At 71.7% G+C, this 112221-nt stretch carries 116 protein-coding genes (1 of these 116 only partly in view); 41 read left to right on the top strand and 75 right to left on the bottom strand.

The window, feature by feature from the left end:
* From KBX46_RS23145 to KBX46_RS23135, 3 genes are all read right to left on the bottom strand, one after another.
* Window positions 1-3083, bottom strand: the 5' portion of a protein-coding gene (locus KBX46_RS23145; RefSeq protein WP_210794032.1) for a BTAD domain-containing putative transcriptional regulator. It extends 25 nt beyond the left edge of the window; 3083 of the gene's 3108 nt are visible here — the first part of the coding sequence; the start codon lies at window positions 3081-3083; the stop codon falls past the left edge of the window.
* Window positions 3084-3208: 125 nt separating this feature from the next.
* Window positions 3209-4411, bottom strand: coding sequence for a low temperature requirement protein A (locus KBX46_RS23140; RefSeq protein WP_210794031.1), 1203 nt, complete (start codon window positions 4409-4411; stop codon window positions 3209-3211).
* Window positions 4398-4856 (bottom strand): hypothetical protein, encoded by a 459-nt coding sequence (locus KBX46_RS23135; RefSeq protein ID WP_374223712.1) that lies wholly within the window; start codon window positions 4854-4856, stop codon window positions 4398-4400. The genes KBX46_RS23140 and KBX46_RS23135 overlap by 14 nt, the downstream gene beginning before the upstream one ends.
* 146 nt (window positions 4857-5002) lie before the next feature.
* On the opposite strand from KBX46_RS23135, the gene KBX46_RS23130 reads away from it, so the two are divergent.
* Entirely contained in the window at window positions 5003-6706 is a 1704-nt protein-coding gene (locus KBX46_RS23130; RefSeq protein ID WP_210794030.1) for an acyl-CoA dehydrogenase family protein, read from the top strand.
* 39 nt (window positions 6707-6745) lie between these two features.
* Here the strand turns inward: KBX46_RS23130 and KBX46_RS23125 are convergent, their stop codons facing one another.
* On the bottom strand, window positions 6746-7591 hold the full coding sequence (locus tag KBX46_RS23125; RefSeq protein ID WP_210794029.1) for an LLM class flavin-dependent oxidoreductase: 846 nt from the start codon (window positions 7589-7591) through the stop codon (window positions 6746-6748).
* Window positions 7592-7668: 77 nt separating this feature from the next.
* Between KBX46_RS23125 and KBX46_RS23120 the strand changes: the two genes are divergently transcribed.
* Window positions 7669-8040 (top strand): VOC family protein, encoded by a 372-nt coding sequence (locus KBX46_RS23120; protein WP_210794028.1) that lies wholly within the window; start codon window positions 7669-7671, stop codon window positions 8038-8040.
* A 28-nt stretch (window positions 8041-8068) separates the two neighbouring features.
* On the opposite strand, the gene KBX46_RS23115 is transcribed toward KBX46_RS23120, so the two are convergent.
* The 4 genes from KBX46_RS23115 to KBX46_RS23100 all read right to left on the bottom strand — a co-directional run bounded on the left by KBX46_RS23115 (window position 8069) and on the right by KBX46_RS23100 (window position 11328).
* Window positions 8069-9067: a tyrosine-type recombinase/integrase gene (locus KBX46_RS23115; protein ID WP_099853545.1), complete on the bottom strand. Its 999-nt coding sequence runs from the start codon at window positions 9065-9067 to the stop codon at window positions 8069-8071.
* Between the two features lie 67 nt (window positions 9068-9134).
* On the bottom strand, window positions 9135-9560 hold the full coding sequence (locus KBX46_RS23110; protein WP_088951751.1) for an Hsp20/alpha crystallin family protein: 426 nt from the start codon (window positions 9558-9560) through the stop codon (window positions 9135-9137).
* Between the two features lie 102 nt (window positions 9561-9662).
* On the bottom strand, window positions 9663-10157 hold the full coding sequence (locus KBX46_RS23105; RefSeq protein ID WP_308159669.1) for a GNAT family N-acetyltransferase: 495 nt from the start codon (window positions 10155-10157) through the stop codon (window positions 9663-9665).
* A 52-nt stretch (window positions 10158-10209) separates the two neighbouring features.
* On the bottom strand, window positions 10210-11328 hold the full coding sequence (locus KBX46_RS23100) for an NAD(P)/FAD-dependent oxidoreductase (RefSeq protein WP_210794027.1): 1119 nt from the start codon (window positions 11326-11328) through the stop codon (window positions 10210-10212).
* A gap of 94 nt (window positions 11329-11422) precedes the next feature.
* Between KBX46_RS23100 and KBX46_RS23095 the strand changes: the two genes are divergently transcribed.
* Window positions 11423-12079 (top strand): TetR/AcrR family transcriptional regulator, encoded by a 657-nt coding sequence (locus KBX46_RS23095; RefSeq protein ID WP_307871460.1) that lies wholly within the window; start codon window positions 11423-11425, stop codon window positions 12077-12079.
* Here KBX46_RS23095 and KBX46_RS23090 read toward each other — a convergent pair.
* The 4 genes from KBX46_RS23090 to KBX46_RS23075 form a co-directional block, all read right to left on the bottom strand.
* Window positions 12076-12489 (bottom strand): DUF6069 family protein, encoded by a 414-nt coding sequence (locus tag KBX46_RS23090; protein WP_210794025.1) that lies wholly within the window; start codon window positions 12487-12489, stop codon window positions 12076-12078. The two genes, KBX46_RS23095 and KBX46_RS23090, sit on opposite strands and share 4 nt — an antisense overlap.
* A 76-nt stretch (window positions 12490-12565) precedes the next feature.
* A complete protein-coding gene (locus KBX46_RS23085; protein ID WP_088948200.1) occupies window positions 12566-13042 on the bottom strand; it encodes a MarR family winged helix-turn-helix transcriptional regulator in 477 nt (158 codons plus the stop codon).
* A 52-nt stretch (window positions 13043-13094) separates the two neighbouring features.
* Window positions 13095-13610 (bottom strand): DUF2087 domain-containing protein, encoded by a 516-nt coding sequence (locus KBX46_RS23080; protein WP_210794024.1) that lies wholly within the window; start codon window positions 13608-13610, stop codon window positions 13095-13097.
* Between the two features lie 56 nt (window positions 13611-13666).
* Entirely contained in the window at window positions 13667-14170 is a 504-nt protein-coding gene (locus tag KBX46_RS23075) for a MarR family winged helix-turn-helix transcriptional regulator (protein WP_197699643.1), read from the bottom strand.
* 68 nt (window positions 14171-14238) lie between these two features.
* Between KBX46_RS23075 and KBX46_RS23070 the strand changes: the two genes are divergently transcribed.
* Window positions 14239-15468, top strand: coding sequence for an MFS transporter (locus KBX46_RS23070; protein WP_210794023.1), 1230 nt, complete (start codon window positions 14239-14241; stop codon window positions 15466-15468).
* Between the two features lie 35 nt (window positions 15469-15503).
* Here the strand turns inward: KBX46_RS23070 and KBX46_RS23065 are convergent, their stop codons facing one another.
* Window positions 15504-15695 carry a DUF397 domain-containing protein gene (locus KBX46_RS23065; RefSeq protein WP_210794022.1) on the bottom strand — a complete coding sequence of 64 codons (192 nt, stop codon included), beginning with the start codon at window positions 15693-15695 and terminating at the stop codon, window positions 15504-15506.
* Window positions 15686-16453: a DUF5753 domain-containing protein gene (locus tag KBX46_RS23060; RefSeq protein WP_210794084.1), complete on the bottom strand. Its 768-nt coding sequence runs from the start codon at window positions 16451-16453 to the stop codon at window positions 15686-15688. The genes KBX46_RS23065 and KBX46_RS23060 overlap by 10 nt, the downstream gene beginning before the upstream one ends.
* 207 nt (window positions 16454-16660) lie before the next feature.
* Between KBX46_RS23060 and KBX46_RS23055 the strand changes: the two genes are divergently transcribed.
* Together KBX46_RS23055 and KBX46_RS23050 are read left to right on the top strand one after the other, a co-directional pair.
* Window positions 16661-17014 (top strand): hypothetical protein, encoded by a 354-nt coding sequence (locus KBX46_RS23055; protein ID WP_374225011.1) that lies wholly within the window; start codon window positions 16661-16663, stop codon window positions 17012-17014.
* Complete coding sequence (locus KBX46_RS23050) at window positions 17014-17259, top strand: flavin reductase (protein ID WP_210794021.1); 246 nt, start codon at window positions 17014-17016, stop codon at window positions 17257-17259. The genes KBX46_RS23055 and KBX46_RS23050 overlap by 1 nt, the downstream gene beginning before the upstream one ends.
* A gap of 45 nt (window positions 17260-17304) precedes the next feature.
* Here the strand turns inward: KBX46_RS23050 and KBX46_RS23045 are convergent, their stop codons facing one another.
* The 4 genes from KBX46_RS23045 to KBX46_RS23030 form a co-directional block, all read right to left on the bottom strand.
* On the bottom strand, window positions 17305-18042 hold the full coding sequence (locus tag KBX46_RS23045; protein WP_210794020.1) for a VOC family protein: 738 nt from the start codon (window positions 18040-18042) through the stop codon (window positions 17305-17307).
* 71 nt (window positions 18043-18113) lie between these two features.
* Window positions 18114-18701, bottom strand: coding sequence for a GNAT family N-acetyltransferase (locus KBX46_RS23040; RefSeq protein WP_210794019.1), 588 nt, complete (start codon window positions 18699-18701; stop codon window positions 18114-18116).
* 23 nt (window positions 18702-18724) lie between these two features.
* Window positions 18725-19231, bottom strand: coding sequence for a DUF664 domain-containing protein (locus KBX46_RS23035; RefSeq protein ID WP_247668004.1), 507 nt, complete (start codon window positions 19229-19231; stop codon window positions 18725-18727).
* On the bottom strand, window positions 19228-20259 hold the full coding sequence (locus tag KBX46_RS23030) for an aldo/keto reductase (protein WP_247668003.1): 1032 nt from the start codon (window positions 20257-20259) through the stop codon (window positions 19228-19230). The genes KBX46_RS23035 and KBX46_RS23030 overlap by 4 nt, the downstream gene beginning before the upstream one ends.
* A 122-nt stretch (window positions 20260-20381) precedes the next feature.
* Between KBX46_RS23030 and KBX46_RS23025 the strand changes: the two genes are divergently transcribed.
* Window positions 20382-21935, top strand: coding sequence for a glycosyltransferase family 39 protein (locus KBX46_RS23025; protein WP_210794018.1), 1554 nt, complete (start codon window positions 20382-20384; stop codon window positions 21933-21935).
* Window positions 21936-21941: 6 nt separating this feature from the next.
* Here the strand turns inward: KBX46_RS23025 and KBX46_RS23020 are convergent, their stop codons facing one another.
* Window positions 21942-22427: an Rrf2 family transcriptional regulator gene (locus KBX46_RS23020; RefSeq protein WP_210794017.1), complete on the bottom strand. Its 486-nt coding sequence runs from the start codon at window positions 22425-22427 to the stop codon at window positions 21942-21944.
* A 133-nt stretch (window positions 22428-22560) separates the two neighbouring features.
* On the opposite strand from KBX46_RS23020, the gene KBX46_RS23015 reads away from it, so the two are divergent.
* Window positions 22561-23301 carry an SDR family oxidoreductase gene (locus KBX46_RS23015; RefSeq protein WP_210794016.1) on the top strand — a complete coding sequence of 247 codons (741 nt, stop codon included), beginning with the start codon at window positions 22561-22563 and terminating at the stop codon, window positions 23299-23301.
* 39 nt (window positions 23302-23340) lie between these two features.
* On the opposite strand, the gene KBX46_RS23010 is transcribed toward KBX46_RS23015, so the two are convergent.
* A complete protein-coding gene (locus KBX46_RS23010; protein ID WP_210794015.1) occupies window positions 23341-23910 on the bottom strand; it encodes a GNAT family N-acetyltransferase in 570 nt (189 codons plus the stop codon).
* A complete protein-coding gene (locus KBX46_RS23005; RefSeq protein WP_308159668.1) occupies window positions 23910-25181 on the bottom strand; it encodes an MFS transporter in 1272 nt (423 codons plus the stop codon). The genes KBX46_RS23010 and KBX46_RS23005 overlap by 1 nt, the downstream gene beginning before the upstream one ends.
* Before the next feature lie 128 nt (window positions 25182-25309).
* Between KBX46_RS23005 and KBX46_RS23000 the strand changes: the two genes are divergently transcribed.
* A complete protein-coding gene (locus KBX46_RS23000) occupies window positions 25310-26239 on the top strand; it encodes a LysR family transcriptional regulator (protein WP_210794014.1) in 930 nt (309 codons plus the stop codon).
* A 54-nt stretch (window positions 26240-26293) separates the two neighbouring features.
* Here KBX46_RS23000 and KBX46_RS22995 read toward each other — a convergent pair whose 3' ends face one another.
* Both KBX46_RS22995 and KBX46_RS22990 read right to left on the bottom strand, forming a co-directional pair.
* Window positions 26294-26647 carry a hypothetical protein gene (locus tag KBX46_RS22995; RefSeq protein WP_210794013.1) on the bottom strand — a complete coding sequence of 118 codons (354 nt, stop codon included), beginning with the start codon at window positions 26645-26647 and terminating at the stop codon, window positions 26294-26296.
* The gene (locus KBX46_RS22990) at window positions 26592-27128 is read right to left on the bottom strand and encodes an SUKH-4 family immunity protein (RefSeq protein WP_247668002.1); all 537 of its coding nucleotides are present in this window, start codon (window positions 27126-27128) and stop codon (window positions 26592-26594) included. Before KBX46_RS22990 ends, KBX46_RS22995 begins: the two co-directional genes overlap by 56 nt.
* Window positions 27129-27263: 135 nt before the next feature.
* Between KBX46_RS22990 and KBX46_RS22985 the strand changes: the two genes are divergently transcribed.
* Window positions 27264-27731 carry an HNH endonuclease gene (locus KBX46_RS22985; protein ID WP_210794012.1) on the top strand — a complete coding sequence of 156 codons (468 nt, stop codon included), beginning with the start codon at window positions 27264-27266 and terminating at the stop codon, window positions 27729-27731.
* A gap of 63 nt (window positions 27732-27794) precedes the next feature.
* Here the strand turns inward: KBX46_RS22985 and KBX46_RS22980 are convergent, their stop codons facing one another.
* A complete protein-coding gene (locus KBX46_RS22980; protein ID WP_210794011.1) occupies window positions 27795-28049 on the bottom strand; it encodes a hypothetical protein in 255 nt (84 codons plus the stop codon).
* A 142-nt stretch (window positions 28050-28191) separates the two neighbouring features.
* Between KBX46_RS22980 and KBX46_RS22975 the strand changes: the two genes are divergently transcribed.
* Window positions 28192-28638 carry a hypothetical protein gene (locus KBX46_RS22975; RefSeq protein ID WP_210794010.1) on the top strand — a complete coding sequence of 149 codons (447 nt, stop codon included), beginning with the start codon at window positions 28192-28194 and terminating at the stop codon, window positions 28636-28638.
* A 23-nt stretch (window positions 28639-28661) separates the two neighbouring features.
* Here the strand turns inward: KBX46_RS22975 and KBX46_RS22970 are convergent, their stop codons facing one another.
* The 3 genes from KBX46_RS22970 to KBX46_RS22960 all read right to left on the bottom strand — a co-directional run bounded on the left by KBX46_RS22970 (window position 28662) and on the right by KBX46_RS22960 (window position 31617).
* On the bottom strand, window positions 28662-28874 hold the full coding sequence (locus KBX46_RS22970) for a hypothetical protein (protein ID WP_210794089.1): 213 nt from the start codon (window positions 28872-28874) through the stop codon (window positions 28662-28664).
* Window positions 28834-29109 carry an NUDIX domain-containing protein gene (locus KBX46_RS22965; protein ID WP_308159672.1) on the bottom strand — a complete coding sequence of 92 codons (276 nt, stop codon included), beginning with the start codon at window positions 29107-29109 and terminating at the stop codon, window positions 28834-28836. Before KBX46_RS22965 ends, KBX46_RS22970 begins: the two co-directional genes overlap by 41 nt.
* Window positions 29110-29715: 606 nt before the next feature.
* A complete protein-coding gene (locus tag KBX46_RS22960; protein ID WP_210794009.1) occupies window positions 29716-31617 on the bottom strand; it encodes a S9 family peptidase in 1902 nt (633 codons plus the stop codon).
* Between KBX46_RS22960 and KBX46_RS22955 the strand changes: the two genes are divergently transcribed.
* Window positions 31616-32431 (top strand): nucleotidyltransferase domain-containing protein, encoded by an 816-nt coding sequence (locus KBX46_RS22955; RefSeq protein WP_210794008.1) that lies wholly within the window; start codon window positions 31616-31618, stop codon window positions 32429-32431. The genes KBX46_RS22960 and KBX46_RS22955 overlap by 2 nt on opposite strands.
* Before the next feature lie 51 nt (window positions 32432-32482).
* Here the strand turns inward: KBX46_RS22955 and KBX46_RS22950 are convergent, their stop codons facing one another.
* The gene (locus tag KBX46_RS22950; protein WP_210794007.1) at window positions 32483-32944 is read right to left on the bottom strand and encodes a helix-turn-helix domain-containing protein; all 462 of its coding nucleotides are present in this window, start codon (window positions 32942-32944) and stop codon (window positions 32483-32485) included.
* Window positions 32945-33077: 133 nt separating this feature from the next.
* Between KBX46_RS22950 and KBX46_RS22945 the strand changes: the two genes are divergently transcribed.
* Window positions 33078-33746 carry a DUF899 domain-containing protein gene (locus KBX46_RS22945; protein WP_210794006.1) on the top strand — a complete coding sequence of 223 codons (669 nt, stop codon included), beginning with the start codon at window positions 33078-33080 and terminating at the stop codon, window positions 33744-33746.
* A complete protein-coding gene (locus tag KBX46_RS22940) occupies window positions 33743-34270 on the top strand; it encodes a pyridoxamine 5'-phosphate oxidase family protein (protein ID WP_210794005.1) in 528 nt (175 codons plus the stop codon). Before KBX46_RS22945 ends, KBX46_RS22940 begins: the two co-directional genes overlap by 4 nt.
* A 72-nt stretch (window positions 34271-34342) precedes the next feature.
* Here the strand turns inward: KBX46_RS22940 and rox are convergent, their stop codons facing one another.
* A complete protein-coding gene (gene rox, locus KBX46_RS22935; protein WP_210794077.1) occupies window positions 34343-35767 on the bottom strand; it encodes a rifampin monooxygenase in 1425 nt (474 codons plus the stop codon).
* A gap of 330 nt (window positions 35768-36097) precedes the next feature.
* Entirely contained in the window at window positions 36098-36820 is a 723-nt protein-coding gene (locus tag KBX46_RS22930) for a TetR/AcrR family transcriptional regulator (protein ID WP_210794004.1), read from the bottom strand.
* A gap of 85 nt (window positions 36821-36905) precedes the next feature.
* On the opposite strand from KBX46_RS22930, the gene KBX46_RS22925 reads away from it, so the two are divergent.
* From KBX46_RS22925 to KBX46_RS22905, 5 genes are all read left to right on the top strand, one after another.
* Complete coding sequence (locus KBX46_RS22925) at window positions 36906-37769, top strand: NAD(P)H-binding protein (protein ID WP_210794003.1); 864 nt, start codon at window positions 36906-36908, stop codon at window positions 37767-37769.
* A gap of 75 nt (window positions 37770-37844) precedes the next feature.
* The gene (locus tag KBX46_RS22920) at window positions 37845-38321 is read left to right on the top strand and encodes a hypothetical protein (RefSeq protein ID WP_210794002.1); all 477 of its coding nucleotides are present in this window, start codon (window positions 37845-37847) and stop codon (window positions 38319-38321) included.
* Between the two features lie 94 nt (window positions 38322-38415).
* Window positions 38416-40233 carry a glycoside hydrolase family 3 protein gene (locus KBX46_RS22915; RefSeq protein WP_210794001.1) on the top strand — a complete coding sequence of 606 codons (1818 nt, stop codon included), beginning with the start codon at window positions 38416-38418 and terminating at the stop codon, window positions 40231-40233.
* A gap of 9 nt (window positions 40234-40242) precedes the next feature.
* Window positions 40243-41532: an exo-beta-N-acetylmuramidase NamZ domain-containing protein gene (locus KBX46_RS22910; RefSeq protein ID WP_210794000.1), complete on the top strand. Its 1290-nt coding sequence runs from the start codon at window positions 40243-40245 to the stop codon at window positions 41530-41532.
* An 11-nt stretch (window positions 41533-41543) separates the two neighbouring features.
* On the top strand, window positions 41544-43343 hold the full coding sequence (locus tag KBX46_RS22905) for a serine hydrolase domain-containing protein (protein ID WP_210793999.1): 1800 nt from the start codon (window positions 41544-41546) through the stop codon (window positions 43341-43343).
* A gap of 43 nt (window positions 43344-43386) precedes the next feature.
* Here the strand turns inward: KBX46_RS22905 and KBX46_RS22900 are convergent, their stop codons facing one another.
* A complete protein-coding gene (locus tag KBX46_RS22900) occupies window positions 43387-44370 on the bottom strand; it encodes a helix-turn-helix domain-containing protein (RefSeq protein WP_210793998.1) in 984 nt (327 codons plus the stop codon).
* Window positions 44371-44472: 102 nt separating this feature from the next.
* Between KBX46_RS22900 and KBX46_RS22895 the strand changes: the two genes are divergently transcribed.
* Window positions 44473-45048, top strand: coding sequence for a maleylpyruvate isomerase N-terminal domain-containing protein (locus KBX46_RS22895; protein ID WP_210793997.1), 576 nt, complete (start codon window positions 44473-44475; stop codon window positions 45046-45048).
* Between the two features lie 153 nt (window positions 45049-45201).
* Here KBX46_RS22895 and KBX46_RS22890 read toward each other — a convergent pair whose 3' ends face one another.
* The 3 genes from KBX46_RS22890 to KBX46_RS22880 form a co-directional block, all read right to left on the bottom strand.
* Window positions 45202-46491 (bottom strand): MFS transporter, encoded by a 1290-nt coding sequence (locus KBX46_RS22890; protein WP_210793996.1) that lies wholly within the window; start codon window positions 46489-46491, stop codon window positions 45202-45204.
* A 133-nt stretch (window positions 46492-46624) separates the two neighbouring features.
* The gene (locus KBX46_RS22885; protein WP_210793995.1) at window positions 46625-47167 is read right to left on the bottom strand and encodes a GNAT family N-acetyltransferase; all 543 of its coding nucleotides are present in this window, start codon (window positions 47165-47167) and stop codon (window positions 46625-46627) included.
* 31 nt (window positions 47168-47198) lie between these two features.
* A complete protein-coding gene (locus KBX46_RS22880) occupies window positions 47199-47687 on the bottom strand; it encodes a DUF1992 domain-containing protein (RefSeq protein ID WP_210793994.1) in 489 nt (162 codons plus the stop codon).
* A gap of 229 nt (window positions 47688-47916) precedes the next feature.
* Between KBX46_RS22880 and KBX46_RS22875 the strand changes: the two genes are divergently transcribed.
* Window positions 47917-48567 carry a LysE family translocator gene (locus tag KBX46_RS22875; RefSeq protein WP_210793993.1) on the top strand — a complete coding sequence of 217 codons (651 nt, stop codon included), beginning with the start codon at window positions 47917-47919 and terminating at the stop codon, window positions 48565-48567.
* 11 nt (window positions 48568-48578) lie between these two features.
* On the opposite strand, the gene KBX46_RS22870 is transcribed toward KBX46_RS22875, so the two are convergent.
* Genes KBX46_RS22870 through KBX46_RS22860 form a run of 3 tightly spaced genes read right to left on the bottom strand, consistent with a single transcriptional unit; the run spans window position 48579 to window position 51419 of the window.
* The gene (locus KBX46_RS22870; RefSeq protein WP_210793992.1) at window positions 48579-49403 is read right to left on the bottom strand and encodes an SDR family oxidoreductase; all 825 of its coding nucleotides are present in this window, start codon (window positions 49401-49403) and stop codon (window positions 48579-48581) included.
* The gene (locus KBX46_RS22865; RefSeq protein ID WP_210793991.1) at window positions 49400-50716 is read right to left on the bottom strand and encodes an NAD(P)/FAD-dependent oxidoreductase; all 1317 of its coding nucleotides are present in this window, start codon (window positions 50714-50716) and stop codon (window positions 49400-49402) included. Before KBX46_RS22865 ends, KBX46_RS22870 begins: the two co-directional genes overlap by 4 nt.
* Before the next feature lie 55 nt (window positions 50717-50771).
* Window positions 50772-51419, bottom strand: coding sequence for a TetR/AcrR family transcriptional regulator (locus KBX46_RS22860; RefSeq protein WP_247668001.1), 648 nt, complete (start codon window positions 51417-51419; stop codon window positions 50772-50774).
* Window positions 51420-51476: 57 nt separating this feature from the next.
* Between KBX46_RS22860 and KBX46_RS22855 the strand changes: the two genes are divergently transcribed.
* The 3 genes from KBX46_RS22855 (at window position 51477) to KBX46_RS22845 (ending at window position 54594) form a co-directional block, all read left to right on the top strand.
* A complete protein-coding gene (locus KBX46_RS22855; protein WP_210793990.1) occupies window positions 51477-52841 on the top strand; it encodes an MFS transporter in 1365 nt (454 codons plus the stop codon).
* A 26-nt stretch (window positions 52842-52867) separates the two neighbouring features.
* Window positions 52868-54025 carry a hypothetical protein gene (locus tag KBX46_RS22850; protein ID WP_210793989.1) on the top strand — a complete coding sequence of 386 codons (1158 nt, stop codon included), beginning with the start codon at window positions 52868-52870 and terminating at the stop codon, window positions 54023-54025.
* Between the two features lie 227 nt (window positions 54026-54252).
* The gene (locus KBX46_RS22845; RefSeq protein ID WP_030489777.1) at window positions 54253-54594 is read left to right on the top strand and encodes an RNA polymerase-binding protein RbpA; all 342 of its coding nucleotides are present in this window, start codon (window positions 54253-54255) and stop codon (window positions 54592-54594) included.
* Window positions 54595-54663: 69 nt separating this feature from the next.
* Here the strand turns inward: KBX46_RS22845 and KBX46_RS22840 are convergent, their stop codons facing one another.
* The 9 genes from KBX46_RS22840 to KBX46_RS22800 all read right to left on the bottom strand — a co-directional run bounded on the left by KBX46_RS22840 (window position 54664) and on the right by KBX46_RS22800 (window position 64913).
* Window positions 54664-55194 carry an FxsA family protein gene (locus KBX46_RS22840; RefSeq protein ID WP_088948164.1) on the bottom strand — a complete coding sequence of 177 codons (531 nt, stop codon included), beginning with the start codon at window positions 55192-55194 and terminating at the stop codon, window positions 54664-54666.
* A gap of 68 nt (window positions 55195-55262) precedes the next feature.
* On the bottom strand, window positions 55263-56072 hold the full coding sequence (locus KBX46_RS22835) for a polyprenol monophosphomannose synthase (RefSeq protein WP_088948163.1): 810 nt from the start codon (window positions 56070-56072) through the stop codon (window positions 55263-55265).
* A gap of 34 nt (window positions 56073-56106) precedes the next feature.
* Window positions 56107-57771, bottom strand: coding sequence for an apolipoprotein N-acyltransferase (gene lnt / locus KBX46_RS22830; protein ID WP_210793988.1), 1665 nt, complete (start codon window positions 57769-57771; stop codon window positions 56107-56109).
* A gap of 479 nt (window positions 57772-58250) precedes the next feature.
* Window positions 58251-59588 carry a glutamate mutase L gene (locus tag KBX46_RS22825; protein ID WP_210793987.1) on the bottom strand — a complete coding sequence of 446 codons (1338 nt, stop codon included), beginning with the start codon at window positions 59586-59588 and terminating at the stop codon, window positions 58251-58253.
* Window positions 59585-59977 carry a hotdog domain-containing protein gene (locus KBX46_RS22820; RefSeq protein ID WP_210793986.1) on the bottom strand — a complete coding sequence of 131 codons (393 nt, stop codon included), beginning with the start codon at window positions 59975-59977 and terminating at the stop codon, window positions 59585-59587. The genes KBX46_RS22825 and KBX46_RS22820 overlap by 4 nt, the downstream gene beginning before the upstream one ends.
* The gene (locus tag KBX46_RS22815) at window positions 59974-60738 is read right to left on the bottom strand and encodes an OAM dimerization domain-containing protein (protein ID WP_210793985.1); all 765 of its coding nucleotides are present in this window, start codon (window positions 60736-60738) and stop codon (window positions 59974-59976) included. The genes KBX46_RS22820 and KBX46_RS22815 overlap by 4 nt, the downstream gene beginning before the upstream one ends.
* Window positions 60735-62297, bottom strand: a complete 1563-nt coding sequence (locus KBX46_RS22810; RefSeq protein WP_088948158.1) for a lysine 5,6-aminomutase subunit alpha — start codon at window positions 62295-62297, stop codon at window positions 60735-60737. Before KBX46_RS22810 ends, KBX46_RS22815 begins: the two co-directional genes overlap by 4 nt.
* A complete protein-coding gene (locus KBX46_RS22805; protein WP_210793984.1) occupies window positions 62294-63859 on the bottom strand; it encodes an amidohydrolase in 1566 nt (521 codons plus the stop codon). Before KBX46_RS22805 ends, KBX46_RS22810 begins: the two co-directional genes overlap by 4 nt.
* 4 nt (window positions 63860-63863) lie before the next feature.
* The gene (locus KBX46_RS22800; RefSeq protein WP_179783380.1) at window positions 63864-64913 is read right to left on the bottom strand and encodes a zinc-binding alcohol dehydrogenase; all 1050 of its coding nucleotides are present in this window, start codon (window positions 64911-64913) and stop codon (window positions 63864-63866) included.
* A 154-nt stretch (window positions 64914-65067) separates the two neighbouring features.
* On the opposite strand from KBX46_RS22800, the gene KBX46_RS22795 reads away from it, so the two are divergent.
* Window positions 65068-66474 (top strand): KamA family radical SAM protein, encoded by a 1407-nt coding sequence (locus KBX46_RS22795; protein WP_088948155.1) that lies wholly within the window; start codon window positions 65068-65070, stop codon window positions 66472-66474.
* Between the two features lie 56 nt (window positions 66475-66530).
* Here KBX46_RS22795 and KBX46_RS22790 read toward each other — a convergent pair whose 3' ends face one another.
* On the bottom strand, window positions 66531-67592 hold the full coding sequence (locus tag KBX46_RS22790) for a hypothetical protein (RefSeq protein ID WP_210793983.1): 1062 nt from the start codon (window positions 67590-67592) through the stop codon (window positions 66531-66533).
* The gene (locus KBX46_RS22785; protein WP_210793982.1) at window positions 67589-68158 is read right to left on the bottom strand and encodes an RNA polymerase sigma factor; all 570 of its coding nucleotides are present in this window, start codon (window positions 68156-68158) and stop codon (window positions 67589-67591) included. Before KBX46_RS22785 ends, KBX46_RS22790 begins: the two co-directional genes overlap by 4 nt.
* Before the next feature lie 168 nt (window positions 68159-68326).
* Here KBX46_RS22785 and KBX46_RS22780 point away from each other — a divergent pair, with 168 nt between their 5' ends.
* Window positions 68327-69499 carry a low temperature requirement protein A gene (locus KBX46_RS22780; protein ID WP_210793981.1) on the top strand — a complete coding sequence of 391 codons (1173 nt, stop codon included), beginning with the start codon at window positions 68327-68329 and terminating at the stop codon, window positions 69497-69499.
* A 9-nt stretch (window positions 69500-69508) separates the two neighbouring features.
* Here the strand turns inward: KBX46_RS22780 and KBX46_RS22775 are convergent, their stop codons facing one another.
* From KBX46_RS22775 to KBX46_RS22765, 3 genes are all read right to left on the bottom strand, one after another.
* Window positions 69509-70168, bottom strand: a complete 660-nt coding sequence (locus tag KBX46_RS22775) for a polysaccharide deacetylase family protein (RefSeq protein ID WP_308159667.1) — start codon at window positions 70166-70168, stop codon at window positions 69509-69511.
* A gap of 443 nt (window positions 70169-70611) precedes the next feature.
* Complete coding sequence (locus KBX46_RS22770; RefSeq protein WP_088948151.1) at window positions 70612-70953, bottom strand: YnfA family protein; 342 nt, start codon at window positions 70951-70953, stop codon at window positions 70612-70614.
* 73 nt (window positions 70954-71026) lie between these two features.
* A complete protein-coding gene (locus tag KBX46_RS22765) occupies window positions 71027-71221 on the bottom strand; it encodes a CsbD family protein (RefSeq protein WP_088948150.1) in 195 nt (64 codons plus the stop codon).
* 156 nt (window positions 71222-71377) lie between these two features.
* On the opposite strand from KBX46_RS22765, the gene KBX46_RS22760 reads away from it, so the two are divergent.
* Entirely contained in the window at window positions 71378-71989 is a 612-nt protein-coding gene (locus tag KBX46_RS22760; RefSeq protein WP_141909370.1) for a histidine phosphatase family protein, read from the top strand.
* Here KBX46_RS22760 and KBX46_RS22755 read toward each other — a convergent pair.
* The 3 genes from KBX46_RS22755 to KBX46_RS22745 all read right to left on the bottom strand — a co-directional run bounded on the left by KBX46_RS22755 (window position 71919) and on the right by KBX46_RS22745 (window position 74789).
* Window positions 71919-72425, bottom strand: a complete 507-nt coding sequence (locus tag KBX46_RS22755) for an Lrp/AsnC family transcriptional regulator (RefSeq protein ID WP_210793979.1) — start codon at window positions 72423-72425, stop codon at window positions 71919-71921. The genes KBX46_RS22760 and KBX46_RS22755 overlap by 71 nt on opposite strands.
* A gap of 109 nt (window positions 72426-72534) precedes the next feature.
* The gene (locus KBX46_RS22750; protein WP_088948147.1) at window positions 72535-73677 is read right to left on the bottom strand and encodes an acyl-CoA dehydrogenase family protein; all 1143 of its coding nucleotides are present in this window, start codon (window positions 73675-73677) and stop codon (window positions 72535-72537) included.
* The gene (locus KBX46_RS22745; RefSeq protein ID WP_210793978.1) at window positions 73674-74789 is read right to left on the bottom strand and encodes a Xaa-Pro peptidase family protein; all 1116 of its coding nucleotides are present in this window, start codon (window positions 74787-74789) and stop codon (window positions 73674-73676) included. Before KBX46_RS22745 ends, KBX46_RS22750 begins: the two co-directional genes overlap by 4 nt.
* 204 nt (window positions 74790-74993) lie before the next feature.
* On the opposite strand from KBX46_RS22745, the gene KBX46_RS22740 reads away from it, so the two are divergent.
* Both KBX46_RS22740 and KBX46_RS22735 read left to right on the top strand, forming a co-directional pair.
* Window positions 74994-76364, top strand: coding sequence for a glycosyl hydrolase family 18 protein (locus KBX46_RS22740; RefSeq protein WP_099853432.1), 1371 nt, complete (start codon window positions 74994-74996; stop codon window positions 76362-76364).
* A 236-nt stretch (window positions 76365-76600) separates the two neighbouring features.
* Window positions 76601-77059, top strand: coding sequence for a hypothetical protein (locus KBX46_RS22735; RefSeq protein WP_210793977.1), 459 nt, complete (start codon window positions 76601-76603; stop codon window positions 77057-77059).
* Here KBX46_RS22735 and KBX46_RS22730 read toward each other — a convergent pair.
* Together KBX46_RS22730 and KBX46_RS22725 are read right to left on the bottom strand one after the other, a co-directional pair.
* Window positions 77022-77909: a winged helix-turn-helix transcriptional regulator gene (locus KBX46_RS22730; RefSeq protein ID WP_210793976.1), complete on the bottom strand. Its 888-nt coding sequence runs from the start codon at window positions 77907-77909 to the stop codon at window positions 77022-77024. The two genes, KBX46_RS22735 and KBX46_RS22730, sit on opposite strands and share 38 nt — an antisense overlap.
* A 196-nt stretch (window positions 77910-78105) precedes the next feature.
* Window positions 78106-79173 carry a DUF4037 domain-containing protein gene (locus KBX46_RS22725; protein WP_210793975.1) on the bottom strand — a complete coding sequence of 356 codons (1068 nt, stop codon included), beginning with the start codon at window positions 79171-79173 and terminating at the stop codon, window positions 78106-78108.
* Between the two features lie 121 nt (window positions 79174-79294).
* Between KBX46_RS22725 and KBX46_RS22720 the strand changes: the two genes are divergently transcribed.
* Together KBX46_RS22720 and KBX46_RS22715 are read left to right on the top strand one after the other, a co-directional pair.
* Window positions 79295-79522, top strand: coding sequence for a hypothetical protein (locus KBX46_RS22720; protein ID WP_210793974.1), 228 nt, complete (start codon window positions 79295-79297; stop codon window positions 79520-79522).
* Window positions 79523-79581: 59 nt separating this feature from the next.
* Complete coding sequence (locus KBX46_RS22715) at window positions 79582-80508, top strand: 5'-3' exonuclease (protein WP_210793973.1); 927 nt, start codon at window positions 79582-79584, stop codon at window positions 80506-80508.
* 76 nt (window positions 80509-80584) lie between these two features.
* On the opposite strand, the gene KBX46_RS22710 is transcribed toward KBX46_RS22715, so the two are convergent.
* Both KBX46_RS22710 and KBX46_RS22705 read right to left on the bottom strand, forming a co-directional pair.
* Window positions 80585-81301 carry an isocitrate lyase/phosphoenolpyruvate mutase family protein gene (locus KBX46_RS22710; protein WP_141909362.1) on the bottom strand — a complete coding sequence of 239 codons (717 nt, stop codon included), beginning with the start codon at window positions 81299-81301 and terminating at the stop codon, window positions 80585-80587.
* A 42-nt stretch (window positions 81302-81343) separates the two neighbouring features.
* Window positions 81344-81646 carry a GNAT family N-acetyltransferase gene (locus tag KBX46_RS22705; protein WP_088948139.1) on the bottom strand — a complete coding sequence of 101 codons (303 nt, stop codon included), beginning with the start codon at window positions 81644-81646 and terminating at the stop codon, window positions 81344-81346.
* Between the two features lie 127 nt (window positions 81647-81773).
* Between KBX46_RS22705 and KBX46_RS22700 the strand changes: the two genes are divergently transcribed.
* The 3 genes from KBX46_RS22700 (at window position 81774) to KBX46_RS22690 (ending at window position 85922) form a co-directional block, all read left to right on the top strand.
* Window positions 81774-82469, top strand: coding sequence for a thioredoxin family protein (locus KBX46_RS22700; protein ID WP_210793972.1), 696 nt, complete (start codon window positions 81774-81776; stop codon window positions 82467-82469).
* Window positions 82470-82509: 40 nt separating this feature from the next.
* On the top strand, window positions 82510-82884 hold the full coding sequence (locus tag KBX46_RS22695; RefSeq protein WP_088948137.1) for an MmcQ/YjbR family DNA-binding protein: 375 nt from the start codon (window positions 82510-82512) through the stop codon (window positions 82882-82884).
* 155 nt (window positions 82885-83039) lie between these two features.
* Window positions 83040-85922, top strand: a complete 2883-nt coding sequence (locus tag KBX46_RS22690) for a glycosyl hydrolase (protein ID WP_210793971.1) — start codon at window positions 83040-83042, stop codon at window positions 85920-85922.
* Between the two features lie 89 nt (window positions 85923-86011).
* Here the strand turns inward: KBX46_RS22690 and KBX46_RS22685 are convergent, their stop codons facing one another.
* A complete protein-coding gene (locus KBX46_RS22685; RefSeq protein ID WP_210793970.1) occupies window positions 86012-87385 on the bottom strand; it encodes an endo-1,4-beta-xylanase in 1374 nt (457 codons plus the stop codon).
* 397 nt (window positions 87386-87782) lie between these two features.
* On the bottom strand, window positions 87783-89534 hold the full coding sequence (locus KBX46_RS22680; RefSeq protein WP_210794075.1) for a family 43 glycosylhydrolase: 1752 nt from the start codon (window positions 89532-89534) through the stop codon (window positions 87783-87785).
* Between the two features lie 740 nt (window positions 89535-90274).
* On the opposite strand from KBX46_RS22680, the gene KBX46_RS22675 reads away from it, so the two are divergent.
* The 3 genes from KBX46_RS22675 (at window position 90275) to KBX46_RS22665 (ending at window position 94718) form a co-directional block, all read left to right on the top strand.
* A complete protein-coding gene (locus KBX46_RS22675; RefSeq protein WP_210793969.1) occupies window positions 90275-92602 on the top strand; it encodes a beta-L-arabinofuranosidase domain-containing protein in 2328 nt (775 codons plus the stop codon).
* A 172-nt stretch (window positions 92603-92774) separates the two neighbouring features.
* Window positions 92775-93713: a superoxide dismutase gene (locus KBX46_RS22670; RefSeq protein ID WP_210793968.1), complete on the top strand. Its 939-nt coding sequence runs from the start codon at window positions 92775-92777 to the stop codon at window positions 93711-93713.
* 129 nt (window positions 93714-93842) lie between these two features.
* Window positions 93843-94718, top strand: coding sequence for an endonuclease/exonuclease/phosphatase family protein (locus tag KBX46_RS22665; protein WP_308159666.1), 876 nt, complete (start codon window positions 93843-93845; stop codon window positions 94716-94718).
* Window positions 94719-94781: 63 nt separating this feature from the next.
* On the opposite strand, the gene KBX46_RS22660 is transcribed toward KBX46_RS22665, so the two are convergent.
* Complete coding sequence (locus KBX46_RS22660; protein WP_099853398.1) at window positions 94782-95666, bottom strand: MHYT domain-containing protein; 885 nt, start codon at window positions 95664-95666, stop codon at window positions 94782-94784.
* A 164-nt stretch (window positions 95667-95830) separates the two neighbouring features.
* Window positions 95831-98632 (bottom strand): RNA helicase, encoded by a 2802-nt coding sequence (locus KBX46_RS22655; protein WP_210793967.1) that lies wholly within the window; start codon window positions 98630-98632, stop codon window positions 95831-95833.
* Window positions 98633-98718: 86 nt separating this feature from the next.
* Here KBX46_RS22655 and KBX46_RS22650 point away from each other — a divergent pair, with 86 nt between their 5' ends.
* Window positions 98719-99483, top strand: a complete 765-nt coding sequence (locus tag KBX46_RS22650; RefSeq protein WP_088951735.1) for an HAD family hydrolase — start codon at window positions 98719-98721, stop codon at window positions 99481-99483.
* Window positions 99484-99501: 18 nt separating this feature from the next.
* Here KBX46_RS22650 and KBX46_RS22645 read toward each other — a convergent pair whose 3' ends face one another.
* A complete protein-coding gene (locus tag KBX46_RS22645; protein WP_088948129.1) occupies window positions 99502-99900 on the bottom strand; it encodes a hypothetical protein in 399 nt (132 codons plus the stop codon).
* Entirely contained in the window at window positions 99897-100205 is a 309-nt protein-coding gene (locus tag KBX46_RS22640; protein ID WP_088948128.1) for a hypothetical protein, read from the bottom strand. The genes KBX46_RS22645 and KBX46_RS22640 overlap by 4 nt, the downstream gene beginning before the upstream one ends.
* Window positions 100206-100347: 142 nt before the next feature.
* Between KBX46_RS22640 and KBX46_RS22635 the strand changes: the two genes are divergently transcribed.
* Window positions 100348-101265 carry a DMT family transporter gene (locus tag KBX46_RS22635; RefSeq protein WP_374225008.1) on the top strand — a complete coding sequence of 306 codons (918 nt, stop codon included), beginning with the start codon at window positions 100348-100350 and terminating at the stop codon, window positions 101263-101265.
* Here the strand turns inward: KBX46_RS22635 and KBX46_RS22630 are convergent.
* From KBX46_RS22630 to KBX46_RS22600, 7 genes are all read right to left on the bottom strand, one after another.
* A complete protein-coding gene (locus KBX46_RS22630) occupies window positions 101228-102151 on the bottom strand; it encodes a diacylglycerol kinase family protein (protein ID WP_210794072.1) in 924 nt (307 codons plus the stop codon). The two genes, KBX46_RS22635 and KBX46_RS22630, sit on opposite strands and share 38 nt — an antisense overlap.
* Before the next feature lie 64 nt (window positions 102152-102215).
* Window positions 102216-102611, bottom strand: coding sequence for a DUF3592 domain-containing protein (locus KBX46_RS22625; protein WP_210793966.1), 396 nt, complete (start codon window positions 102609-102611; stop codon window positions 102216-102218).
* A 116-nt stretch (window positions 102612-102727) separates the two neighbouring features.
* Complete coding sequence (gene tatC / locus KBX46_RS22620) at window positions 102728-103681, bottom strand: twin-arginine translocase subunit TatC (RefSeq protein ID WP_088948124.1); 954 nt, start codon at window positions 103679-103681, stop codon at window positions 102728-102730.
* Between the two features lie 18 nt (window positions 103682-103699).
* Window positions 103700-104014, bottom strand: a complete 315-nt coding sequence (gene tatA / locus KBX46_RS22615) for a Sec-independent protein translocase subunit TatA (RefSeq protein ID WP_088948123.1) — start codon at window positions 104012-104014, stop codon at window positions 103700-103702.
* A gap of 157 nt (window positions 104015-104171) precedes the next feature.
* Window positions 104172-104417 (bottom strand): hypothetical protein, encoded by a 246-nt coding sequence (locus tag KBX46_RS22610; protein WP_088948122.1) that lies wholly within the window; start codon window positions 104415-104417, stop codon window positions 104172-104174.
* 10 nt (window positions 104418-104427) lie between these two features.
* Window positions 104428-105483 (bottom strand): YafY family protein, encoded by a 1056-nt coding sequence (locus KBX46_RS22605; protein WP_210793965.1) that lies wholly within the window; start codon window positions 105481-105483, stop codon window positions 104428-104430.
* Entirely contained in the window at window positions 105480-106478 is a 999-nt protein-coding gene (locus tag KBX46_RS22600; RefSeq protein ID WP_179779021.1) for a YafY family protein, read from the bottom strand. The genes KBX46_RS22605 and KBX46_RS22600 overlap by 4 nt, the downstream gene beginning before the upstream one ends.
* A gap of 117 nt (window positions 106479-106595) precedes the next feature.
* Here KBX46_RS22600 and KBX46_RS22595 point away from each other — a divergent pair, with 117 nt between their 5' ends.
* Window positions 106596-107603: a cation diffusion facilitator family transporter gene (locus tag KBX46_RS22595; RefSeq protein ID WP_210793964.1), complete on the top strand. Its 1008-nt coding sequence runs from the start codon at window positions 106596-106598 to the stop codon at window positions 107601-107603.
* A gap of 61 nt (window positions 107604-107664) precedes the next feature.
* Window positions 107665-108750: a DUF3866 family protein gene (locus tag KBX46_RS22590; RefSeq protein ID WP_210793963.1), complete on the top strand. Its 1086-nt coding sequence runs from the start codon at window positions 107665-107667 to the stop codon at window positions 108748-108750.
* 28 nt (window positions 108751-108778) lie between these two features.
* Here the strand turns inward: KBX46_RS22590 and KBX46_RS22585 are convergent, their stop codons facing one another.
* From KBX46_RS22585 to rfbA, 4 genes are all read right to left on the bottom strand, one after another.
* Entirely contained in the window at window positions 108779-108973 is a 195-nt protein-coding gene (locus KBX46_RS22585) for a hypothetical protein (RefSeq protein WP_088948118.1), read from the bottom strand.
* Between the two features lie 101 nt (window positions 108974-109074).
* Window positions 109075-110433, bottom strand: coding sequence for a Pup--protein ligase (pafA, locus tag KBX46_RS22580; RefSeq protein ID WP_210793962.1), 1359 nt, complete (start codon window positions 110431-110433; stop codon window positions 109075-109077).
* A gap of 68 nt (window positions 110434-110501) precedes the next feature.
* Entirely contained in the window at window positions 110502-111125 is a 624-nt protein-coding gene (gene rfbC, locus KBX46_RS22575; protein ID WP_210793961.1) for a dTDP-4-dehydrorhamnose 3,5-epimerase, read from the bottom strand.
* Complete coding sequence (gene rfbA / locus KBX46_RS22570) at window positions 111122-112012, bottom strand: glucose-1-phosphate thymidylyltransferase RfbA (RefSeq protein ID WP_210793960.1); 891 nt, start codon at window positions 112010-112012, stop codon at window positions 111122-111124. Before rfbA ends, rfbC begins: the two co-directional genes overlap by 4 nt.
* Between the last annotated feature and the right edge of the window lie 209 nt (window positions 112013-112221).

Below are 112221 nucleotides of genomic sequence, written 5' to 3'. Positions count from 1 at the left end.
CGCAGCACACCCGGGTCCGGGAGCGGTGCGTCGATCGTACGCATCGCCCCGGCCCACCTCTCGAACGAACGCCGGGCCTCCCCGTGCCGGCCGGCACCGACGAGTGTCCCGACCAGCGCCTGGTGCGCCCACTCGTCGTACGGGTCGGCGTCGAGCAGCCGGACCAGGGCGGTGGCGGCCCGGTCGGCGTCACCGTCGCCCTGGTACCGCCGGGCAAGGTCACGCAGTGCCCGCAACCACACCGCGCGGGCCTGTTCCCGCAGCCCGTCGGCCCAGTCCGCGTAGGGCTCGTCGGCGAAGGCGTCCCCCCGGTAGGCGGCGTCCACCTCGGCGAGCAGCTCGCGGGCCCGCGCCGGGTCACCGTCGCGGGCGAGGCGCTCGGCCCGCGGGACGGCGGTGAGCAGGTTCTCCGCGTCGACGACCACCCGGGTCAGGTCGACGCGTACGCCGGTCAGGTCGGCGCGGACGTACCGGTCGACGGGCCACCGGCGGGACGGGTCGAGCACGGCACGCACGGCGGACAGCAGCACCGACAGACGGTGTGCGGTCCGCCGTGGCTCGTCGTCGGGCCAGAGCAGCTCGCACAGCTCCCCCCGTCCGACGGCACGACCGCGCCGGGCGACGAGGATCTTCAGCAGCGTGCGGGCCTGTCGGGACCGCCACGCCGGCAGCGGGACGTCCCGCCCACCGACGACGACCTCGAACCGGCCGAGCACCCGCACCTCGACGGTGTCCGCGTCGGCGGGCGTCTCGGCCAACGCCCGCCCGTCGACCGTCTCGATGCCGAGCGCCAGCAGCCGGTCGGCGGCCAGCCGCGCCGCCGACCGCTGCGCGGCGTCGGCGCCCGGGAGACGGCCCAGCCGGACGACTGTCTGTTCGGCGGCCGGTCCCGCACCCGCCGCCTGCCAGATCGCGCCGGCCTCCAGCAACGCGCTTCGACTCGCGTCCGGCTCGGCGGCGACCGCCGCGGTGAGTTCCAACGCCTCCGCCAACGCGTCGGCCTGCCGACCGGTGCGGGCCGCTCCGACCGCCTCGGCCGCCCGCCGCCGGGCCAGACCCAGATCACCCCCGGCGTACGCCACCCAACCCGTCGCGACCAGCGCGCAGGACAGCAGGAACGCCGGTGCCAACCGGTGCGCCTCGTCGGCCGCGGCACGAGCGGCAGCGAGGTCGGCGCCCGTGCCCTCGCAGCGCAGCCGGGCCAGACCGGCCAACGCCGGAATGCGCACCTGGAGATCCCCCACGTCACGGGCCAGGTCAGCGGCCTCGGTGAACGCCGCCAACGCCTCCTCCCGCCGGCCGAGGCGGCGACTGACCTCGGCCAACCCGTAGACCCCGGTGGCAGCGCGGTTCAAACCCAACCGTTGGGATACCAGCTTGGACCGGGTGAAGTGCAGTGTCGCCTCGTCGTAGCGACCCAGGCGTACCAGCGCCTCGCCCGCGTTGTGCAGGGCGGTCACCAGCACTCCCGGCGGGCCGGCGAGTTCCGCCGCGCGGACCGCCCGCACGGCGGTGGCCAGCGCCGACGGGTATCGGGCCTCGCGCAGCAGGCAGTGCGCCTGGTTGACCAGGACCCGTGCCTGCTGGACCAGGTCACCCGCGCGTTCCGCCGCCGCCAGCGCCTCGGCCAGGTGCTCGTCGCGGCGGGTGCCGGACGAGGTCAGTGCGGCCGCGATGTGCGCCGCCGCCAACGGGGTGTCCTCGTTGAGCTGGTGTGCGGCGGCGAGCGCCCGGGCCCCGGCGGCGACCGCGTCGTCGACCCGGCCGAGTTGGGCGAGGGTGCTGGCGCGACAGGCCAGCAGCAGCACCTCGTCGGGACCCGGTGGGGTGAGCGTCGGTGGTGCGCCCGCGCGGTCGAGCACCGCCAGGGCGCCGGCGTAGTCGGTCCGCAGGTACGGCACCATCGCCGCCCGCCAGAGCAGCCGGGCCGGCCAGCGGCGGTCCTGGTCGGCCCGGGCCAGCAGCGCGGCGAAGACCCTCGACGCCCAGGTCACCGAGCCGGACATCCGCAACGCGTCGCCGAAGATCAGTTGGAGGTCGGGGTTCTGCTCGGCCTGCGGCGACGCGCTGATCAGGTCGGTGACGTCCGGCGCACCACCACCGGCGAGCATGCCCCCGCCGTGGCTGGCGATCAGCTCCGCGCACCGACCGGTGTCGTCCGCGTCGTGCAGGGCTCGGGCCGCCGCCATCGGGTACGCGTTGGCGAGGTACCAGTCGGCGGCCGCGTACAGCCTGCGGCGTCCCGAGGTTTCCGGCCGTCCCGCCTGCTGGGCCAGCACCGCGGCGAGGACCCGGACCAGCTGCACAGTCGACGAGGTGTGGCCGGCCCGACGGCGGGGGTGGGCGACCAGCAACCCGGTGCGGGTCGCCCAGCGCAGCGCCTGCGCGGTGACGTCGGGTGGCGTGTCGGCGTCGACGGCCACGCACAGCGGCGCGCTGATCGGGTCGAGGTGGTGGACGCGACCGAGCAGAGTCGCCACCTGTGCGGGCAGGTCGGCGAGGATCTCGTCGCGGGCGAAGTGCCCGCCGGCGGTGCCGGGCTCGGTCAGGGCCGCGAGCAGCTCCCGCCGGCCGACGCCCTGCCGGCCGAGGGCGTCGCCAGCGAGGTGCACCCACGCCGGCCAGCCGGCGGTCAGCTCGTACACCAGGTAGGCCAGGTCGCTGTCGGGCACTGCGTGTTCGTCGCGCAGGATCCGGGCGACCGCGTCCCGGCCGAGGGCGAGGGTTTCCGGCCCGCGGTGCACGACGGGCCCGGCGCAGGCGCTCAGCGCCGCATCGGCCAGGGGGTGTCGAGCGGCCAGCGTCACCGCTGGCTGACCCGGCAGCGCGCCCAACCACCGCACGAGTGTCAGTTGGTCGTCCCCGTTGAGCGCGGACACCTCGTCCACGGCGACCCGGATTGGCGGTTGCGTGCCCGTTGGCGGGCTGTTGGTGTGCGTCGCCGCGTCGATCAGGTCCGTCGCCCGGTGACAGGCCGTCGGCTCGTCCCCGCCGACGGTCTCCAGGGCGGTGGTCTTGCCGTACCCGGCGGCGGCCACCAGCATCAGCCACCGTCGTGGCCGGGGCCGCTGCTCGGTTGTCATCGCGTCGCCTCCGCTCGTCCGAGCACCGCGGAAGGTCACCCGGAGGGCCGGTGACCCACGCTAACCACCCGGGGGCCCACCTGCGGTGACGTTGTCCGAGAACCGACGCAGTGCGACCGGGCGGGTCAGGACGGCTGCGGGACGCCTGGCCGTACGCGGAACCGGTCGGCCATGATCACGGCGATGATCACTGCCAACGCCAGCGTGGCGCACACCGCGACGGTGGCCTCCAGTCCCACACACAACGGCACCAACGCGAGCAGGAGCACCACCGCTGCGATCCGGCTTGTCGGCAGGGTCCGCCACAGCACCGCCTTGTAGGCGGCGTGCCCGGCGAGGAACAACGCCGGGCCGCCCAGCGTGAACAGGGCGGCGGCCGGTGTGGCGGGAGCACCCGGTTCGCGCAGGAGCTGCTCGTCGCCCGCCGAGGTGACGATGATCCCGGCGACCATCACGGGGTGCAGGTAGTTGAACGCCAGCCGGCTCAACGCGCCGGTGCGCTCGCCGGCGCGGGCGATGACCTCCGCCGCCGCCGGGGCGGACCGGGCGAAGTACACCCACCACAGCGCCACCGAACCGGCGAACGCCAGCACGAACGCGCCGGACATCGTCAGGTCCAGGTGCTGCGCGAGTGTGCTCCCGGTGACCAGGATCGACTCACCCAGGGCGATGAGGATGAACGCCTGGCACCGCTCGGCCAGGTGCCCGCCCTCCACCATCCACCGCTCAGCGGGACTGCGGCCCAGACCGGGCACCGGGAACCCGGTCGAGAGGCCGATCACCTCGATCACGATCGCCGCCGCCCACAGCGCCTCCTGGAAAGCCCCGCCGACCACCGCGCCGACCGCCACGAGCGACGAGGTCACGGCGAACCATGGCAGCGCCTTCTGAAACCCGTCGACCAGCCACGGGTGGCCCTGCACCGCCCACAACGCGAACACGGTGCGGCCCACCTGCAGGGTCACGTAGACGAGCGCGAAGACCAGCCCGGCGCCGGCGAACGCCTCGGGGATCGCCGCCGAGAGCAACAGGCTGCCCAGCATCAGCGCGATCAGCAGCGCCCGCACCGGCGCCTGGTCGGGTCGCAGCCAGTTCGTCCCCCAGGCGGTGTAGATCCACACCAACCAGACCAGCGCCAGCAGCAACGCGGTACGCGCGGCGCCACGCCAGTCCGGGTGCTCGATCAGGTAGTGCGACAACTGAGTGATCGTGAAGATGAAGACCAGGTCGAAGAAGAGCTCCGTCGACGTGGTCGGCTCCACCCCCCGACGCTCGCGCAGCAACCACTGCCGCTTCGGCCGAACGGCCAGCGGCTCAGAAGGGGTCACCGCACACCCGCCAGTCGCCGCCCTCGCGGACCACCGGCAGTCGGCGTTCCTCGCTGAGCCCGCCGTCGCGGGTCAGCTTCACCGTCACCGTGCCCTGCGGTCGTCCGCTGCGGGTGGTGACCGACACGTCGGTGATCTCGTAGTCGGTGACCATCGGCGGCGTACGCACCCAACTGGTGAAGCCGATCGCGCTCCACCGGGTGCGCGCGTCCTCGCAGAGCCGGTCGTACGCCCTGTCGCTGTCGCCGAGACTCACCTCGTTGAGGAACCCGTCGGCGGTCTCCCGGATCGGGCCGGCGGCCTGACGGACGGTCTGCAGGTTCCAGGCGGCCAGTCCGGCCACCCCGACGCAGCACAGCGCCACCCCGAACCCGGCGAACGCCAACCCGGTGCGCATCGGGCGGCTGCGCCGGGCCGGTCGGCTCCACGACTGGCCGGCACCCACGACTACCGACCGTAGAGAACGTGGTCGCACCGAGGTACGACAAGTCGGAAACTGGGTGCCCCCGGTGAGTGGGTGTGCCCTGTTCGCGTCGGCCACGGATCGTCTACCGTCGGCGCACACCCCCGAGCAGTGCCAGGAGCCGATCGATGAGCCGCTTCGTGCAGCCGGTACCACCCCCCGTCGACCCGTACGCCGGTGATGGCCTGCTGCGGTCCTGGCTGGAGCGTCACCTCGGCCCGGCCGGGCACGCCGCCGCCAAGGGCCGTCTCGCCGACCTGGCCGCGGACGTTGCCGGGCCGTTGCGCGCGGCGCACGCCGACGCGGAGGCGCACCCGCCGACGCTGGTCCGCTACGACCCGTGGGGCGCGCGGGTCGACCGGATCGACACGTCCACCGGCTGGCAGGAGCAGCGGGCCGCCGCCGCCCGGCACGCCGTGGTCGCGCTGCCCTACCTGCCGGACGCGCGCGGCACCTGGGGTGCCGCCGCCCGGGTGGTGCAACACGCCCTGCTCCACCTGTACGGGCCGGAGTCCGCGACGTTCTCCTGCCCGGTGGCGATGGCCGACGGGGCTGCGGCGCTGCTCAGCCTGCCCGAGGTGGACAACGGCGTCCGCGACGCGTGGCTGCCCCGGCTGATCTCCACGGACCCGACCGTGGCGATCACCAGCGGGCAGTGGATGACCGAGTCGCAGGGCGGTTCCGACCTGGGCCGTTCCAGCACGATCGGCCGACCAGCGGTGGATGGTTCGTGGCGGCTGACCGGCGAGAAGTGGTTCTGCTCGGCCGCCGACGCGGCGATGGCGGTGGCGCTGGCCCGACCGGAGGGCTCCGGGCGCGGCAGTCGGGTGCTCGCGCCGTTCCTGGTTCCCCGCTACGCGGTCGACTCACCGCTGGCCCACGGGCTGGCGCCGGGCGCACCCGCACCGGGTGTCACCGTGCACCGCCTCAAGGACAAGCTCGGCACCCGGGCGCTGCCCACCGCCGAGATCGGTCTGCACGACGCGTACGCCGTGCCGCTGGGCGACCCGGCGGTGCCCGGCCTGGTCCGGGCGATGACCCTGGTCGTGGTGACCCGGGTGCACAACGCCGCAGCGGCGGCGGGCGGGATGAGACGCGGCCTCGCCTACGCCCGGGCGTACGCCGACGTGCGGCACGTCGCGGGCGGCGCGCTGTCGTCCTCGCCGCTGCACCGGGCGACCCTGGGCACCCTGGCGGTCGACGCGGCCGGGGCGTTCGCCCTGGCCGGGCACGCGTTCGCCCTGCTCGGGCGGGTCGAGGTCGGCGCCGACCCGGAGGCCGCGGCGGAGCTGCGGATCGTGGCGCCGCTGGCGAAGCTGGCCACCGGACGGCTGGCGGTCAGCTCCGCCAGCGAGTACGTGGAGAGTTTCGGTGGGGCCGGTTACGTGGAGGACACGGGGGTGCCCCGGCTGCTGCGCGACGCGCAGGTGCTGCCGATCTGGGAGGGCACCACCAACGTGTTGTCGCTGGACGTGCTGCGCGCGCTGACCCGGGAGGACGCTGGCGCGCCGCTGCTGGCCCGGCTCGCCGCCGCCGTCGACCTGGCCCGCCCGTTGTCGCCGGTGCTGGCCGACACCCTGGCCGGCGCCGCCGCACAGCTGGGCGACACCATCACCTCGGTGACCGCCGACCCGGGCTCACCGACGGTGCTCGCCGGCGCGCGTGGCCTGGCACTGCGCCTGGCGTACGCGCTGACCACCGCGTTGCTCGTCGAGCACGCCGCGTGGGGCGACGAGCAGGCGGCACTGGCCGCCCGGCTGTGGGCGCGCCGCTGGCTGCGGCACGAGGAGATCGCCGAGGACGCCCACCACCACCTGGATCTGCTCTGCTGAACGCCCGACGACCCGTGGTCGCCGCATCCTGACCCCGTGTCAGCGCAGGGGCCCGCGGGCGACGGCGGCGCGCATGGCCGCCGGATCGCCGACCGGGACGAACTCCAGCCACCAGGTGGCGCCGGCCGCGGCGAGGTCTTCGAGGTACGCCCGTTCGGCACGTTCGTCGGGTCGGCGGCGCCGGCCACCGATCGCCACGTCGAACGGCTGGCCGTCGGCGCGGGTCGGTGGCAGGGCGTTCACCAGCTCGCGTACCTCGTCGGGGGTGAAGTCGGACCATGTGTCGGTGTCGGTGAGCTTGTACGGAACGATGCCGTCGGCGCGGGCCGCGCGGCGACGCACCGCTGCGGCCTGGGTGCTGCCGCCGACCCAGACGGGAACCCGGGGTGCCTGCACCGGCGCTGGTCGCAGCGCCACCCCGTCGGCGCGGTAGTGGGTGCCCTGGTGGTCGACCCGCTCACCGCTGAGCAGCCCGGTCAGCAGGTCGAGGCCCTCGTCGAGCATCGCGGCGCGCACCGACACCTCGGTCTGCTCGCCGAACGCGGCCAGCCCTCGGTCGCCGGGGTCTCCGACGCCGACCGCCACCGTGGCGCGGCCGGCACTGAGGTGGTCGAGGGTGAGGACCTCACGCGCCAGCTTCGCCGGGCGGCGCCGGGGCAGCGCGGTGACCGTGGTGCCCAGGCGCACCCGCCCGGTGCGTCCGGCGATCGCGGCGAGCACCAGCCACGGGTCGTAGGTGGACGGCTCGTCCCCGCTGTAGTGGATGAGGTAGTCCTCCAGGAACACGCCGTCCCAACCGGCGTGTTCGGCCAGCTCACCCAACTCCACCAGAACGGACACCGGGATGGCGGCGCCACCACAGGAGATCTCCAGGCCATGTCTCATCCGTCGACCGTAGGACGGGGGTCTGACGCGTGTGTCGGTCACGTGGGCTTGTCGGGCCCCGGCGGCATACTGCTGGCGTGACAGCCTCTGCGGACCTCGCCATGGTCAACCTCGACAGTTCCGACCCCGCCGGCCACGCCGCGTTCTACCACCAGGCGCTCGGCTGGGAGGTCACCCACAGCCAACCCGACTACGCGATGATCAGCTCCGGTGGTGTCTCCATCGGCTTCGGGCTGGTCGAGGGTTACCGTCCGCCGTCCTGGCCGGACCCGTCGGGCGACAAGCGCTACCACCTGGACCTGTACGTCGACGACCTCGCCACGGCCGAGGAGACGTTCGTCGCGGCGGGCGCCTCGAAGCCGGACTTCCAGCCCGGCGGCGAGCGGTGGGTGGTGCTTCTCGACCCGATCGGGCAGCCGTTCTGCATCTGCCCCCGACCGCAGAGCTGAGCGGCACGCCGGGGGCGGCCGCTGCGGCTCAGTTGCTCCGACGGGACCGCGCCGCCCACACCACGTAGGCCGGGTCCCGGTCGAGGTTGTGCCGGTCCCGGTCGTAGCGGCGGGTGGTGCGCGGGTCGGCGTGCCCCATCGCGTCCTGCACGTCCTCCAGCGGCACGCCCTCCGAGCGGGCGGTGGTGGCGAAGGCGTGCCGCAGGGAGTGTGGGGACAGCTTCGCCCAGGCCGGGATGCCGGCGGCCCGGGCGAGCCGGCGGACCATCCGGAACACCGAGTGCCGGTCCAGCCGGGCACCGCTGGCGGTGACCAGCAGCGGCCCGGTCAGCTGTGTCACCGGCACACCGGTGGCGGCAGCCCGCTGGGCCAGGTAGGCGTCCACGGCGTACCCGCTGCCGGGGGTGAGGGCCCGGCGGCGTTGCTTGCCGCCCTTGCCGACGAAACGCACGCTGCGATGTCCGCGTTCGGTGCCGAGGTCGGTCAGGTCCAGCGAGATCAGCTCCCCGACGCGCAGGCCCAGATCGGCGAGGAGAGCGATCGCCGCCCGGTTGCGCAGGGCGGTCGCGCCCGTGTCCGCGTCGGCGGCGCCGAGCAGGGCGTCCACCTCCTCGGGGGTGAGCCCGAGAGTGGCGGAGTGGTCCCGGTCGACGCGAGGCCGGTCCGCGCCGGCGACCGGGTTGGCCGGCACCGCGCCCAGCTTCACCAGGAAGTCGTACCAACTGGACAGCGCGGAGAGCCGTCGCGCCACGGTCGCCGGGGTCAGCGGCCGGCCGCTGCGGGCGGCGACTGTGGACTCCAACGCCCGGGCATACTCGTTGACGTGCAGGAACGTGGCCCGCAGCGGGTCCAGGTCCCGGCCGGCGCACCAGGTGAGCCAGCCGGTGACGTCGCGCCGGTACGCGTCGCGGGTGTGCTCGGACAACCGCCGGTTACGCAGCCACGCCTCGGTGACCTCGACCGGCCCACTCGGCAGCGCGGGAGGCGCGGACGGGCGGGCCAGCACCGGAGCGTCGGAGAACACCATGTGAAAAAGGTTCTCAGCTTCGGGTGGGATCGGCGTGCAGGCGCGCCGATCCCACCCTGCACCATGATCAGGCGTTGATCTGTCGACGCCCGTCGCCGTTGGCGGTGATGGTCACCCGGCGCGGCTTGGCACGCTCGGCGACGGGGATGCGCAGCGTCAGCACCCCGTGCTCGTAGCCAGCTTCCAGCTTGTCGGTGTCCAGGGTGTCGCCGAGGAACAACTGCCGGGTGAACGTGCCCATCGGACGTTCGGCTGCCACCAGCTCGACGCCGTCTCCGGAGGGTCGGCGACGTTCGGCCCGGACGGTGAGCACGTTGCGCTCGACGGTGCAGTCGATGGTGTCGGGGTCGACGCCGGGCAGGTCGAACGCCGCGTAGAAGTGGTCGCCGTCGCGGTAGGCGTCAAGGTGCATCATCGCGGGACGGGCCGCCGTACCGAAGAACTGCTCGGCGAGCCGGTCGATCTCGCGGAACGGGTCGGTACGCATCAACATGGTCATGCCTCCTCGGTTCTCCTGGCCGAAGGTGATGAGTTGAGCCGGGGTGACTCAACTTCCTCTTCTTATTTAGCGCATCCGCCGGCGAGCGTCAACCGCTCAACCCAGCCGCTTCTCGAACCAGTGCTCGGCGTAGGGGCCGTGCGAGTACGCCGGAATCTCGACGTAGCCGTGCCGGGCGTACAGGGCGCGGGCCTCGACCAGGTCGGCGCGGGTGTCCAGCCGTATCGCCTGCGCTCCGGCCGCCCGTGCGTGCTGCTCGACGGCGGTCAGCAACGCGGCACCCCCACCGGCGCCACGATGCGCGGGTCGGACGAACACCCGGGTCAGCTCGGCCCAGCCCGAGTGCCAGCGCAGCCCGGCGCACCCGGCCAGGTCGGTGCCGTGGTGGGCGAGCAGCAGCAACCCGCTCGCGTTGGTCAGGTCGTCGCTGGGCATCTCCGCGAGCGCCTCGTCGACCTCGCCGGGCAGGGCCGGGCGGCGGTGGTAGCGCACCACCATCTCGGTCATGTACTCGCGCAGCAGCAGCACCGCGTCGGGCTGGTCGGGTCGGCTGACGCTGGTCGTCCAGGTTGCTCGGGCGGTGACGGTCACCAGTCGATCATCACCGCCCGGTCAACGGCATTATCCCGGTCGGTCCTGGCGGTCAGGATGGCTGGACCTGGTCGAAGAGGGCGAGGGCTTCGGCCGGATCCGGGCTCACGAGGCGTTCCAGACCGGCCGTCGTGATCGTCGCCCACCTGCTGGCCCGTGCCCACATCCGTTCCTCGAAGGCGCGGACGGCCTCGTCCAGATCTTCAGGGTCGGCGGCGATGGACTCCGCGAGCTCGGCACCGTCGAGCATCGCGAGGTTCGCGCCCGCCCCCAACGGTGGCATCAGGTGGGCGGCGTCGCCCAGCAGCGTCACCCCGCGGACGTGGGCCCAGGTGTGGGATACGGGCAGGACGTAGAAGGGGCGGTGGACGAAGGCGGTGCCGTGGCCGAGCAGGTCGAGGACGGGAGGGGCCCAGCCGTCGAACAGCGCCAGAATGCCCGATCGCGCGGCCTCGACGTCGGCCAGGTCCAGCTCCGCGTGCCAGTCCAGCGGCGCGCGAAACTTGGTGTACACCTTGACGTGACCGCCGCTGTTGCGCTGGGCGACGAGAGATCGGTTCACGCCGTACACGGCCACCGAACCGTCGCCGATCAACTGGGCGAGGTCGGGGTGGCGGGTGTCGACGTCGTCGAGGGAGGTCTCGACCGAGGTGACACCGGTGTACTGCGGCGTCACCGGCGAGACCGCCGGGCGGACCCGGGACCAGGCGCCGTCCGCGCCCACCACGAGGTCGAACGTCTCCTGCCCCCCGTCCGCGTAATGAACCAGTACGCCATCCTCGGTCCCCGGCACCACCTGCACGACCTCTCGACCCCACCGCACGTCGAGGGAGCCGAGCAGCAGATCGCGGAGTTGCCCGCGATCGATCTCCGGATTGGCCTGCTCATCCGGAGAGGGTCGCCAGTCCCGCAGAACGGTCCCAGCAGCGTCCAGGATGCGCATGGCCTGCCCCTCCGGGCGAGACAGCGCCTGGAACTCTGCCAGCAGCCCCGCCTTGTCCAGTGCCAGCTGGCCCAGTCCTTCGTGCAGGTCCAGCGTGCCGCCAGGGGGGCGGGCGTCCGGGGTGGGATCGCGTTCGAGGACGGCGACGGGGTGGCCGTGGCGGTGCAGGACACGGGCGAAGGTGAGGCCCGCGGGGCCACCCCCGACCACGGCGATACGGTGTCTCATGGCGATACACTGTATTCCCCTCGTACGATGCACAGCAACAGAACGGTGGTGACCATTGACTGTGTGGGACCGGCCCGAGCCGTCGAATGCTCCCGTGCCGCTCGACCGCGAGCGGATCGTCGCCGCCGCCATCGCGCTGGCCGACGAGGGCGGGCTGGAGGCGGTGTCGTTGCGCAAGGTCGCCGCCCGGCTGAACGCCGGCCCGATGCGGCTGTACGGGTACATCTCCACCAAGCAGGAGTTGTTCGATCTCATGGTGGACGAGGTCCACGCCGAGATTCTCCCCGCAGAGCAGCCCGGTGACTGGCGAGAGGCGCTGCGCGTCCTCGCCCACCGCACCAGGCAGGCCGCTCTGCGCCACGTTTGGCTGGCCGACCTGCTCGGCGGCCGTCCGACCCTGGGCCCGAACGGCATGGCCGTGACCGAGGCCAAGCTGGCCGCCCTCGACGGCTTCGCCGACATCGACACCGTTCTGCGCGCCGTGGAAACCGTCAGCTCCTACCTCACCGGCGCGATCAGGCGCGAGATCGCGAACCTGCGGGCCGAGCGCGTCACGGGCCTGTCCAAACACGAATGGCAGCGCGCCTCCGGCCCGCACCTGACGAAAATGTTGGCCACGGGCCGCTTCCCGGCGCTGACCAGGGCCGTGCACGACGGCGCAGACGTGGACGCCGAAACATCCTTCGCGACGGGCCTGGACTGGGTCCTCGACGCCGTGGCCGCCAAACTCACCCGACCGCCGGCCCTTTAGCGGCGAGGGCGGGGCAGCAGGGCGATCAGCGCGACCGCCACGGCCACGTGTGTCGCACCGAGGATCAGCTTGGCACCGCCGGTGGCCTCGACACCAACCAGGGGGACGAGGGACAGCAGGGTCACCGCGACGGCCAGCGAGATCCAGACCGGACGGGCGGCCCGTGGGGCGAACCGCTCCAGCAGGGCCAACGCGGCCCAGCCGAGCAGGGCGGCGCCCAGGGCGACCACGAAGATCGCGCCCGCACCGATGACCGTGGCGGGCTGACCCGGACTCTCGACGGTGTAGTCGACCCCGGCCAGCGCGCCGATCGACCAGATGGCCAGGCAGGCCACGACGGCGACGCCGACAGCGAGGGCGCGGCGGCGCAGGGTCGAGGTGGTGGGGGTCGTGACGGCGGCAGCACTCATGACGGCTCCTCGTTCAGGGGAAACGAACGAGTACGACCGTAACAGATAGTCTTGTTCGGAACTATCTTTCTCGGAACTAACAGCCCGAGCGGCTACCTGGCGCGTACGGGGAGCTGGTGGCCAACGGACCGGTCACCAGGGCAACCAGGGCACGCAGGAACACCTCGCGATCCTGCTCGGGCAGGGTCGCGAGCAGGTCCTCCTGGATGCGCTCGACCACCTGCCGCGCCCGCAGCAGGACCTGCTCCCCCGCCGGGGTCACCGCGACCAGCCGGGCGCGCCGATCCGTCGGCACGGGGCGACGCTCGGCCAGCCCGGCCCGTTCCAACTGGTCGAGCGTGACGACCATCGTGGTCTTGTCCACGCCGCACCGCTCGCCGATCTGCCGCTGGGTCAGGTCTCCGGTGCGCGCCTGCGCCAGCACGTAGTGCGCCCGCGGCGAGATGCCGAGCTCGGCCAGCCCCGCTGCGTGTTCGGTCTGCAGCGCGTGACTCGCCCAGGAGAGCAGGAACAACAGATCCGGGGGGCCGTCAGCGGGCGTGCAGGAGGTCATGCGCCGAGGCTAGCAAGATCCTCCGCGACGAGACGGTTCGCCAAGCGGACGATCAGGGCCGCTGGTAAATGCCGTGCTCGCGGGTGAGCAACCGCTCGTCAACCAGGTACCGACGCAGCGTCGCGTGATCCGACCCGCCCGCCGCGCACCACGCCTTGAGCGCGTCGTCGACGGCGCGCTCCGGATAGCGGGTGCCCGGTTCGAACGACCGCTCGGCGATATGTGCCAGCAGGACCCTCCGTCGGCCGCGCTGCGCCGGCAGACCCACCAGGACACCCGCGCGCAGGAAGGTCCGCAGCACCGGGTCGGCGTCGGGCTCCGCGTCGTCGGCCGGGCGACTGTCGCGGGCGGCCGCCCGCAGCGACGCCTCGTCGACCGCCAGCGAGCCGTCCGCGCCGGCGACGAGACCCGCGTCGGCGAGCCGGCGGACCCCGGTGAGCACCACCCGCGCCGGCAGGCCAATCCGTTCGGCGACCTCCGTCGCGCTGGTGGCACCCAGCACGATCGCCGCGAAGATCCGTCGCCGTCCGTCGTCGGCCAGGGTTCCGGCCAGAGCATGCGCAGTCACGCCGGTCACCCTCGCATCAGCTGTACGCGAGGTGCCACGCGATTTCCCGAGCCTGTTCAGTCGACCTTCGGCTGTTCGGCGACGAGCATCACCCGGCGCAACAGGTCGGAGAGTTGTCGCCGTTCGGTCGCTGTGAGCGCGCCGAGCAGGCGGTGCTCCTCTGCGCCCTGGATCTCCATCGCCCCACGCCAGGCGGCCTGACCCGCGTCGGTCAGCTCCACGTCCACCCGCCGGCGGTCGACTGTCGACGGAATCCGGCGAACGAAACCCCGCCGGAGCAGGGTGTCCACCCGGGCCGTGATCGAGGCGGGGGCAACCGCGAGATCCACGGCGAGGTCCGAGGGGGCTGCCCGGCCGCGTCGGCCGGCCAGGGCGTGCAGGGTGTCGTACTCGTGGGCGGGCAGGTCGAGGTCGGCCAGAACCCGTTCCTTGACCGTCCGCAGGTGCCGGATCAGCTTGATCATCCTGGTCACCGCACCCTCGACGTCCGCGTCGAGGTCAGGCACCACGGGAAGCCAACGCTCGATGTGCCGGTCGACGTCATCCGGAGTGGTGGTCACCGCACCAGCTTACCTCAGCGCCGAAATATTCATTGCCGAAAGGTTCGGCGTCGAAGTATGTTGTGGCCATGGCTCACCCGCTGCGCATCCCCGCCTTCCGGTTGCTGTTCCTGGGCCGTACCGTCTCGGCTCTCGGCGAGGCGGTGGTGCCCGCCGCTCTGGCCCTGGCCGTGCTGCGGGCCACCGGCTCCACCGGTGCGCTGGCCGTGGTCCTCGCCGCGGCGATGATCCCCCGACTGCTCCTGCTGCCACTGGGCGGTGTCGTGGCCGACCGGTTCGACGCCCGCCGTGTCGCCATGGCGGCCGACCTGGTGCGCTGCGCGACCCAGCTCGCCGTCGGCGTGGAGCTGCTCGGCAGCGACCCGTCGCTGACCATGGTTGTCGTGGCGTCCGCGCTCGGCGGCACCGCGTCGGCGTTCGCCATTCCGACCGCGTCTCCACTGGTCGCCGGCACCGTCGAGCCCGCCGACCGGCAGCGGGCCAACGCCCTGATGGGCATGACCGCCAACACCAGTCGCCTCGCCGGGCCGGCGTTGGCCGGCGTGCTGATCTGGGCTGCCGGCCCCGGCTGGGCGTTCATCCTCGACAGTGCGTCGTTCGCGCTCAGCGCCCTCCTGCTCGGGCTGCTGCGGGTCCGCCACGTCCCGGTGCCCCGCCGTTCTGTCCTCGCCGACCTGCGGCACGGCTTCGGCGAAGTACGTGCCCGCGACTGGTTCTGGACCAGCCTGCTCGGGCACGGCGTGTGGAACGGTGCCGCCGCGGTGCTGATGACCCTCGGGCCGGCAGTCGCCATCGACCGCCTCGGCGGTGAGACGACCTGGGTGCTGCTGTTGCAGGCCGGCGCGGTCGGGATGCTCGTCGGATCGCTGCTGGCCGGACGGGTCCGGCTACGCCGACCGGTGCTGCTGGCCAACCTCGGGCTGGCCTGCTACGCCGCGCCGCTCTTCCTGCTCGCCGTCGCCGCGCCCGCCCCGGCGGTGATCGTCGCCTACGCGGTGGCGCTGACCGCCCTCGGTTACCTCAACCCGGTCTGGGAGACCGTCGTGCAGCACCACTTTCCACCGGAGGTGCTGGCCCGCGTCACCTCGTACGACTGGTTGGTGTCGCTCGGCGCCATGCCGCTGGGATACGCGCTGGCGCCGCTGGCCGCCGACGCGTTCGGCGCGCCCGTGCCCCTTGCCGTCGCCGGCCTGCTGGTCCTCGCCTCCTGCGCGGGCACGGCCCTCGTCCCCGGCGTACGCCGACTCACCTGGCCAGCGACCCCGCAACCGCAACCGGTCGCACCCGTCGCCCGCTGAGACCAGCGCCGGGAGGCTTCCCGCGAGGTGGTCAGTCAGTCGGCGTCGCGTGCCATCGTCACGAAGCCACGCCACGACTGCGGGCTGAAGGCCAGTGTCGCGCCGTCGCGATCCTTGGTGTCACGGACGAGGACCACGCCTGGAAGGTTGTCGGCAACCTCGACACAGTTGCCACCGTTGCCGCCGCTCTTCGTGCTCTTACGCCACCGGGCGCCGATCAGGTCCATGATGCTGCCGCTTCTCTGAGAAGGTCCACGGAACGTCCTCGGGGCAGTGCCTCTCCGCGAATACGCTCCCACCGTCGTTCCAGGCTAACAAGGTCCGATATCTGATCGAGGATCTGCGCCCGTGCGGGGCTGTCGACGTGCGCGACCCTCGATCCATCCGGCATGTCGGCGATGGTGAATGGTCCGTCGAGCCCGGGATAGCTGGGCGCGTCCGCCGGAACGATGTGGAGCTGCACGCTGCCCATCTCGGCAAAGCCCAGCAGGCGCGCGAGTTGCGACGCCATCAACGCGCGTTCGTCGCCGACGCGTCGCCTCAGCACCCCCTCGTCCAGCACCGCGATCAGCAGTGGTCCGCCGTCACGGCTGAGGATCGCTTGCCGGTTCATTCGGGCCTCGGCGAATTCGGCGACCGCGTCCGGTGCCAGCACCCCACCCGCCAGGGTCGCTCGCGCGTACGCCTCCGTCTGGAGCAGTCCGGGTACCCACGTCAGCTCGAACGACCGGAGCGTCACCGCCTCGCGTTCGAGGTCGACCCACGGCCGGAACCACACCGGTTCGCGGCGACGGACGACGTCCGGCCAAAGTGCGTCGGCATCTTTTGCCAGGAGCTTTGCGACGGTCGAGCGATGACGGCTCTGGGGGATGTGACCCGGGTTTGCCCACCTGGCGACGGTCTTCGGGTGCACACCGATCTGACCTGCGAGGCTCTCGGCGGTGTGACCCGCCCCAGCCAGCGCTGCGACAAAGGCGTGATTCATGCCGCCCCTCCCCTGGAACAAACCAACTGCCTTGAAGAGATTAGATAACGCTGTGTATTTGTCCAGCAACCCCCGGCAAGGTGCTCTGTAGACGGCGCGGCCGGCAGGGGACCCGAACCCGGCGGACGCGTTCGTAGCGGGGCCGCTTCCGTTGAGCGAGCACTCACGGGGGCGGCCCCTTCCCACACGTCGATCAGGGGGAAAGCCGTGTCCGACGAGGACGGAGAAGAAGGCCGCGAAGTCGAAGCGGGAAGAGCTACGACGACGGCTGGCCCAGTGCTCAGGGCTGGGGACGTGATCCGGTTGACCACCGCCGCGAGCGTCCAATTTATGAAGCCGATCGTCGTCCGGGTCATCCGCGAGCTGCCCGATCGCCACACCTACGACGGTTGGCTCTGGCTCGACGCGTACGAGTTGGGCAAGAAGGGCGAGGCGGTCGCCCGGCGCGAGCTCTTCGTAATGCGTGCGGGCGTGCAGGTGCAGGTTCAGGCCCCCCGCTCCTCCGGGGACGCCCGCTCGCTCGCACCGATCCGGCCTGTCAAAACGGTGGAGGTCGTCTGATGCCCGAGCGACCGAAGCACTCCCCCTTGCGGCCAGCGTGGCGCTGCCCGGTCTGCGGCATCCTGTGGCCGTGCTCGGCCGCGAAGCTGCGCCTCCTCGGCGAGTACCGCGAGGATCGGCCGGGCCTGTTGAGTCACCTGGCAAAGCTTCAGGAGGCGGCCGAAGCCGATCTCATTACGCTGAACCCGGGCGTCGCGCTGCCCGATCTGACCCCGCGTTTCATCGGCTGGGCCGAAGCCCGCTGAGCCACACACCGCACTCCGACGAAGCAGCTCTCACGAGCCTATGGGTCAGCTTGGGCTGAGCAGGCAGAACTCGTTGCCTTCGGGGTCCGCGAGGACGGTCCACGCGACATCGTCGGGGCCCAGATCGACGGCGGTGGCGCCGAGAGCCCGCAGTCGGGCAGCCTCGGCCTCCGGGTCGTCACCCGGGTAGGGCCGGACGTCGAGATGGACGCGGTTCCACACGGTCTTCACGTCGGGTGTCCGGACGAACTCCAGGTACGGGCCGACGCCCTTGGCGGAGCGCAGCACCGCCTGGCGGTCGGTCACGTCGTGCAGGACCCAGTCCGTGGCCTGGCTCCAGAAGTCGGCCATGGCTCGCGGATCCGCGCAGTCGACCACGACCGCGGCGATCGGCCCGGTGTCCCGGTAGAGCGGTCGGGGCTCCAGCACGCAGAACTCGTTGCCCTCCGGGTCGGCCAGGACCGTCCAGGGAACGTCGCCCTGGCCCACGTCGGCAGGTGTCGCGCCGAGATCCTTCAGGCGCGCCACCACCTCCGCCTGGTGAGCCGCCGAGGTGGTGGCGAGGTCGACGTGCACGCGGTTCTTCACCGTCTTTGGTTCCGGGGAGACGACGAGGTCGATGCAGACAGCGACGGGGTCCGGGTAGACGAAGCCCACAGGTTCGAGGTTGGTCACGCCGGGGCCCTCGCTGGAGATCTCCCAGCCGAGCACCGCCGCCCAGAAACCGCCCAGCGCGGAATCGTCGCGGGCCTTCATGTTGATCTGTACGAGCCGCGTTGCCATGCCGGAGATGGTAGGGCCCGTCGAGTCGGCGGTGGTGCCCGCCCAGGCCCACATCCCTTGGCGTCCACTGATCAGGTCAAGCCGTCGGTGCGCAGCCGTGCGTGCAGGTGCATGTCGTGCCAGCCGTCGCTGTGGCGGACCGACCCGCGAGCCACGCCCTCGGCGGGGAAACCTGCTCGCATGGCCACCCGGCACGACGCCGGGTTGGCGGTCGAGTGCTCCAGGGCGAGCCGGTGCAGACCGGCGTCCGTGAAGCTCCAGCGGGTCAGAGCTCCCAGCGCCTCGGTGGCGATCCCCCGACCGCGTGCACCCGGCAGCAGCCAGTACGACAGGTGCGCCGACCCCTCGGCCAGCAGCACGCCCCGCAACCCCACCTGACCGAGCGGCCGGTCGTCCGCGTCGACGATCGCCCAGCTCGCGGACGTCTCCTCGTGCCAGTGGCCGGCCCACTGCGCCGTCCACGCCCGCGCCTCGTCGCCGCTGTCGAGACGGCGGACGTGCCAGCGTTGGATCGCTGGACAGTCGAACGCGACCCGGACGACCCCGGCGTCGTCGTCGCGCCACGGCCGCAGCGCCAGCCCGGGGCGTACCGGTAGGTGGGGTTGGTCCTGGACGCCGAGGCTCCCGGCGGGCAGGGCGGGTGTGACGAGCGACGGCATTCGCCCATTATCGAGCCGGGGGCTCACTCGCCGACGGGGCCGCCGGCGAGTTCGGCGACCACGTCGAGGTGGCCGAGATGGCGGGCGTACTCCTGGACCAGGTGGAACAGCACCCGCTCCAGCGACGCCGGGTCCGCGCCGTTCCAGCGCGGTCCCGGCGCACCGATCTCCGCCAGGTCGTGTGCCGTCACCACCGCGCTGGTGTGCTCGCCCTGGGCCCGCAGCGCCGCCACCAGGTCCTCCCGGGTCTCCTCCGGGGCGACGTACCAGCGGTCGTCGCGGCGGTCGCCCCACGGGTCGGCGACGTCCCGGCCCTGGAAACCCCACTCGATCCAGCGCAGTTCGACGTGGCGCAGGTGCGTGAGCAGCTCCAGTGGGGTCCACCCCGATGGCAGCCGGCTGCGGCGCAGCTCCGGCTCGGCCAACGCCGACACCTTGGCCACAGTGGACTCGCGGAAGTAGTCCAGGTAGCGCAGGAAGACCTCGGTGCGGCTGCCGGCCGGCGCGGTGGGCTCGGGGAAGGGAATCATGATGAGGTCGGCAGGTCGCGGCCGCGCTGCCGCACACCCGCTGCGCCGTACGGGTAGTCCCCCACCAGCGGGGCGCTCGCCTCGTCCAGCAACCGCATCTGCTCGGCGTCGAGGACCAGGTCGGCGGCCGTCAGGTTGTCGTCGAGCTGTTCGGTGGTGCGCGCGCCGAGGATGACCGAGGTGACCGCCGGTCGAGCCGCCAGCCAGGCCAGCGACACCGCCGACATGGACACGCCGCGTTCCCCGGCGACCTGACGGACCGCGTCGAGCACCCGCCAGGTGCGCTCCTCGGCGTTGCGACCGGCGTACGCCTCGACGCCGCGCTGGGGGTTCTCGCCGAGGCGGGTCGCTCCGGTGGGCGTGCTGTCGCGCTGGTACTTGCCGGTCAGCCAGCCGCCGCCCAGCGGTGACCACGGCAGGATGCCGATGCCCTCGTTCTCGCAGACCGGCACCAGCTCGAACTCGATCTCCCGAGCCAGCAGGTTGTACTGCGGTTGCAGGGTCACGATCGGGGTGAGGTTGAGGTGCTGGGTGAGCAGGGCGGCCTTCTGCAACTGCCAGCCGGTGAAGTTGCTGACCCCCGCATAGCGGATCTTTCCGGCGCTCACCGCGTCGTCGAAGAACCGCAGGGTCTCCGGCAGTGGGGTCATCGGGTCCCAGGCGTGCGCCTGGTAGAGGTCGACGGCCTCGACCCCGAGTCGCCGCAGGCTGGCGTCCAGCGCGCGGGTGAGGTGCACCCGGGACAGGCCGGCGTCGTTCGCCCCCGGGCCCATCGGGAAACGCCCCTTGGTGGCGATCACCAGCCGGTCGCGCAGGTCGGGTCGGGCCCGCAGCCAACGCCCGACGATGTCCTCCGAGACGCCGGCGGAGTAGACGTCGGCGGTGTCGATGAAGGTGCCACCGGCCTCGACGAACCGGTCCAGTTGGGCGAAGCTGCCGGCCTCGTCGGTTTCCGCGCCGAAGGTCATGGTGCCCAGGCACAGGGTCGAGACCACAGTGCCGGTGGAGCCCAGAGTGCGGTAGCGCATATCGTCCTTTCGGTCCGAGTGACGAAGCTGATCTTCGCACCCGTCCCGACCACCCGCATGCGGGACAGTGCCGAACGCGGTACGGGCACCCGCGCGACCACCTCGCGGGTCATCATGAGCAGGTGAGCGACCCCGCGATCGACATTGACCGGCCTCGGCGGCCGGCTCCGGCGGCACCGCCGGGCGCGCCACCGGAGGTTGGAGCACGAGGGCGCGGCCCGTGGCTGGTTTCCGCCGCGACCACTGTGACGCTGCTGCTGCTCGCAGGCCGGTACGGCTACCACCGCGACGAGTTGTATTTCCTGCTCGCCGGCCGACACCTCGACTGGGGCTACGTCGACCAGGGTCCGCTGGTCCCGGCGCTCGCTCGGCTGCTCGACACGATCGCACCGGGCAACCTGGTGGTGCTGCGGACGCCGTCGGCGCTGCTGGCTGGTGGCGCAGTGCTGCTGGTCGCCGCCATCGCCCGGGAGCTGGGCGGCGGGCGTGGCGCGCAGACCTTCGCGGCGGTGCTGGCCGCGCTGTCCGGCATCGTTCTCGCCAGCGGTCACCTGCTCAGCACCACCACCGTCGACCTGCTGGTCTGGCTGGCCGCCGTGTGGTGTGCGGTGCGGTTGCTGCGCACCGGCGACAGCCGCTGGGCGCTCGGCATCGGTCTGGCGCTCGGGGTGGGCATGCTCAGCAAGCTCCTGCCGGCGTTGCTGGCAGTGGGTCTGATCGCCGGGGTGCTCATCGCCGGGCCACGTCGGCTGCTGCGTGACCGGTGGGTGCTCGCCGCTGCCGGCGTCGCCGTGCTGCTGGCCGCTCCGAACCTCATCTGGCAGGCGGCACACGGCTTCCCGCAACTCGGCGTGGCGGCCTCCATCTCCGACGGAGACAGCTCCTACAGCGGCCGGGTCGACGCGTTGACCCTCCAGTTCGTCATCATCAGCCCGTACGCCGTACCGATCTGGATCGCGGGCCTCGTCGCGCTGCTGCGCCGACCGGCGTGGCGGGCGTACCGGGCGGTGGGCTGGGCCTGGCTGGTGGTGGTCGGCATCGTGCTGATCGCCGGCGGCAAGGGTTACTACGACGCGCCGTTGTTGCTGGTCCTCACCGCAGCCGGCGTACTGGTCACCGTCGCGTGGGCGTCGCGCGGGTCGATCCGGTTGCGTCGAGGGCTGCTCGTGCTGGGTGTGGTGCCGTTCCTCCTGCCCAACATCGTGCTGCTGCTGCCGGTGCTGCCCGCCGAGCGGCTGCCCGGGTTCGTGGTCGACGTCAACTACGACGCCGGCGAGACGATCGGCTGGCCGGCGTTCGCGGACTCGCTCGCCGCCGTCCACGGTGGCCTGACACCCGAGGAGCGCTCGCGGGCGGTCATCCTGACCAGCAACTACGGCGAGGCCGGTGCGGTGGCCCGGTACGGTCCGGCCCGTGGTCTTCCGCGCGCATACTCCGGGCACAACAGCATGGTCGACTTCGGTCGGCCACCCGCCGAAGCGGACGTGGTCATCGCTGTCGGCTGGGAACGGCCCGACCCGTTGAACGCCTGGTTCGAGACGTGCACACTCGCCGGGCGGGTGGACCAGCGGGTCGAGGTGGAGAACGACGAGAACGGCGGCCCGATCCACGTGTGCCGGGGGCTGCGGCGTCCGTGGGCGCAGATCTGGGACACCGAGGTACGCCACACCGGCTGACAGTGGTCAGCCGGCGCGGTCGCCGGTGAGCCAGGTGTGGATGCCGGCCAGTGCCTCGGGGCCGGAGGTGGTGTCGACGTCGCGGGCGAGATCGGCGATCGTGACCGCGGCGAGCGCCTGGCGCCACGCGTCCTCCGCTGCCCACATGGCACGGGCGACCGGGCACGGCGTGGTGCAGGAGTCGGCCGGCGTCGCGAACGGGCCGCGCTGGCGGATCTCCGTGCAGACGAAACTGGGGCCCGGGCCATCGACGGCCCGCACCACGTCGAGCAGGGTGATGCTCTCCGGCGCCCGGGTGAGGACGTAACCGCCCGACTTGCCCTGAACGGAGTGGATCAGGTCGGCGCGGGCGAGCGACTGGAGCTGCTTGGCGAGGTAGCTGCTGGAGACATCGTGCAGCTCCGCCAGTTTGGCCGCCGGGACGGGCGTGCTGCTGGTCGTGAGGACCACGCAGCAGTGCAGCGCCCACTCGACCCCGCCGGACATCTTCATGACCTCACCCTAGCCAACCCCGGATACTCGGACTCGCAATGTCCGAGTATTGTTCTCGGACAGGAGAGGTCCGAGTTTGGCTTGAGCCAGGAAGCCGGACAGACGACCACATTTCACGGGAAGGTGCATGAGCATGAAGATCGCCGTACTGGGTGGGACCGGCCTCATCGGGTCGCAGGTCGTCAAGATCTTGCAGACCGCCGGGCACGAGGCGGTGCCGCACTCGCTGTCCACCGGGGTGGACCTCCTCAGCGGGCAGGGGCTGTCCGAGACGCTCATCGGCGCCGACGTCGTCGTCAACCTGACCAACTCGCCGACCTTCGACGACGCCTCCCCCGCCTTCTTCCAGACGACCATGGACAACCTCCTGGCCGCCGCCGAGCGTGCGGGCGTCGGTCACGCGGTGGTGCTCTCCATCGTCGGCGTGGACCAGGTGCCCGACCTGGCCTACTACCGCGCCAAGACCCTCCAGGAGGACATCCTCAGGGCCGGTCCCGTTCCGTACTCGATCGTCCGAGCCACCCAGTTCTTCGAGTTCATCGAGTCGATCCTCTCCTGGACCGCCGACGGGAAGACCGTTCGCCTGCCCAGCACCCCGGTGCAGCCGATGGCCGCCGCCGACGTGGCGCAGGCCGTCGCCGACGTCAGCATGGGCGCGCCGCTGCGGGGCATCCGCAACGTCGCCGGCCCCGAGGTCTTCGCCCTCGACGAGTTGGGGCGCATCACCCTCGCCGCCCGTGGTGACCAGCGCACCGTCACGACCGACGACAGCGCTGGCATGTTCGCCGCCGCTCCCGACGACGTCCTCGTCGCCCCCGACGGCGCCGTCATCGCGCCCACCGCCTACCGGGAGTGGCTGGGCCGCCAGGGCTGAGCGTCGGCCGTACGCGCACGTCGCCGTGGCAGTCGATCATCACGGCGACGTGCGCGTACGGCGTTGCCACCCGCGGTTCAGGATCGCGAACACGAGCCGGTCAGCCCACTCCCCCGCGAACAGATAGCTCGCGACGTGGTGTGCCTCGCGGCGCATGCCGAGCCTGGCCATCAGCCGGGCCGAGGCGGTGTTGCGCCCGTGACACCGGCCATAGATCCGGTGCAGGCCGAACTCGGTGAAACCCCAGTCCACCAACGCCGAAGCGGCTTCCGTCGCCAACCCGCGGCCCCCATGGTCGGGGTTGAACACGAAACCGATCTCAGCCGTACGGTCGACCTGGCTGCGCCACACCAACTCCACGGTCCCGATCACCCCCGCTTCACCGACCGCGGCCAACGCCAGGCAGTCCCCCTCCGCGCGCAGCGCGTCCTCGCCGGCCATGGCGAGCACCGACGCCCGCGACTGCTCACGGGTACGCGGCTCGGCACCGAGCATCCAGCGAACGACGTCGGGTCGACGCTGGTACGCGTACACGTCATCGAGGTCGTCGATGGTGAACGGACGCAGGGTGAGCCGAGCGGTGCGAATCGGATAGGTCGGCTGGAACATCAGGCGAACTCCCGCATCGTCTGCGGGCGGCCGTCATCGTAGGCCTCGGCGTCCCCTGCCGCTTTGGGATCGGGGCGGCGCGGTAGCAGCAACGGGCTGGCGAGGATCAGCAGTCCCGCGACCAGGATGGCCGTGCGAGGGCTGGTGGCGGCGGCGAACAGTCCGCCGAGCGCGCTGAGGACCGCGATGGTGGCACTGCTGCCGATCGACCAGGCCGTCAGAGTCCGGACCACGCGGTCCTTCGGCGTCTGCTCCAGGCGGTAGGTGGCGAGAACCGGGTTGTACAGGCTCATGCTGATGATGATCGCAAGTTCGACGGCGATCACCGTGGCGAGCCCGACGACACCGGGCTGGACGAAGGCGAGGCCGACCAGCCAGATCGCGCGCAACGTGCCCACGGTGCGGATGATCCGGTGTCGGCCGTACCTCGCGACGACCCGGCGGGCCAGGCGTGAGCCGATGAGCCCGCCGACGCAGGGCACGGCGAAGGCAAGCCCGTACTGCCAGGGTGGTAAACCGAGTTCGCCGAGCAGGAGCACGGCCAGCAGTGGCTCGGTGGCCATGATCAGCCCACTGACGAGCAGTTGGTTGAGGTAGAGCGCCCGCAGGCCACGGTGGGTCAGAAGGTGCCGCCAGCCATCGAGCACCTCGCTGGCACGCACCCGGCGACCGCCACCGCGCCGGGGGTGTTCCTCCCGCCCGCCAATCGCCGTGATCCCCAGCGCGGAGAGCAGGTAGCTCACGGCATCGGCCACTATGGTGGCGACCGGGCCGAACAGGCCGACCGCCGCGCCGCCCAGCGGCGGCCCGAGCGCGATGGCGCTCCAGGTCGTCGACTCGAACCTCGCGTTGGCCACGAGCAGGTCGTCCGGCCGGACGAGAGCCTTGAGGTAGGCGCCGCTGGCCGCACCGAAAGCGATCCTGGCGGTGGCGACGACTGCCGAGACGACCAACAACTGCGCGAAACCGAGCCGGCCGAGCGCGTACGCGATGGGGATCGTCAGCAGCACCGCGAACCGGGTCAGATCCATCACGACCATCACCGGCCGTTTGCGGCGGAACTCCACCCACGGCCCGAGTGGCAACGCGACCAGCGCGCCCACCGCCGGCCCCACAGCCGACAGCGCGGACACCTGGGCGGGGCTGGCGTCCAACACCAGCACGGCGATCAGCGGTAGGGCACCGAAGCCGAACCCGGAACCGTAGGCGCTGACCGCGTACGCCGCCCACAACCACCGGAACCGCCGACCCAGGGATCGTCTCGCCGCCACACCCCACACCCCCGCTTCCAACAACCTGCCGTTGGCCGGTGCGATCAAAGCAAGGGCGCAGGGGCCAGATCAAACAACCGAACCCACGGTGAGTCACAACCAGATGTTGTGGAAGTAGGGTTCCTGGCGTGGATCTCGACGCCGTACGCACGTTCGTCGCCGCCGCCGACGCCGGTCAGTTCCAGGACGCCGCCACCACGCTGTCGATCACCCAGCAGGCCGTGTCCAAGCGCATCGCCGCCCTGGAAAAGGATCTTCAGGTACGACTGTTCAACCGCACCGCTCGCGGCGCCCAGCTCACGATCGACGGCCAGACCTTCCTGCCCCACGCCCGGGAACTGCTGCGCGTCGAGGCGCGCGCCGACGCCTCCGTACGCCCCGGTCGGCGCGCCCTGCGCGTGGATGTGCACAGTCGACGCATCGCACCAGCGGTGCTGTTGCAGGACTTCCACCGGGCGCACCCCCGCATCGAGCTGGATGTCGTCACCCTCGACGCCGATGTCCATGCCGCGATGGCCGCCGTCGAGGCGGGGGCGGTCGACGCCACCTTCCACGCCGTCCCCACCCCGGAGCGCCACCTGCCCGACGGGATCAGGACCGCCCGCGTGATCGACGAACACCACGAACTCCTCGTCGGGCCACGCCACGCCCTCGCCAACGCCCGCACCGTCACACCTGCGCAGCTCGCCGCGCACCGCATCTGGATGCCCGGCATGGCCTCCGGCACCGAATGGGCGGACTACTACGACGAACTCGCCGCCGCGTTCGGCCTCACCATCGACCTGGTCGGGCCGGTCTTCGGCAACGAGGCACTGTTGGCCGAGATCGCCGACTCCGCGGAACTGGCGACGTTCGCCGGCGAACGCACCCGGTACCTGTGGCCGGACAGCTACGACCTGCGGCGCATACCGGTACGCGGGCCGGCGCCGATCTACCCCATGTCGCTGATCTGGCGCGACGACAACCCGCATCCCGCGCTCGCCACACTCCGCGATCACCTCGATTCGCGACGAACGAGCCCAGCCGATGCGGAGATCTGGCTGCCAACGTGGGCATGACCAGCGGCGGACCGTCCCGCCGCGCCCTTCAGGGGCGCGACGGGACGGCGTGACCTACTTGACCACCCACCGCAGGCGGCGGGTACGCCACAGGGCCGCCATGCCGATCAGGATCAGCAGGATCCCGACCGCCGCGATGGTGAGGAGGGGTGAACCGGTGATCGGCAGTCCGCCGCCGCCACCGCCTGCCGGGCCGCTCGGCGCCGGGTTCGCCTTGTTCAGGCCGACGAAGTCGGGGATCTCGTCGGCGCCGCCCAGGTAGGCCTGCTTCTCGTCCGAGGACCTCGTGACCTCGGTGAGCGACCTGTCGACGGTGGTCGGCAGGCCCGCGTGCTGCTCCTTGAACGTGGTGTCACTCAGCTTGGTCGTCTTGACCGGCTGCGTGAAGTCGACGCCACCCGTGGTCACCTGCACACCGTTCGGCAGACTGGTCGGCGTAGTTGCCGGTGGCGATGTCCCACGAGAGGCCGTCCCAGTAGTTGTCCGAGGTCATCGCCGGTGCGTCCCACTCCCCGATGACCCGCTGCATCTCGTTCTTGGCGTCTTCCCACCCGTCCGGGTCGCCGCCGACGATTGCGGGCGCCAGACCGGCGACCAGGCGCAGCGAACGGGCGTACAGGTCGAGCGAGGAGTTCACGAACGTCCGTGTCCGACTGTCATCGACGACCAGCACGGCGCCGGTGTCCAGATCGAGGCAGAATTCGCCGCCCCACGCGTCCGTGCCGTAGCCGAATCGCAACAGGCCATCCCGGAAGATCAGGTCCGGGCCGAGCAGAAACAGGTCGTACTCATCGAGTCGCAGCGATTCCGGCAGGTCGGCCGCGACCATCCGCTCCCGCAACTCCGGCGACAGCGACTCCCACCCGTCCAGCTTGCCCAGTGACGACATGGCCGCCAATCTATCGAGCGCCGACCAGCAACGCGGGGACCAACTCGGCCAGGACCGGCGAGTCGCTCGCTCACGCCGGTCCCAGCCGGTCGGTCCTCGTCACCCACGCGCGGCCCCCTGATCTAGCCTGGTGAGATGCTGTCGCAGGTGAAGGGCTTGTCCCGACATTTCACTGAGGAGACCCTGCGCGCGTACCTCATCGGTCGTTCGGTCCGTCGAGACGACGGCTGCCTGATCGTGCGCGGTTACGGCAGCCAGCGGGGCGTGTACCAGAAGGTCGCCGGGCGGGCCTGGGCCCACATCACGGCCTACGTCGTCTTCGTCGGTGGGTACGACCCCGGGTTGGACGTGCGCCACCTGTGTGGCGCGCCGGACTGCATCGAACCCACCCATCTCCAGCAGGTGACCCACGCCGAGAACTGCCGCAACCGCACCCAGCAGCCGCGGTGCCGAAACGGGCACGAGCGGGAGCTCGATCCAACGAGTGGTCGCTACCGCACGGTGTGTCGAGTGTGCAACAGCGAGGCGCAGAAGAGGTGGCGCGTACGGCAGTCCGAAGAGGTTGTCGCAGCACGGGCCGCGTACGGCCGGCAGGTGGGCTGAGCGCGCAGGACACTGCGGCCGGTCAACCCCCGTGAGCCGTCTGGCGTGAGTCGAGCGGCGAGGTCAACGAGACATTGCGTAGAGGGTCAGCGCAGCCAGCGACGGCGCATCGACGATGTCGCCAGCCAAGACCATGGCACGGATCTGGGCGTCGGTGAACGACCGGTGCACCATGTCCTGCTCGGTCGCCTCGCGGTCCGGCTCTCCCTCGGTCAACCCGGTGGCCAGGTAGAAGACGTCGAAGCCCTGGGTGGAAAAGCCGTACGCCTCGTACAGGTGCCCCAGATGGGTGACCGCGCTCCATCGCACGATGCTCACAGATCAACTGCATTGGAGGAAACCTCTTGCTTGAAGAGGCCAGCGCCGCGGAGGCGTTAGTCCTCAAGCGCCTGACCGCGTACCTCGGTTATGCGGAGCTGGCGCACGTCGCGCGGGGGTGACCGGTCCGTATGATCCGGCGATGATCAGTGAGTCGTTGCGCCCCGGCCCGGCGGCCACCGGGCGGCGACCGCCCAGCATCAGCGCCAGCGTGCTGCTGTTCGCGTTCTGGTGGGTGTACGTGCTTGCCGTTGACATCGCGCTCCTGTCCGAGGTCGGCGGCGCCGGGAACTGGCTCGCCCTGGGTGGCTGCACGGTGGCCGTCGGTGTCCTGCTCCGTGGCCTCCGGCGCGGGGCCCCGACCGCGTGGCGGGTGGCCCAGCGATTCGCCGTGGGCGTCGGGCTCGCTTTTCTCGGTGGTGCCGGGACGATGCTGCTGTTCGGGCCGCGCCTCGGGTCGCTGATCACGCCGCCGGTCGAACCCCTTGTCGTCGTGGGGATCCTGGGCGGGCTGCTGGCGGTGCTGGCCCTGCTCGTCAGCGGGCTGCTGCTCCACACCGCTTCGGCCCGGGCCTGGTGCGGTCGCTGATCGACCAGGACGGCGCCCTGCACTCAGTGCCGCAGGAGTCCGGTCGTCTGGATCGTCTCCACGTGCCCGGTCGGCGGCGCACTGCGGTGCAGCTCAAGCCCGACGTCGACGACGACGGAGCGCTCCAGGGTCGAGACCTGTGCCATGGGTGTCCACTGCGCCAGGTCGGTCGTGCCGCACGTCTCGGATCGAAGCTCACCGGCAACGATCCGGGCCCGGTAGAAGATGGCCAGCATGTGCAACTCGACAACATCCCTGTCGTTGCGCTCCACATTCCTCGTACGCGAGTTCACACCGAGCAACTGCTCGACCTGCGCCTCGTACCCCCGTCTCCTCAGTTACCTCCCGCACGACGGCGTCGAACGGATCCTCGGCGTGTTCGACCCCGCCGCCGGGCAACGTCCAGTGGCGCCGGGCACCGTCGGGCGAAACCCAACGGGCGAGCAGCAGGTCCTCATCCCGTAGACACACCGCGTACGCGGCGACCCGGAGCCGTTGCGTGATCACAGTGACCAGGATGTCGCAGTCTCGGGGGAAGCGCTGCCCTCGAACGGGTTGAACGGTTCTGTCAGAACGATTCTCCTGAGATTTCGGCGGTCGGGCTGTCGGCGCGCAATGCCGATCACCGACCTGAGCCGCTTGGCGGCTTCCCACCTGATCGGGTTTGTCAGAGCGCTGACGGCTGCCTGATCGTGCGCGGTTACGGCAGCCAGCGGGGCGTGTACCAGAAGGTCGCCGGGCGGGGCCTGGGCGCACATCACTGGCGGCAGGTGCGCTGAAGCCTTTACCGCAAGCGCCTGAGTGAGCACGTCAACTGGGGCATCGGTCCGCTTCGGACGTCGCTACACCATCCTGAACCATTACGCACAAGAACTGTCATTATGATGCATGCCCGCTTCGCCCCCTTTGTGGCAGCTAATTATCGGATTACTGTTACCTGCAAACCGTTAATGCGTCCAAACGGCCAAGAGGAGGTTGAGGCAGCGCGCGAGTTGGTGAGTTGGACCCGAGGTCTCACGGAGCTGAAGGTCCTGAGGTCAGCTCAGGTAAGCGACGACATCTGATCCACGCGCCCGCTCAGGGCCGGAGCCAGCGATCGAACCAGGCGCGAGTCCGGCGCAGGACGTCGAGTTGATGGTTGCGTTCCCGGACCGAGTGGCCCTCTCTCGGGTAGATCACGAACTCGTGCTCGACATCGAAGTGGCGCAGCGCCCGGTGGAGGTACACGGCCTGCCCGAGGGGAACGTTGGTGTCCTCGGCACCGTGCAGGATGAGCACCGGAGTGCGGATGCGGCTGGCGAAGGAGATCGGGCTGACCGCGTCATGGGGGTGTGGGCCGATGCCGGACCAGCCGGTGCTGCCACCGAGCGCGGCTTCGAACTGGCCGTTCTCCCCGGTCGCGGCGAGCATGCCCCAGTCGACGACGCCGGCACCGACCAGCGCGGCCTGGAAGCGGTCGGTCTGGCCGACGGCCCAGGCGGACATGAAGCCGCCGTGACTCCAACCAGCGATGCCCAGCCGGTCGGGGTCGGCGATGCCCTGAGCGATGAGCAGGTCGATGCCGGTCAGGATGTCGGTCCACTCCTGCCCTCCGACCTGGCCGGCGACGCTGGCGGCGAACTGGTGACCATGGCCCTGGCCGCCGCGCGGGTTGGGCAGGAACACCGCGTAGCCGGCGGCGGCCAGCCACTGCGCGCTGGGGAACCAGAACAACTGGCACCGATCGGCGTAGCGATCGTAGGGGCCTCCGTGCACGATCGTGACCAGCGGGAACGGGCCTTCCGATGCGGACCTTCCGACCGGCAGCACGAGCAAACCGTCCAGGTCGAGGCCGTCGGCGGCGCGGTAGGCCAGCGGTTGTTGCGTGCCGAGTGCGATGCCGTCCAGGTCCGGGCGGGTGTTGGTGATTCTTCGCAGCGGCCCGGTCGACGGCCCGATATGAACGTTCGGGGGTTGATAGCGGGTGCCGGTAATGGCGGCGATCTCTGTGCCGGTAGGAGTGGTGGTGACGTTGTCGAGGCGTCCCGGGTGATGCGACAGGGTGCTGAGGCCGGCGGGGTCGAGCCGGGCCAGTGTCGTGTTCAGACCGTCGGCGAACACCACCAGCGGGGCGGCACCGGTCTGGCAGAGCTGGGTGGGGCACATCGAGAGACCAGCTGTCCGGTTGCGCAGGACGCGGCTGCCCACGGCCAGGTCGAACACGGCGGTGCCGGCCTGCAGCACCGGCGGGGTGAGCGCGACGTAACCGAGGTGCCAACCGTCCTCGCCCGGCCACCAGGCCAGAGATCGTGCGTCGGCCGCGACCGGGCCAAGGTTCTCCGCACTCCCGGTCGTGGGGTCGAACAGGTGCAGTCGGCCGGTGCGCGGGCCGTGGTCGTTGTCGGCGCTGGCCCAGGTGAGCACGGCAAGTGGGCCGCCGCCGGGACGTTGGCACAGTTCCACGACGTGCCGGTCGCCGAACACACCCGGGGTGGTGATCCGGCCGGTGCGCAGGTCGAGCATCCGCAACCGGGCACGCGATTCGCGCTCGCCGACGACGACGGCGTCGTCTCGGTCCCGGGCGCGGCGCGCGTCCTGCTCGGTGGGTTCGTCCTCCGCGAGCAGAGCGACCAGGCGGGGGTCGCTGAGCGGCAGGTGGTCGATGACGCCGGTTCGCCAGTTGGTCACCGTGGTCACCGCGCCGTTGGCGGGGGTGAGTCTGTGTAGCTGCGGGGTGCCGCGGTCGGTGCGGTCGGACAGGAAGAACAGCGTCTCCGAGTCGGCCGACCAGAGCGGCCGGGACTCGGTTGCGGTGTCGGCTGTCGCTCGGCGCGGCACGACGGCGTCATCGGTGCCGGCGAGCCAGAGTTCGGTATCGAGGTGGTCACCGGCCCGGCTGATGGGAGCGAGGACGTAGCAGAGCAGGCGCCCGTTCGGGGCCAGCGCCGGGGTCTGCGGGGCACAACCGTCGACCACGACCTCGGCGGTCAGACCCGTCATGCGGTCAGTCTGCCAGCATCGACATATGTTCTTAGTGGAGGAACGCGACCTGATCCGGCGGCGGCTGCTGCACCTGGCGGAACAGGACCCCGCTGTCGTCGCCGCCGCGGTCACCGGCTCGCACGCCACGGGCGATGAGGATCGCTGGTCGGACATCGATCTGGCCTTCGGGATCAGGGGCCCCCTCGACGCCGTCATGCATCGGTGGACGCAACAGATCTACCAGGACTTCGCGGCGGTCCACCACTGGGATCTGACGTCCGGGTCCGCGATCTACCGGGTGTTCCTGCTGCCCCACTGCCTGGAAGTCGACCTCTCGTTCAGCCCGGAAGTCGAGTTCGGTCCGCGAGGCCCGACCTGGCGACTCATCTTCGGGCGAGCCACACCACCCCAGGCCCCCGCCCCGAGCGCCCACGACGACACGGCTGGCCTGGCATGGCACCACGCACTACACGCGCGGATCAGCATCGAACGAGGCAGATACTGGCAGGCGGAGCACTGGATCAGCGCCATGCGCACCCAGACGATCGCGCTCGCCTGCCGGCGCCTGGGCCACCCCGCCAGCTACGCCAAAGGCGCCCACCTGCTGCCCGCCGACATCACCGGCCCGCTCGAAACGACCCTGGTCCGCTCCACTGATGAGACCGAGTTACGCCGTGCGCTCTCGGCTGCCGCAACGTCCCTGACCGCGGAACTCACTCGCACGGACCCGACCCTGGCCGAGCGACTACACCCGATTCTCACCGAGATCGCTGCGATCAGTCGCCGGCCGCCGGGCAGCAGGCCACACGCCCAGTTGCCGCAGCAACGCTGAGGCTCAGACGCCGCATGTCTCGCACGGTCGGCGGCACCGCCGATCGACCGGTCAGGATCCTGGTTGGGCTCCAGGCCCGGGCAACAGGTCGATGTCCGTAGCCCGCATGGGGTCTTCGCACTCCGAGCACCGCAGCTCCACGTGGCTGATCTTGCCGCAGGCGTGGTGGCGGTAGAGCACGGGCGGGCCGGCCTCGCCCGCCGTCCACCGATCACCCCACCGCACCATCACCAGCAGCAGATCGCAGAGCTCCCTGCCCTTGTCGGTGAGCAGGTACTCGTGGCGGACCGGCCGGTCCGAATACTCACGCCGGGTCAGGACGCCCTGTTCGACCAGCCAGCTCAGCCGTTCGGCGAGCACCTTGCGGGACATGCCGAGGCCCCGCTGGAGTTGCTCGAAGCGGTGCGTGCCGGCGTAGACGTCGCGCAGGATCAGCGGAGACCACGGCTCACCGATGACGTCGAGGGTGCGGGCGATCGAGCACGCCATGGCGCCGAACTGCGTTCGTTGCATGACGCCACGATACGCAAAGGTGGTTCCTTCAAGGAACTGACTCTGTTAGCGTCACATCAGTCCATCCCCTTAAGGAACGGACTGGCCCTGTCCCCCCTCTCCACACGCGTGTGGAAGCCGAAGGAAGGCCCGCATGAACCATCCGCCGATCGTGCCGACCAGGGACTGGCAGGACGCGGTAGACGCCCTGCGCGTACGCGAAAAGGCACTCACCCGCCAGCTCGACTCAGTGGCCGCGGCGCGTCGCCGGCTGCCGATGACGCCGGTCGAGCAGGACTACGTGTTCGAGGGCCCGTCCGGGCCGGCCAGTTTGAGCGACCTGTTCCAGGGCCGCCGCCAGCTCATCGTGTACACGTTCATGTGGCACGGCATTGACGCCGTCTGCTCCGGCTGCTCGATGTTCACCGACAACGTCGGACACCCGGCCCACCTCAACGTCCGCGACGTCACCCTCGCGTTGACGTCTCACGGCCCACTGGACGACCTGCTGGCGGTGCGGCGGCGAATGGGTTGGGACCTGCCCTGGTACTCGTCGCTGAACAACAGCTTCAACGCCGACATGGGCACCGGTGACGGATTCGCGCTGAACGTCTTCCTCCGCGCCGACGACCGGATCTTCCGCACCTACACCACCACCGCCCGCGGCGTGGAACGGCTCGGCAGCAACTGGACCTTCCTCGACCTGACGCCCTACGGCCGACAGGAGACCTGGGAGGACTCGCCGGAAGGCTGGCCGCAAACCCAGCCCTACCGGTGGTGGCGACTGCACGACGAGTACGACACGACCAGGGATCCGTCATGACGGTCGACACGCCAGTCGCTGAACTCCTCTTCCAGCAGGAGGATGCGACACCCTTCAACACCGACGCGGCGACACTCAAGCCGTGGAGCCAGGCGTTGGCCTGCCTGCGGTCGGCGCACAAGTGTTGGCTGTCCACTGTGGGACCGGATGGTCGGCCACACGCCGCGCCGGTGATGGTCGTGCTGGTCGACGGGGCGCCGTGCATTGCGAGCCGCCCGCACTCCCGTAAGAGCCGAAACCTGGCTGGCAACCCCCGCGCTGTCATCACGGTGAGCAGCGAAGATCTCGACCTGGTGGTGAGCGCTGAAGTTCACCAGGTGTCCGGCGGGACCGCACTGCGCCGGGTGGCCGCCGCCTTCGTCACAAAGTACGGCTGGACGTTCGACATCAGGGACGGCCGGGTCCACGACGAGAGTCTGCCCGGATCACCCGAGTACGCCTTCCACCAGGTCTCCCCGGTCCGGGCTTTCGGCTACGGCACGGACGGGCTCACCGCGACCCGTTGGCGGTTCAACCGCACCTGAGGTCACGCCGAGCCCGTCCGCCGCTGGTACGTCTAGGGCGACACTCCTCGACGTCGGGCCGCCGGCCTGCGATCAGTGGGCGGGCTCGCCGAACCAGCGGGAGAGGGGTTGGTCCAGGCTCTGCTGATCGTCACCGACCCAGGCGACGTGCCCGTCGGGCCGCAGCAGGACACAGGGGACGTCCAGCTCCGCGGTGGGATCCGTCAGGTGATCGACCCGGTCTGACCAGCCGCCGACGGTCAGGCGTTCGGTGCGGCCCAGCAGCAGGCCCCGGCCGCGATGCAGCAGACCGTAGAGGTTGCCCTGTTTCACGGCGACGTCGGGCAGGCGGCGGCCGAGCAGGTCGGAGCCCGCGCCGAAGTCGTACCGGATGTCGATCGCTGTGATCTTCTCGATCAGGTGGCGGTTCACCTCGTCGAAGTCCATCAGCTCGGTGAGCAGCCTGCGTACCGCCTGCGGGCCTGGTTCGGGGGACAGCAACTCCATCTGGGCTCGGGTGTTGTCCAGCACGTCCGCGGCGACCGGATGACGTTCGGCCTGGTACGTGTCCAGCAGAGCCTCCGGCGCCCAGCCCCGGATGTGCGCGGCCAGTTTCCAGCCGAGGTTGAAGGCGTCCTGAACGCCCAGGTTGAGGCCCTGTCCCCCGATGGGCGGATGGATGTGGGCGGCATCGCCGGCCAGGAGGACGCGGCCGACCCGGTATCGGTCGGCCAGCCGGGTGGCGTCCCCGAAGCGGGACAACCAGCGCGGGGAGTGCACACCGAAATCGGTTCCGGCGATGGTGCGCAACTGTTGTTGGAAATCCTCGAGGGTGGGCGCCACCGCACGGTCGCTGACTCCCGCGGCGGGGACCACGACGCTGTAGACCCCGTTGCCTGCGGGCCGGAGCCAGAACGGGTGATGGTTTTCGCGGATCGCGTTCACCGTGGCGGCGATCTCCTCCTGCGGCGTGCCCACCTCCATCTCGCCCATCAGCGTCTCGGTCCGTGCGGGCTCCCCGGGAAAGCCGACGCCGAGCAGTTTGCGCACCGTGCTGCGCCCGCCGTCACAGCCGACGAGATAGCGCGAGCGCAGTTGCTCCCCGTCGGTCAGCTCGACGGTCACACAGTGGTCGTCCTGCTCGATGCCGACGACCGCGCGACCACGCCGAACCTGCGCGCCCAGTTCGATCGCATGCTCTTCGAGCAGGCCGACGATGACTGGCTGCGGGATACCCAGCAGATAGGCGTACGCGGAATCCAGGTCTTTCGGTGCGGGTTTGGCGATGGCCGCGAAGAAGCCAGCGGCCGGCCGCTGCCTGCCGTGCGGAAGGACGCGATCCAGCAGGCCGCGCATGGCCAGCAGTTCGAGGCTGCGGACATGCAGACCGACGATACGGACGAACGAGGCGGGCTCGGTTTCCTTCTCCACCACGAGGACCCGTACGCCGTGCAGCAGCAGTTCGGCGGCCAGCATCGCACCGGTCGGCCCGCACCCGACAATGATCACGTCGAAGATGAGGGGCGTGCGATCCGCACTGGTGGACGGCGACTCGACCCTGGTCTGAGACGCGGGCTCGGCGGTGAATTGTTGAGGGCGCATGGGTGTTGCCTTTCGGGAGGGCCTTGTTGGCGGGGCGCTCCCGGCGACACCTACGTCAATCGCCCGGTCGTGACGGAAGGGGGAGCACCCACATCGCTGCATCGTTCATGGGTCTCACCTCCTCGGGCGGGTCACGTCACCTGCAAGCTACAAGCCCGACCATCGTCCCGCCAGCTATTTTCAGTCATGGTCACGGGCCCACGCCTTCTCGTCCGCGCGGCGTTCGCGGCGCTCGCCCTGTCGCCGTCAGCGGTCCTGCAGGCGGGTCAGCGATCGGTGGAGCCACTCGGCCATCAGCGCGCGTTCGGCGTCGGTGAGCCCTGGGAGGTCGGGCAGCACCGTCGCGAACGTCACCGCGACCGCGTTCGTGGCCGTGTCGGGTGTCGCCGGAGTTGTCGCCAGGATGCTGGTGAGCACAGCGTCGAGCATGGCCTCGCTCAGACCGGGGTCGCGCTGCTCCGGGGGCACTCCCAGCAGGGTGAGGATGGTTCCGTTGCCCGCAGAGTGGATCATCAAGAGTGCGCGCTGCTCGTCGACCCGCAGGAGGCCGGCTGCGGCGAGTCGCCGAACGCGGCGACGCAGCACGTCGAGGCCCGCGACCGTCGCCGGTGAGGGTGCGCCGCTCCCCCGCGTCGCGATCAGCGCGTACAGCTCGGGGTTCGCCAGGCCGAAATCCACGTGCGTACGCCATCCGGCTCGCAGCTCCGCGACCGGGTCACCCGCCGCGACGTCCGCCGCGACCGACTTGCCGCTGACATAGGTGGCCATGACATGTTCGGCGACGGCGTCGATGAGGCCGTCCTTGTCGCCGAACAGGCGGTAGATGGTCGGGGCCTGCACTCCTGCGGCCTGAGCGACGGCACGCGTCGTCACCGCGTTCGCGCCCTTCGCACGCAGCAGTTGGGTGGCTGCCGCGACGATGCCGGAACGGACGTCGTCGCGAGATGCCGTGTCCTGCGTCGTCACCATGAACCGATGCTAACAGCACCTTGTTATCTACGAAATATCAGTGTTAACGTCGGAGGCGAATCATCGATAACAAGGAGCGTTCATCATGTTGGTCGTCACCGGTGCCACTGGTCAGCTCGGGTCCCAGATCGTCGACCTGCTCCTCGACCGGCTACCACCCGAGGCCGTGGGTGTGAGCGTGCGCGACGTCGACAAGGCCGCGGGCCTCGCCGAGCGCGGTGTCCGGGTCCGCGCCGGAGACTTCACCGACCCAGCCACGCTGGAGCACGCCTTCGAGGGTGCCGAGAAGGTGCTCATCGTGTCCGCCGCCATCCGCGGCGCTGGCGCGCTCGTCGCGAACCGCGCCGCCGTCGACGCCGCCCGGGCCGCGGGAGTCAAACGAATCCTGTACACCAGCCACCAGGCCGCCTCCAGGGACTCGCTGTTCGCCCCCCAGCCCACGCACGCCGCGGCCGAGGAACACCTGGCCGGCCTGGGGGTTCCCTTCACCGCACTGCGCAACGGGTTCTATGCGAGCACGCTCAGCCACTCCATCGGTGCGGCGCTGGAGACCGGGCAACTCGTGGCGCCGGCGGACGGGCCGGTGTCCTGGACCGCGCATTCCGACCTGGCCGAGGCCGCAGCCATCGCAATGGTCGAGGAGGGCCTGCTCGATGGCGTCACGCCCGCGCTGACCGCGGCGGAGGCGCTCGACCTCGAAGCGGTGGCCGGGATCCTCGCCGGGATCACGGGCCGCGCCATCACCCGAGTGGTCGTCGGCGACGACGAGTGGAAGGCCGATGCCGTCGCGCATGGCATGCCCGCGGCAGCCGCCGAATTCACCCTCGGCATGTACCGCGCAGCGCGACGGGGAGAGTTCGCCGTTACCGACCCGACGCTGGAAACCCTCATCGGTCGTCGACCGACGTCCGTCCGTTCGGTGCTTGAGGCCATCGTCTCCCAACGGTGATGCGTCCTGACGAGCACCGGGCCTGCGAGCCGCTGAGTTGACCCTCGACCGGGTCGAGGCCCGACCATCGGCGACATGGACAACCAGCCGACATCCGACCCGACCATGACCCGCATCGGTGCGGCGGTGCAGCTCGGCCGATCAGGACAGAAGGCTCTCGCCCGGGACGCCCTCGCCGCACTGTGGGACGAGATCGGCCCCACCGGCGACGCCTTCCACCGCTGCACGCTCGCCCACTACCTCGCCGATCTCCAGGACACCGCCGAAGCGGAGCTGGTGTGGGACGAGCGCGCCCTGGCCGCCGTGTCCGACCTGACCGACGAGCGCGCCCAGCGTTACCTGCCCTCGCTCCAGGTCCAGGCGTTCCTGCCGTCGCTGTACCTGAATCTGGCCGACTGCCACCGGCGCCTGGGCAACCCCGCCCAGGCCCGGGAGCACCTGGCCCGGGCCGGCGAACACCTGGTGCACCTGTCCGACGACCCGTACGGCGAGGCCATCCGCGCCGCCATCCGCGAGTTCGCCGCGGACGACCCGAGCGACGCCCGGCGGTGACGGTCGGCGGGGCCTGACGGCGATCTGTAGGTTGTCTTCTTGACGGGCGGCTGAGGTGTAGCTAAGTTTCAGCCACCCGGACTGAGAGGCGTCTATGCAGACCCGACTCGTTACCGCGACCGCCTGGGCGGCCACACTGGTGGCCACCCTCGCTTCCCTCCCTGCCCAGGCCGCCACGCCGGCGCGCCCGCCGAATGCCGAGCACGGCTGGGTGACGTCCACGCTGCGACACATGAGCCTGGAGCAGAAGGTCGGCCAACTCTTCGCCACCTACGTCTACGGCGGTGACGCCGTAAACCCCAGCGCCACAGACCGGGCCGCGAACATCGCCGCCTTCGGTGTGGAGACCCCAACCGAGGTGATCGAGCGGTACCACCTGGGCGGCGTCTGCTACTTCTCCTGGTCGCACAACCTGGACAGCCCCCGACAAATCGCGACCCTCTCCAACGGACTCCAGCGGGCCGCCCTCGGCGACGGGGCAAAGGGCAAAGTGCCGCTGCTCATCTCCACCGACCAGGAGCAGGGCGCGGTGGTGCGAATGCCCTCCCCCGCCGCCCAGTTCCCCGGGTCGATGGCGCTGGGTGCGGGGCGGTCGGCCCAGGCCGCCCGGACGGCGGCGGAGGTCACTGGACGCGAGCTGCGCGCCGTCGGCATCCGACAGCCGTACGCGCCGATCGCCGACGTCAACGTCAACCCGGGCAACCCGGTGATCGGGGTGCGGTCCTTCGGTGCCGACCCCACCCTCGTGGCCGACCTCACCGCCGCCCAGGTCACCGGTTTCCAGGACCGGGCCGGGGTGACCGCCGCGGCGAAGCACTTCCCCGGTCACGGCGACACGGCCACCGACAGTCACACCGGTCTCCCGGTGATCAGCCACAGCCGCGCCGAGTGGGACCGGATCGACGCGCCTCCGTTCAGGCGGGCCATCCGCGCCGGTGTCGACACGATCATGACCGCGCACATCGTGATCCCGGCGCTCGACCCGTCCGGCGACCCCGCGACCTTGTCGCCCACGATCCTCACCGGCGTGCTGCGTGGCGAGCTCGGTTTCCGGGGCGTCATCGTCACCGACGCGCTCAACATGGCTGGTGTACGGGCGAAGTACGGTGACGAGCGGGTGCCCGTCCTGGCGCTCAAGGCCGGCGCCGACCAGCTCCTGATGCCGCCGGATCTCGCGCTGGCGCGGGACGCGGTGCTGCGGGCCGTCGCCACCGGCGAGCTCACCGAGGGTCGGATCGACGAGTCGGTCCGACGCATCCTCGGCGTGAAGCATCGCCAGGGACTGGCCCGCTCCCCGCTGGTCGACGTGGCGAAGGCCGTGCGGACCGTCGGCGCTCCGGAGCACCTCGCCGCCGTCACCCGGGTCACCGACCCCACGCTCACCGCCGTCCGCAACGACGCCGGAGTGCTGCCCCTGCCCCACGCCGACCGGTCGGTCCTGATCACCGGCTGGGACAGCGCTGCCTTCGCCCCGGTCACGACGGTCGCCGCCGGATTCACCGCACGTGGTGCCCGTGCCACCGCCCGACCGGCGACCCTGCCCTCCGACGCGACGATCGCCGCCACGGCGAGCCAGGCCGCCGAGCACGACCTCACCGTCGTGCTCGTGAACAAGGCGTGGGACACCGCCGTCACCGACCCACGAGCCACCCAGCAGCGCCTGGTCGCGGCGCTGCTCGGCACCGGGAAACCCGTTGTCGTCGTGGCCGTCCGCGACCCGTACGACATCGCTTACCTGCCGGGTGTCACCACCTACCTGGCGACGTACTCGTACACCCGCGCGGCGATGGACGCCCTCGTCCGCGCGCTGCACGGCGAGTTGTCCCCGAGCGGACGGCTGCCCGTCACGATCCCCACGGCCGAGGGGGCGGGCTCCGTCCTCTACCCCTACGGCCACGGCCTGAGCTGGTAGGAGGCAAGCATGCAGCGGAGGAATCTCCTCATCGGCGCGGTCGGCGCGGGCGCGCTGGGGGCGGGAACGCTCGGCGCAGGACCGGCGTCGGCCGGCTCCCGTGCCCGTCGGGTCCGCACCGGCCTCGACGAGCTGGTGTCGTCCGGGTTCGCCGAATTCACCGGTCAGCGTGTGGGCGTCGTGTCCAACCCGACCGGGGTCGACGCGTCCTACCGGCACCTCGTCGACCTGATGCACGGCTCCGGTCGGGTGCGACTGGTCGCGGCGTTCGGCCCCGAGCACGGCTTCCGCGGCTCCGCCCAGGCCGGCGGCAGCGAGGGAACCGGCGTCGACGCACGTACCGGCATCCCGGTGTACGACGCGTACGGCGCCTCGCAGGCCCGATGGGAGGCCATGTTCACCGAGGCCGGGGTGGACACGGTGGTCTTCGACATCCAGGACGTCGGAGTCCGCTTCTACACCTACATCTGGACGATGTACACCTCGATGGTCGCCGCGGCCCGAGTCGGCAAACGCTACGTCGTGCTGGACCGACCCAACCCGATCGGCGGGCGGGCCTACGGGCCGATGATGACCAGCCCGTACACCTCGGGTGTGGGGTTGAAGGAGATCATCCAGCAGCACGGGATGACCGTCGGGGAGCTGGCCCGCTTCTTCAACGCCACCTTCCTGCTGGCCGAGGCGGGGCGACCGGTCGACCTGCACGTGGTTCGCTGCCGGCACTGGAAGCGCGACGCCCTCGCCGCCGACACCGGCGTGCCGTGGGTGATGCCCAGCCCGAACATGCCCACCCCGGACACCGCTCTGGTCTACCCGGGCACCGGGCTGTTCGAGGGCGTCGCGTCGATCACCGAAGGGCGCGGCACGACTCGCCCGTTCGAGCTGATCGGCGGGCTGGCGACGGACTTCGACCACCACTGGGGTGACCGGCTCAACGCCCGGAACCTGCCCGGCGTCGAGTTCCGCGAGGCGTACTTCTCGCCGACCTCGGCCGGGCAGAAGCCGGATCTGCTCAACAAGCTCTGCGCCGGCGTCGAGGTCAAGGTCGTCGACCCGGCGGTGTACGACCCGATCCGCACCGGCGTGGCCATGCTCGTGGAGGCGCACAAGTACCCGGCGTTCGCCTGGCGACGCGACTCTTGGGACGCCGTGCGCCCGTACTGGATCGACAAGCTCACCGGATCGCCGCGACTGAGGACCCAGATCGACGCCGGAGCTGACGTGGACGACGTCGTCGGCGCCTGGGCCGAGGAGTTGGCCACCTTCAACCGGCAACGCCGGCCCTACCTGCTCTACTGAGGAGCGCGGTCATGACCAGGTCGACTCGTCGTCCGCTCCGCTCACTCGCGCTCGGTCTGGCTCTGGTGACCCTGGGCACGGCGCTGCCCGCCACCGGGGCGGCCGCCGCGACACCGTCGTCCGGTCCGCCGACCGTCACCCCCGCCGACCTCCAGTTCCGCCACGACACGTTGCGCCGGGGCAGCGCCCGCCAGGTCGGACTGCTTCCCGACCAGGTGGATCGCCTGCCCGCCGACCTGGCGGCGTACCTGCAGCCGACCCCGGACCACCCCGGCTACCCGGCGTACGCCGGCGCGGTGGTCCTGGCCGCCAAGGACGGCGTGATCGTCCAGCACGCCGCCGTGGGCAGCACGGTGAAGTACTCCGCGGTGGGGCCACCGCCCGACCTTGTCGGTGTGGAACTCCCCGCCGACCAGCAGATCCCGACCCGGCGCGACACCATCTTCGACCTGGCGTCGGTGTCGAAACTGTTCACCACGATCGTCGCCATGCAGCAGGTGGAGCGGGGACGGGTGGAGCTGGACACGCCGGTCGCGCGGTACGTGCCGGAGTTCGCCGCCGGCGGCAAGGCGACCGTGACCGTGCGGATGCTGCTCACCCACACATCGGGTCTGCCCGCGTTCGCACCACTGTGGAGCAGGTACCCGACACCGGCCGAGCGGTTCGCCGCCGCGCTCGCCACGCCGCTGGCCACCGGGGCGACGCCCGGTGGCCAGTACGTCTACTCCGACCTGGGGCTGATCACGCTGGGAGTCCTGCTGGAGCGGGTGGCCGGTCGGCCGCTGGCCGACCTGGTCCGCGACGGCGTGACCGGGCCGCTGGGCATGACCGACACCGGCTACAACCCCGGCCCGCAGCGGCGGTCGCGGATCGCCGCGACCGAATATCAGCCGTACGCGGGACGCGGCATGGTGTGGGGTGAGGTCCACGACGAGAACGCGTGGGCGCTCGGCGGGGTGGCCGGGCACGCCGGGGTCTTCTCCACGGCCGCGGACCTGGCCGTGCTCTGCCAGTCGCTGCTCAACGGCGGCGAATACCGTGGCCGGCGGATCCTGCGCTCGGAAACGGTGCGCGCGATGCTGGTCAACTACAACGCGCCGCTGGAGCCGGCCTACCCGGAGAGCGACCGCGGGCTCGGCTTCGAGCTGAACAAGCACTGGTACATGATGGGGCTCTCCTCGCCGGTGGCCTTCGGGCACACCGGCTTCACCGGAACGTCGATCGTCATCGACCCGCTCTCCCACTCGTTCGTCGTCATGCTCAGCAACCGCGTGCACCCGGACCGGGGCTGGGGCAGCAACAACGTCGCCCGACGGGCCGTCGCGCGTGACCTCGCCGAGGCGATGCCGGTGCGGCCGCGCTCGGCCAGCGCGTGGCGGGCCGACCCACGCGACTCCGCGACGAGCACGCTCACGGCGCCGCTGCGTCGGCCCGGCCGTGGCGGCACGGCGAGCTTCCTGCTCTGGTACGACACCGAGCCCCGCTTCGACACCGCGCGATTCGAGGTCTCCACCGACGGTGGCCAGACCTGGGCGCCGGCGACGATGCAGCTCCGCGATGCCGCCCGCCGGTGGAGCGCCGACGGCACGGTCACCGGCTACGGGGGTCGCGTGTGGTGGCAGGTCACGGTGGCGCTGCCCGATCAGGCCACCCACCTGCGGTTCAGCAGCAGCACCGACGGCTCCGGGCAGGGACGTGGCGTCTACGTCGACCGGGTCGTGGCAGCGGACCGGCACGGCGTCCTCTTCTCGGGCGAGGGTCCCGACGCCCCCCGGTTCGTCGCCGACGGGTGGTCACCCGCGCGGAGCTGACGTTGCGCTGTCGCAGCGTCCCTGCGAGGTCGGTCGGGGCGGGTCACCGATCCTGGCGAGAGACGCCTGTGCGGTATTCCTGCGGCGAACGTCCGTAGTGGGCACGGAAGAGGCGGCTGAAGTGGGCCTTGTCCGGGAAACCCCAACGGGCGGCGATGGCCTGGATCGGCTGCCGCAGCAGCGGGTTGCCGAGATCACGCCGGCACTGCTCCAGGCGCTTGGCGCGGATGAGCTCGGCAACCGTCGTCGCCTCCGCCTCGAAAAGGCGGTGTAGCGACCGCGGCGAGATGTGGTGGGCGGCGGCGACGCTGCGAGGGCTGAGCTCGTCACTGTCAAGGTGGCGGTCGATGAAATCGACGACCCGGGCCCGCAGTGCGGTCTGCCGCGCCTCCGGTGACAGGGTGTCCTCGATGTCGAGGTACTGAGCGAGCGCGGCAGTGAGCAGGTCCACCGCCACCCCGCCCAGGATCTCGGCCTGGGCGGGCTCGAACTGCTCCGGGTGCGCCGCGATGCTCTGCAGGTGGTGGGCCAACAGCCCGCCGACGCCGAGATGCGACGGCATCGGCGTGGCCAACAGGCGGCGGAGCCGGTCCGGCGCCAGGGGCAGCGACGCGTGCGGTATCTGCACCGTGATCGTGGTGGCGAGACCGGGGCCGTCCGCGCGATGCCGGGCGACGTGCGGTCGCGCGGTGTCCAAGAGCGTGAAATGGTTCCCGGCTTCCAGCGTGGACTCGGTGCGGTCCTGGATCAGGGTGCTGTGACCCGTCAGTGGTAGCGCGAGTTGATACACGTCCCCCTCGGTTCGGCGGGCCAGTGTCGTGGGCCGGATCGAGTCCAGCGACGGATAGCGCAGCGAGGTCATCCGAATGCGGCCGAGATCGATGGCCTGCGCGTACGCGACGAAGTTGTCCAGGTGGCCGCTGCTGATGTGCGCGGGTGCCGTCTCCTGGGCGACCAGGGCATACCAGAAGGCGAACCTGTCCGCCGGAGGCACCACGGTCGTGTCCACCACCAGGTTGGGCAGCATTCCGCTCACCTCCCCCACATGCGAGGATGGATTCTTGCATGCCTCGACGTCCTTTACCCATGACCGGATTCCCACGCCCGGCGCTGCCCGGTGGGTTGGCGAATGTCGGCGGTGACCGGCGCCGACCTGCGGGAGGCAGCCGACGAGATGACCCGGGTGCTGCTGCCACACCGGGAACGCGACTGGTCGGTGCCGGCCGGCTCGTTGAGCTGGAGCTGCTGGACCACCGCGGCGCACGTCGCGCACGACCTCCTCGCGTACGCGGGGCAGGTCACCGGCCACCCGGATGACGGCTACCTGCCGTACGACCTGCGGGTCTCACCCGACGCGAGCCCGACGCAGGTGCTCACCGTGGTGCAGGCCTGCGCCGGTCTGCTCGCCGCCGCCGTCGACGCCGCTCCGCCGGACACGCGGGCCTGGCACTGGGGCCCGTGCGATCCGGCCGGTTTCGCCGCCATGGGCGTGGCCGAGACCCTGCTGCACACCCACGACATCACCCTCGGCCTCGCTGTGCCGTGGCAGCCGCCGCAGCGGCTGAGCGCGCTGGTGCTGCGGCGACTCTTCCCGGACGCCCCAGCCGGGGCGGCACCCGAGGTGCTGCTCTGGATGACCGGCCGCGGCGAGCTGCCCGGCCGGGCCCGGCGTACCTCCTGGGTCTGGCGCGCCGCAGTCGACTGACTCGCACCAGCGTCGAGGGGTGGGTGGTCGCCTGTCGGGGCGACCACCCGGTTGGAGCGTCAGGGTCAGGTCCAGCTGATGCCACGGTTGCGAACGCTGCGCATGCCCGTCTCCTCTCCCCTCGGTGACGGCCCCCGTGCCCGCCAGGTGACCTCAGCGTCGGCCACGGCCTGCTTCGGCGGTAGGGACGTCGGCGTTCGGAGTCGTTCGGGTTTGCTCGACAGGAGACTCGGACGTCGCAGCTCTGGAGTCGGGTCGCCGTGGCCACAGCGGCATGACAGCGAGAACCGCCACCGCGCCCGACAATCCGCTGAACCCGATCACCGTGGTGGCCGCCCACCGGTCGGTGGCCAGACCTGCGAGGACCATCGCCGTCCCCTGCAGGCCACTGAGACCGGTGATGGCCACCCCGAACGCGCGTCCCCGGTACTGCGTCGGCACCGCCCGGCCGAACAACGCGTTCAGGGGGATGGCGAAGGCGCTCGCGGCGCCAGCCAGCGCCAACAGCAGGAGCATCATCCACAGCGGAGGGATGAGCCAGGCCACTGTCAGCACGCCGGCCGACATCGCGGCCAGCGGCAGGATGAGCCGTGGCCGGGCCGCCGGTGGACAGAACCGGGTGAGCGCGACCCCGCCGATGGCCATCCCCAACGGCGCCGCCGCCAGCAACAGTCCGACAGTGCCGGCCCCGCCGCCGTACTGTCGGGCCAGCGGCGCCATCAGCCCCTCGGCCGCGTAGGTGAAGGCGCTCGCCGTCCACAGGACCAGAACGTAGGACCGCAGCCGGGGATCGGCGAAGACGACCCGCAGCCCGACCGCCCGGCCCTGGCCGGTCGGACGCGACGGCGGTCGAGGCGCGGGGCGGGAACGCACGCCGATCCCGATCAGGAGAGCCGAGACCAGGAAGGTGCCGGCATCCACCAGCAGGGCGCCGCGCAGCGACAGCAACGCCACCAGACTCCCCCCGACGGCGAAGCCGACCACCTGCACGACCTGAGCGCAGATGTTGTCCACGCCGTTGGCCACGGCGTAGCGGTCGCCATCGAGCACCTCCGGCATCAACGCCGCCCGCGCCGCCACGAACGGTGGCCGCATCAGGTTGACCACGAAGAGCAGCACCACCAGGGCCGGCGCGGGGAGGGCCGGCAGCGCCGCCAGCGGGATGAGCGCCGCGCGACCAAGATCGCACGCGATCATCACGCCTCGCCGGGGGAACCAGTCGGCCAGACCGGACAGCAGCGGTCCGCCGGTGAGCCAGGCCAGGTAGGAACTGGCGTAGGCGGCCGCCGCCAGCGCGGCCGAGCCGGTTTCGCTGAAGACGAGATACGCCACGGTCACGGCCGTGAGCTGGTCGCCGGCCAGGGACAGCAGGTACGCACCGAACAGATGGCGGTACTCGCGTACCGCGAACACCTCGGCGTACGTCGCGGCGCGCTCGGTCACCTCGCCCCGTCCCCTCCCGCGCCGGCGGTCGTCTGGGCGCTCGGCCCAGACCGTATCGGCGTTCACGCGCTCGAGGCCGGGAGCAGGCGTTCGGACCTGTTCGGATCCGTTCGCGGCAGGTTCGGACGGCTGGCTAGCCGGCGTCGAGTGTGTGGCGGTGACCGTCGAGTGGGAAGGGCGGCCGGGCCGGCAGGATCTCCTGGAACACGAAGCCGGACTTCTGCGCCACCCGGCAGGACGCGACGTTGTCCACCTGGTGCAGCAGGTCGAGACGCGTCACCTCGGGGAACCGGTCGAACGCCCAGCGGCTCAGCGCGGTGACCGCGCGAGGGGCGACGCCGCGGCCGCGTGCCCACGACGCCGTCCAGTAGCCCACCTCCGGAGCCGGGCGCTGCGGCGTGACCCCCTTGAGCACCACGTTCCCCACCAGCCGAACGCCGTCGGTCTGCTCTTCGACGACGGCGAAGGTGTACCGCCGGCCGTCGGCCCAGTCCCGCTGTGCGCCGTCCAGCCACCGTCGTGCCTCGGCGGCGGTGGTCACCGGAGCTCTGGTCCAGCGGCGCAGGATCGGATCCCGGTACGCCCGCACCAGCTCATCCAGGTCGTCGGCGCACCAGGGACGCAGCGCGACTCCCGGCGTCGAGGGCGTGTCGGGTGACCGCGATTCGATCAGCATCGGCACAGTCTGCCGTGGTCGTGGCCGGGGGTCAGCCCCGTCGGCGCCACCGCCGCCACCAGCTGCGGCGGGGCCCGCGCGACGGTGTCGGAACGGTCGCCGGTTCGGTGGCGGTCGAGGTGACCTTGGGGCGGGCCCGTTCGGCGCGCCAGCGGCGGACCACGTCCTCGGTGTTCACCGGGCGCACCGCGACCCGGGGGCCGTCGTCGGGGAAGCGCAGCCACGACACGATCTGCGCGTTCAACTGCCCCACGAAGTCGCGGACGGACTGCTCGGTGGGCAGGTCTCGGATCTCGTCGGGGACCTGCTCGATGCGTCGGCGCAGTTGCAGTGACGTGGGCAGGAGCAGGTCACTGGGGAGCGCCTCGCGCTCCAGGAAGCTCTTGATCCACCACGCCTCGTCGTACGGCGCCCCCCGACCGGGGATCGGCTTGCCCATGCCGGGCAGGTCGTCGAACTCGCCGCGCTGAACGGCATCCTGGATCTTCGCCTCCACTGACGCTTCCCACGCCTCGGTCACCGTGCGGCACCTCCCTGGCCACCGTAACGCGCCGCCTCCGGCCGGCGACACGCACTTGCCAGGGGTCAGCGCGCCCGCCACGGCGAGCATTCCCGCCGACGGTGCTGACGTTGCGCCGAACGCGGATGGATCACCCCGGATCGCAGGCCACGGCCTGCCAGGTGGCCCTGGGTTGGGATTTTCATCCCGATTACGGTCGGTGTGGGGACTACCGAACGGGGGAAGCGTCGTGGTGAGTACGGGTGCACTGCTGGGCATCACGCTGGTGGCGTTGGGGCTGGTGCTCACGCCCGGCCCGAACATGGTCTACCTGGTGTCCCGCTCGGTGGCGCAGGGCCGCCGGGCCGGGCTGATCTCGCTGCTCGGGGTGGCGGCCGGGTTCGGCGTCTACCTGGTCGCGGCGGTCGCCGGCCTGGCCGCGGTCTTCGTCCTGGTGCCGACGCTGTACGCGGTGGTGAAGCTGGCCGGGGCCGGCTATCTGCTGTGGCTGGCCTGGCGGACGCTGCGCCCGGGCGGCCACTCGCCGTTCGCGCCCACCCCGCTGCCGCCGGACCCGCCCCGGAAGCTGTTCACCATGGGCCTGATCACCAACCTGCTGAACCCGAAGATCGCCATCCTCTACGTGTCGCTGCTACCGCAGTTCATCGACCCGGCGCGGGGGCACCTGGCGATGCAGAGTCTGCTGCTGGGCCTGACCCAGATCGCCGTCGCGTTGAGCGTGAACGCGCTGATCGTGCTCAGCGCCGGGGCGCTGGCCGGCTTCTTCGCGCGCCGGCCGGTGTGGCTGCGGGTGCAGCGGTGGGTGACCGGGACGGCCCTCGCCGCGTTGGCCGTCCGGATCGCCACGGACCGCTCCCGCGCGGCGGTCGCCACACCCTGACACCCGACGGGTCACTGCCCCCGGTGGCGGCGGAGCATCCCGGCGGCCAGCGGCGCGGCATCCAGGTCACCGGCGGCGAGCCGGGCCGCGAGGGTACGACGGACCAGCCGGTCGGCCAACGCGGGCGCGTGCCGGCCGACGGCCATCTCCAGGCGTCCACGGGTGGTGGTCGCCACGTCCCGGGGCGCCCGGCGGGCGGTGGCGGCGCGCAGGATCGCCGCGACCACCCCCTCGACCGGCTCGGGGCGGGACACGCCCCGCAGGGACAGGCCCGCCTCGGCGGTGCTGTCGTGGATGGGTGAGGCGACCATGCTCGGGTAGACGACGCTCACCCCCACGTGGCTGCCCACCTCGTGGCGAAGCGCGTCGGCGTAGGCGACCAGGGCCCGCTTGCTGACCCCGTACGCGGCGGCGAGCGGCAGTGGCAGCACCGCCATCCGACTGGACACGAAGATCACCCTCCCCCGGGCGGCGACCAGCGGGGGTAGGGCCGCGGCGGTGGTCCGCCAGGCGGCGAGCAGGTTGACCTCCAGTTGCTGGCGGACCACCTCGTCGGGCGGCAACTCGGCGGGGGCGGGGCCACCCACCCCGGCGTTGTTGATCAGCAGGTCGAGCCCGCCGAGCTGGTCGACGGCGGCGCCCACCGCCGGCGCGACGGCGTCCGGGTCGGTCAGGTCGCAGCCGAGCACCGGCAGGTCGTCGTCGGGTCGCGCGTGCAGGTCGAGGCCCACCACCCGGGCGCCGGCGGCGGTCAGCGCGGCCCCGAGGTGTCGCCCGAAGGTGCCGCTGGCCCCGGTCACCAGCACCCGGCGGCCGGTCAGCGTCCGGCGGCTCACTGCCCCGCCCCGACCCGGCGCGTCCCGGCGGCCAGCTCCCGGGTCAGCTCGGCCAGGTAGGCGTCGAAGTCCACGCGCATCGCCGGGCGGCGTTGACCCCAGCGGGCGGTCGCGGCCCGCAGCTCGGCGCGGCAGACGGCCCGCTGCCGGTCCTCATCGGGCAGCGCGTAGCGGCCGGCGAGGTTCGCGGCGATCAGTTTGGCCTGAGCCTCCACCAGGGGAAACGCCGAACCGGTGGACTGCATCAGCCCGACGAAGCTCAGGCCGGGGGCGTCCGGGTGGAACACGTGCCGGTACAACGGCAGGGTGTCGGCGCCCCCGCCGAGCAGCGCCGGGTCGAGGAACGGGATCTCCACCCGGTAGCCGGTGCACCAGACGATCAGGTCGACGTTGTCGCTGCGACCGTCGGTGAACTCGACCCGGTCGCCGTCGAGGGCGGCGACGCCGGGCCGGGCCTCGACGTCACCGTGGGTCAGCCGCGACAGCAGCCCGTCGGAGAGCGTCGGGTGGTCCTGGAGGAAGCCGTGCGTCGGTGCGGGCAGCCCGTAGCGGGCCGGGCTGCCGACGGTGGCGGTGAGCATCGTCTGGCTGATGCGCTGACGCAGCCGCCACGGCAACCGGCGGGCCAGCGCGCCGTTGAGGGTGTCCGAGGGGCGACCCAGCAGGTACTTCGGCACCACCCAGACACCCCGGCGCAATGACAGCAGGGTGCGGGTGGCGGCGTACGAGGCGTCCACGGCGATGTCCATCGCGGAGTTGCCGCCGCCGACGACGAGGACCCGTCTGCCGACCAACTGCTCCGGACCCCGGTAGTCGTGGCTGTGGATCTGCTCGGCCGTGCAGGTGCCGGGGTACGCGGGGTCGGGCAGCCGGGGCACCCGGTTGTGACCGTTGGCGACGACCACGGCGTCGACGGTGACCTCGACCGGCCCGTCCGGCCCGCGGGCGGTCACCGTCCAGGTGCCTGCCGAGTCGCGGGTGACCTGTTCGACGGTGTGGCGCAGCCGGATGTCCTCGCCCAGCCCGAAACGGTCGGCGTAGTCGGCGAGGTAGCCGGCGACCCGGCGGTGGTCGGGATAGTCGGGCCAGTCTGTGGGCATCGGGTGGTCGGCGAACTGGGTGCGGCCCCGGCTGGTGTTCAGGTGCAGCGTCCGGTACGCGGGCGAGTCGGGTGCCCCGTACACCCAGAGGCCGCCGACCTGGTCGGTGCTCTCGAAGCACACCACCGGGACACCGGCGTCGCGCAGCGCCTTGACCGCGGCGAGCCCGGCAGCGCCAGCGCCGATCACCGCCACCCTGGGTGGTACGCCCATCGCCGCCCCCTTTAATCCAACGTCCGATGGATAATCGTCGGCGGGCGGCGGCCCGTCAAGTCGTCGACGGCCCGTATAGCCCGTCGAGCAGACGATGCACGAACGCCCGGAACTCGCGCCGCTCCCGAGCGCCCGGCGCACCTGCGGCCAGCGCCACCACGTGCCCGTGCGTCGCCCACACCAGGCTCCGGACGGTGATGTGCGGGGTGGGTTCGGCCAGCGCGCCGGCCGCCGCGGCGGCGGTGAGCAGCTCCGCCACCAGCCGGTACAACGGTTCGGCGTAGCGCTGGTCGAGCTCGGCGTGCCGCTGCGGTTCCAACCAGCGACGCAGCCACAGCGCGGTGGTCTCCGGGCGGTCCTCCAGGAAGTCGACGAAGACGTCGACCAACTGGTGCAGCGCCCGCCGCGCCGCGTCCGGCCCCCCGTCGAGGGCGGCGCGGGCCTGCTCGGCGGCCTCGGTCAGCACCTCCCGCTCGGCGGCGAAGACCCGGGCGAAGCAGGCGTCGTAGAGCGCTGCCTTCGTACCCGTGTGGTGCGCGACCGTGGCGACGTCGACCCCGGCGGCTGCGGCGACCTCCCGCAGCCCGACGGCGTCGAAGCCGCGCTCGGCGAACAGCGCGGTCGCGGCGGTGAGCACCACCTCGCGGGTCGGCCGGGTCTCGTCGCGTCGCGGGCGACCCGGACGGCGTCGGGGCATGGTCATGGCCGCCATTCTGCCCCTAGAATCCAGCAACTGTTGGATTGCGGAGAGGATGCGGCGATGACCGGGCTCGACCGGCGGCCCGTGGCCGCCACCGACGCGGCACTGCCCCGCGGCCCCCTGGCGGGCTTCGCGGCCGGGTCGCTCGGCATGGGTGTCTGGGTGACAGTGCCCGGCCTGCTGCTGCTCTACTTCCTCACCGACGTGCTGGCCGTCGGGCCGTGGCTGGCCGGTCTCGCGCTGCTGCTGCCGAAGATCGCCGACGTGCTGCTGCACCCGTGGGTGGGGCACCGCGCCGACGTCGAGCAGACCCGACGCGGCGACCGGCGTCGCCTGCTGCTGGTCGGCTGCGCGCTTCCGCTCGCGTTCGCGGCGCTCTTCGCGGTGCCCGGCGGCCTGACCGGCGCGCCGGCGGCCGCGTGGGTGGCGGTGTTCTTCATCGCCGGCAACCTGCTCTTCGCCGCCTACCAGGTCCCCTACCTGGCCACCCCGGCCGACCTGCGGATCGGCTACCACGAACGCACCCGGCTGATGGCGTTCCGGATGGTCGTGCTGACCCTGGGCATCCTGGTCTCCGGCCTGCTGGCCCCGCTGCTCACCGGCGGCGACGCCGCGACCCGCGACGGCTACCAGCGGATGGGAGTGGTCCTCGCCGTCGGGATGCTGGCGGCCATGCTGGTCGGTGTCGTCGGCATCGTCCGGCTGCGCGGCTCGGCGGCGGACCCGACCCCGGCCGGGCACGGCGGGTGGCCGGCGTTGCGCATCGCGCTGCGCGACCGGCAGTTCCGCTGGCTCGTCGCCGCGTACCTGGCGATGTCCACCACCACCCACCTGGTGCTCGCCGGCGTTCCCTACTACGCCGAGTACGAGCTGCGGGCCCCCGGCCTGACCACGGTCCTGGTGGCCGCGTTCGTCGCGCCGGCGCTGCTGGTCACCCCGGTCTGGCTGGTGGTGGCCCGCCGGGTCGGCAAGCAGCGGGCGCTGCTCGGCGCGCAGGGCGCGTTCGCCGTCGGGTCGCTGGTGCTGGCGGTGGGTCGACCGGCCGGCCTGCCGGTGCTGATCGGCGCGGTGGCGGTGCTCGGGGTGGCGTTCGCCGGCATGCAGCTCTTGCCGTTCTCGATGCTGCCCGACGTGATCCGCGCCGCCACCACCAAGGACGGGACCGCCACCGGCGCCGGCACCTACACCGGGGTGTGGACGGCCACCGAGGCCACCGGTGCCGCCCTCGGCCCGTACGCCTATGCCCTGTGCCTGGCCGTTGGTGGTTTCGTGGCCTCCACGGCCGGTGAGTCGCCGGTGCAGCCGGACGGGGCGTTGGCGGCGGTCCGCTACGGCTTCGGGTTGCTGCCGGCGGTGGCGATGCTCGCGGCCCTGCTGCTGCAACGCCGCTACACCCTGGACGCGACCGCCCGGACGACGACGTGAACGACCGGCACTAGACTTCGCCCTCGATGGACGCCCAGCCCACCACCACCGAAACCCGCCCGTGCGCCCACTGTGGAGCGCCGGTGCCGCAGCGTGTCGGCGCGGGCCGGCCGTTTCGCTACTGCCGGGACAACGACGGCGCCTGCCAGCGCGCCTCGCGCAACAGCCGGATGCGGCACCGCAACGCCCCTGGCCTGCCCGGGCAGGTGGCCCGCACCTGGGAGGCGGTGGACCGCCTCGATCAGATCGTCGAGACGTTGACCGAGTCGCTGCACGCCGAGTTGTCCCCCGTGGGTGTGCAGCGGCAGGTCGCCCAGGTTCGCGCGGAGGCCGCCACCGAGGTCGCGGCGGCGCAGACCGAACGCGACGAGGCCCGCGACGACGCCGAGAACGCGGCCGCCGACGCGGCGCGCGCCCGCGAGCAGGCCCGGGCGGCCCTCGCCGAGGCCGACGACGCCCGTCAGCGCGCCGAGCAGGCGCACCGGCAGGCCACGGCCGCCGACGAGCGGGCACAGCTTGCCGAGGCCGCCCGCGATCAGGCGCGGCACGACGTCAGCGCCGCCGAGGCGTTGCGCGCGCAGGCTGAACGCGACCGGGACCAGGCCCGCGCCGAGGTGCGCGACCTGCGGGCGCAGCGTGACGCCGAGCGGCAGCGGGTGGCCGACCTGAGCGTGGAACGCGACGCGGTGCGCGCCGACGCCGAGCGGGCCACCCGGGCCGCCGCCGAGGCCACCGAGCGGGCCGGGCGGTGGCAGGCCGAGGTGCAGGACGTGCGGCGCCAGATCGAGCAGGCCCGCGCCGACGCCGCGCGGACCCGCGCCGAGGCCGCCGACGCCGCCCGGGCCCGGGAGCAGGCCGACCGGGCCCGCGACCGCGCGCAGGTCGCGGCCGTGCAGGCCGACGACGCCCGGCAGGAGGCCGCGGAACTAGCGGCGCGATTGCGCGCGGAGCTGGCCGCCACCGCCTCCCAGCGGGACACGCTGACCGCCGAGCTGACCGCGGCCCGGCAGGCCGCGGCGACCGCCGAGGGCCGCCTCACCGCCCTGACGGTACGACTCGACGCCGCCGAGACCGACCGGGACCTGGCCCAGCGGCGGGTGGCGCAGCTCGGCGACCAGGTCAGCGACCTGGCGTTGGCGCTGGCGCGCCTCGGCGCTGCCACTCCGGACGACGCCACCCGATGATCGTCGCGCAACCTTCGCTACGCTTCGGCGGTTAACATCCCCGGTGGCAGCGGACACACAGCCCGTTGCGACCCGCCTGGTGATCACCTCACCGGGTGATCGTCCCGGCCGGCTACCCTTGGTCCCGGCCCACACGTGGACGCCTCACGCCCTCGGGCGGGAATGGCTCGACGGGCACACACCGTTACACCCAGAAGACCAGCACCACGAACGAGGGGAAGTCGATCATGGGCGAGCGTATGCTGCGCGGAAGCCGCCTTGGCGCGGTGAGCTACGAATCCGACCGCAACACGGAGCTCGCGCCGCGTCAGACCCGCGAGTACCTGTGCGCCAAGGGCCACCAGTTCGAGGTGCCGTTCGCCGTCGACGCCGAGGTCCCGATGACCTGGGAGTGCAAGTTCGACGGCAGCGTCGCCCGACTCGTCGACGGCAACGAGCCGGAGCAGAAGAAGGCCAAGCCCCCGCGTACCCACTGGGACATGCTCCTGGAGCGGCGTTCGATCGCCGAGCTGGAGGACATCCTCGAGGAGCGCCTGCAGGAGGTTCGGACCCGCCGCGGCCGCGCCTGAGCCGCACGACGAACAACGACGGCGCCCCCGGGACAACCCGGGGGCGCCGTCGTGTCTGCACAGGTGGTCTCAGTGGCGACCGGGCTCGACGATCTCTCCCTCGATGGCCCGCCCGCCGTCGACCACGACTGGTTGCTCCGGTTGCGGGGTCGGTTGCGGGGTCGGTTGCGGCGCACCCTGACGCACCCGAACCGTACGCGGGCCGAACAGGTCACCGGCGACCATCGACGACACCCGCCGCTCGGTGGCACGGCGCACCCCGGCGCGGGCCAGTCGACGCACCGGCGGCACCAGCAGCAGCAACCCGACCAGGCCGCTGACCAGGCCGGGCACCGCCAGCAGCAACGCGCCGGCCAACCCGACGAGCCCGTCGGTCACCTGCCCACCCGGTGGCTGTCCGGCCGCGGCGGCGGAGCGGAAACCACGCCAGGCGCGCATTCCCTCGCGGCGCAGCAGCACCAGCCCCAGCAGGGACGCGGCGAACACCAGCAGCACGGCCACGCCGAACCCCAGCGCCCGCCCCACACCGACGAACACCGCCAGCTCCAGCACCACCGCCAGCAACAGGGCCAACGGCACGAACCTCAGTCCTCGGCGCATCTCACCTCATCGCCATTCCCGCGGGCACCACGGACGTGTCCCGCTCATCCAGCATGACACGGCCGCGCTCACGGCCACCGCGCCTGACCGGTGGCGGTGCCGTGCAGACCTCGGCGTACCGCCTGGCGGCGGTCGCGCACGCCCCAGGCGGTGATCCGCCACAGCGCCTCGGCCACGATCTTCGGGCTCATCTTGCTGTCGCCGTGTTCCCGTTCGGCGAAGGTGATCGGCACCTCCACGATCCGCACCCCGGCCTGGTGCGCCAGCCGGGACAGCTCCACCTGGAACGAGTAGCCCTGGGAGGTCACCGACTCCAGGTCGATGGCGTCCAACGCGCTGATCCGGTACACCCGGTAGCCGCCGGTGGCGTCCGAGACGGGCATGCCCAGCGCGAGGCGCGCGTACAGGTTGCCGCAGCGCGACAGCAGCAGCCGCCGCAGCGGCCAGTTGAGCACCCGCGCGCCGCTGGTCCACCGCGACCCGATCACCACGTCGGCGTCGCGGGCGGCGTCCAGCAGCGCCGGCAGGTCCTCCGGGGCGTGCGAGCCGTCGGCGTCCATCTCCACGACCGCCTGGTAGCCGCGTTCCCGCGCCCAACCGAACCCGGCCAGGTACGCCGCGCCGAGGCCCTGCTTGCCGTGGCGGTGCAGCACCTGCACGTGCGCGTCGCCGTCGGCGAGGGCGTCGGCGATCGCGCCGGTGCCGTCGGGGCTGTTGTCGTCGGCGATGAGGATCTGCACCGCCGGGGCGGCGCGTCGGACCCGGCCCACGATCGCGGCGATGTTGTCGGCCTCGTTGTAGGTGGGGATCACCACCAGCACCCGGCCCACACCGGGCACCTCGTCCGGGCGTCGGATCGTATCGGTCGCCTGGATCACGGTTCCTCCGCTCCCGCCGGCGTACCGGCTGTTGCTATCCGGACATGACCCGCTGCCGGCGGCGCAGCACCGCCGCGCCGATGAGGGCCGCCGCGGCCAACGCGGCGAGCGCCACCTCCGGCCACCAGCCGAGGCGGGTGGCGAGGGTACGACCGTCGTCGAGCCGCACCTGCCGCACCACGACCTCCCGGGTGTTGAACCCGGTGGCATCGCTTACCCGCCCGTCGGGTGCGACGAACCCGGACACGCCGACCGTGGAGGCCATCAACGCCGGCCGGCCGTGTTCCACCGCCCTCAGCCGCACCATGGCCATCTGCTGGCGGGCCTCCGCCACGTCGAACGTGGCGTTGTTGGTCTGCACCACCAGCAGCTGCGCGCCACCGGTGACGGTGTCGCGGACCACCTCGTCGTAGGCGACCTCGAAGCAGATCACGTCACCGAGCACGGCCGGGCCGGCGCGTACCACGCCCGGGGTGCTTCCGGGCACGAAGTCGCTGCGGATCAGGTCGACCTGCTTGCTGACCATCCGGGCCAGGTCGCGCAGCGGCACGTACTCGGCGAACGGCACGGGGTGCCGCTTGGTGTACAGCTGGTCCAGGTCCGCGCCGGTGCCGGGGCGCCACAGGATGCCCGCGTTGCGGACCTGCCCGACGCCGGGGCCCAGCAGCACCGCCCCGACGAGGATCGGCGCGCCGATGGTGTCGGCGGCCTGGGAGATCCGGGCACCGGCGGTGGGGTTGCGCAGCGGGTCGATGTCGCTGGAATTCTCCGGCCACACCACCAGGTCGGGTTGCCGTTCCTGCCCGGCGGCGACCCGACCGGCCAGCTCGATGGTGGCGTCGACGTGGTTGTTGAGCACCGCCTGCCGTTGGGCGTTGAAGTCCAGGCCCAGGCGCGGCACGTTGCCCTGCACGATGGCCACGGTGGTGGTGGCGCCCGACCCGGCGGTGGCGACCGGCACGAGCAGGCCCCCGGCAGTCAGCGCGACCGCCACGGCGGCCGGTACGGCCACGGGCGCCCACCGACGTGCCGAGGTGACCCCCTGCGCGCCGTCGGCGTCCTGGGAGCCCTCAGCGGGCGATGGGCGGGCGGCGGCCCAGCCACGCCAGGCGGCGGTGACCAGCAACCCGCCGACGAGCGCCACCGCGAAGGTCACCAGCGGCGCGCCGCCCAACGCGGCCAGGCGCAGCAGCGGTGAGGTGTCCTGGCTGAACGCCAACCGCCCCCACGGGAACCCACCGAACGGAGTGCGGTCCCGCAGCGCCTCCTGCCCCACCCACAGCAGCCCGGTCAGCACCGGCCACGTCCAGCGGACGCGGTCGGCCAGCGGCGACACCCAGGCGGTGGCCGCGCCCAGCAGCGCCAGGTAGCCGGCCTGCAGCAGCGACAGCAGCACCCACGGCAGTGAACCGGTGTGCAGGTTCGTCCAGGCCAGCAGTGGGGCGAAGAGCGCCACCCCGGTGAGGAAGCCCAGGCCGGCGCCGGCGCGCAACCGCCGCCGGTGCGCGGCGGCGGCCAGCAACGCCACCCCGACCGGGGCCAACGGCCACACCCCGTACGGGGGGAACGCCACCAGCAGGGCCAGGCCGGCGGCCACGGCCAGGGGCACGGCGAACCGCAGCGGCAGCGGCCGACCGGTCACGACCGGCTGACTCGGCGCCGCCGGGCTGTGGGTTTCGTCCCGGTCCAGAATCGTCACCGCTTCACCTCGATCACGGGGCGAAGGCTACCTGGCCGGCGGCCGGAGCAGCCGCATCGGGCCGCCGGGCACGAACCGCCCGACGGACATGAAATCGGGGCGCGGCTCACGCCGCGCCCCGATGCTCCCAGGCCCTTCCCGGCCGGTGTGGCGAGGATGGGGTACGACGACCTTCGGACCGACCGGACGCGGACTGGCTGCCCCCGCCGGGCCGTTGTCTACTGGCCGTGCACCTCACCCTGCCCGTACACCGGTAACCGCGGCCGGTTCGCGCCGCCCCGCCGACCCCCGCCCGCTGGACCTGGCCGCCGCGACGATGACGCTCAAAAATGTCGCTCGGCCAGCGGACGAAGGGACGAAGCGAACAACAGCCGCTTCCCGTGGTAGGACTCAAAGACGGTACGTGCCGACCCCCGTCGCTTGTCAACCCACCCCCGGCCTGTCGTGTGTTGCGCCACGGCGTGTCGGGTCGGCGAGTCTCAATGCGTCCGCAGATGGTGACGCAGCAGCGCCCCCGCCGCGGCCCGGTGTTCCTCGGCGAGCAGCCCTCCGGCGGCCAGCACGTAGTCGGCGTCGACCACGGCGGAGGCGGCCCGCGGCAACGCCCACCCGCCGGCGTGGTCGGCCAGGACGGCCGCCAGCACCTGCGCGGACGCCTGCGCCGGCGCGTGCCGCAGCACCCCACCGGAACCCACCATCAACCGCACGTCGCGCAGGTCCCGCCCGGCCCGCTCGCCGGTGGCGGCGCCCCGCGCGTGCCGCCGCAACGCCACGGTCGCCGCGAGGGTGGCGATCCGCCGGTCCACGGACCGCTCGACGTCGTCGACGGCGAGGAACGCCGGGTCGGCCGCCCGGCGTGCCGCCGCGTCCGTCAGCTCCTCGGACTCGTCCGGGGTGAGCAGCCGCTCCTCGACGGCGGCGCGCAGCACCCCGGGGGCGCTCCACCGCATGCCCAGGTCTCCCTCCACGGTGCGGGCCCGCCAGAGGCTGCCGGCGACCTCCCGTGCCGGGCCGGTGGCCCGCTCGTCGGGGGTGAGCACCGAGTACACGTCGGTGGTGGCCCCACCCACGTCGACGACGGCGAGGTCACCGCCGATGGTGTCGGCGAGCACCTCCACACCGGTGAGGACCGCGTCGGGGGTGGCCGCGCGTACCAGCCGCGCGAACCGGGTGCCCCTCGACAGTCGTTTGCCCCCGATGACGTGGCGCAGGAACACCGCGCGGATCGCCGCCCGCGCCGACGCCGGGGCGAGGACCCCGATGCGCGGCAGGACGTTCTCCGCGCCCGTCACGGGCACCCCGGCGGCCTCCAGCAGCCCGGTCAGCTCCGCGCGGACGTCGGCGTTGCCCGCGTACACCACCGGCACCCGCCACCGGGCACGGGCCAGGCGGGTCGCGTTGTGGGTGATCGTCTCGGCGTCACCGCCGTCGGTGCCACCGACCAGCAGCACCACGTCCGGTCGGGCCGCCCGCAACGCCGCCAGGTCCGCCGCGCCCAACCGACCGGCGGCCACGTGCACCACGTGCGCACCGGCGGACAACCCGACCCGCCGGCCCGCCTGCGCGGTGACCAGCGGCTCGTAGCCGATCACGGCCAGCCGCAACCCGCCACCGGCCGACGAGCAGACGTACCACGGCACGTCGCGCACCCCGAGCCCGTCGGTGGCCGCCGCGACCGCGGCGTCCAGGCCGTGCAACACGTCGGTGCCCACGGTGGTCGGCGCTGCCGACGCTCCCACCAGCACACCGGCGGTCAGGTCCACCACGGCCACCTTGGTGTACGTGGACCCGACGTCCGCGCAGACCGCCAGGGTCACGAGGCGGCGGGAACGACCACGGTGCCGGTCGCGGTGACCGCCACGATCGGCGGGTCGAGGACCTCGGCGGCGGACTCGGAGCGCTCCGGGCGGCCCCGGCACACCACCGCGCAGGACAGCTCCAGGGTGCGGCTGCGGGTGCCCACCCGCGACACCTGGGCGGTCACCTCGACCACGTCACCGGCGCGGATGGGAGCGGTGAACCGCACGTCGGTGTACCCGGCGAACAGACCCTCGTCGCCGTCGGTGCGGATGCACACCTCCGTGGCGACGTCGCCGAACAGCGCGAGGGCGTACGCCCCGTCGACGAGGTTGCCGGCGTAGTGGGCGTGCGAGTACGGCACGTACCGCCGGTGCGTCACGGTCAACCCGAGCCTTGCGTCGGTCATGCCATCGCCTTCCGTTGCGTGATCAGGGCGTGCACGAGGTAGCTGGCCACCTCGCCGGGAGTGGTGCCGCGACCGAAGATGCGGTCCACGCCCAACTCGTCGGTCATCGACTCGTCGAAGCGGGGGCCGCCGACGATCAGCAGCGGCCGCCGCCCGGCGGGCATCGCCTCCCGGAACGCGGCGGACATCTCCCGGGTGTTGTGCAGGTGCGCGTCGCGTTGGGTGACCACCTGCGACACGAGCACCGCGTCGGCCTTCTCCGCCCGGGCGGTCTCCACCAACTCCGGCACGCTGACCTGCGCGCCCATGTTGGTGACCTTCAACTCCCGGTAGTACTCCAGGCCCTTCTCCCCCGCGATGCCCTTGACGTTGAGGATCGCGTCGATGCCCACGGTGTGCGCGTCGGTGCCGATGCACGCCCCGACCACGGACAGCTTGCGCCGCAACCGTTGCTTGATCACCGTGTTGACGTCCTTCGCCGACAGCAGCGCGAAGTCGCGTTCCACGACCTGCACCGCGTTGAGGTCGACCAGGTGGTTGACCCGCCCGTAGACCACGAAGAACGTGAACTCGTCGCCCATCGGTTTGGCGTGCACGACCATCGCCGGGTCGATGCCCATCCGGTTGGCCAACTGCACCGCCGCGCCCTCGGCCCGCTTGTCGTGGCTCACCGGCAGGGTGAACGACACCTGCACCATCCCGTCGCCGGTGGTGTCCCCGTACGGCCGCACGATCTTCTTCGCGGCGTCGGCGGCGCTCATGCCGCGTCCCCTTCCAGGATGTCGGTGGCCGGGTTGCAGTAGTCCGCCTCGTGCGCGGCGACCCCGGCGAGGCCCTTGCCCCGGTCTGCGGGCCGCTTCATGATCCCGAAGGTGCCCTCGGCGATGGCCGTGAGCAGCGTCTGCTCCCCGATGCGCTCCAGCAGGTCCAGGGCCTCACCGAGGACCTGGTTGGCGCGGCGGCGGATGAACCCGCCGGGCGCCGGCACGAAGTCCTCGTGCAGCCCACCGGCCGCGCCCAACACGTACCGCACGTTCTGCAACGCGATGTCCCGGTCGGACAACCACGGCGTCACCACCGCCTCGGTCATCATCCCCACCAGCAGGATGCCCTGACCGGTCAGTGCGCCCGCCAGGTTGAAGAACCCGTCGAGCAGGTTGCCCCGGAACACGTCACCGGTCATGTGCTTCGTCGGCGGCATCCACTTCAGCGGCGCCTCGGGGAACAACTCCCGGGCCAGCAGGGCGTGCGCCAACTCCAGGCGGAACGACTCCGGAACCTCCGGGTTGATCTCGAACGCGTGGCCCAGCCCCAACTGCCAGTCCGCCAACCCCGCCTCGTGCGCGAAGAACTCGTTGAGCAGCTGCGACACCGTCACCGTGTGCGCCTCGTCCACGGCGTCCGCGGTGGTCAGGTAGTTGTCCTCACCGGTGTTGATGATGATCCCGGCGCGGGCGTGCACCTGCCGGGAGAACCGCTGGTCGACGAACGTGCGCACCGGGTTGATGTCGCGGAACAGGATCCCGTACATCGAGTCGTTGAGCATCATGTCGAGCCGTTCCAGGCCCGCCAGGGTCGCCATCTCCGGCATGCACAACCCGGACGCGTAGTTGGTCAACCGCACGTAGCGGCCCAACTCCTTCGACGACTCGTCCAACGCCGCGCGCATCAGCCGGAAGTTCTCCTGCGTGGCGTACGTGCCGGCGAAACCCTCCCGGGTCGCGCCCTCGGGCACGTAGTCCAGCAGCGACTGCCCGGTGGAGCGGATCACCGCGATCACGTCCGCGCCCGCCCGGGCGGCAGCCTGGGCCTGCGGGATGTCCTCGTAGATGTCGCCGGTGGCCACGATCAGGTAGATCCACGGCCGCTGCTTCGGGTCCCCGTGCCGCTTGATGAGGCGGTCCCGCTCGGCGCGCCGCCGGTCGATGCGCCGGATTCCCGCCCCGACGGACCTGCGCGCCGCCGACCGTGCCGTCGTCGCGGCCCGCCCGGTGGGCAGCGCGAAGCGCACCGACCCGGCCGCGGCCTTCTGCGCCAGCAACGTCACATCGGTGATGCCCTCGCGGGCCAGGGCGTCGAACACCGGCACCGCCACCCCGTGACCCAACCCGACGTCCGCGACGACGGCGTCGACGAGCCGGTTCACCCACGGAATGCCGTCCGGGTCGGCGCCGCTCACCCCGGCCAGCCGCAGCACCGCCCGCTCCACCGACACCGTGGTGTGGCTGCGGGCAAGGTCCACCACCGGCTGCCCGGCCCGGCGCGCCAACTCGCGCGCCCGCGCCACCAGCACCGGATCAAGATCAAGCTTCCCGGTCATGATGACCCTTCCTCATAGATGACCTCACCGCGCAGCACCAGCCGCCGGCACACCGGCAACGGCGTCGGGTCGTCCGGACCCCGCTCCTCCGGGTCCTCGGCGAGCAGCACCGGCAGGCCCCGCTCCACCCCCGCGGGCGTCGACCACACCGTGAACGTCGCCGGCGCACCCAACGCGAGGACCCCCTCGACGTCCAGGTGCACCGCCCGCCACCCACCCCGGGTGTGCGCGGCGAACGCCGACCGCACACTCATCCGCTGCGCCGGGTTGTGGTGCGACACCGCCGCCCGCACCGAACCCCACGGGTCCAGCGGCGTCACCGGCGAGTCCGACCCGAACGCCATCGCCACACCCACCGAGTGCATCGCACCCATCGGGTTGGACTCCAACGACCGGTCCAACCCCAGCCGCGCCTCGTACATCCGGCCCGCGCCACCCCACAGCCGGTCGAAAGCCGGCTGCATGCTCGCCACGACCCCGTACTCCACGAACCGTGCGATCAACCGCTTGTTCATGATCTCCGCGTGCTCGATGCGGTGCCGGGCCGCCCGCAGGCGCTCCACACCCAGCGACTCCGCCGCCGCCGCGAAACCGTCCAGGACGGTGCCGATCGCCGCGTCACCGATCGCGTGGAAACCGCCCTGCATGCCGTGCGCCGCGCAGTCCAGCAAGTGATCACGCACCTGCTCGGCCGTCAGGTACCCGTGCCCGCAGTCGTCACCGTCGCCGTACGGCTGCGACACGTGCGCCGTACGCGAACCCAACGCCCCGTCGGCGAACAGGTCACCTCCGGCGCCCACCGCACCCAACTCCCGGGCACGGGCGGCGCCACCCAGCTCACCCCAGTACCCGTACACCTCCGGCAACCCCGCACCGGAGATGCCCAGCAGCCCGGTGAAGTCCTCCTCGTCGGAGATGTCCGGACCGCCGCACTCGTGCACCGCCGCGATCCCCAACGACGCCGCGTGCGCGAGGGCGACCCGCTGCGCGGCGACCCGCTGCGCCCGGCTCACCGACGCCTGCGCCGCCGCCCGCACCACGTGGTGCGCGTCGCGCCGCAACCACCCCGACGCGTCGTACCCCGCCGCGTCCGCCGCCTCGGGGCACGCCGCCAGCAACGCCGACGACACCAACGCCGAGTGGATCGACGCCTGCGACAGGTACACCCGCCGACCCCCGGCCGCCCGATCCAACGCCGCCGCGTCCGGCAACGTCGCATCCGACCAACCCGACTCGTCCCAGCCGTGGCCCAGCAGCACCGCGTCCGCCGGCAGGCCCGCCGCGAACCCGGCCACCGCGTCGAGCAACTGCGCCGCCGAGCGCACCCCGGACAACTCCAGCCCCGACAACGCCAACCCCGTGTCGGTGGCGTGCACGTGCGCGTCGACGAACGCCGGCGTCACCAACGCCCCATCCAGGTCCACCACCCGGTCGGCCGGCGGCGCGTCACCGTCGGTCCCCAACCAGGCAATCCGCCCACCGGACACCAGCAGCGCGGTGGCGCTCGGGTCGGCGGGGCAGTGCAGCACGCCGCCGCGGTACAACGTCGAGGGGTTCGTCATGACCTCAGTCTGCCGCGACCCGCGCCGTGAACAGCTGACGCACCCCCGGCTCGGCCCGCAACAGCCCCAACGCCAGCTCCGCGTGCCCCGGCACGTACCCGTTGCCCACCAGCATCGTCACGTCCGCCGCCAGCCCCTCCGCGCCCAACGCCGCCGCGGAGAAACTCGTCGCCATCGAGAAGAAGATCACCGTGCCGCCGTCCGCGGTGGCCAGCACCGCGCCGTGCTCACACCCCGGCACGTCCACGCACACCACTGTGACGTCCGCCGGAGCCCCCAGGGCGGTGGTCACCGCCGTGGACAACCCCACCGGGTCCCGCGCGTCGGCCAACGCCACCACCGAGGCCAGGCCGGCGGCCGTCAGCGCGTCGCGCTCGGCCGCCACCGGCACCACCCCGACGGTACGCGCAGCGCCCACCCGCCTCGCCGCGGCGAGGGACAGCGACCCGCTCTTGCCCGCCCCGCCGATCACCGCGACGCGCACCGGCGTCGGGTCACCGACGCGACGACGGTCCTCCACGTAGCGCGACACCACCCGCGCGGTCAGCGCGGGCGCCCCGCACACGTCCAGCACCGCCAGGGACAACTGCGGGTCCTCGTCGTCGGGCAGCACCGCGGCGATGGAACGGGCGAACAGGATCGCCCACCCGTCACAGGGCACCTGCTCGCTGCGCCCGTCCCACCGCGCCAGCCCGTCGGTCACCACCAGCGGGGTCAGCGTCAACGACACCAACGTCGCGACCCGCTCCCCCACTTTCAACCCGAGCGGGGAACGCCGACCGGCCTCCTCGACCGTGCCGATCAACATCCCGCCGGAACCGGTCACCGGGTTCTGCATCTTGCCCCGGGTGGAGATGATCTCCAGCACCTCGGCGCGGACCGCGTCGCCGTTGCCGCCGTGCTTCTCCGACAACTGCCGGAAGCTCGCCGCGTCCAGGTTCAGCCGCTGCACCCGGATCCGCACCTCGTTCGGCGCGATCGCCGCCGACGCGTCCAGGCGCCAGGCCGCCTGCGGCAGCACCCCCGCCGGTTGCACGACGCGGTGCAGTCCCACCGGTGACGTCACGCCGACCTCCCCTTGTCCAGCCGCTCGAAGCCCCGGTCAAGGCTCGCGTAACGGGAAAACTTACGGCAGACTAGTTTCTGTACCGAATATTTTCCAGTAGCCTTCGGGCTTCGATGATCAGCCGCACCACCGAGGAGGGGCCGTGACCCAGACCCAACCGGTTGAGACCATCCCTCAACCCCGTCACGCCCCGGTCGCCGTACCGACCGCCGGGCAGCCATACGAATACCACCGCCGCCCCCTGGTCGAACCCGACTGGACCCGGTTCCCCGGCTGGCGCCACGTCACCCGCGACCAGTGGGAATCCGCCCAGTGGCAGCGCGTCAACTGCGTCAAGAACATCAAGCAGCTCCGCGCCGTCTTCGGCGACCTCATCGACGACACCTTCTACACCGACCTCGAGGCCGACCAGTTGGCCCTGGCCACCATGTCGATGCTGGTGCCACCACAAATGATCAACACGATGGTGCCGTTCGCGCCCCTCACCACCGAGGCGCTGCTCGCCGACCCCATCCGCCGCTACATGATCCCGGTCGCCTCCGACCGCCGCACCGACTGGCCGTCACACCCCTACGCCAGCCGCGACAGCCTGCACGAGCACGACATGTGGGTCGCCGAAGGCCTCACCCACCGCTACCCCACCAAGGTCCTCGCCGAGCTGCTCTCCACCTGCCCCCAGTACTGCGGGCACTGCACCCGGATGGACCTCGTCGGCAACTCCACCCCCGCCGTCGACAAACTCAAGCTCACCCTCAAGCCCGTCGACCGCTACGACGCCCACATCGCGTACCTCAAGGCCCACCCCGGCGTCCGCGACGTCGTCGTCTCCGGCGGAGACGTCGCCAACGTCCCCTGGCGCAACCTCGAGTCCTACCTCATGCGACTGCTGGAACTGGAGACGGTCCGCGACATCCGGCTCGCCACCAAGGCCCTCATGGGCCTCCCCCAGCACTGGCTCCAGCCCGACGTCGTCCAGGGCCTCGAACGCGTCGCCCGCACCGCCGCCCGCCGAGGCGTCAACCTAGCCATCCACACTCACGTCAACCACGCCCAGTCGCTCACCCCACTGGTCGCCAAGGCCGCCCAGACCGCCCTCGACGTCGGCGTCCGCGACGTCCGCAACCAGGGCGTGCTCATGCGCGGCGTCAACGCCACCACCCCCGAGCTGCTCGACCTCTGCTTCGCACTCCAGGGCGAAGCCGGGATCCTGCCGTACTACTTCTACATGTGCGACATGATCCCCAACGCCGAACACTGGCGGGTCCCCGTCTGGCACGCCCAGCAGCTCCAGCACGACATCATGGGCTACCTCCCCGGCTACGCCACCCCCCGGATCGTCTGCGACGTCCCCTTCGTCGGCAAGCGCTGGGTGCACATGCTCACCGACTACGACCGCGAACGCGGCATCTCCTACTGGACGAAGAACTACCGCACCTCCATCGAGTCCGCCGACCTGGAGGCGCTCAACAAGCGCTACGCCTACTACGACCCGATCGACACCCTGCCCGCCGACGGCCAGCAGTGGTGGAACGACCACCGCGACGACTGACCCACCGACGACGACACCCCGGGGAGACCACCCCGGGGGTGTCGCGCACTCCGTGGTCAGGCGCAGCCCAGACCCTGCGAATAGCTGGCCCGCAACGTCCCGGCCGTGATCTCGTCGGCGTACTCCCAGAACACCTCCGGCCAGTCGCCCGCCTTGTCCATGTCCCGCAGCACCCGCCACCCGTGACTGCTCCGCAACGCGTCAGCGGCCCGCCGCACCCCGGCCTCGTCCCCGCTCGACCTCGCCCGCTGCCACTCCGCGATCCACCCGCAACCCACCCGCGACGTCACAGCGGCACCGAACTGATAGCGATCGTTGATGCCGACATCGACCAGCGCCGCGACGTCGAAGCCCGGCGGGAGCGGCACGTCCGCGAGCACCTCGGCCGCCCGCGCCACCGCCCGCTCGGGAATGACGATCTCCGGCGGAAGCGCACCCAACCACGTACGCGTATCCACCCGGACGACGTTCGCGAGGACCCGGGCGAACTCCTTCCGGGACCAGTCACCCCCGGTACGCAACTCGACGAAGACCCCGTCACGGGGACGGAGCAACACCTCGAAGTCGCTGGCGGAATACTCGAACTGGTCACCCGGCCAGCCATCGACCTGCACAGCCTTCGGACGACTGACGTGGAGCCGGTCGGCGTAACGGTCGGTGTAACCGTCAGCCGGATACCAGTCGAACTCCAACTCGCGTCCACCGTTGCGAAACGTGATGGTGCCCACCTCCTGGGTGAACCCGTACACGACCGTCGCCTTCCAGCCGGGCTGGTTGATCAGCAGCCGCGGATTCTTCTCCGCGGCCCGCATCGCCACCGGCGAGTAGACGACCGGAGCACCGGCGCTGGGAGCGGAAGCCACCTCCCCGACCTCTTCGGGCTCGCCCGGCAGAACAGAGACGGCCAGGACGCCGGCAAGCACCACGACCACCGCCGCCACACCAGCGAAGCGACCCACTCTCGGTTGCCGTCGCGGTGGTTCCACGAACCGACCCAGCGTCGACTCGGACATGATCTCCCCCAGGAGGGTCTGCTTCACCCCGCCGAGCTGTCCGACGAGGTCCAACCGAGCGGGATCGGCCTCTCGAACCAGCCGGTCAAAATGTTCCTCGGTCATCTCTGCTCCTTCCGGGTCGCTGCGGTCAGCACGTCGAGTACATGTCCAGGCGGCCCGAGGTCGTCACCGACCATCTCCCGCAGCCTGGCTCGCGCACGCGACAGCCGTGTCCGCACCACGGCGGGACCGACCCCGAGGACCGCGGCCACCTCGCGCGGCTGCAAGCCCTCCCACACGGTGAGCATCAACACCTCACGGTCCAGCTCACCCAGACCCGCCAACGCCACCCGGACAGCGAGCCGCTCGGGCACCTCACTGCCCGGATCGGCGGAGACCGCGACGGCGATCTGCTCACGCAGCCGCTCACCCAGCCGCTGGCGGCGAACCCCACCCCGGTGATGATTGGCCAACACCCGCCGGGCCACCCCGTACAGCCAGAGCCGAGCCTCATCGTCGGCCGGAATGTCATGCCTACGCCGCCACGCCACCAGGAAGGTCTCCGCGACGACGTCCGCCGCGTCCTCGGGATGCGCGACACGCCTCAGCGCGTACGCCAACAGCGGCTCGAAGTGCTCAAGGTAGACGCGCCGGAAGCGGTCCTCGTAGTACTCAATGCCGGAGCTCACATCCACTCCATGTCCGGTAGGACCCCAACCGTGACAGCCCTCGAAACCCACCCCGCAACGCTCGGCACCAGCAGCGGCCGGCACAGCCGACCACCACCCACGACGCTCCCTCAGCGGAATCCTCAACCCCGGAACACCACGCACCGCCGACGACTAGCGTCCACCACCATGAGACACCCGCGGCCCGCCCCGGCCACGGGCACCGGCGACCGGGTCACACTCCACGAAGTCTTCTTCGACGTCGTGTTCGTCCTCACCGTCACCCAACTCGCCGACGCCCTCGAAACCCACCTCACCTGGGCTGGATTCGGCAGCAGCGCCCTGATCCTCGGCCTGCTCTGGTACCTCTACACCGGCTACGCCTGGCTCAACAACCACCTGCCACCCCGACAGACCACCACCAAGCTGCTGCTCTTCGCCGGCATGGCCGGCTTCCTGCTCACCGCCGTCGCCCTACCCGACGCCCTCACCAACAGCGGAGCGCTCTTCGCCGTCGGCTACCTCATCGTCGTCGCCGTACACCTCACCCTGTTCCTGCACTCCGACGCCCGCTGCGGCGCACTCCGACTCGCTCCCTACAACCTCGGTGCCGCACTCCTCGTCCTGGCCGCCGCCGCGTTCACCGGCCCCGCCGTGCCCGCCCTCTGGGCCGCCGCCATCTTCACCCAGTCCGTCCTGCCCTATCTGCTCCCCCGCCTCTCCTGGACCGGCGTTCCCGACGCCTTCCACCTGTGCCCCGGCCACTTCGTCGAACGGCACAGCCTGCTCGTCATCGTCGCCCTCGGCGAATCTGTCATCGCCATCGGCCTGGGCGTACCCGGCGAACAGCTCACCGCCGCAACGGCCGCCGCGATCGTCCTCGCCCTCGCCATACCCGTCGCCCTGTGGTGGACCTACTTCACCGACACCCAACCCGCCACCGCGGCCCTGGCCGCATCCGCGCCCGCCGCTCGCACCCGGATGGCCGCCCGCACCTACGTGTTTCCCCACTTCCTGCTGCTGCTCGGCGTCATCTCGACGGTCGCCGGTCTCCACGCCGCCGTCGCCCGACCCGGCAAACCAGCCACCACCGGCGCCGCCCTCGCCCTCGGCGGCGGCGTCGCGCTCTACCTGGTCGGCATGGCCGCCGTTCGCCGCGCCCTACGCCTGCCCATCCCGCTGTCCCGCCCCACCGCCACGTTGGCGGCACTGGCCACCGTCGCCATCGGAGTCGCCCTCCCGGCGACCGTCCAAATCGTCACCACCATCGCCATCCTGGTGCTGATGCTGGTGACCGACGCCCGGCGGCCCACCCGTCCCGGCAACGACGACAGGCCACTGGTCGACGCCGAACAAACATGACACCCCGGCTCAGGCGGCGGCCAGCACCTCAGACAACGGCGCCGGCACCAGCCCTCGCTCACGCAACCCGGCCAGGATGTGCGGCAACGCCTCATCGGTCATCGCGGCGTTCGCCTCGGTCACATGCATGATGACCACCGACCCCGGGCGAACGTGGTCCAGCACCGCCCGCACCAGCGGCTTCCACGCGGTCGCGAAGGGATCACCGCTGACCACATCCCCGTCGACGACCGTCACGCCCAGCGGCGCCAGAGCGTCCAGCGTCGCCACGTCGTGGCAGAGCCCGGGAAAGCGGAAGTACCGGGTCTGCCGACCCCCGTACGGCTTGATCACCTCGAAGGTCTTCGCCACGTCGCCGCGCAACTCGTTCACCGGTTGCGAGGGCAGGTCGTAGCAGTCGCCGGTGAACGCCGCGTGCCCGTAGGTGTGGTTGGCCAACTCGAATCGCGGATTGTCGGCGATCCGCCGGGTGACGTCCGGGTACCGCTGCACCCACTTGCCAGTCAGGAAGAACGTGGCCGGGACCTCGTCGCGCTCCAGCAGGTCGAGGATGCGCAGGTTGGCGTACGACTTCACCCGACCGGCGCGCAGGCTGGCCAGCATCCCGTCGGTCATGTCCGCGTCGAAGGTCAACGCGACCTTGTTACCGGTCCGCGGCCCGTGATCCACCACCGGCGCCCTGGTCCCAGTCGGCGTCGTGCCCGGCACCGAGGCAACCGCCGGCGGCGACGGGACACCGACGGACGGCGCGACGGAAGGCCTGGGTGGGCTCGACGAGGCGGACGAGCCGACGAAGACCGGCTGGTCCGAGGGCGGCATCCGGGACGCTTCGCACCCGGCACTGCCGAGGATGGCCGCCACAACCAGTACGCCAAGAAACGGGCGAAGCCCAGCGCGGATCACGCCGGAGATCATCGCAGACGCGAATGCGTTTCACTGTCCCGCGCGTGCTGTCGTGAGGGCTCGTGGGCGCGTGTCCAGGCCCGCCCCAGCCGTGCCGTTCCGGTCAGCGATATACCTCAGAGGCATAAATATGACTCTGAGGTATATCGCTTGCCAGGGAAACACCGCCCGCCCGTGAGGTCACCGACCGCCCGCAGCCACTGCGCGGGTCAGGCGGAACCCCCGCGCGGCGCGTACATGATGACTGCGACGCCGAGCAGGCAGAACGCCGCGCCGGTCAGGTCCCACCGGTCCGGGCGGAAGCCGTCCACCACCATCGCCCAAGCCAACGAACCGGCCACGAACACCCCACCGTACGCGGCCAGGATCCGGCCGAAGTTCGCATCCGGCTGGAACGTCGCCACGAACCCGTAACAGCCCAGCGCGACCACCCCGGCGGCGATCCACCACAGGCCACGATGCTCCCGCCAGCCCTGCCAGATCAGCCAGGCGCCACCGATCTCGGCCAGCGCGGCCAACGCGAACAACACCAGCGAACGGAGCACTGTCACCCGGCGAGACTAGCCGCCACACACAGCGGGTCCCCGGGCGACGATGCGCCCGGGGACCCGTGAACCGCTCAGGTCACTTGTTGAAGGAGTCCTTCACGTTGCGACCGGCGTCCTTGACGTTCTGACCGGCCTGCTTGGCGCGCGCGTCGCTTTGCTGGCTGGCGCCCTCGCCACGCATCCGCTCGTTGTCGGTCATGTCGCCCATGCGCTCCCGCGCGGCGCCCGCCATCTGCTCGACCTTGTTCTTTGCCTTCTCGGTGAAGCTCATCGCGCCTCCTCGGTCTGGCGATTGTCCCCGCACGCTTGCCCGCTCTCCGGGTGCCGAAACCGGCGGTGCCGGTCGGCACACCCGCTAAGGCATCCTAGGAAGATAGGTTGAGAGAGGGCCGCATGCCGGCACCGGCCACGGTGGTTAACTGGCCGCATGGGAGAGCTCCTGCTGATCCGGCACGGCGAAACCACGTGGAGCGCCAGCCTGCGGCACACCTCGTACACCGACCTGGAGCTGACCCCCGACGGCGAGCGACAGGCGCGCACCCTCGCCGCGTTCCTGGCCGGCCGGCGCTTCGTGACAGTGCTGGCCAGCCCCCGCTCCCGGGCGCTGCGCACCGCGCAGCTGGCCGGCCTCACCGTCGACGCCGTCGACGAGGACCTCAGCGAGTGGAACTACGGCGAGTACGAGGGCCGCACCACCGTCGACATCCACGCCGACCAGCCGCACTGGAACATCTGGACCGACGGCTGCCCCGGCGGCGAGTCACCCGCGCAGGTGGGCGAACGGCTCGACCGGGTGCTGGCCCGCGTCACCCCGCTGCTCGACCGCGGCACCGTCGCGCTCGTCGGTCACGCGCACAGTCTGCGGGTGCTCGGCGCCCGCTGGATCGGCCTGCCCCCGTCCGCCGGCGGACGGCTCCGCCTGGAGACCGCCACGGTCAGCGCACTCGGTCACGAGCACGGCCGACAGGTCATCCTGCGGTGGAACCAGCCGGCTCCTCCGGCGCCCGGGACCGCGACCGACTCGGCACCGCGGCACTGATCTTCGGCGGCCGGTTCTCGTACGGGGTGGACAGCACCACAGTGGTCCGCGTCGTGACGTTCGCCGAGGTGCGGATCTCCTGCAACACCCGCTCCAGGTCGGCCGGACTGGCCACCCGCACCAGCAGCATGTAGAAGTCCTCCCCCGCCACCGAGTAGCAGGAGTCGATCTCGGGTAGGTGGGACAGCCGCTCCGGCGCGTCGTCCGGCTGCGACGGGTCGAACGGGCGGATCGCCACGAACGCGGTCAGCGGCAGGTCCAGTGCCTCGAACGAGACCCGGGCGGCGTACCCCTTGATCACCCCACGCTGCTCCAGCCGGCGCACCCGCTGGTGCACCGCGGACACCGACAGGCCCACCCTCTCGGCCAGGTCGGTGTACGACAGACGGCCGTCGGCGGTCAGCGCGGCGACGATAGCGCGGTCGATCTCCTCCACGGCGTGCAACCTACCGGGAAAACCGCCCGACTGCGACGCAGCACCCGACGCGGCCACGCGTGGTGGTGGGCCACGGCGAACCACCGCAGCCCACCACCACGCGCCGTCCTCAGCCCTGAGCGAGCGCCCGGGAGATCACCAGACGCTGGATCTGGTTGGTGCCCTCCACGATCTGCAACACCTTGGCCTCACGCATGTACCGCTCCACCGGGTGATCGGCCACGTAGCCCGCGCCGCCGAGCACCTGCACCGCGTCGGTGGTCACCCGCATCGCCATGTCGGTGGCGAAGAGCTTCGCCTTGGCCGCCTCGATCGCGTACGGGCGACCCGCGTCCCGCAACCGGGCCGCCGCGAGGGTCAGCGCACGGGCGGCGGAGATCTGGGTGGCCGCGTCGGCCAGGAGGAAGCCGAGGCCCTGGAAATCGATGATGGACCGACCGAACTGCTGCCGCTCCCGGGCGTAGGAGACCGCGTAGTCCAAGGCGGCCTGGGCCAGCCCGACCGCGCACGCCGCGATGCCCAACCGGCCGGAGTCCAGCGCGGACATGGCGATGGTGAAGCCCACGCCCTCGCCGCCGATCAACCGGTCGGCCGGCACCCGTGCCTCGTCGAAGGCGATCTGCGCCACCGGGGAGGAGCGCAGACCCATCGTCCGCTCGGCCGCCTGCGGGGCGATGCCGGGGGTGCCCGCGTCGGCGAGCAGGCAGGAGATCCCCTTCGGGCCGGGGCCGCCGGTGCGGCAGAAGACGTTGTAGAAGTCGGCGGTCCGCGCGTGGGTGATCCACGCCTTGGTGCCGGAGACCAGGTACGCGTCCCCGTCCCGGACCGCCCGGGTGCTCAGCGACGCCGCGTCGGAGCCGCCCTGCGGCTCGGAGAGGCAGTACGCGCCCAGCAACTCGCCACCGAGCATGTCCGGCAACAGCTTGCGCTGCTCGTCGCTGCCGAACGCCGCCACCGGGTAGCAGGACAGGGTGTGCACGCTGACCGCCTCGGCGACCGCGAGCCACCGGCTGGCCAGGATCTCCAGCACCTGCAGGTACACCTCGTACGGCTGGGCCGCGCCGCCGTACTCCTCGGGGTAGGGCAGCCCGAGCAGGCCCGCCCGGCCGAGGGTACGCAGCACCTCGCGGGGGAACTCGGCGCGCTCCTCGAAGGCGGCGGCCTTCGGCGCGAGCTCGCGGTCGGCGAGCTCGGTGGCGAGACCCAGCAGGTCGTGGGCCTCGTCGGTGGGGAGAATCCGGTCGACAGTCATAGCGCGATGAGCTCCGTGGGGGTGGTGTTGAGCCGTTGCACGCCGTCCGTTGTGCAGACGACGATGTCCTCGATACGGGCGCCGTGTCGGCCCGCCAGGTAGATCCCCGGTTCGATGGAGAACGCCATGCCGGCCTCCAGGGGCTGGTCGTTGCCGGCCACCAGGTAGGGCTCCTCGTGACCGTCGAGACCGATGCCGTGCCCGGTGCGGTGCAGGAACGCGGAGCCGTAGCCGGCGGCGGCGATCGGCTCCCGCGCCGCGCCGTCGGCCGCCGCGCAGGTGACCCCGGGCCGCACCGCCGCGACCGCCGCGCGCTGGGCGTCGCGCAGCACCGTGTAGTAGTCCAGGAAGTCGGCCGGCGCGGGCCCGCCCACCAGGTAGGTGCGGGTGCAGTCCGAGCGGTAGCCCGAGGGCATCGTGCCGCCGATGTCGACCACCACCGGCTCTCCGACGCCGATCGGCCGGTCCGAGGTGCCGTGGTGCGGGCTGGCCCCGTTAGGGCCAGCCGCCACGATGACGAAGTCGACGCTGACGTGCCCGGCGGCCCGGATCGCCGCGGCGATGTCCGTCGCGACCTCGGCCTCGGTGCGGCCGGGGCGCAGCCACTCGCCCATCCGCAGGTGCACCTCGTCGATGGCCGCGCCGGCCTCCGCCAGCGCCGCCACCTCCGCGGGGGACTTGCGGATCCGCAGCTCACGCAGCACCTCCCCGGCCAGCCGCTGCGTTGCGCCGGGAAGCGCGGCGCGCAGCGCGAGGACCTGCTCGGCCCACATCCGGTCGGCCAGCCCCACCGCCGCCGGCGGGCCGTCGAGGGCGGCGACCACCAGGGGGTACGGGTCGGTGCCGTCGACGTGGTCGACGATGCGGACCCCGGTGGCGGGCGCGGGGGACGCCTCCGCCGCCGGGCGTTCCAGCCGGGGCACGATCAGGGTCGGCTCGCCCTCGGCGGGCAGCACCAGGCAGGTCAGCCGCTCCCCCGCGTGGGCGTCGTAGCCGGTCAGGTAGCGCAGGTCGGAGCCCGGGGTGAGCAGCAGGGCGTCCAGGCCGGCGGCGGCGGTGGCGCGCTGCGCGGCGATCAGCCGATCCGGCGGATACAGCTCGTCGATTCCCACCCCGTCAGCTTAACGGTCGTTTGGGCAAACCCCATATCGACACCGATCGTCGGAAAATCCATCGACGTTGATTGACGCGCACAGTTAACACTCTTTAAGATTTGGCTGCCTCGAGGCCCACCCGTCCCTGCATCCCCCCGCACCTCCCGCCCGCGACAACCCTGCGCGGGTGGGCGTCGTCCCCCGCCCACGGGAAGGCCCCCGATGTCCTCACCACTGCGCCGCGCCCTCACCGCCGGCCTCCTCGCGCTGGCCACCGCCGGCGCCACCCTCGCCATCACCCCCACCGCCGCGCAGGCCGTGGTGCTGCCGAACAACTTCAAGAGCGTCGGCTACATGCCCTCCTGGGCCGGCAACGTCAACACCATCCAGTACAACAAGCTCACCCACATCAACTACGCGTTCGTGCTGCCCAACAACGACGGCAGCCTGCGTGCGGTCGAGAACCCGAGCAAGCTCTCCTCGCTGGTCTCCCTCGCGCACGCCAACAACGTCAAGGTGTCGATCGCCGTCGGCGGCTGGAACGACGGCAACGACTCGGCCTTCGAGGCCCTGGCCGCCAACTCCGGCAGCCGGACCACCTTCGTCAACAACCTGGTCAACTTCGTCAACCAGTACAACCTGGACGGCGTCGACATGGACTGGGAATACCCCGACCCGGGCGCCTCGGCCAACAACTACACGGCGCTCATGACGCAGCTCGGCAGCGCGATGCACAGCCGCGGCAAGCTGCTCACCGCCGCCGTGGTCTCCGAGGGCTACTCCGTCGACGGCGTGCAGACGGCCGTGTTCAACCAGGTCGACTGGCTCAACATCATGGCGTACGACGGCGGCAGCCCGCACGCCAACTACGACTGGTCGATCAACAGCATCAACCTGTGGAAGGCCCGGGGCCTACCGGCCAGCAAGGCCGTGCTCGGCATCCCGTTCTACAGCCGCCCCGGCTACTTCACCTACTCGGCACTGGTCGCGCTGGACCCGGCCAACGCCAACCGGGACTGCACCACGGCCGGTGGCGCCCAGCAGTGCTACAACGGCATCCCGACGGTCAAGCGCAAGACGCAGTGGGCACTCGCCAACGCCGGCGGCGTGATGAACTGGGAGTTGTCGCAGGACACCACCGGTTCGACCTCGCTGGTCAGCGCGATGTACGACACGATCATGGGTGGCACCACCCCGCCGCCGACCGGCCGCACCGGGCGGATCACCGGCATCGGCGGCAAGTGCGTCGACGTGGCCTCGGCGAGCACCGCCAACGGCGCCCCCATCCAGCTGTGGGGCTGCAACGGCACCAACGCGCAGACCTGGACCGTCGCCAGCGACAGCACGCTGCGCGCCCTCGGCAAGTGCGCCGACATCACCAACGGCTCGACCGCCAACGGCGCGAAGATCCAGCTCTGGGACTGCAACGGCAGCGGCGCGCAGGTCTGGCAGTCGCAGTCCAACGGCACGCTGCGCAACCCGCAGTCGAACAAGTGCCTGGACGCCAGCGACAACAGCTCCGCCGACGGCACCCGGCTGCAGATCTGGGACTGCTTCGCCGGCGCCAACCAGCGCTGGACGCTCCCGGCCTGACGGTTCGGACGCAACGATCCCCGGTCGACGCCCCCGCGTCAGCCGGGGATCGTTGCGTGCTCGCGAGCCAGGGCAGGCAGGGTCATCGGATGGGTGAGCAGCGGCAACGGCGTACGCGCTGACGTCTGCGAGCAGGTCACGCCGTTGGCAGCTAGAGTGACCCGACCCTGCGGCCGATCATAGATGTGGACCGATCGGGCTCGGGCCGGACGCTGCCGACCGACTGAGGACGTGCAATGGGATCCAGATTCCAGCGGGTCGTGCACCGCGGGCAGTGGTCGGCCCCGACCGTCATCCCGATCCTGCTCATCTGCGTGAGCATCGCCGCCGGCGGCGGTCTGGTGTTCGGCGCGTTCGTTCTCTTTGCCATACCGCTCGGTCTGATACTGGCCGTACCCCCGACCGTGGGCCGGTACGTGGGGAGGATGAAGTCCAGCTCCGACGTCACGGTGTCGTACGCCGTCTGCACGATCGGGGCGTGGGTGGGGTGCCTCATGCTCGGGGTCGCGATGACCGCGCAGCCGTTCCACAGCTCTGGCCCGAACCTCGTCCCCCCGATAATGACCATGGCCGGTGCCATCTGCATCGCGCAGGTCGCCACGGCTGTGCTGGCTCGCAGACGGACCAGCGCTACGGGTGCCCGGTCGACGCCCCGCGTCAGCCGGGGATCGGTGCGTGCTCGCGGACCAGGGTGAGCATCTCCTCCACCGAGCCGGCCGGGTCGGTGACCGGGAACTGCACGGCTCGCACCACCGCCTGCGGGTCGACCAGCAGCGTCAGCCGCTTGAACCGGGTCATCCCGCCGGCGCGGAAGACGGGCAGCAGCAGCCCGGCGGCCAGCCGGCCGTCCTGGTCGGACAGCAGCGGAAACGGCAGCCCGGCGTACGCGGAGAAGTCGGCGAGCTGGTCCGGTCGCTGCGTGCTGATCCCGTAGACCCGTACCCCGGCGGCCTGGAAGTCCGGGTGCCGCTTCGCGTAGGTGGTCGATTCGAGGGTGCAGCCCCGGGCACCGGGGATCTCCGACCAGGCCGGCGGATAGCCCTGCGTCCCCGGCGCGTACGCCCCGGGGAAGAGGTAGAGGACGCTCCACTCGCCCGTCGCGGCCACCGACACCGGCTGACCGTCGGCACCCGGCAGCACGGCCTCGGGCAACCGCCGCCCGATCAGGTCGTGTGCCCGGCGCGCCTCGGCAGACCCGACGTCGGCCGTCGCGGTCAACTCTCCATCACCCATCAGATGCCTCGTCCCCCAGTCCTGCAGGGCGATCAGCACCGGCAGGAGCCCCTCGCCCTTCGCGGTGAGCAGGTAGTCGTAGCGCGGCGGGTGTCGTGAGTACGGCTGGCGCTCCAACACACCGTGCTCGACCAACGCGCCGAGGCGCTCGGTCAGCGCCCGTCGGCTGACGCCCAGCTCGCGTTGCAACGCGTCGAAGCGGGTCGTCCCGCCGGCGACGTCGCGCACGATGAGGAACGTCCACCAGTCCCCCAGTACGCCGAGCGCCTGCGCGATGCCGCAGTCCGCATCGGCAAGATCCTCTCGCCGCACCCGCTACCTCCGTTGCTCCCGCTCCGACTATAGTCCGTTCCAGTTTGGAACGCGCTGGCTCGGCGAACGGGGGACGGCGACATGCACGTCGACGAACGGGCCGGGGTGTTCTGGCGCTGGTGGACCGCCGGCACGACCAGCATGGTCGGGTCGGCGGTCGGCGGTCGGTGTCGGGGATCGGTGACCGGGCGGCTGATCAGACGCTGCCGGCGATCCGGCGCACCCGGGCCGCGTCGGTGAGGACATCGACGCTGTGCACGTACTGGTCGACCGCGCCCACAAGCGGCCGGTCACGCAGCGCGGGGTCGGTCACGGCGGCACTCAGCGCGGCGGCGATCCGCTCGGCGCGCAGCACCAGGAAGGGGCGGCTGTGGAACGGCCGCGCCCGGGCGCGCACGGGCACCGCGAGACGCGTCTCGTCGGTCCATCGGGCCACCGTCTCCAGGGCCTCGACCAGCCCCGCCTGACGCCGCGCCCAGTCGCCCGGGCCGAGCGCGTCGGCCAGCGCCACGACCACCGGCTCGGCGTCGTCCAGCCGGCCGAAGACCGTGCCGAGCCACTTGTCGTACGGCGGCCAACGCTGGTGCAGCAGCAGACCGAGCCGCATGAGATCCCGGGCCAGCCCGGCGGTCACCACCCGGCTGCCCAGCTCGTCACCGACCTCGGCACACCGGCCGGGCAGGTGCTCCGCCTGGGCGATCCGGGTCCAGGCGGAGGCGAGCACGTGGCGCCACACGTCCGTCGGATACCAGCTGACCGCCGTACGCCGGGCCGTCAGCGCCCCACTGAGACCGTCATGGAAGACCGCGCCGCCGGTCACCTCCGCCAGCCGCTGGGTCGGGGTGGCGAGCCAGTCCGCCGTGGTGACCCCGGCGGCCGGGTCGAAGCCGAGCCGGTCGCGCCACCAGCCGGCCAGTTCGGCGACGTCGACCCCGTGCCGGCTGCCCGCCGGGTCGGAGACGCCCAGCCGCCCGTCCTCGCCGACGAAACGGGTCGGCCAACCCAGAAACTCCACCGGCAGGTCGGCGTCGAGCGCGGCGCGCAGCGCGGGGACCCGGGCCGCCTCGGCTGCCGGGACGAACAGCTGCACGCGTGGCCCCCAGTCGTGGTCGGTGGACCGCACGGTGTCCAGGCCGAGCAACTCCGAGCCGCCGTCGAGCAGTCCGGCCGCGTACGGCAGGTCGGGACACCGGCGGCGCAGGATCGGCGCGACCACCTCGTCGTGGTAGCGACGGGCCAACGTCAGGCCGGGAAGAAACGCCATACCGGCAGTCTGCGCCGCGCGGCGACCAGCCCGCACGGTCGTTTTCCGGCCCGGCGCGTCTCCCGCGGCCCTAGCCTGGGATCGGGGTCCCGCGCGGGCGACCCCGACCGGGAGGACCGACGTGGCAGGGAACGAGGCGAACCGGGCGGCGACACGCCGTCGCCGCCAACTGTGGGCGGGAGTCCTCGCGCTCGTCGGCCTGGCTCTGCTGATCGTCGGGCTCACCGTCGCCGACGGCGTCGCGGCCTGGGTCGAGGTGCTGGTGGCGATCCTGCTGCTGGTGACCAGTTACGTCGTGCAGCACCTGGCCCGGCGGGAGACCGTCTACCGGCACGACGACCAGCGCTGACAGCACCGGGCGGCCGGGGGTACCCCGGATCGTCGGACGGCTGTGCCAGGCTGTCCGGCGTGGCACACCGACCCCCGATCCTGCTGATCGACGCAGCGAGCCTCTACTTCCGGGCCTACTTCGGCATTCCGGAGTCCGCCGCCAAGGCCGAGGACGGCACCCCGGTCAACGCGGTGCGCGGTTTCCTCGACATGCTCGCCACCCTGATTCGGGTGCGGGGCGCCGACCGGATGGTCTGCGCCCTCGACTACGACTGGCGCCCGGCGTGGCGGGTCGACCTGCTGCCGTCGTACAAGGCGCACCGGGTGGCCCCGCAGGGCGGCGAGATCGTCCCGGACACGCTCTCCCCGCAGGTGCCGATGATCCTGGAGGTGCTGACCGCCGTGGGCATCACCGCGGTCGGCGCTACCGGCTACGAGGCCGACGACGTGCTCGGCACGCTCTCGGTGACCCAGCCCGGCCCGGTCGAGGTGGTCTCCGGCGACCGGGACCTGTTCCAGCTCATCGACGACACCCGGCCGGTCCGGCTGCTCTACGTGGGGCGCGGCGTCGCCAAGCTGGACGACTGCGACGACGCCGCGGTGCGGACACGCTACGGCGTCCCGGCCGACCGGTACGCAGACTTCGCCGCGCTGCGCGGCGACCCCAGCGACGGGCTGCCCGGGGTCGCCGGTGTGGGTGAGAAGACCGCCGCCCGGCTCATCGAGCGGTACGGCAGCATCGCCGGCATCCTGGCCGCGCTGGACGACTCCGACTCGTCCTTCGCACCGGGCCTGCGCACCAAGCTGGCCGCGGCCCGCGACTACCTGGCCGTGGCGCCGACGGTGGTCCGGGTCGCCCTGGACGTCCCACTGCCGGAGCTGCCCACCGCGCTGCCGACCGCCCCGGTCGATCCGGAGCGGCTGCTCGACCTGGCCGGACGGTGGAACCTGGCCGGATCGACCCGCCGCCTGGTGGACGCCCTCGCCGCCCGCGCCGACGCCTGACCGACCACCGCGCGGCTGGCGCCCGACCGATCGCCGCGCGGCTGGCGCTTGATCACTCCCGGGGCGGCGGGCGGGCTCAGGCGCGCAGTCGTGCCGCGAGGTCGCCGACCGCTCCGATGGCGTACCGCTGCATGGCCGGCCCGAAGGTGATGCGCGTCGCGCCCCAGCGCGCCAACTCGGCCACGGACTCGCTGTCCGCGCCGGCGACCATGTTGATCGGGCCGGTGATGCCCTCGCGCAGCACCGGCAGCAGCTCCGGCGGCGCCAGGATGGGGTACACGCAGTCGGCGCCGGCGGCCGTGTAGAGGCGGGCTCGTGCCACCGCGTCGGCCGGGTCACCCGCGCCGACCAGGAACGTGTCGACGCGCGCGTTGATGACGAGCGCGTCGCCAGCCTCCGCGCGCACCTCGGCCAGCCAGTCCGCGTGCCGCTGGGGATCCTTCAGCGTGGCGCCTCCCTCGGAGTCCTCCAGGTTGCAGCCGACGGCGCCCGTCTCCAGGAGCCGCCCGACCAGCTCGCCGGGGGTGAGGCCGTACCCGCCCTCGACGTCGGCGGACACCGGGACGGAGACGGCCCGGACGATCCGCGCCACCGCGGCGAACATCTCGTCGGGCGGGGTAGCGCCGTCCTCGTAGCCGAGCGAGGCGGCGACCCCGGCGCTGGGGATGGCGAGCGCGGGATAGCCGGCCTCGGCGAAGGCCAGCGCGCTGGCCGCGTCCCAGGGACCGGGGAGGACGAGCGGGTCTCCGAGGGCGCGGCCGTGGTGCAGCGCCCGGAAGGTCTGAGCAGTCATCGTGCACGTCTCCCGACGGGATGAAGGGCGGAAGGGGCCGGTCTACTTGACCTTGCGGGTCGAGCGGACCACGATGCCCTCGTACTCCGGGTGCTTGACCAGCCAGTCGGCGAGGAACGGGCAGATCGGCACGACGGTTCGGCGCTTGGCGCGCGCGTCGTCCATCACGGCGCGAGCCAGCGTCGACCCGACGCCCCGGCCCTCGAACGCCGGGTCGACCTCGGTGTGGGTGTAGGCGATGATCGAGCCGGTCAGCTGATAGGTGACGAACCCGGCGACCACGCCTGCCTCGTCGCGCGCCTCGAAGCGCTCCCGCTCCGGCGCGTCTGTCACGGTGAACTGCACCCGACCATCCAACCACCCGCGCCGGTGACGCCTCCCAAGAGGCCAGCAGGAGACACCCGCCGCGCATTGTCCGGGCCGGAACGGGAAACGCAGCGCCGCAGCCGGCACATGGGAGGAGACACGCCACATGACGAACCCATCGACGGACGGCGGCTTCGCGGTCGTGGAGATGTTCACCTCACAGGGCTGCTCCAGTTGCCCTCCCGCCGAGGAGTTGCTGACCGAGATCGAGAGTGACGCCCGGGAACGGGGTCAACCTGTCTTCGGCCTCGGGTTCCACGTCGACTACTGGGACGATCTGGGCTGGCCCGACCAGTTCGCCGACGCTGCCTACACCGCGCGGCAGGAGGCGTACGCCCGGGCCTTCGGCTCCGGACGTCTGTACACGCCGCAGATGGTCGTCAACGGCACCGTCGAGTTCGTCGGGTCCGATCGTCGACGGGCGGCCGGTGCGATCGCGTCCGCCCTGGCCACGACCGCCGCCACCACCCTCACGCTGTCCGCACCGGACGTCGGCGGGCCGCGGGTGGTGCTGGACTACCAGGTCGATCAGCCACCGGAGGGCGCGGTGCTGAACGTGGCGATCGTGCAACGCGGCCTGGACAGCGAGATCGCCCGGGGGGAGAACGCCGGGCGGACGCTACGGCAGGACAACGTCGTACGGGCCTTCACGTCGGTGGGAGCGGACGCCGAGGGCGGGCGGATGGAGCTGACGGTGCCGCCCGATCTCGATCCGCGCGGTGCCATGGTCGTCGGCTACGTGCAGGAGAGCGGCACCCGGGCCGTCATCGGGGCGACCGCTATCGGCCTGTCCACCGCGTAATCTCGGCACATGCGGACGGTACGCGGTGTGAGGGGTCCCGGTGGTTGACGCGGAGGACGTACGCCGGGTGGCGCTGGCCCTGCCGCACGTGGTGGAGATCGCCAGTGACGGCTTCGATTTCCGGGTGGCCGACAAGGGCTTCGTCTGGTCCTATCCGGAGCGGGTGCCGGGCCGGCCGCGGGTGATCCGGCTCGACATCGCCGTGCTGTTCGTCGGGGACGAGGCGGAGAAGCAGGCTCTCCTGCTCGGCGAACCGGACGTCTTCTTCACCGCGCCCGGTTACGACGGCCTGCCCCTGGTGCTGCTGCGCCTGGCGGAGATCGACCTCGAACGCCTGGACGAGCTGGTGACGGACGCGTGGCGGATGCGCGCGCCGGAGACGCTGCTGAGCGAGCGTGAGGGCGCCGGCAAATAGCGACATCAGTACGCAACAGGATGGACACATTGACGGGGATCTAGGTGCTCCACTACCGTGGCCGTGAGAGCGCTCTCTCACCCGACCTTCCCCCCAATTCAGACGCAACGCGTCGGAGCCGGCAAGGGCCGCACCCGACGCGCGATGGAGGCACCATGAAACCTCCCGTCCCCCACCGCCGATGGGTCCTGGCCGCCACCACCGCGCTGGCCCTGATCGTCGGCGGCCTCGCGATCCCCGTCACCCGCGCCGCCGAAGCCGCGCCCGTCGGCGCCGGCAGCTACACCACCACCCCCGTCGGCCCGCTGCCGAGCGGGTGTGGCGCGATGTCCAGCAACCCCCGGCAGTTCGCCACCGCCAACGCGCCCACCGGTCCGATACCCACAAACGACTGGTGGTCCTCCCTGCTGTGGAAGCGCACCGACTGCTCCTTCAGCGAACCGCTGCACGCCCACCCGATCTCGTACGACACCTTCGGTGACGGGCTCGGCTTCTCCGCCAACTCCACTCCCGCCATCAGCGGCACCGCCACCGGCGTCGGGGAGTTCCACTACCCGTACGTGCAGGACATCCGGGTCGGCGTGGCCGGGCTCGCCGCTCCCCTGGTGAAGGTCGACGGCTGGACGGACTGGACGGTCAGCCCGCACTGGAGCGACGGCACGCGCACCATGCGCGCCACCATCGGCCACGGTCTGCCCTTCGCGTACTTCCAGACCACCGGCGGGAACGCGCAGATCAGCACCGCCGGCACCCCCGACGTCTGGTCCAACAGCGGCGCCACCATCGGCTTCCGGGTCAACGGCCACGACTACGTCGGGTTCGCCCCCAGCGGCGCCAGCTGGACCGTGGCGTCGGGCCGGATCTCGTCCACCCTGGCCGGTCGCGGCTACTTCTCCGTCGCCCTGCTGCCGCCGACGTCCAGCGCGACCGAGCGCGCCGCGCTAGCCGCGACCTACGGTCAGTACGCGCACGCCCACGTGACCGGCACCCAGGTGTCGTACGCCTACAACCCCGCAACCAGCGGCCTGACCACCACGTACGCGTTCACCACGACTGCCCGGGAGGGCACCGCCACGCAGACCGTGGTGAGCCTCTACCCGCACCAGTGGAAATCGCTGAGCGGCTCCACCGCGATCACGCCGACCTACCCGTCGGCGCGCGGCCGGATGAAGGTGCTCACCGGCGTCAACCAGTTCCGCACCGCCATGAAGTTCCAGGGCATCCTGCCGGAGCTGCCGGCCGTCGGTGACGGCAGCGGTGGTGACCTGTCGACGCTCACCGGGCACCTGGCCGCCACCCGCGCCAACCCGATGGACCAGCGGGGCAACGACACCTACTGGACGGGCAAGGGCCTCGGCCGCGCCGCGCGGATCGCCGAGATCGCCGACCAGGTCAACGACACCACGACGCGCGACAGCGCGCTGAACGCGATCCGCAGCACGCTCACCGACTGGTTCACCGCGTCCAGCGGCAAGACCAGCAGGGTCTTCTACTACGACAACACCTGGGGCACCCTGATCGGCTACCCGGCGTCGTACGGGTCCGACCAGGAGCTCAACGACCACCACTTCCACTACGGCTACTACATCGCCGCCGCAGCGACCCTGGCAAAGTTCGACCCGACCTGGGCGGCCAGCAGCCGTTACGGCGGCATGGTCGACCTGCTGATCCGGGACGCCAACAACTACCGTCGCGACGACACCCGCTTCCCGTACCTGCGGGACTTCGACATCTACGCAGGCCACGACTGGGCGTCCGGGCACGGCTCGTTCGGCTCCGGCAACAACCAGGAGTCCTCGTCGGAGGGGATGAACTTCGCGAGCGCCCTGATCCAGTGGGGGCAGACGACCGGCGACACCGCCGTCCGCGACGCGGGTGTCTTCCTCTACACCACGCAGGCCGCGGCGATCCAGGAATACTGGTTCGACGTCAGCGACCAGAACTTCCCCGCCGCGTTCGGGCACTCGACGGTCGGCATGGTCTGGGGTGACGGCGGCGCGTACGCCACCTGGTTCAGCGCCGAGCCGGAGATGATCCAGGGCATCAACCTGCTGCCGGTCACCGGCGGTCACCTCTACCTGGGCAACAACCCGGCGTACGTGCGGACCAACTACGCCGAGCTCGTCCGCAACAACGGCGGACAACCGACGGTGTGGCAGGACATCCTCTGGCAGTTCCAGGCCCTCGGCGACCCCGACGCGGCGCTGGCGAACCTCCGCGCTAACCCGGGCTACACCCCGGAGGAGGGCGAGAGCCGGGCGCACACCTTCCACTGGATCCGCAACCTCGCGGCCCTGGGCAATGTCGATACGACGGTGACCGGCAACCATCCGCTGTCGGCGGTCTTCTCGCGCAACGGTGCCCGCACCTACGTGGCATCGAACCCGACCGCCGCGCCGATCACGGTGACCTTCTCCAACGGCACCACGCTCACCGTGGGAGCCGGCAAGACGGCCACCACCGGGGCGTACACCTGGAGCGGCGGCAACGCCGCCGGCGGCGTTCCCCCGACGACGCCGACGGACCCCCCGCCGACGGACCCCCCGCCGACGACCACCCCGCCGCCGGCCACGGGCGGTCCGACGCGGTACCTGCTGCCCGGAGGCGGGTTGGGCGCCGCCGGTGGCGCAGCCACGACGACTGTCGCGGCGGCAAACGGCAACCACGACGGTACGCCCACCAACGCGCAGGTCTTCACGGCCAGCGGCCTCAACCTCACCTACTCCGGCGGGCAGACCACGTTCGACCTGTTCGTGGACGCCGGGACGGCGGTCGGCAACGGCGTGCAGGTGCGGATCTCCTACGACCTCACGGGCAACGGCAGTTGGGAGCGGGTGGAGACCCTGCGCTACTTCGCCACCGACCCGGTCCCCGGGTACGAGCACTACACCCAGAACGCCGGCCTGTCCTCGGCGACCGGCACATTGGGCGCACTGAGCAACGGCACGGTCCGGGTGGAGGTCTGGTCGGCGATCGGCAACAACCCGAGCACCGTGGGCATCGGCAACCAGTCGGTGCTGCGGCTTCCGTACTCCTGATCGATCCGCACGGCGCGACCTGATGTCGGCCGGTGCGCAGGACCGTCGTGGTTCTCCGCACCGGCCGACGTCAGTCGGTCATCGTGTGCTCAGGAAGCGGTGCAGGTGGGCGTCAGGCCGGAGGCGCTGCCGTTGCCCTGGAAACCGAACTCGGTGACCTGGCCGGCACCCAACCGACCGTTGTAGTCCACGTTGGTGAACCGGACCGTGCCGGTGGTGCCACTGGCCGTCGCACTCCAGGTGTTGGTGACACTCGCGCCACCGGGAAGCGCAACGCTGACGTTCCACCCGTTCGTCCCGGCGGAACCGGCGGTCACCTTCACGGTGACCACGAACCCACCGGTCCACGAGTTGACCGACACCGACGCCGAGCAACCGTCCGGCGTCCCCGGCGGCGGGGTCGTGGGCGGCGGGTCGGTGGGCGGCGGGGTCGTCGGCGGCGGGTCCGTGGGGATGCCCGGGCCGGCGTTGAGGGCGTTCAGGACGGCCGTGTACGCGGCCTTCTTGTTGCCGTTGCAGTCGAAGAGCAGGGCGTTGTCCGAACCCCGCCACGAGTCACAGTCGCGCACGCCCCAGGTGGTGATGCCGGTGCAACGCGAGACAGCCAGGCAGGCACGGGTGACCGCACCGTAGATGCTGGCCTGGTTGCCGCCGGTCATCACATCCAGCTCGGTGATCTGCACGTCCACACCGAGATCGGCGAAACGCTGCAGATTCGCCTGGTAGTCACCGGCCAACGACGTGCCCAGGTGCGACTGGAAACCCACACAATCGATCGGCACACCACGGGACTTGAAGTCCCGCACCATGTTGTAGATGCCCGTCGACTTCGCGTTGATCCCATCGGTGTTGTAGTCGTTGTAACACAACTTCGCACCCGGATCCGCCGCCCGCGCCGCCCGGAACGCCGCCTCGATCCAGTCGTTACCGGTGCGCTGCAGGTTCGAATCACGACGCCCACCACTGCCACCGTCGGCGAACGCCTCGTTCACCACATCCCACGAATGGATCTTGCCCCGGAAATGCGTCGCCACCTGCGTCACATGGTTGATCGCCGCGTTCCGCAACGCGCTACCCGACATCCCCTGCGCCCAGCCCGGCTGCTGCTGATACCACAACAACGCATGACCCCGCACGCTCATCCCGTTGGCCTGCGCATGACTGACCAACCGATCACCACCGCCATAGTTGAACTGACCCTGCTGCGGCTCGGTGGCGTCCCACTTCATCTCGTTCTCGGCCACGACACTGTTGAACTCACGGTTCAGGATGGTCGTGTACGCACTGGTGGAGAGCTTGCCCGTCGCGACGGCCGCACCGAAATAGCGGCCCTTCTCCGCCGCCGCGGCCCGCAGGGTCGTGCCAGCGCTGGCCGCGGTGGTCATCGTCAATGTCATTCCGGCTGCCAGGGCGCCGGCCACTGCGAGGGTCACCGCCGCTCGCAGGGCTCGTTTGTGGTTCATGCGACTTCCTTCTCTGTGGTGGTTCAGCGATGGAGGTGCAGCGCCCGAATCTGCTCCCGCGAATGTCGGAGAGACCGGCGGCGGCGATGTCAGCGCCGACGCCAGTGCCGATTGCGGATTCGTCCCAACCACCGGCGGGACCGTGACGAGCGAGAGCCCGGTGGCCGTCACGGCGCCGTTGGTGGGAGCCCTGCCACGACGTCCGGCATGCCCTGGGCGGACGTCGTGTGCGGAGGTGCGACCGGCAGGCTCGCCCGGTGAGCCACAGGTGCGGCCGCCCTCACCCATCGACTGTGAGCGATAACATGCCGTTCGTCAAGCGTCGAGTGGTGCTCGCGCCGATCCCGCGCTGCGGCGGACTGCCGGAGCCGTACGGGCACGGCTCCGGCACCGCGCGTCACTGGAACGAGGCGTCGTCGACGAGGAGGCTGTCGGTGCCCGCCGCCGTCTCCACGTAGAACGTGGCCCCGGTCAGCGTGCCGCTCCACGAGACGGTCGCCGTGCCGGTGAGCTGGGTCCAGCCGTTGACGTTCACGTCCGCCGTCGGCGTCAGTTGAAGGTAGTTCGTCGTGCCGTTGGCGGTCAGCGCGATGGTCGCCTTCACGGACGGTGTGCCGCTCTGCGCGCGTACCCAGACGCTCGTGGTGTAGCTCTTGCCGTTGGTGAGCTTCGAGGTCACGTCCTGGCTGGGGCCGTTCCACGCCGAGGTGCGCCCGGTGATCGACAGCGATCCGCTGCCGCCGTGCACGACCGAGGTGTTGGTGGAGAGCGTGCCGCTGCCGTTCACGCCCCAACCCGTCGTGCCGCTCTCGACGTTGCCGTTGGTCAGGACGTTCCCGCTGCCGCCGGTGCCACCGAACTGCCACCAGTTGAGGTTGAACAGGTTGCCGGTGCCGCCGGCGAAGCGAAGGTACAGGTCACGCGTGCCGGTCGCGCCGCTCACCGCGCAGGTGGTGGTGACCCAGGTCTGCCAGCCGCCGGTGCCACCCACGGTGCAGGTGCCGACGACCGGGCCGCTGGCACTGTCGAGCCGCACCTCGATCCGGCCGCCGCTGGTCGCCGAGGCGACCCGGGCGGTGAACGAGGTCGCGCCGCCGCCGAAGGCGACCCCCTTGACCTTGACGTGGTCGCCGTTCTCGATCCAGCCGACGTTCATGCCGCCCTCGCTGGACGGTTCCGTCTCGATGCCGGAACCCCAGGCGATCGTCTCGGCCTCCTGCCGCCCGTACGGATTCAGCGTGCCCACCTGCGGCGCCCCGGCGGTGCTCATGGTGATCGTCGGGATGGTGCCGTTGGAGTTGTAGCTGAACTTCTCCACCGCCACCGAGCGCGTGTAACCGCCACCGCCGGGCAACGCCCCGTTGTGGTAGAAGAAGTACGAGCCGCCGTTGAAGTCGATGACACCGGCGTGGTTGGTGAAGCTGCCGCCCTGCCGAGGCATGATCGTCCCCCGGTAGGTCCACGGTCCGGTCGGGCCCGGCGCCGTGGAGTAGGCGATGAACTCCGAGCAGCACTCGGCCGCGAACACGTTGTAGTACAACCCGTTGCGCTTGAAGACCCACGGCCCCTCCTCGTAGAGGGTGGGCCGACTCGCGTTGCCGGTCCGGGTGCCGAACCCCGCCGTGGTCAGCGTGATCCGGGTCGCGCTGCCGGAGTAGGAGATCATGTCCGAGTTCAGCTTCACGTACCACAGGCCCGGGTTGCCCCAGTACAGGTACGCCTGCCCGTCGTCGTCGATGAACACCGACGGGTCGATCTCGTTGTTGCCGACCAGAGGTCGACCGATGGCGTCCCGGAACGGCCCGGTCGGGCTGTCCGCCACCCCCACTCCGATGACCATCTGCCCGTTCGAGCGCTGGCGCACCGGCACGTACCAGTAGAACTTCCCGTTGCGGGCGATGACCTGCCCGGCCCACGCGTTGGCGTCCGCCCAGGCGAAGGTCGACAGGCTCATCGGCGACCCGTGGTCGGTCCAGTTGACCATGTCGGCGGACGACCAGACGCGCCACTCACGCATGGTGAAGTAGGTGGAGCCGTCCTCGTCGTGTCCGGTGTAGAGGTACACCCGGCCGTTGTGCACCAGGGGTGCCGGGTCGGCGGTGTAGATGTGCTGGACGATGGGGTTGTCGGCCCTGGCCGTGCCGGGCACCAGTGCCAGCACGCAGACGATGCTCGCCAGCCAGGCGACGGCGCGTCGGGCACGGCTGCCGGCGCTGGTTCTGGTGCGATCTTTCACCTTCACGATTTCTCCTACCGAATGCGCGGTGCGCGATGTCTGACTCGGCGGACTGCCGCCACCCGGCTGCCGATCGAGCGGGCGTTCGTTGTCGCCAGATCCAGCAGCACAAACGGGCATCCTGTTAGCGCTAACAGGTGATCGCTAAGACCCCCTTCCGCTGCCTCTGACCTGGGTTTTTGAACTGGCGTGAGACGACCGGCGCAACCTCGCCGTAACGCTCACGTATCAGCGCTGACATCCACGTTTTACGATGCACCGTACTGAGGGGTACGGCGGGCGTCAACGGAGTGCAGGTCATCATGATCCGCCACCCGCCGATTCGGTTCCATTCCGCCATAACCTCTATTTCGGACCCCGTCGGAGCCCTCAGACCGTCGCCGAGGTGGGACACGACGCGGCCAGTCGTCCGAGGCGCGAGTTCCGCACGACCGGATCGGACAGCAGGCGTCACGGGGGTTGCGGGCATGTTAACGACCAACTATGTTAGCGATCACATTGACGTGGAGCGATTACACCGGGCAGCACGTGGAAGTCCACAGCGGCAGCACCCCCACCCGCGACGGCCGCCGCCGGCGCGCCCAGCCCCGCCCGCCGTTGCGGTCGTCCACCACCAGACCCGTCCCGCTGTCACAAGTCCCTTTGGAGGTTCCATGCCACCCCTCAGCCGCCGACACCTGCTCCAGGCCGCCGGAGCCACAGTGGTGCTCTCCGCGACCGGCACCACTGTCGCCGCCGGCAGCGCGGCTGCGGCCGTGGTGCCACCGGTCCGGCCGGACATCGGCGTCTCGGCGTACCCGTTCGACCTCGGCCAGGTACGGCTGACCAGCGGCCGCTGGATGGACAACCAGACACGGACGCTCAACTACCTGCGGTTCGTCGACGTCGACCGCATGCTCTACAACTTCCGCGCCAACCACCGGCTGTCCACCAACGGTGCCGCCACCAACGGCGGCTGGGACGCGCCGAACTTCCCCTTCCGGACCCACATGCAGGGGCACTTCCTGACCGCCTGGGCGTACGCGTACGCGGTGCTGGGCGACACCACCTGCCGGGACAAGGCGAACTACATGGTGGCCGAGCTGGCCAAGTGCCAGGCGAACAACGGGGCTGCCGGTTTCGGCGCGGGTTACCTCTCCGGTTTCCCCGAGTCCGACTTCACCGCGCTGGAGGCGCGGACGTTGTCCAACGGCAACGTGCCCTACTACTGCATCCACAAGACCCTCGCCGGGCTGCTCGACGTCTGGCGGTACACCGGCAACACGCAGGCCCGTACGGTGTTGCTGTCCCTCGCGGGCTGGGTCGACACCCGCACGGCCCGGCTCAGCTCCAGCCAGATGCAGTCGATGCTGGGCACCGAGTTCGGCGGCATGAACGACGTGCTCACCGACATCTACCAGCAGACCGGCGACACCCGGTGGCTCACCGCCGCCCAGCGCTTCGACCACGCCGCCGTGTTCAACCCCCTGGCCTCCAACCAGGACCAGCTCTCCGGCCTGCACGCCAACACCCAGGTCCCCAAGTGGGTGGGCGCCGCCCGCGAGTTCAAGGCCACCGGGACCACCCGTTACCGGGACATCGCCAGCAACGCGTGGAACATCACCGTCGGCGCACACTCCTACGTCATCGGCGGCAACAGCCAGGCCGAGCACTTCCGGGCGCCCAACGCGATCGCCGGGTACCTCAACAACGACACCTGCGAGCAGTGCAACACCTACAACATGCTCAAACTGACCCGGGAGCTGTGGCTGCTCGACCCGAACCGGGCGGACTACTTCGACTTCTACGAGCGCGCGACGATCAACCACCTGATCGGCGGCCAGAACCCGGCGGACAGCCACGGCCACATCACCTACTTCACCCCGTTGCGGCCGGGCGGGCGTCGAGGCGTGGGGCCGGCGTGGGGCGGCGGCACCTGGAGCACGGACTACAACTCGTTCTGGTGCTGCCAGGGCACCGGCCTGGAGATCAACACGAGGTTGATGGACTCCATCTACTTCCACAACGGCACGACGCTCACCGTGAACCTGTTCACGCCGTCGGTGCTGACCTGGTCGCAACGCGGGATCACGGTCACGCAGAGCACCAACTACCCGGTCAGTGACACCAGCACGCTGACCCTGTCCGGGTCGATGAGCGGCTCGTGGAGCATCCGGGTGCGGATCCCGTCCTGGACCAACGGCGCCACGATCGCCGTGAACGGCACGGTGCAGAACGTCGCCACCACACCGGGCAGCTACGCCACGGTCACCCGCACCTGGGCCGCCGGCGACACCATCACCGTGCGCCTGCCGATGCAGGTCGTCGTGCGGGCCGCCAACGACAACGCCAACGTCGCCGCGGTCACGTACGGCCCGTCGGTGCTGGCCGGCAACTACGGCAACACCGCCCTGAGCACCCTGCCGGCACTCACCGTCTCGTCGATCTCCCGGACCAGCACCACGGCACTCGCGTTCACCGCGAACGCCAACGGGTCCACTGTCAACCTGGCGCCCTTCCAGGACGCCCACGGATACAACTACACCGTCTACTGGAGCACCAGCGGCGGCGGCAGCACCGGCGGCAGCAGCCGCCTGGTCAACGTCGGCACCGGGCTGGTCCTCGGCGTCCAGAACATGTCCACCGCCGACGGCGGGCTGGCGGTGCAGTGGGGCGACAGCGGCACCGCCGACCACAACTGGGTGATCGTGACCGACGGCAACGCGGTCCGGTTCCGCAACGTCAACAGCGGCAAGGTCCTCGGCGTGGAGAACATGTCCACGGCGGACAACGCCCGGGTCCTGCAATGGTCGGACAACGGCACCGCCGACCACCGGTGGATCCTGGTGGACAACGGCGACGGCACCTACAAGATCCGCAACGTCAACAGCAACAAGCTGCTCGGGATCCTGAACGGGTCGACCGCCTGGGGCGCGCAGGCCGTACAGGACCCGGACAACGGCAGCGCGGACAACCGGTGGCGGCTCGTACGCAACCCCTGAGATCCGCAGTTCGACGCGTCACCGGCGCGGCTCCTGAGGGCCGCCCCGGTGACGTCGGGCGTCGCACGCCGGGCGGGCGGACGGCAGCGGTCGTACAGTGGATCGGGTCCTGGCCCCAGTGATCGTGGCGGATGGGTCGGCTCGTGCCGCCTCGCCGCCCGGAAGGAGCACAGTGAACCGACCCCTCAGGGCCGCCCTCGGCGGCGCCCTGACCGCCGCCCTCCTGACCTCGGTCGCCGTCGCGCCCGCGCAGGCGCACCCCGGAGTCCGGCCACCCACCGTCCTCGCCCTACCCGACGGGTTCCAGCCCGAAGGCATCGCCACCGCAGGCCGGTACGCCTACCTCGGCTCCCGCGCGACGGGCGCCATCCAGCGCGTCGATCTGATCACCGGCCGGGGCACGACGATCGGCGCACCCACCGGCACACCGTCGCTCGGCCTCAAGGTCGACGCACGCGGCCGGCTGTTCGTCTCCGGCGGCACGGCCGGCGACGCCCGCGTGCTCGACACCCGCACCGGCGAGGTGCTGGCCCGCTACCAGTTCGCCATCGCCCCGACGTTCGTCAACGACGTCGTCCTGACCCGCCACGCCGCGTACTTCACCGACTCCAACCGCCCGGTGCTCTACCGGCTGCCGCTCGGCCGCGGTGGCGCGCTGCCGCCCGCCGACGGCTTCACCACCATCGCGCTGACCGGCGCGTACGAGCAGGTCGGCACCGGCGTCAACCTCAACGGCATCACCACCACACCGGACGGCAAGGCGTTGATCGTCGTCCAGTCGACCACCGGCACGCTGTTCCGGGTCGACCCGGCGACCGGCGTGAGCACCGTCGTGGACGTGCCCGGCCACACCTTCACCAACGGCGACGGGCTGCTGCTGCTCGGCCGCACCCTCTACGTCGTGCAGAACCGCCTCAACCAGATCGCGGTGGTCACGCTCAACCACGCCGGCACCGCCGGAACGCTCACCACCACCATCGCGGACCCGAATTTCGACGTCCCCACGACCGTCGCCAAGGCGCTCGGCCGGCTCTATCTGCCCAACGCCCGCTTCACCACCCCACCGACCCCGACCACGCCGTACACGGTCGTCGCGGTCCGCGCGCGCTGACCAGCCCGATGGGGGTACGCGCCGCGCGTGCCCCCATCGGCAACCCGCGCGGGGTGATGCCGCGGCCGGCCGCGAGTACGATCACGGGCACCGCGGCGACGACCGTCGCCTCCCCCACCCGGAGCGCGCGTGGCCAATCGTCTGCACCGGTTCCCGCGCCGAGCCCTGGCCGTGGGCCTCCTGATCGTCGCCGCCGGGCTGCCGGCCGGGCCGACGGTGACCAGCTCCACGGAAACCATCAGACCCACGGTCCTGCGGATGCTCCAGCTGAACCTCTGCAACAGTGGCCGCGCCGGCTGCTACACCGGCCGGTCCGTCGCCGTCGCCTCCGACGTGATCAGGGCCGAGGCCCCCGACCTGGTCACCCTGAACGAGATCTGCGACGACGACGTGCCCGCCCTGCGGCGCGTGTTCGAGACCGTCCACCCGGGTCGCAGCGTCGTGGCCGCGTTCCAGGCCGCCGGCGACCGGCCCAGCGGCGCCGACACCAGGTGTCGCAACGGTCAGCCGTACGGCATCGGGCTGCTGGCCCACGTCCGGACGCCGGACACCCCGCGCGTCGTGTACAGCGGCATCCACCCGACGCAGGACCTCGCGGACCCGGAGGAGCGGGCCTGGCTCTGCGTCGACGTCGACGGCGCCCTGCTCGCCTGCACCACGCACCTGGCCAACACCAGTTACCGCGTCGCGCTCGCCCAGTGCGGCCACCTGCTCGACACGATCCTGCCGACGATCCGTGGAGGCACCGGCTCCGGGCCCGCCGTGCTCGGTGGTGACCTCAATCTGCGGGCCGACGCCGACGCCGACGCCGACCCCGACGTGCGCTCCTGTGCGCCGCCGGGCCTCTCCCGGGTCGACGACGGCGCACTACAACACATCGTGGCGACAACCGGCATCACACTCTGTTGCCGCAGGTCGGTGACCATGCGCGGGGCCACCGACCACCCCGGGCTGCTGGCCACCGTCGTCATCGACGGCAGCCGGCCCGGGCGCCCGCCGACGTGAAGCCGCTGGCGGCCTGTCCGCCCGCCGACGTGAGCCGCCGGCGACCTGTCCGCCCGCCGCGGGTCAGCGGGGCGGGGTGTCCCGACGGGACGGGAACGGGGTGCCGGGCTGGCCGAGGGTGGAGCGGGCGCGCAGACCGACCGGGTCCGGGGCGGCGACCGGCGTCGCCGCGGCCGGTTCCGCGACCCGACGCCCGTCCAGGTACGCCGCGGCGGCCCGGTCGTCGTCGGTCGGGGCGGCGAGCAGGGCGTAGAGCAGACCGACCACCCCGAAGATCACCGCCAGCATGATCGGCACCAGCAGGGTGCTCACCCCGGCGCCGGTCACCTCACCCGCCCGTTCGTGGCGGTGCACCGACAGGGCGCTCATCCCGGTGAAGTGCATGCCGTTCACGGCGACACCCATGACCAGCGCGGAGGCGAAGATAGCCAACCCGCGGCGGACGGTCATCGCGAGCCACAGCGCGACGGTGGACGCCACGACGGCGATGACCACGGAGAGCACGACCCGGACGGTGTCGTAGTCGAGGCTGCCGTTGAGCCGCATCGCCGCCATGCCCGTGTAGTGCATGGACGCCACACCGGCACCGGTGAAGATGCCGCCGGCGATCAGTCGTACCGCGTTCAACCGGCCGGTGCCTACGATGGCCAGGCCGATCCCGACCGCCACCACCGCGATCGCCGTACTGGCCACGGTCAGCGGCACGTCGTAGCGGATCCGGGTGTTCTCGACGGCGAACCCGAGCATGGCCATGAAGTGCATCGCCCAGATGGCGGTGCCGCCCAGTGCCCAGGCCGACAGCAGACCCCACCAGGCCCGCTGGCCGTTCGTCTGCGCCCTGCGGATTCGCCCGGCGCAGACCAGACCGAGGATCGAGCCGAGCACGGACAGCGCGTAGCTCAGCGCGGGCGTGATCCACCCGTACTCAAAGTGATTGATCTCCGCCACGGCGGTTTCTCCCCATTTGTTAGCGGCGCGTCAACAAGGCGCTCCGGCAATGATCAGGGGTGCCGTGATCAGGCGCAACAGCGCCCCCCGGGCTATCCGGGGGGTGCTGTCACGGTGACCGTCCGATGCGTCGATTCGACCCCGATGGTGATCGAATGAGGTGATCAGGCCGAGGTGTGGTACGCCAGGACACCCCGGTTGATCGCCGCGATCGCCTGCCGTGCCGTGGAACGCAGCTCCGGGGAGGCGCCGCCGGAATCGGCGAGTTGACCGAGGAGGTCGACCACCTGTCGCGCCCACCGGACGAAGTCACCGGCGGGCATCTCACCGTCGATCTCGTGACCGCTGCCGAGCACCTTGGCCAGCACCTCACCCCGGGCCCACCGGTAGACCGGCCAGGCGAAGCCGAGATCAGGCTCCCGGGTCGCGTTCAGCCCGCGCGCCGCCTCGTCGGCCTCGATCTCTCCCCACAGCTTCAACGTCTCGTCGACCGCGTCGGCCACCGGCCCGCGCGGCAGCGACGCCCGCTCGTCGACGTCGCGGCGCGCCTCGAAGACCACCACGGACACCGCGGCGGCCAACTCGGCCGGGGACAGGCCGTTCCACACTCCCCGGCGCAGGCACTCGGCGACCAGCAGGTCCGCCTCGGTCCAGATCCGGCCGAGCATCCGCCCCGCGTCGGTGACCGCGCCGTCGCGAGCGAGGTAGCCACGGTCGGTCAACAGCGCGACGATCCGGTCGAAGGTGCGGGCGAGGGACCCGGTACGCCCGGAGACGCGCTCGCGCAGTTCCTCGGTGTCGCGCTCCAGCCGCCGACGCCGTTCCGCCCAGCGGGCGTGGTCCTCCCGCTCCGGGCAGGCGTGGCACGGGTGGTTACGCAGCTCGGTGCGGAGCTGGGTGATCTGGTGGTCCTCCCCGGACACCTGTCGGGAACGGCCACCCCGTCGGCCGCCGTGCCGGTCCAGACCGGTGCCGCTGACCTCGGCGGCGAGATCCCGCCGAGCACCCGGTGAACGGTGGTTGAAGTGCTTGGGCACCCGGATCCGGGCCAGCACCTCGGCGGGGGTGGTGAAGTCGCCGGGGCTGACCCGTCCGGCCCAGCGGTCCTGGGTGAGCACCAGCGGCCGGGGCTCACCGAACCCACCGGTCGCCGGGTCCAGCACGACGGCCAGCCCGGCCCGACGGCCCGACGGCACCCGGATCACGTCGCCGACGCGCAGCCGCTCCAGCGACGCCACCGCGGCGGCCTTGCGCTGGGTCTGTCCCTGCCGGGCGATGGCCTTCTCCCGATCGGCGATCGCCACCCGCAGCGCGAAGTACTCGTCGAAGTCGCCGTGGTGGCAGGCGGCCTCCGCGCCGTACGCCTCGATCGTCTCGGTGTTGCGCTGCACCTGCCGGGCCAGACCCACCACCGACCGGTCCGCCTGGAACTGGGCGAACGAGGACTCCAGCAGCGCCCGGGCCGGCTCCGCGCCGACAGTGCCCACCAGGTTCACCGCCATGTTGTACGAGGGCCGGAAGCTGGAGCGCAGCGGGTAGGTGCGGGTGGACGCGAGCCCGGCCACCTGCCGTGGGTCGGTCTCCGGGGACCACACCACGACGGCGTGCCCCTCCACGTCGATGCCCCGGCGACCGGCGCGCCCGGTGAGCTGCGTGTATTCCCCCGGGGTCAGGTCGACGTGCGCCTCGCCGTTGTACTTGACCAGCCGTTCCAGGACCACGCAGCGGGCCGGCATGTTGATGCCCAGGGCCAGGGTCTCGGTGGCGAAGACCGCCTTGACCAGGCCGCGGACGAACAACTCCTCGACGATCTCCTTGAACACCGGCAGCATGCCGGCGTGGTGGGCGGCGAGGCCGCGCTCCAAACCGTCGAGCCACTCCCAGTAGCCCAGCACCGTCAGGTCCTCGCCGGGGATGGCGGTGACCCGGGACTCGACCACCTGGCGGATCTCGGCCCGCTCGTCCGCCGAGGTCAGCCGCAGCCCGGCGGCGAGGCACTGCTGCACCGCGGCGGCGCAGCCGGCACGACTGAAGATGAACAGGATCGCCGGCAGCAGACCCTCCCGGTCCAGTCGGTCGACGATGTCCGGGCGCATCGGGCCACGCCAGCGCGGGCCGCGCCGACCCGCGCCGGGCCCCGCGCTGCGCCCCTCGCCCAGATCCAGCCGCCGCACGGTCTCCCGGGTGTAGCGCAGCAACTCCGGGTGCACGTCGTGTTTGCGGGCGGCGTCGGCGTCGTGGAACAGGTCGAACATCCGCTTGCCGACCAGCATGTGCTGCCACAACGGCACCGGCCGGTGTTCGCTGACCACCACCGCGGTCTCGCCGCGCACGGTGACCAGCCAGTCGGCGAACTCCTCGGCGTTGGAGACCGTCGCCGACAACGAGACCAGGGTGACAGACTCGGGAAGGTGGATGATCACCTCTTCCCACACCCCGCCACGGAACCGGTCGGCCAGGTAGTGCACCTCGTCCATCACCACGTACGCCAGCCCGTGCAGCGTGCTGGAGCCCGCGTAGAGCATGTTGCGCAGCACCTCGGTGGTCATCACCACCACCGGCGCGTCGCCGTTGATCGCGTTGTCACCGGTCAGCAGACCGACCTGCTCGGCGCCGTACCGGGCGACCATGTCGTGGTACTTCTGGTTGGACAGCGCCTTGATCGGCGTGGTGTAGAAGCACTTGCGCCGGGGCGGCGGGGTCGCCGTGTCGTCGGCGGTCACGGGGTCGTCGGGCCGCCCGCGCAACGCCAGGTGGACGGCGAACTCGCCGACCACCGTCTTGCCGGCGCCGGTGGGTGCGCAGACCAGCACACCGCTGCCCCGCTCCAGCGACTGACACGCCTCACGCTGAAAGTCGTCGAGGTCGAACCCCAGGTCAAGGGCGAACTCGTCCAGCGCGGGAAACTGTGAGGCCTGCGCGGCCCGGCGGCGCGCCGCTGCGTAACGCTCGGCGGGACTCGACATGACACCAAGATTAGTGCGTGCCGGGACACGACACCCCACAAGGCCGTCCGGAGGTGCCGTCGGCGGCGGTCGGTAGGGTGCACGGCGTGCCGGACCATGCCGAACCGACCCAGACCCCTTCGCCGGGCAACGAGGCCGCCGCCCCCCGGGCGTCCCGACGGCCCGTGAAGGCGGTGCTCTTCGACTTCCACGGCACCCTGGCCCAGGTGGAGGAGCCCCGGCAGTGGGTGCTGGAGGCCGCGGCGGCGTGCGGGGTCACCCTGGACCGGGTCCGGGCCACCTCACTGGCCGACCGGCTCCTCACCGCCGGGCGTGCCGGAGGGCCCCTGCCGGCGCGGGTGCCACCACGGTTGGCCGAGCTGTGGGCCGACCGGGACCTCTACCAACACGCCCACCGGGGCGCGTACACCGGGCTGGCCGAGACGGTCGACGCGGGCATCGAGGGTTTCGCCGACGCGCTCTACGAGCGGCTGCTGACCGCCGAGGGCTGGCTGCCGTACGCGGACACCGCGCCCACGCTGACCGCGTTGCGCGACGCCGGGGTGCCGGTCGCCGTGGTCAGCAACATCGGCTTCGACCTGCGGCCGCACTTCGACACGTGGGGCTTGACCGACCTGGTCGGCGCGTTCGTGCTCTCGTACGAGGTGGGGCGCTGCAAGCCCGACCCGGCGATCTTCTGGCGCGCCTGCGGGATGCTCGGTGTCGACCCGGAACAGACGCTGATGGTCGGTGACACACCAGCCGACGCGGGCGCGGTGACCGCCGGCTGCGCGGCGCTGGTGCTCCCGGCCGCCGAACCCGGTCGGGAGAACGGGCTGGGCGCCGTCCTCGATCTCGCCCTGCCGGCCTGACCTGCGGTTTCCGTGCCGTCAGCCGGGAATGTGGATCACTGGTAGCTCGCCGTCGCCGTACCGGTCCTCAGCGGTCAGGATCGAGGCGTCGTGTTCGAGGACGGCCAGCGCTGTGGTGGCCAGATCGGCACGGCCCGTCACCGTGCGCCAGAAGCTGAGTTCGTGCCAGGAGCGCCCCTCGGTGGAGAGCACCTCACAAGCGTCCAGGTTCAGCAGGCGGTGCAGGGTCGCTCGTTCCTTCGGGTCGGTGACGATCGCCAGGGCCTCCGCCGCGGTCACGGCGGTGACGCCGAACCTGTTGCGGTCCTGGATGACCTCGTGCAGCGGCTCCCCCACATGCACCGACCCCGCCAGGTAGGCCAGCAGTGCCGACCGGTCCAGCACGAGCCGGACCGGGCGGTCGTCCTCGGGGCTCACGCGGCCGGTTGTTCGGGCGTTCCGGCGGCGGCGTCCAGCGCGTGCTGGCGGACCCGCTCGCGAAGGGCGCTGCGGCGCTCCGGGGACCAGTCGGCCTCCACGGCGGCCCGGCGGGCGCGCGCCTCGGCCACGCCCTGCTCGGTGATCGGGATGCCCTGGTGGGCCAGCTCCGCGTCCAGGGCGTCCAGCCGCATCCGGTCACGGACGGCCTGGGTGATGTACGCGCTCGCGTTGGTTTCGCGCTCCAGGCGCTCAGCCACGTCGGGTGGCACGGAGATGGACAGTTTCCTCATCGCGCTGGTCATACCAGCGACCGTACGCCGGTAGCACCACGTTGGCGACCGCTTACGGCCGTGTCGGCCCAGCTTCGGCACGAGTCGCGGACGGGCTCGCCCTTGTCGGCCGGTGGACCCGCCGAAGGATGGCCGTAAGGGGCCGCCTACCGTCGTGCCCGTGACCGAGATCCTGCTGCCCACGCCACCACCGGCCGACGCACCACCGGCCCGGCGCGGTGGCGTCGCCGCCGTGGGCCTGGTGCTCGGCGGGGCCCTCTCGGTGCAGTTCGGCTCCGCCGTGGCCGCGCTGCTCTTCCCGCGCACCGGGGTGGCCGGCGCCGTGACCCTGCGGTTGACGATCTCAGCGGTGCTGCTGCTCATCGTGTGCCGGCCCCGGCTGCGCGGCCACGACCGTTCGGCCTGGCTCGCGGCGGGCGCGTTCGGGTTGGCGCTGGCCGGCATGAACTCGCTCTTCTACCAGTCCATCGAACGCATCCCGCTGGGTCCGGCGGTGACGCTGGAGGTGCTCGGCCCGTTGGCGCTGTCGGTGTTCAGCGCCCGACGACTGGCCAGCTGGGGGTGGGCGGGACTCGCGCTGGCCGGGGTGGCGCTGCTCGGCCAGGGCGGCTTCGACCGACTGGACCCGGTCGGCGTGGCCTTCGCGTTCGGCGCCGGCGCCATGTGGGCCGCGTACATCGTGCTGAGCGCGCGCGTCGGCAGCCGGTTCCCGGGCGCGGACGGGCTGGCCCTGGCACTGACCCTCGCCGCGCTGGTCACCCTGCCGCTGGGCATCGTCGACGGCGGCGCGGTGCTGCTCGACCCGCCGGTGCTGGCGCTGGGCACCGCCCTCGCGGTGCTCGCCTCCGGCCTGCCCTACACGCTGGAGCTGCTGGCGCTGCGGCGGATGCCCACCGCCACCTTCGCCGTGCTGATGAGCCTCGGGCCGGCCATCGCCACGCTCGCCGGGTGGTTGGTGCTGCGGCAGGCCCTGACAGTGCTGGAGTGCGCCGCCATCGTGCTGGTCATCGCGGCCAGCATCGGGGCGGTACGGGTCAACGCAACAGTCGCAGGGCGCCCGGGACGGCGCTGATCGTCACCGGCAGGCCCAACGAGCGTTCCCCGTCGGCGTACGTGGTGATGCCCTCGGCGCTCAACTCCACCGTGCGGGCGCGGAAGCTGCGCACGAGCGGGTGGCTGACGTGGGTGCCCTGGTAGATGCGCGGCTTCACCCGGATCAGGGTCCGCCGGTTGACCCGGCCCGCCACCACCACGTCGAGCAGCCCGTCGGTCGGGTCGGCGTCGGGGCAGATCCGCATCCCGCCGCCGTACGTCGGGCAGTTGCCCACCGCCACCAGCACCGCGTCCAACTCGTGCGGCACCCCGTCGAGGCGCAGCGTGTAGCGGCGGGGGCGCAGCCGGGCCAGCTCGACCAGGATCGCCAGGTCGTAGCGGCGGGGGCCCCGCGGCCAGCGCATCCGGTTGGCCCGCTCGTTGACGATCGCGTCGAAGCCGGCCGCGAGGACCGCCCCGTACCAGCGCACGGTGCCGTCGAACCCGACCATCCGGGCGAGGTCCACGGCGCGGCTGCGGCCGTCGCGCAACGCCGACGCGATCACCTCCGACGCTGCGAGGGGGTCAGCCGGAAAACCCGTGTCCAGGGCGAAGTCGTTGCCGGTGCCGGCCGGGATCGGGCCGAACGGCACATCCGTGCCGGCGACCGCCTGCAACGCCCGGTGCACGGTTCCGTCCCCGCCGATCGCAACCAGCGCGCCCGCACCGTCGGCGACCGCTGCCCGGCACGCCGCCTCCGCCTCGGGCGGACCGGTCGCCGTCAGCAGCCGGATCGGTCGCCCGGCGGCGGCCAGCCCGTCCAGCAGCCGTGGCAGCAGAGCGCTGTAACGGCCTCGCCCAGCGGTCGAGTTGGCGAGCACGGCGACGGGGCCGTTCAGGTGATCTTCTGCGGTCACGGGCAGCACCGTAGCGGTCGGACGACGGCCGGCCAAGCCGCATTTCAGACGGCCCTGCACGGCGGAACGGTATTCACACCTGCCGTAAACCGAACAGGCCGAGGAAAGCGAACAACGCGCCCACTGCCAGCGGCAGACCGACCGTCACCAGGTGGTGCCTGAACGAGGCCAGTCTCGGGTCGTTCGGCCGCCCCGGCGGGTAGATCACCGGAACCTCCTGCCCGACGCGGTGGACACGGCCGCTGGATCGTATGGCGACAGTGAACTGGCGCTTGCGGCCGTTCTCGTCGACGAAGGCGATCACCGGTGCGTAGAGCGGGCCGTCGTCGACGGTCCTCTCGTGGCCTATCACTGTGCCGACAGATGCCACGCCGGTTCGGCGCAGCTTCCGGATCCCCCATGCCTGCACCACGCCGACGCACGCCAGGGACACACCTATGAGAATGGTGATGATGGCACCGGAGTTCATGGATGCATGATGCCCTTCGCCGCAACGGTCGTGCGACCCGGGCGTCAGTCCACAGGACCGGCAACGCCGTCCCCGCCAGGCGGGGACGGCGTTGGTGGACCCAGCACGCCGAGGCGTCAGGTCATGTCGTCGTAGCGACGCTCGATCGGTGCCGGCCTGGCGATCGGCTCGGGTACGCCGATCGGCGCTGTCGAGTCGACCCGCTGCCCGGCCACGACCGGGTCCTTGTCGAACTCCAACGGCGACACCTCGTCGTCGTCGATGCCCGCGTAGACCTCCTTGCCCCGCCCACGCCGCCGGTCGTTGATGAACGCGACCCCGACCGCACCGAAGTAGAGGGCGGAGAGGCAGAGCGCCAACGCGGTCATTCCGAACGGGTCCGGGGTGGGGGTGACCACCGCGGAGAACGCGAAGAACACGAAGATCGCCACCCGCCACCAGCTGAGCAACCGCTTCGCGCTGGCGATGCCGACGAAGTTGAGCATCAGCACGATCAGCGGGAACTCGAACGCCACCCCGAACAGCAGGATCAGATTGGTGACGAACGAGATGTAGCGAGTGACTTCCAGCGTGGTCGAGATGTCATCGCCGGACACGTTCATCAGGAACTCGAGGCCTTTGGCGGTGACGAAGTACGCCAGCACCGCGCCGGCTGCGAAGAGCGGCGCCGCCAGGGCCGTGAAGGCATAGGCGTAGCGCCGCTCGTGCCGGTGCAGACCAGGCGCGATGAACGCCCAGAGCTGGTAGAGCCAGATCGGCGCCGCGATGATCAGGCCCACCCACAGGCCGATCTTCAGGTTCAGCAGGAACAGGTCCGCAGGACCGAGCTGAACGAACAGGCACTTGTCGGTGACCGGGTCGACCGACCCCGGCAGGTCGCAGTACGGCTTCGACAGCAACAACCGGACCGGCTCGGCCAGCCAGATACCGAAGCCGAAGCCGATCATGATCGCCAGCGACGCGCGGAACAGACGGTTACGCAGTTCGCGGACGTGCTCGATGAGCGTCATCGAGCCGTCGGCGGCCCGCTCGAACGCCTTTGGGCCGCGTTTACGCAGTGCGAAGGCCACGATGGTGGGGCCCTTCGGTCAGTTGTCGCGGACGCGGTGCACCGGGTCGACGACCGGCTGCTGCGTCGGCGCCTGCTGGTAGGGCGCCTGCTGCGGCTGCCCGGTGTACGGCGCCTGCTGCCCGGCGTGCGGCGGCAGCGGCTGGTAGCCGGACTGCGCGTCGGCCTTCTCGGCGAGGTCGCGGTCGTCGTCCTGCAGGCTCTTGGTCTCGGCCTTGATGATCCGCAGCGACCGACCCAGCGAACGGGCAGCGTCGGGGAGCCGCTTCGCACCGAAGAGCAGGATCAGCACAACCACGAGAACAGCGATGTGCCACGGCTTGAGGGCACCCATGAGAAGCTCCAGTCGGTCTGTGTCCGAGGGGTGGTACGCAGCCCATCGTACGTGCGGATCGGCCGCCCGCCACCCGCCGGGTGGTGATGGTCTGGCCCGGAGGGTGAAGTCTTGACCAACCCGGGATGATCCGTCAACAACCCGAACGACCGGTTGGTCAGCCGCGCTTGGCCTTGATCAGCGCGAGCCGCTGAGACGTGGTGTCGAGTTGGCGTTGCACACCCTCCGCGCGCTGCTGCAACGACTCGGCCGTCTCCCGTAGCGCCTCGGCCTCGGCGGCCCGCCGCTGCAACGCCACGGCGGCGCGCCGCAGCCCAGGCAGCCGGGTCAGCACCGGGCGCACGGCCAACGCGAGCGCCACGAGGGGAAGCAGCACCACCGCGAGCACGATCCAGATCAGCACGGCGGTCAGCCTACTGGGTGCGCCCGACCACCGCCGGGTCGCCCGACGGGGCGACCTCCGGGTCGGCCTCGGGCTGCCGGGGCGCGGCGGTCGGGGTGGGCACGGCGTACGCGTCCAGAGCGGCGGCCGCCGTCGCCCGCACCTGCTCGGCCAGCTCGACCGGGGCGACCACGGTGGCCTCCGGGCCGAGGCCCAGCACGAACCGGCGAGCCCACCCCAGGTCGGTGACCCGCAGCGACACCAGCCACTGGTCGCCGTCGCCGGCCTCGACGCGCTCGCACGGGTAGTACTCGGTGATCCACCGCTCGCTGCGGCCGATGCGCAGCGTGATCAGCGGCAGGTCGGGCGAGGGGCGGAAGACCCCCTCGGTGAGGTCGTGCGGAACGGCCTGCGGCGGCACGGTGGCCGGCTCGGCCAGCTCGGTGATCGCGTCGATCCGGTCGGCCCGGAACAGGCGGACCGCCTCCGCGCGCCGACACCACGCCTCCACGTACGCCCGGCCGCCGACCATCAACATCCGCAGCGGGTCGATGACGCGGTCGGTGGTCTCGTCCCGGGCAGCGGTGTAGTAGGTGATCCGCAGTGCCTTGCCGCCCTCGACGGCGGCGCGCAGCGCCTCGACCCGCCGGGTGTCGCCGGGCAGTCGGACCGCCACCGGCGCGCCCACCAGGTCCCCCGCGTCCTCGATCTTCGCCAGGGCCCGTTCGACGGCCTCCCGGTTGGCCACCCCGGGCGTCTCGGCGAGCATCCGCAACGCCACGACCAACGCGAGGGCCTCGTCCGGGGTGAGCCGCAGCGGCCGGTCGATGCCGGCGTCGTAGGTGATGGTCACTCGATCGCCGTCGAACGCCATGTCGATCAGGTCACCCGGGCCGTAACCAGGCAGCCCGCACACCCAGAGCAGCTCCAGGTCCTCCCGGAGCTGCCGCTCGGTGACGCCGAGGTCACCAGCCGCCTCGGCGATCTCGATGCCCGGTCGGGCCAGCAGGTAGGGCACCAGGTTGAGCAGGCGGGCCAGCCGGTCAGCGGACGCGCGGGAGCCGCCCCGGGCGGCCGGGCGGGTCACCGGGCACCCCCGCTGACAGCCAGCTCGTCGTGTCGGACGGCGATCTCCTTGAGTCGTTGGATGACGGCCTCGCGGACCTCCGGCGGGTCGAGCACCCGCACGTCCGGGCCGTAGCCGACGAGGTGGCCGGCCAGCCCGTCCGGGTCCGCGTACGGCAGGACGAGCCGGTCACCGTCCGGCCCGGCGGTCACCTCCACCGCCCAGCGGCGCAGCCCGGCGGCACGGCCCGGGGCGGCCAGCACGGTGGCCCGGCCGGTCCGCTCCACCGGACCCGACCAACGGGCCACGTGGCTGATCAGGTCGACGTTGGCCGGCGGCTCGTACGCGCCGGGCGCGCCGGTCACCCGGACCGTGCCGACGACGCGGGACAGCCGGAAACAGCGGGTCGCCGCCCGGTCCAGGTCGTGGCCGACCACATACCACCGGCCGCGCCAGCAGACCACGCCCCACGGTTGCAGCCGACGCCGGCTGGGCGCGTCCCGGTCGGGCACCCGGTAGTCGAACCCGACCTCGCGGCGGTCCCGGGCGGCGGCGGTCAGCGGCGCGAACGCCGGGTCGACAGTGACCATCGGCTCCAGGCCGAGAGTGGCCTGCGGGTCCACGTCCACGCCGGCGGCACGCAGCTTGGCCAGCCCGGACGACGCGGCGGCGGCCAGCCCGGCGTGCTGCCAGAGCCGTGCGGCGATGCCGACAGCGGCGGCCTCGTCCGGTTCCAGGAGGATGTCGGGCAGCGCGTATTCGCGGTGGGCGATCCGGTAGCCGGGCTCGGCGTCGAAGGCGCTCGCCGTGCCGGTCTCCAGTGGCACACCCAGCTCACGCAGCTCGGCCTTGTCGCGCTCGAACTTGCGTTGGAACGCTTCGTGGTCGCGCGCGTCATCGGGATCATGCTCGTAGCCGGGCACGGTCGCGGCGATCTGCGCGGCGGTCAGGAACCGTCGCGTGGACAGCAGGCAGATCACCAGGTTGACCAGGCGTTCGGTGCGGGTCCGCGACACGCGGTAGACGCTAGCAGTCGACACGCCCACGACGTGCACCCGCGCGGGCGTGCCGCACACTTGTTCGGATCGGGCCTCCCCCGGCGCGTTGCCGTCTCCGGTCATAGGGTGAGGCTCATGTCGCAAGCGGACGCCAGGCCCGAGAGCGAGAGCGTCGGCACGGTGATCGTCGCGGGTGTCGCCAACCTCGCCATCGCGATCGCCAAGCTGATCGCCGGGGTGATCTCCGGCTCGGCCGCCATGCTGTCCGAGGCGGCCCACTCGGTCGCCGACACCACCACCGAGGTGCTCCTCTACCAGGCTCTGCGCCGCGGTGCCCGGCCGGCGGACCAGCGGCGCCCCTTCGGGTACGGCAAGGAAAGCTACGTCTGGGCGTTCTTCGCGGCGATGTTCACCTTCGTCGCCGGCGCCGGCTTCGCCGTCACCCACGGCGTCACCACGATCCTGGTGCACGAGCACAGCGGCGACTACCTGGTCTCGTACATCGTCCTGGCGGTGTCGTTCGTCATCGAGTCGATCTCCCTGGCCCGGGCCGTGCGGCAGGTCCGCAGCGAGTCCCGGCGCTGGCAGACCACTCCACGACGCTTCCTGCGACTGACCGCCGACACCACCGTCAAGGCGGTCTTCCTGGAGGACAGCGCGGCCCTGATCGGTCTGCTGCTGGCCGGTGCCGGCGTCGGCCTGTCCCACGCCACCGGCGACGAGGTGTGGGACGGCGTCGCGTCGATCCTGATCGGGCTCCTGCTGCTGACGGTCGCCGGCATCCTCGCCGCCAACAACCTGTCGCTGCTGGTCGGTCGGGCCGTCCCGGAGCGGCTGCGTCACGAGATCGAGCAGGAGTTGACCGGGCTACCCGAGGTGGAGCGGATCGACACCCTGATGACCATGCAGCTCGGCCCGGACGACATCCTGGTCGCCGCCAAGGTCGACTTCAGCGACGAAGCCACCGGCGCGGCCATCGAGGCCGCCGCCGACGAGGCCGAACGGCGGCTCACCGGGCTGTACCCGGAGATCCGTTACGTGTTCCTCGACCCCACCCGCTCGTTGCCCGGCGCCACCGGCCGGGCCCGGCACACCCAGGCCGCGCCGGACCCGCAGGCCGACGACGGACCCGACCGCGCCTGAACGAACCGCACGGCAGCACCCGGGCGCGGGCCGCTGGGCCCGCGCGGCTAGCGTGCCCGTCATGGTGCGATGGCGTACGGGGACGGTGGCGACGCTGCGACGGCAGTGGACCGGGGCGGTGGAGCTGGACGTCGACCTGCCCGACGGCACGCGCATGCGGGCGCTGGCCTACCCCGAGTTGGTCGGCACACCGGAGCCCGGCGACCGGGTGCTGCTCAACGCCGGTGCGCTGCTGATGGGGTTGGGCACCGGCGGATACGCCCTGGTGGTGGCCCTGCCGGACCGGCTGCCGCCGGACCCGCCGGAGGTCGGCGACACCCGCGACGCCGGTCACCTGGTCAAGGCCCGCTACACGCCGTTGCAGCCGATCCTGCTCGGCGTGGACGAGGAGGCGTCCCCGCACCGCGACGTGCTGGCCGACGCGGACGACCTGGGCGGCCTGCCGGTGGTCACCGCCGACCTGCACTCGGCGCTGCCGGCGATCCTGGCCGGCATCCGGGCCGACGCGCCGCAGGCGCGGGTGGCGTACCTGCTCACCGATGGTGGGGCGCTGCCGGCGTGGTTCTCCCGCACCCTCGCCGGGCTGCGGACCGAACTGGCCGGCACGATCACCGTCGGGCAGGCCTTCGGCGGTGACCTGGAGGCCACCACCCTGCACGGCGGCCTGCTCGCCGCCCGGTACGTGCTGGGCGCCGACGTGGCCATCGTGGCCCAGGGGCCCGGCAATCTGGGCACCGGCACCCGCTGGGGGTTCTCCGGCGTCGCCGTCGGTGAGGCGGTCAACGCGATCGCCACGCTGGGCGGCCGGCCGGTCGGCTCGTTGCGCATCTCCGACGCCGACGCCCGCCCCCGACACCGGGGCGTGTCGCACCACAGCCTCACCGCGTACGGCCGGGTGGCTCTCGCCCCGGCGGAGCTGGTGGTGCCCGACGACCTGGCCCCGGCGCTGCTCGCGGAGGTGAACGCGTCGCTGGCCCCCCTGGCGGCCCGGCACCGGATCGTCCGGGTGCCCACCACCGGTCTCGACGCCGCGTTGCGGGCCAGCGCCGTGCCGCTGTCCACCATGGGCCGTGGCCTCGACGCCGATCACGCGTACTTCCTGGCAGCAGCCGCCGCCGGCCGGCACGCCGTCACCCTGCTGCCCTGACGAGCCTCGGGCGACGGGACGACGCCGCTCAGGCGAGGAAGATCAGCGCGAGCCAGCCGCCCACGATGAGCACCAGCGCCAAGGCCAGCACCCACGTCGGGACGGTGTATTCACCGCGCCGGTTTCGGTCGACCTCGGCGCGGATCTTCTCGCGTCGGCGTTCGACCCAGTTCTGCCGCTCGGTGCCGCGCTCGGAGCGGTCGGAAGGTCCAGAAGTCGTCATGGCGGACCCAGCTTAGCGGGCCCCCGCGCCGACAGCGCCGCGGAGCCCGCCCGGTAGGCCGACCCCGCCGGCGCACACCACCGCCGGGGTCGGCACACCGGTCACATGCTGGCGATCAGCCGCTCCACCCGCTCGTCGTACGCCCGGAACGGGTCCTTGCAGAGGACGGTGCGCTGCGCCTGGTCGTTGAGCTTCAGGTGCACCCAGTCGACGGTGAAGTCGCGCCGCTTCTCCTGGGCGTGCCGGATGAACTCGCCGCGCAGCCGGGCCCGCGTGGTCTGCGGCGGGGTTTCCTTCGCCTCGAAGATCTCCGGGTCGGTGGTCACCCGGTCGACCTCGCCGCGGCGCTCCAGCAGCCCGTAGAGGCCCCGACCGCGACGCACGTCGTGGTAGGCCAGATCCATCTGCGCCACCCGGGGGTGGGACAGCGGCAGGTCGTGCTTGCGCTGGTAACGCTCGATCAGCCGCAGCTTGCTGACCCAGTCGATCTCCCGGGAGACCGGCTCGAGGTCCCCGGATTCCACCGCGTTCAACACCCGGCCCCACAGCTCGACGACCCGCTTGGCGGCCTGGTCGCCGCCGCGGCGCTCGACGAACTCAGTGGCCTTGGCCAGGTATTCCTGCTGGATGTCCAGGGCGCTGACCTCCTTGCCGGAGGCCAGTCGCACCTTGCGCCGGCCGGTGATGTCGTGCGACACCTCCCGGATCGCCCGGATCGGATTCTCCAGGGAGAGGTCGCGCATCACCACCCCGGCCTCGATCATCCGCAGCACGATGTCGGCGGTGCCGACCTTGAGCAGCGTGGTGACCTCGTTCATGTTGGAGTCGCCGACGATCACGTGCAGCCGCCGGTAGCGCTCCGCGTCGGCATGCGGCTCGTCGCGGGTGTTGATGATCGGGCGGCTGCGGGTGGTCGCCGAGGAGACGCCCTCCCAGATGTGCTCGGCCCGCTGCGACAGGCAGTAGACCGCGCCGCGCGGCGTCTGCAGGACCTTACCGGCCCCGCAGATCAACTGCCGGGTGACCAGGAACGGGATGAGGACGTCGGCGAGCCGGCCGAACTCGCCGTGCCGGGAGACCAGGTAGTTCTCGTGGCAGCCGTACGAGTTGCCGGCCGAGTCGGTGTTGTTCTTGAACAGGTAGATCTCACCCGCGATGCCCTCATCGTGCAGACGCTTCTCCGCGTCGATGAGCAGGCCCTCCAGGATTCGCTCGCCGGCCCGGTCGTGTGCGACCAGATCGGTCACCGAGTCGCACTCCGGCGTGGCGTACTCCGGATGCGACCCGACGTCCAGGTAGAGCCGGGCCCCATTACGCAGGAAGACGTTGCTCGACCGACCCCAGGAGACCACGCGACGGAACAGATACCGCGCGACCTCGTCCGGGGACAGCCGCCGCTGCCCGCGATAGGTGCAGGTGACGCCGTACTCGGTCTCGAGGCCGAAGATTCGCCGCTCCATGGTGTGACATTAGCCGCCCGGAGGCCCCGTTCGTCACTGTCACACCACAGGTCGTGCCCCTGGGGCGGTCACATACCGGTTGAGTACGACATTCCGGCCGGCCTGAGGCTCGCCACGAACCGCCGGTAGCTGTCGTATTCCGGCAGCAGACCGCGCTCGCGGGCCTGGGCGAGGGTCGGCGCCGCGTCGTCGCGGGTGGACAGCAGCGGGACATCGGCGGGCCACTCGATGCCCAGCTCCTCGTCCAGCGGGTGCACCGCGTGCTCACCGGTCGGGTTGTAGGTGGTCGAGCAGAGGTAGCTCAGCGTCGCGTCGTCGGTCAGCGCGCAGAAACCGTGCCCCAGCCCTTCGCTGAGGTAGACCGCCCGACGGTCGGTGTCGTCCAGCCGGACGCCCTCCCAGCGGCCGAAGGTCGGCGAACCCACCCGCAGATCCACGATCACGTCGAGGACCGCGCCGCGCACACAGGTGACGTACTTGGCCTGCCCGGGCGGGACGTCGGCGAAGTGGATGCCACGGACCACGCCACGCGCGGAGACCGACAGGTTGGCCTGAGCCAGCCGCATCGGGTGGCCGACCGCCTCGGCGAGCTCGTCGAAGCGGTACCACTCCATGAACATGCCGCGCGGGTCGCCGTGCTGCTGGGGGGTGATCTCCCAGGCGCCCTCGATGCTCAACTCCCGGATCTTCACCACGCCACCCCGTGCTGGCCGTCCTGCTCGGCCAGCAGGCCGAGCAGGTAGTCGCCGTAGCCACTCTTGGTCAACGGCGTGGCGAGCGCGCGCAGCTGGTCGTCGTCGATGAGGCCGGCCCGCCAGGCCACCTCCTCGACACAACCGATCTTCAGTCCCTGCCGCTCCTCGACCACCCGCACGAACTCGGCTGCCTGCATCATCGAGGTGAACGTGCCGGTGTCCAGCCAGGCGGTGCCCCGATCCAGCACGGTCACCGACAGCTCGCCGGTCTCCCGGTACGCCTCGTTGACCGCCGTGATCTCCAGCTCGCCGCGGGCGCTCGGGGTGAGCTTGCGGGCGATGTCCACCACGCGGTTGTCGTAGAAGTACAGGCCGGGCACCGCGTACCGGGACTTCGGCCGGGCTGGCTTCTCCTCGATCGAGAGGACCCGGCCCGCGTCGTCGAAGTCGACCACGCCGTACTCCTGCGGGTTGGCCACCTGGTAGGCGAAGACCCGCCCGCCGACCAGGTCACCGTGCTCGGCGAGCTGCCGGCCCAGACCGACGCCGTGGAAGATGTTGTCGCCGAGGACCAGCGCCACCGACTCGTCGCCGATGAAGTCCGCACCGAGGATGAACGCCTGCGCGATGCCCTCCGGGCGTTCCTGGCTGACGTACTCCAGTCGCAGCCCGAACTGGCTGCCGTCGCCGAGCAGCCGACGGAACTGGTCCTGGTCGTCCGGCGTGGTGATCACCAGGATCTCCCGGACCCCGGACATCACCAAGGTCGAGAGCGGGTAATAGACCATCGGCTTGTCGAAGACCGGCATCAGCTGCTTCGAGACCGCCCGGGTGATCGGCCAGAGTCGCGATCCGGTGCCACCGGCAAGGAGGATTCCACGCACCGGCGAAGCCTACCGGCACGAATGCGGAACGTGCGCTGGGGCTGTATGGCCCCTCCTGCGCACACCTTGGCGTACACTTCCGGACCCGTGAGGATCCTCGTCACCGGCGGAGCCGGATTCATCGGGTCGGAGTACGTTCGCCTGCTGCTGGGCAAGCCCCTCGGCAGTGCCGACGGCGTGCCGCCGCTCGAGCCGGCGGTCGTGACCGT

The sequence above is a fragment of the Micromonospora sp. C81 genome (genome assembly GCF_018070425.1).
In the GTDB taxonomy this organism is placed as follows: Bacteria; Actinomycetota; Actinomycetes; order Mycobacteriales; family Micromonosporaceae; genus Micromonospora; species Micromonospora zamorensis.
The sequence above is the reverse complement of the archived record's forward strand: the minus strand, read 5'-3'. Positions and strand labels throughout refer to the sequence as shown.

Coding starts and splice junctions, on each gene's coding strand:
- KBX46_RS23130 (WP_210794030.1), top strand. CDS start 5,003: ATGAGCCGCTTCGTGCAGCCGGTACCACCCCCCGTCGACCCGTACGCC.
- KBX46_RS23125 (WP_210794029.1), bottom strand. CDS start 7,591: ATGAGACATGGCCTGGAGATCTCCTGTGGTGGCGCCGCCATCCCGGTG.
- KBX46_RS23115 (WP_099853545.1), bottom strand. CDS start 9,067: ATGGTGTTCTCCGACGCTCCGGTGCTGGCCCGCCCGTCCGCGCCTCCC.
- KBX46_RS23110 (WP_088951751.1), bottom strand. CDS start 9,560: ATGTTGATGCGTACCGACCCGTTCCGCGAGATCGACCGGCTCGCCGAG.
- KBX46_RS23100 (WP_210794027.1), bottom strand. CDS start 11,328: ATGAGACACCGTATCGCCGTGGTCGGGGGTGGCCCCGCGGGCCTCACC.
- KBX46_RS23090 (WP_210794025.1), bottom strand. CDS start 12,489: ATGAGTGCTGCCGCCGTCACGACCCCCACCACCTCGACCCTGCGCCGC.
- KBX46_RS23085 (WP_088948200.1), bottom strand. CDS start 13,042: ATGACCTCCTGCACGCCCGCTGACGGCCCCCCGGATCTGTTGTTCCTG.
- KBX46_RS23070 (WP_210794023.1), top strand. CDS start 14,239: ATGGCTCACCCGCTGCGCATCCCCGCCTTCCGGTTGCTGTTCCTGGGC.
- KBX46_RS23065 (WP_210794022.1), bottom strand. CDS start 15,695: ATGGACCTGATCGGCGCCCGGTGGCGTAAGAGCACGAAGAGCGGCGGC.
- KBX46_RS23060 (WP_210794084.1), bottom strand. CDS start 16,453: ATGAATCACGCCTTTGTCGCAGCGCTGGCTGGGGCGGGTCACACCGCC.
- KBX46_RS23050 (WP_210794021.1), top strand. CDS start 17,014: ATGCCCGAGCGACCGAAGCACTCCCCCTTGCGGCCAGCGTGGCGCTGC.
- KBX46_RS23045 (WP_210794020.1), bottom strand. CDS start 18,042: ATGGCAACGCGGCTCGTACAGATCAACATGAAGGCCCGCGACGATTCC.
- KBX46_RS23040 (WP_210794019.1), bottom strand. CDS start 18,701: ATGCCGTCGCTCGTCACACCCGCCCTGCCCGCCGGGAGCCTCGGCGTC.
- KBX46_RS23035 (WP_247668004.1), bottom strand. CDS start 19,231: ATGATTCCCTTCCCCGAGCCCACCGCGCCGGCCGGCAGCCGCACCGAG.
- KBX46_RS23030 (WP_247668003.1), bottom strand. CDS start 20,259: ATGCGCTACCGCACTCTGGGCTCCACCGGCACTGTGGTCTCGACCCTG.
- KBX46_RS23020 (WP_210794017.1), bottom strand. CDS start 22,427: ATGAAGATGTCCGGCGGGGTCGAGTGGGCGCTGCACTGCTGCGTGGTC.
- KBX46_RS23015 (WP_210794016.1), top strand. CDS start 22,561: ATGAAGATCGCCGTACTGGGTGGGACCGGCCTCATCGGGTCGCAGGTC.
- KBX46_RS23010 (WP_210794015.1), bottom strand. CDS start 23,910: ATGTTCCAGCCGACCTATCCGATTCGCACCGCTCGGCTCACCCTGCGT.
- KBX46_RS22990 (WP_247668002.1), bottom strand. CDS start 27,128: ATGTCGTCACTGGGCAAGCTGGACGGGTGGGAGTCGCTGTCGCCGGAG.
- KBX46_RS22985 (WP_210794012.1), top strand. CDS start 27,264: ATGCTGTCGCAGGTGAAGGGCTTGTCCCGACATTTCACTGAGGAGACC.
- KBX46_RS22975 (WP_210794010.1), top strand. CDS start 28,192: ATGATCAGTGAGTCGTTGCGCCCCGGCCCGGCGGCCACCGGGCGGCGA.
- KBX46_RS22970 (WP_210794089.1), bottom strand. CDS start 28,874: ATGCTGGCCATCTTCTACCGGGCCCGGATCGTTGCCGGTGAGCTTCGA.
- KBX46_RS22955 (WP_210794008.1), top strand. CDS start 31,616: ATGCGGTCAGTCTGCCAGCATCGACATATGTTCTTAGTGGAGGAACGC.
- KBX46_RS22960 (WP_210794009.1), bottom strand. CDS start 31,617: ATGACGGGTCTGACCGCCGAGGTCGTGGTCGACGGTTGTGCCCCGCAG.
- KBX46_RS22950 (WP_210794007.1), bottom strand. CDS start 32,944: ATGCAACGAACGCAGTTCGGCGCCATGGCGTGCTCGATCGCCCGCACC.
- KBX46_RS22945 (WP_210794006.1), top strand. CDS start 33,078: ATGAACCATCCGCCGATCGTGCCGACCAGGGACTGGCAGGACGCGGTA.
- KBX46_RS22940 (WP_210794005.1), top strand. CDS start 33,743: ATGACGGTCGACACGCCAGTCGCTGAACTCCTCTTCCAGCAGGAGGAT.
- KBX46_RS22930 (WP_210794004.1), bottom strand. CDS start 36,820: ATGGTGACGACGCAGGACACGGCATCTCGCGACGACGTCCGTTCCGGC.
- KBX46_RS22925 (WP_210794003.1), top strand. CDS start 36,906: ATGTTGGTCGTCACCGGTGCCACTGGTCAGCTCGGGTCCCAGATCGTC.
- KBX46_RS22920 (WP_210794002.1), top strand. CDS start 37,845: ATGGACAACCAGCCGACATCCGACCCGACCATGACCCGCATCGGTGCG.
- KBX46_RS22915 (WP_210794001.1), top strand. CDS start 38,416: ATGCAGACCCGACTCGTTACCGCGACCGCCTGGGCGGCCACACTGGTG.
- KBX46_RS22910 (WP_210794000.1), top strand. CDS start 40,243: ATGCAGCGGAGGAATCTCCTCATCGGCGCGGTCGGCGCGGGCGCGCTG.
- KBX46_RS22905 (WP_210793999.1), top strand. CDS start 41,544: ATGACCAGGTCGACTCGTCGTCCGCTCCGCTCACTCGCGCTCGGTCTG.
- KBX46_RS22900 (WP_210793998.1), bottom strand. CDS start 44,370: ATGCTGCCCAACCTGGTGGTGGACACGACCGTGGTGCCTCCGGCGGAC.
- KBX46_RS22895 (WP_210793997.1), top strand. CDS start 44,473: ATGTCGGCGGTGACCGGCGCCGACCTGCGGGAGGCAGCCGACGAGATG.
- KBX46_RS22885 (WP_210793995.1), bottom strand. CDS start 47,167: ATGCTGATCGAATCGCGGTCACCCGACACGCCCTCGACGCCGGGAGTC.
- KBX46_RS22865 (WP_210793991.1), bottom strand. CDS start 50,716: ATGGGCGTACCACCCAGGGTGGCGGTGATCGGCGCTGGCGCTGCCGGG.
- KBX46_RS22860 (WP_247668001.1), bottom strand. CDS start 51,419: ATGACCATGCCCCGACGCCGTCCGGGTCGCCCGCGACGCGACGAGACC.
- KBX46_RS22855 (WP_210793990.1), top strand. CDS start 51,477: ATGACCGGGCTCGACCGGCGGCCCGTGGCCGCCACCGACGCGGCACTG.
- KBX46_RS22850 (WP_210793989.1), top strand. CDS start 52,868: ATGGACGCCCAGCCCACCACCACCGAAACCCGCCCGTGCGCCCACTGT.
- KBX46_RS22845 (WP_030489777.1), top strand. CDS start 54,253: ATGGGCGAGCGTATGCTGCGCGGAAGCCGCCTTGGCGCGGTGAGCTAC.
- KBX46_RS22840 (WP_088948164.1), bottom strand. CDS start 55,194: ATGCGCCGAGGACTGAGGTTCGTGCCGTTGGCCCTGTTGCTGGCGGTG.
- KBX46_RS22820 (WP_210793986.1), bottom strand. CDS start 59,977: ATGACCGACGCAAGGCTCGGGTTGACCGTGACGCACCGGCGGTACGTG.
- KBX46_RS22815 (WP_210793985.1), bottom strand. CDS start 60,738: ATGAGCGCCGCCGACGCCGCGAAGAAGATCGTGCGGCCGTACGGGGAC.
- KBX46_RS22810 (WP_088948158.1), bottom strand. CDS start 62,297: ATGACCGGGAAGCTTGATCTTGATCCGGTGCTGGTGGCGCGGGCGCGC.
- KBX46_RS22805 (WP_210793984.1), bottom strand. CDS start 63,859: ATGACGAACCCCTCGACGTTGTACCGCGGCGGCGTGCTGCACTGCCCC.
- KBX46_RS22790 (WP_210793983.1), bottom strand. CDS start 67,592: ATGACCGAGGAACATTTTGACCGGCTGGTTCGAGAGGCCGATCCCGCT.
- KBX46_RS22780 (WP_210793981.1), top strand. CDS start 68,327: ATGAGACACCCGCGGCCCGCCCCGGCCACGGGCACCGGCGACCGGGTC.
- KBX46_RS22765 (WP_088948150.1), bottom strand. CDS start 71,221: ATGAGCTTCACCGAGAAGGCAAAGAACAAGGTCGAGCAGATGGCGGGC.
- KBX46_RS22760 (WP_141909370.1), top strand. CDS start 71,378: ATGGGAGAGCTCCTGCTGATCCGGCACGGCGAAACCACGTGGAGCGCC.
- KBX46_RS22750 (WP_088948147.1), bottom strand. CDS start 73,677: ATGACTGTCGACCGGATTCTCCCCACCGACGAGGCCCACGACCTGCTG.
- KBX46_RS22740 (WP_099853432.1), top strand. CDS start 74,994: ATGTCCTCACCACTGCGCCGCGCCCTCACCGCCGGCCTCCTCGCGCTG.
- KBX46_RS22735 (WP_210793977.1), top strand. CDS start 76,601: ATGGGATCCAGATTCCAGCGGGTCGTGCACCGCGGGCAGTGGTCGGCC.
- KBX46_RS22725 (WP_210793975.1), bottom strand. CDS start 79,173: ATGGCGTTTCTTCCCGGCCTGACGTTGGCCCGTCGCTACCACGACGAG.
- KBX46_RS22710 (WP_141909362.1), bottom strand. CDS start 81,301: ATGACTGCTCAGACCTTCCGGGCGCTGCACCACGGCCGCGCCCTCGGA.
- KBX46_RS22700 (WP_210793972.1), top strand. CDS start 81,774: ATGACGAACCCATCGACGGACGGCGGCTTCGCGGTCGTGGAGATGTTC.
- KBX46_RS22690 (WP_210793971.1), top strand. CDS start 83,040: ATGAAACCTCCCGTCCCCCACCGCCGATGGGTCCTGGCCGCCACCACC.
- KBX46_RS22685 (WP_210793970.1), bottom strand. CDS start 87,385: ATGAACCACAAACGAGCCCTGCGAGCGGCGGTGACCCTCGCAGTGGCC.
- KBX46_RS22675 (WP_210793969.1), top strand. CDS start 90,275: ATGCCACCCCTCAGCCGCCGACACCTGCTCCAGGCCGCCGGAGCCACA.
- KBX46_RS22655 (WP_210793967.1), bottom strand. CDS start 98,632: ATGTCGAGTCCCGCCGAGCGTTACGCAGCGGCGCGCCGCCGGGCCGCG.
- KBX46_RS22640 (WP_088948128.1), bottom strand. CDS start 100,205: ATGACCAGCGCGATGAGGAAACTGTCCATCTCCGTGCCACCCGACGTG.
- KBX46_RS22625 (WP_210793966.1), bottom strand. CDS start 102,611: ATGAACTCCGGTGCCATCATCACCATTCTCATAGGTGTGTCCCTGGCG.
- tatA (WP_088948123.1), bottom strand. CDS start 104,014: ATGGGTGCCCTCAAGCCGTGGCACATCGCTGTTCTCGTGGTTGTGCTG.
- KBX46_RS22595 (WP_210793964.1), top strand. CDS start 106,596: ATGTCGCAAGCGGACGCCAGGCCCGAGAGCGAGAGCGTCGGCACGGTG.
- KBX46_RS22590 (WP_210793963.1), top strand. CDS start 107,665: ATGGTGCGATGGCGTACGGGGACGGTGGCGACGCTGCGACGGCAGTGG.
- KBX46_RS22585 (WP_088948118.1), bottom strand. CDS start 108,973: ATGACGACTTCTGGACCTTCCGACCGCTCCGAGCGCGGCACCGAGCGG.
- pafA (WP_210793962.1), bottom strand. CDS start 110,433: ATGGAGCGGCGAATCTTCGGCCTCGAGACCGAGTACGGCGTCACCTGC.